This is a genomic window from Microbacterium sp. MMO-20, from assembly GCF_037147735.1.
Taxonomy (GTDB): domain Bacteria; phylum Actinomycetota; class Actinomycetes; order Actinomycetales; family Microbacteriaceae; genus Microbacterium.
Genome location: NZ_JBBCUU010000001.1, coordinates 54865 through 167019, shown reverse-complemented (window position 1 = coordinate 167019; position 112155 = coordinate 54865). Strand labels below are relative to the sequence as shown.

The window sequence follows — 112155 nt, the reverse complement described above, 5'->3', positions numbered from 1 at the left end:
GCATCCGCGGAGGCTTCCACACCGTCGCGCTGGTCGAGGCCGGAATGGTCGTCGGGTCGTACAAGACCGCGTGGGGCGGTTCCGCACAGCTCGTCGTCGCGGATGCCGCGGCGATCCGCACGTGGTCGGACACACCGATCGCCGTCTCGACCGAGCTGACGAACCCGACCGAGTACCGCGACGGCGAGCGCGTCGGCACGGTCACCTGGACGGCGGGCGCCGCATCGACGACGGCGGCTCTCCGCGTGCGGGGCGCCATCGAGCCGCCCACCGACTGGTGGCGCCTCACCCACCCCGACCCGCTCGGGCGCTGAGGGCCGGCGCTTCTCACGCTCACTCCCCCGCCGCGGCGAGCCGCCGGATCGCGTCGAGCTGAGCGTGGAAGACCGCGGCCGAGAGGTCGACATCAGCCTCGGCATCCTCCTGTGCGGCGAAGACGGCTCCCATCGCGGTCATGCCGATGCCGACCGCCAGCGACGCCTCGTCGAGCGGGCTCGCCTCGGGCAGCCGCCGACACTCGGGGCGCGCGGCCAGCCACCCGCCGAGGAAGGCGGTGAGCTGCGTGCTGATACGCGCGTACTGGTTCTTGATCAGCTCCAGCGCGCCGGGCTGCTCCATCGCGAGCCGTGCGCGCCCGCGCGCGACGGCCGGGTTCATCCGTGTGTGCCCGACGGAGGCGAGCAGCAGCACGTAGACGGCGCTGACGGCGTCAGTGATGGATGCCTCGGCGAGCGCCTGCTCCGCGGCATCCATTTCGATGAGTTCGATCGGCTTGCCGAAGATCGCGGCCTCGCGCGTCGGCATGTAATTGAAGAACGTCGCGCGCGAGACGTCGGCGAGCGCGCAGATGTCGCGCACTGTCGCCGCCGCGAACCCATCGCGCAGGGCGATCCGCACCGCCGCGAGCTCGATCGCGTTCTCGGTCTGGCGCTTCTTGCGCTCGCGCAGCCCCTCCTCAGCCATGAGCCCATGGTAAAACCTTGTATTGAGTCCAAACTTGGACTTGATCCCCCTTCTTGGAGTCCTCATGAGCACGACCGACCTGCCCGCGCCGTCGACCGAGACGCACGACGGCTACTTCACCCCCGACAGCATCTCGTGGCGCGTCTTCGCCGACCCGGCATCCAAGCTGGGCGGCATGGCCGCGCTGCTGCTCCAGGCACTGAACCCCTATATGATGCGCGTGTTCTACAACGCGACCGCATCGCACGAGGATGCCACAGGTCGCGACGAACGCACCGGCCGCTACTTCGAGACCGTCGTGTTCGGCGACAAGGCGCACGCCGACAAGGCCAGCGAGGTCGTGCGGCGCATGCACGCGCACGCCCGCTGGACCGACCCGGCCACGGGCGAGGAGCTGCGCGCGGACACCCCGCAGTGGCTCGCATGGACGCACAACACCTTCGTCTACGCCCTCGTGTGCGCGAGCCGCGCCTTCGGTGTCCCCCTGACGGATGCCGAGGTGGAGCAGTTCATCGTCGAGCAGCTCGCCGCCGCCCGCCTCATCGGCATCGAGGACGAGACGCTCCTCCCCCGCACCTGGGCGGAGCTCGACGCCTACATCAACGGGCAGACGTCATGGCTCTCGCTCAGTGTCGAAGCGGCCGAGGTCACCCGCGGCCTGCGCAAGCCCGCGCTGCGCGGCAATCCGCTCACGACGTGGACGACGATCATCGTGCAGGACGGCGTGCTGAGCATCCTGCCCGACTGGGCGCGCCTGCTCTACGGCATCGACGGACGCCCGATGAACCTGCGCTCCGCCGCGCGCACGACGGCCTGGCTGATGTCGCTCGCCCGGAAGTCGAAGCCCGGCGCAGCGCTCATCACCGACGCGACGAAGCGCGTGCAGGATCACCCCTACCGGCGGCTGCGGGGCGAAGGAGCACGCACGCGCGCCGCGTGAGGTGGGAGGCAGCCGTCCGGGGGCGGCTGCCGGAGGCACCGGGGGCCGGGGGCACCGAGGGCCGGGGGCACCGAGGGCCGGGGGGGCACCGGCGCGGCGCCGCGCGTCAGATCGCGCGCGGCACCGCCCCGGTGAGCAGCCACGCCTCGAGCGCGGCGTAGGCGGCCGTCCGCGCGGCCGGAGCCGATAGGAAGACGTCGTGGATCGCGTCGGGGATGCGCTGGATGCCGACGCGCCGGCCGAGCCGCGTCGCCGCCCGCGCGATGTCGTCGACGACGAGCACACTGTCGGTCGCCGTCATCGCCGGCACCCACTGCAGCGGGGAGCTGTACCCCGTCGAGAGCAGCGTGAGCACGGGGGCGTCGATGTCGACGCCGGCGGCGATCGTGCGGTGCCCCGCCATGACCGCGGCGAGCCACCCCGGATGGGTCGGAAAGCCGCGTTCGGGGCGCCAGCCGTCGGGGCTGTCGGGCAGGGTGCCGAGTTCGTGCTGGGCGCGCGTGTAGAAGCCGAGGTCGACGACCGGGTGCGTTCCGAGCGGATCGAAGCGGGCGCGCGCCGCGACGAGGGGCGCGATCGCCTGGCGCCCGATGGCCCCGGTCTGCAGCTCGAGCCACGGGCTGTTCAGCACGACTGCCGCCGCCTCCCCGGGGTGGCGGGCAGACCAGAGACTGAGCGTCAGCCCTCCCGTGGAATGCCCCATGAGAACGAGCCGGCGCGGGACGCGCGTGTGCTGCCGGATCGCCTCGAGCGCGGCCCCGATGTCGGCGTCGTACTCCGCGAGGTCCGCGACATAGCCCGGTGTCTGCCCCGGGCGAAGGCTCCGACCGTACTTGCGCAGGTCGAGCGCGTAGAAGCGCGCGCCGAGTCGATTCCAGAACCGGGCGAGGCCCTTCTGGAAGAAGTAGTCCGACCATCCGTGCACGTACAGCACGTCGACGTCGGCGAGGGGTTTGAGGGCCGCGGCGCGCGGACGCGAGCGCACGAGCGTCGCCACGACCTCGCCCTCGGCATCCGTTCCAAGCGGCAGGGTGACCTGCTCGAAGGGCGCACCGAGGATGTCGGGCGCCCACGTCTGCGGATCGGCCATGGCGCCAGCCTAGCCAAGCCGCCTGCGCTCGCCTCCAGCCGGGAGCGCCACCCGAACCGTGCGACCTACTCGCCGCGCGAGACCCGCACCATCTCGTCGCGGTCGACGACCTTGATGCGGGCACGGCCCACCGGCGCGCCGAGGGCGATCTCGTGCTCGTCGAGGCGATGCCAGCCGTCGAGGTCGGTCCAGACCACCCCGCGCTCCGCGAGGAGCGCCGGGATCGCCTCGGGCGACGGATCCTCGGGGCTCCACCACGAGCCCTGGTCGTTGATCAGGTGGCTGATCGTCTCCATGGCATCCGACTTCGTGTGACCGATGAGCCCCACGGGTCCGCGCTTGATCCAGCCGGTCGCGTACACACCGGGCACACGCTCGTTCGACTCCTTCTTGAGCACCTGACCCTCGTGGTTGGGGATCACGCCGTGCTTCTTGTCGAAGGGCACGCCCGCGAGCGGCGAACCGAAGTAGCCGACCGCGCGATACAGCTGCTGCAGCGGCACCTCGCGGAGTTCACCCGTCCCCTCGACGCCGCCCTGCCCATCGGGGCGCGTGCGCTCGTACACGAGCGCCGCGACGCGTCCGGTGTCGTCGGTGCGCACCTCGACCGGCTTCGCCCAGAAGTGCAGATGCAGACGACGCGACGCCGTCCCGCCCTGATTGTTGACGGACTCGCGCGTGCGCCACGACTGCAGCACGCGGTCGATCACCATGACCTGCTTGTTGGACGCGATCGCCGCCCGCGAGGCCTCGTCGTAGTCGAAGTCCTCGTCGTAGACGACCATGTCGACGTCGCGCAGCTCTCCGAGTTCACGCAGCTCGAGCGGTGTGAACTTCACCTGCGCCGGTCCGCGGCGGCCGAACACGTGCACGTCGGTGACGGGGGATGCCTCGAGCCCCGCCTGCACGTTCGCGGGGATCTCGGTGGGGAGCAGGTCCTCGGCGTGCTTCGCGAGGATGCGCGCGACGTCGAGGGCCACGTTGCCGACCCCGACGACGCCGACCGACGCGGCATCCAACGGCCACTCGCGCGGGAAGTCGGGGTGCCCGTCGTACCAGCTCACGAAGTCCGCGGCGCCGTAGGAGCCGACGGCGTCGATGCCGGGAATGTCGAGCGCGGCATCGCGGATCGCGCCGGTCGCGAAGATGACCGCGTTGTAGTGGCGCTTGAGGTCGTCGAGGGTGATGTCCTCGCCGAACCGGACGTTGCCGAAGATGCGGATGTCGCCACGATCGAGCACGTCGCGCAGCGCCGTGATGATGCCCTTGATGCGCGGGTGATCCGGCGCGACGCCGTAGCGGACGAGCCCGTAGGGCGCAGGCAGGTGGTCGAACAGGTCGATCGACACGTCGAACTTGCGCTCCGCCTTCAGCAGGATGTCCGCGGCGTAGATGCCGGCGGGACCCGCGCCGACGATGGCCAGCCTGAGCTTGGTCATGGGTGTCTCATCCTTCGTGTGTATCCGGTCGGTGAGCCCGCGAGCGGGCATGCCGTGTCGACGCGCGGCCGCGTCAGCTGGAGCGGTCGACGATGACCTGCGAGAGCTTCACCAGCGCGTCGCGCACCGCTCCCGTCGGCAGCGGGTCGAGGGCGGCGACGGCGGCATCCGCCCACGCATACGCCTGGCGGCGGGTCTCTGCCGTCGCGGGGTGGTCGCGCAACTGCGCGATCGCGTCGTCGAGGATCGCCGGGTCGGCGCCGTCGGCGATCCGGAGAACACCATCGTCGATCGTGGCCTTGAGAGAGCGGGATGCCGGGTCTGAGGCCCGCGCGAGCAGCAGCGACGGCATCGTCGGGACGCCCGCACGCAGGTCCGTGCCGGGAACCTTGCCCGTCGCCCCCGCATCGGCCGACAGGTCGATGACGTCGTCGAGGAGCTGGAACGCGACGCCGACCTTCTCGCCGTACTCGAGCACCGGCTGCACATACGCGTCGGGCGCGTCGGAGAAGAGCGCGCCGGCCTGAGCGGATGCCGCGATCAACGACCCCGTCTTGTCGGAGAGCACCTGCAGGTAGAACTCCACCGGGTCATCGCCCGCCTGCGGACCGACCGTCTCGTGCATCTGGCCGAGCACGAGCCGCTCGAACGTGTCGGCCTGCAGCCGGATCGCGCGCTCGCCGATCTGCGCCATGAGCTGGCTCGCGCGCGAGAAGAGGAGGTCTCCGGTGAGGATCGCGACGTTGTTGCCCCAGACGGCGTGCGCGCTCGGGACGCCGCGGCGCACGTCTGCGCCGTCCATGACGTCGTCATGGTAGAGCGAGCCGAGATGCGTCATCTCGAGCGCGGTGGCCCCCGCGATCACGTGCGCGGTCGTGCCCGCGCCGAGCTGCGCGGTGAGGAGCGTGAGCATCGGGCGCACGCGCTTACCGCCGGCCTCGTACAGGTAGCGGGTCGCGGCGTCGGCGAGCGCATCGGTGACCTTGAGCTCGCGCGCGAGCGACTGCTCGACCTCGTCGAGGCCCGATTCGACGATGCCCAGAAGCCTCCGCAGACGAGGCCCGGCGAGGACGCGCTCAGTCAGGCCCAGCTGGGCAGACAGGCGCTCGCCCGGAGCATGGGCACCGGCGGGAAGGCTGGCAGTCACGGCATCCAGCCTACCCGGGGTGATCACCGGTGCGGCGTGCGGCGTCGCCGCGCGGCCGGACCCTCAGGCGTGCGGCTTGACGGCGCGGTGGAGTGCGACGATGCCGAATGTCAGGTCGCGGTGCGCGACCTCGGTCCACCCGGCATCGCGGATCCAGCTCGCCAGCGTCACCTGATCGGGCCAGTCGCGGATCGACTCGTTGAGGTAGTCGTACGCGTCGGCGTTGCTCGAGACGGTCTTCGCGACGACCGGCAGCACACGGTCGTTGTAGAAGCGGTACAGCCCCCCGAACGCCGGGTTCTGCGGATGGGAGAACTCGCACACGACGAGCCGGCCGCCGGGGGCGGTGACGCGCAGCATCTCGCGTAGCGCCAGCCGCGGGTCGTTGACGTTGCGGAGCCCGAACGAGATCGTGACCGCGTCGAAGCTGTCGTCAGCGAAGGGGAGCGCCATGGCATCCGCCTGCACGAACGTCACGTTCGGGACGTGCCCGTGCCGACGGCGACCCTCCGCGATCATGCCGGGCGAGAAGTCTCCCGCGGTCACCTCGGCACCCGAACGGGCGAGCGCGACCGAGCTCGCGCCCGTGCCAGCCGCGAGATCGAGGATCCGTTGACCTGGTTTCGGTGCGACGGCGCGGGTCGTCGCGATGCGCCACAGCTTGTCCTGACCGAGGCTCAGCACCGTGTTGGTGCGGTCGTAGCCGGCCGCGACCTCGTCGAACATGCCGCTGACCCGCGAGGGATCCTTGCCGAGGTCTGCGCGATGTTCCGTCACCGTTCGATCCTATGCGAGTGTCAGTGGCGGGCCGGAGCGAGACGGTCGAGCTCCGACAGCCAGTGCACGGCGGTCGGGCCGTCGAACGGCACCGCCTCCTGGGTGACCTCGCGCTCGAGGTCCGTGGCGACCTGCTCGAGGCGTGCGACGATGTCGAGCGGATAGCCGTAGGCGACGCGATGCTCGTCCCACTCGTCGCGGTCGTCGATCCAGATGCCCCGCCCGTCCCGCGCGCGCACGACATCGAGGTCCATGTCGATCCCGACAAGTGCGCCCGTCTCCCAATGCACGTCCCACGCGACATCGATGTAGATCGCGATGCGCGGGTGGGTGGCGTTGAACGTCGCCGCGTAGTCACCCGAAGGCGGGATGAGGGTCACGTTGTCGCCGTCGGCGTCGAACGCCAGCCCCGGCCGCTCGCTGTGCCAGCCGCCGCGCTGGCCGACCCAGTCGCCCCACCGGTCGCTGCCGAGGTAGACGCAGTCGTGCTCCCAGTGCGGCGAGCCGTCCCACTTGCGCCAGCGGAACGGGACGCGCGTACCCGGCTCAGGGCGTCCGGGGCGTGCGGACGGGTCGGCGGTGCTCATGTGCGCGAGCCTACGCGTTCGGAATTCAGTCTGGACGCGCTGGGTCCGGACGGCGGGGCGCGGAATTTCGGGGTCGGGCGACGGCGGGCGCGCCGAAGAGACTGAATTGTGAACGCGAACGCCGTCGCTCCGCGGCCGGGGCGGCGGCGGGCGGGCGGGAGACGGCGCGCAAACCCGGGGCGGGCGAACGCCGGATTAGGCTGGGGCGTGTGAGCACACCGACCCGAAGCCCCGCCCGGCTGCGCGTCGTGACCCGCGAGATCGCCCCCCTCGGCGACCTGCTCGAGTACGCCGATCCCGCCAATCCACTCGTCTGGGCGCGCCGCGGGACCTGGCTCGTCGGCGTCGGCACGGCCGCGCACCTCGAAGCCGCGGATGCCGGTGACCTCGCCGACCGCTGGCGGGAGCTCGCCGCCGCAGCCGAGATCGACGACCACGTGGATGCCGCGGGCACGGGCCTCGTCGCCTTCGGCGCCCTGCCGTTCGACACGCGCTCCGCGGCTCCCGCGGCCCTCACCGTGCCGCAACTCACGATCGGCCACCGCGATGGACGCACGTGGGCCACGTGGATACTGCCCGAGTCGGGCGACCCCGAGCCCGATGAGCCGCAGGCCGTGCCGTTCGGGCCGCATTGGTCGGCGGCCGTGGGGCCCGGTGCTCTCACCCCCGAGGGCTACCAGGCCGCCGTCCGCGCCGGTCTCGACGCCATCGCCGCGGGCGAGGTCAGCAAGGTCGTCCTGGCGCGCGACCTCGTCGGCACGGTCCCCGCCGGTGCCGACCTGCGCCGCCTCGTGCGCTCGCTCGCGACCGGCTACCCCGACACGTGGGTCTATGCCGTCGACGGTCTCATCGGCGCGAGCCCGGAGACCCTCGTCACGGTCGCGGGCGGCACCGTCACCGCGCGCGTGCTCGCGGGGACGGTCGCTCGCGGCGCCGACCCCGATTCGGATCACGAGGCCGCCGGGGCTCTGGCATCCAGTGTCAAAGACCTCACCGAGCACGGCTTCGCGGTCCGCAGTCTCGTCGACGCGCTCGCGCCGCTGACGAGCGCGCTCGCGGCGAGCGAGCAGCCGTTCACGCTCGCCCTGCCGAACGTCTGGCATCTCGCGACGGACGTCGAGGCGACCGTGGCCGGCGACACGTCGGCCCTCGACCTCTTGCAGGTGCTCCACCCCACGGCCGCCGTCGCGGGCACGCCGACGGATGCCGCGGTCGCCGCGATCGCCCGCATCGAACCGTTCGACCGAGGGCGGTACGCGGGCCCGGTCGGCTGGATCGACGCGCGGGGCGACGGCGAGTGGGCGATCGCGCTGCGCGGCGCGCAGTTCGACCTCTCCGCCGCGTCGAAGGGGGCGGACATCCCCTTCACGGCGCACGCCGGCGCCGGCATCGTCGCCGGCAGCGACCCCGAGGCGGAACTGCTCGAGACGCGCGTGAAGTTCCGCCCGATCGTCGACGCGCTCGCATAGGGAGCGCCCGCACGGCCGCGGTCTACACTCGCCAGCATGGCGTTCGAGGATGTCCGTGCTATCGACTACGACCGGTTCATGGGGCGGTTCTCCGGCCCGCTCGCGGAGACCTTCGCGGAGTGGGCGGGTATCCCCGCACGCGGACGCGTGTTGGATGTGGGCAGCGGCCCCGGCGCGTTGACCGCGGTTCTCGCTGACCGACTCGGCGCGGCATCCGTCTCGGCGATCGAGCCGAAGCCGGCGTTCGTCGACGCCCTCCGCGCGCGCGTGCCGGGTGCCGACGTGCGCGTCGGAATCGCGGAACAGCTTCCCTACCCCGATGACACCTTCGAGGGCGTGTATTCCGAGCTCGTGGTGCACTTCATGACGGATGCCGACGCGGGGCTGCGCGAGATGGTGCGCGTGGCGCGCCCCGGGGGTGTCGTCGCGGCGTGCGTGTGGGACGTCGAGAACTCCCGCGCTCCGCACTCTCCGTTCCTCGCCCTCGCCGCGGCGGAGACCGGGCGAAGCCGCGGAGCCGCGCGACCCGGCACCGACCGTGGCGATCTCGCGCGGCGGCTCGAGGCGGCGGGATGCCTCGACGTCACCGAGACCGCACTGGCGGCCACCGCGGTGTTCACCGACCTCGACGAGTGGTGGAACCTGCACACGATGGGCATCGGTTCGACGGCGCACACCCTCGATGGACTCGACGCCGACGCGATCGCACGGATCCGCGCCGCCGCGCACACGCGATTCGGCGACGGCCCGGTCGAGATCACCGGCACCGCATGGGCGGCGCGGGGGCTCGTCCTCGCCGAGTGAGCAGCCCGCGCACCCGCGCGGGTGGTTCCGATGCGCCGCGTATGGGGGCTCCCCGACCGGCCGACGCGGCCCACCGGACGGCGGTCAGGTCGCGGCGAGACGGGCCTTCTCGGCCGCGACGTCGAAATCGGCGGCGGGCCACTGCGGATCGATGGCCTCCAGCGCCTCGAGCAGCAGCGCCTGGACGGCGAGGCGCGCGTACCACTTGCGGTTCGCCGGGACGACGTGCCACGGTGCCTCCGGCGTCGAGGTACGGTCGAACACCACCTGGTAGGCATCCATGTAGTCCGGCCAGAGCGTACGCTCGTCGACGTCACCGGGGTTGTACTTCCAGTGCTTGTCGGGGCGGTCGAGCCGCTCCATGAGCCGCTCCTTCTGCTCCTCGGGCGAGATGTGCAGCATGACCTTGACGATGCGCGTGCCGGCATCCGTCACCCGCTTCTCGAAGTCGTTGATCGCGCCGTAGCGGCGCTCGATCTCCTCCGCGGGAGCGAGCTGGCGCACCCGGCCGATCAGGACATCCTCGTAGTGCGACCGGTCGAACACGCCGATGAAACCGGGCGGCGGGGTCTCCTTCTCGATGCGCCACAGGAAGTCGTGCGCACGCTCCTCGGCGCTCGGCGCCTTGAAGGCTTTGAGCCGCACGCCCTGCGGATCGACCGCCCCGATCACGTGGCGGACGATCCCACCCTTGCCCGCCGAGTCCATCGCCTGCAGCACGAGCAGCACCGAGGGCGAACCGTCGACCACGCGGGACTGCGCGTAGAGGCGCTCCTGCAGTTCGTCGAGCTCGTCCACGCCGTCGGCGAGGTCGGCCTGCCCCTGCTTCTTGCCGCCGTCGAAGCCGGGAGTGGCGTCGGGGTCGACGTCGGCGAGCCGGAACCCCTCCCCCACGCGCAGCAGTTCAGTGGGTTCGCCCGTCCAGCGGGTCTGACTCTTCGCGGTCATGCTGCCATCCTGGGGGATGCCGAGGTCAGCGCGCGAGTGCCACCTCGATGATCTGGCGACCCCACGGGGCCGACGTGAGGGCCTGGTCGAGTTCGGTGCGGGTGCGGGCCGGCGTGTACTCCCACCCGTACGCCGCGGCGAGTTCGGCCACCGCCACCTCCTGCGGCGTGTACAGGACGCGAGTCATCGCGGCGGGCGACGCGACCCCGGCGACTTCGAGCGCGTCGAAGATCGTCCCGCCGCCGTCGTTGCCGACGATCACCTGCACGCGCGGCGCGGCTTCTCCCGCCGGCAGGAGCAGGGCACCGACGTCGTGCAGCAGCGCGAGATCACCGATCACCAGACGCGTGACACCGGGGACGCCAGTCGACTGACTGGCGATCGCGACACCGAGCGCGGTCGCGATCGTGCCGTCGATGCCCGCGAGACCGCGGTTCGCATGAACGGGCACCTTCTTACCGCCGAGCAGTTCGTCGGCGACGCGCACGAGCCGCGACGACGCGAACACGAGCCGGTCGTGCGGCCAGCTGGCCCGCCACGCGGCATCCACCAGAGCAGCCCGATCGATCGGCGCCCGCGCGACCTCGAGCTCTGCCGCGATCGCGCCCAGCCGCTCACGCGGCACGGCGGAGGCGAGGCCTGCGGCATCGGGAGCCGCGGGCGTGAGATCGACCGCCGCGGCCCGCGACGCGCGCATCCAGGCGCCGAACCAGTCCCGGTCGACGTCGCCGACCGCCGCGACGACGGCATCGATCGCAGTTGTCGCCCCGTTGAGGTTCAGCGGCTCCCCCGGTCCACGCACGGCGAGCACCTCGACGTCGTCCCGCGACAGCAGCGCCGTCACTTCACGACTGAGAGTCGGATGCCCGAACACGATCGCCCGCTCGATGCGCCCGCCGAGTTCGGACTCGCGCAAGAGGGCGCGGTATCCGTGCACGAGGTTGCGTCCGTAGCGGGCCCCGGACACGATCTCCGCGATGAGCGGCCAGCCGCCCGCGTGCGCGAGGGCCTCGGCGGCGGGCCCCGCGTCGGCGCCCGCGACGACCACGGTCCGGGGACCGCGCTCCAGCACGTGCGGGTCGACTTCGGGATCGGCCGGGTGGTTCGCTTCGCCGATGCCTCCGCCGCCCTGATACAGGGCACCCGAGGGCTCGGGCGCCGGCGCCAGGTCGTCGACGGGGACGTCGTCGGGCCCCGGCGGGATGGGCTCCAGTTCGACGGCGGCCCTTCCGAGCCACGCCGGGAGCTCTCCCGCGAGCGGCTCTCGGTAAGGGAGGTTCAGATGGACGGGGCCCGGTTGGCGCGTGCCGGCGCCGAGCGCGGCGGCGACGGCGTCCTCGGCGACGCGGCGCAGCATGGCGGACTGCTCGCCCGTGCCGTCGTCGTCGACCTGGTCGGGCACCGGCAGGTCGGCCTCGAGTCGCACGCTCGGCGAGAACAGACCGGGCTGGCGCGTGGTCTGGTTCGCGCCCACGCCGCGGAGCTCCGGCGGTCGATCGGCTGTCAGGAGAATCATCGGCACGCCCGCGTGATGCGCCTCGAGCGCCGCCGGCAGGAGGTTCGCGACCGCGGTCCCGGACGTGCAGACGACGGCGGCCGGCATCCCGCTCTCGCGGCCGATGCCGAGGGCGGTGAACCCCGCGACGCGCTCGTCGATGCGCACGTGCACGGATGCCGCGCCGCGCGCCTCGAGCTCGGCGGCGACCAGAGCGAGCGCCTGCGAGCGCGAGCCGGGGCTCACGACCACATGCCGGACCCCGAGCTCGACCAGCCGGCCGAGGAGGGCGGCGGCGGCATCCGTCGCGGGGGCTGCCGTGTCGGTGCGTGTCATATCAGGCGCGCGGTCCGCGGTGCCCGTGCGGATCGGCGTCGTCCTCAGGAGACGCGGGAGGCACGGGCGGCCGGGCGGGGCCGGGGCCGTCGGGGTCGAGCCCCTCGATGTCTTCCAGGTCGAGGGCGGCGAGTTCCGCCTCGAGGCGACGGATGCGCTCGTCCTGATCACTGATCGACCCGATCGTGCCGAGGAAGGCGGGGTCGTCGTCGGGAGCCTGCGGCACGGCCGGCGGGCGGGCACGCCCGCGGCCGACCACGAACCAGAGGATGCCGCCGAGCACCGGCAGCAGGACGACGATGAGCAGCCAGACGGGCTTGCTCACTCCGCGGTGGCGAGTCGGCGGAAGCAGCGCGCAGTCGACGATGCTGTAGACCCAGAACGCGATCAGCAGCAGCACCGCCGGCAGGAGTATGCGCACCACCCCTCCATCCTAAGCGGCGAGATCGTGCGGGCGACGGCGTGGGAAGCCTCCGCCCGGACGCGTAAACTCGATCGCATGCGTGCTCGCTCGGCCCTCGTCTACACCGTGCTGCGACTGGCCGCCTTCCTCGTGCCATTCGGCCTCATGATGCTGCTGCCGATCATGCGCGAGTTCTACTGGCTGTCGGCGATCTTCGCGGCGCTGATCGGGCTGAGCCTGTCGATGCTGTTCCTGCGTCGCCCGCTCGGCGATCTCAGTGCGGGCCTCGCCTCGGGTGCCGACGCGCGCCGCGCGCGCACTGTCACGGACGAGGACGTCGAGGATGCCGCAACGGATGCCACCGGCAGCGACGCCGCTCCTCCCGCACCGACCGAACGCTGACCGCACGGGCGCAGTCGGCCGCGCCCGCCGCGGCATCCGTCAGCCGACGAACGCCCAGCAGAGGAGTCCCGCGAGGGCGAGCGACGTCAGCGACGTCAGGCTGAGCGCGACGACGAGTTCGCGCGGCTGCCGATAAGTCCAGACGATGAGGATCGCGCATGCGCCCGGGATGAGCGCGAGAAGCCCGAGCCACGCGAGCGGATAGACGAGCGCGAGGAACGCCGTGATCGCGAACGCGCCCAGCACGAAGGCCGTGAAGACGAGCTGGGTTGCGCGCTTGCCGATGCGCACCGTCAGGGTGCGCTTGCCGGCCAGACGGTCCTGATCGATGTCGCGGAGGTTGTTGGCGAGCAGCACCGCGCAGGCGAGGAGCCCCGCCGCGACCGCTCCGAACCACGCCTCCTGCGGGACGGAACCCGCCTGCACGTACGTCGTGCCGACTGTGGCGACGAGCCCGAAGAAGACGAAGACGAAGAGCTCTCCGAGTCCGGCGTAGCCGTAGGGGTGCTTTCCGCCGGTGTAGAACCACGCCGCCACGAGACAGGCCGCGCCGACGAGCAGCATCCACCACTGCCCCGTGCGGACGACGATCGCGATGCCCGCGATCGCGGCGATGCCGAAGAACGCGAGAGACGCGGTCAGCACGGCGCGCGGCGACGCCTTGCGGCTCGCCGTCAGACGCGCGGGCCCGACGCGGTGATCGTCGGTGCCGCGGATGCCGTCGCTGTAGTCGTTCGCGAAGTTGACGCCGATCTGGATCGACACGGCGAGCGCGAGGCAGCACAGGGCGATGACCCAGTGGAAGTCGGTCTTCGCGATGAGCGCGGCACCCGTGCCGATGACGACGGGCGAGACGGCGAGGGGAAGCGTCCGCAGCCGGGCAGCACCGATCCAGTCGCCCAGGGTCGCAGGGGCGACGTGCGCGGGGTCGCGCGAAACGCGGGCGCGCTGGGGGTTGCCCTGGGCCTTCTTCTTGGCGCTGTTCTTGTGAGCGCCGTTCTTGTGAGCGCTGTGCGCGCGCTTCTTCCGGGTGCTGCCTGCCACCCCAGAATCCTATTCCTCGCGCCGCGCCTCTCCCCCGGACGTGCGCCCCGCACGAGCGGTGAGCCCCGCCCGGTCCGGCTTGCCGCTCGCGAGCAGCGGGATCTCATCGACCGCGAGGATGCCGCGGGGCCGGGCGGGTGTGCCGAGGGCCTCGGCGACTGCGGCGCGGATCGCCGCCTCGGCATCCGGTCGCCCCGCGGCGCCGCCGGCGGCGACGACGACGGATGCCTGCCCCCACCGCTCGTCGGGAACGGGCACGACGACGGCGCTCTCGAAGCCGGCGACAGTGCGTACGACCCGCTCGACGCGGTCGAGGGAGATGTTGATCCCGCCGGAGATGATGACGTTGTCGGCGCGCCCCGTGACGGTGACGCGTTCGCCGTCGAACGTGCCGACATCGCCCGTGCGATACCAGCGGGTGCCCGCCTCGTCGTGCACGAAGACGGCGTGCGTACGGTCGGGATCCCCCAGGTATCCGTCGGCGAGGGTCGGCCCCGACAGCTGCACCTCGCCGTCGTGGATGCGCACGCCGACGCCGCGGAGAGGGATGCCGTCGTAGACGCATCCGCCCGCCGTCTCGCTCGATCCGTACGTGCGGACGATCCGCGCACCGATCGCGCGGGCGCGAGCGGCGAGCGCGGGCGCGAGCGCCTGCCCACCGACGAGGATCGCCTCGAAACCGGCGAGGGCTCGGGCAGCGTCGGAATCTCCCCCCTCGGCCGCGTCGAGCACGGTCGACAGCTGGGCCGGAACGAGCGAGGTGTAGGTCGATACGCGCGCGCCGCCTTCGCTCGATGCCATCGCGGCTGCCGCCGCGGAGAACGCGCGCGCGGAGAACGCACCGGCGAGGATCGCCGGTTCGCGCCCCGCGACGAGGGCACGGACGAGCACCTGGACGCCCGCGATGTACCCGGGCGGGAGGGCCAGGAGCCAGGCCCCTTCGCCGATGCGCTCGGCGGTCGCGAGGGCCGACGCCGTAAGCGCCGAGCGACTGAGCGCGACCGCCTTCGGGAACCCGGTCGACCCCGACGTCGTGACGACGACCGCCGTCCCCGGGGGGACGTCGGCGGGAAGCGGGTGCGTCGACGTGCCGAGCGCGATCGCCGGCCCCGCGCCGAGCACGGCACCGCGCAGCCCGCGGAGGACGGCGCGCGCGTCCGCGGCATCCACTGCTTCGAGCTGCATGTCCGCCGCCGTCTCAGTAGTGGTACGGGTACGGCGACCAGTCGGGGTCGCGCTTCTCGAGGAACGCGTCGCGCCCCTCGACGGCTTCGTCGGTGCCGTAAGCGAGACGCGTGGCCTCGCCGGCGAACACCTGCTGGCCGACCATGCCGTCGTCGATCGCGTTGAATGCGAACTTCAGCATGCGGATCGCCGTGGGGCTCTTGCCGAGGATCGTCCTGGCCATCGCGATCGCCTCGTGCTCGAGCTGGGCGTGAGGGACGACGCGGTTGACAGTCCCCATCTCGTACGCGCGCTGCGCCGAATACTCCTCCGCGAGGAAGAACACCTCGCGCGCGATCTTCTGTCCCACCTGCCGGGCCATGTAGGCGGAGCCGTATCCGGCGTCGAAGCTGCCGACGTCGGCATCCGTCTGCTTGAATCTGCCGTGCTCCGCGGATGCCACGGACAGGTCGCACACGATGTGCAGTGAGTGCCCGCCGCCCGCGGCCCATCCGGGGATCACGGCGATCACGACCTTCGGCATGAACCGGATGAGCCGCTGCACCTCGAGGATGTGGAGGCGCCCCGCCCGCGCACTGTCGGGCGCGGTGGCGTCGTCGGCCGCGTACGTGTACCCGTCGCGTCCGCGGATGCGCTGGTCGCCACCGGAGCAGAAGGCCCAGCCGCCGTCTTTGGGACTCGGACCGTTGCCGGTGAGGAGGACCACGCCGATCTTCGGATCCTGACGGGCGATGTCGAGCGCGCGGTACAGCTCGTCGACGGTGTGCGGGCGGAAGGCGTTGCGCACTTCGGGCCGGTCGAAGGCGATCCGGGCGATCCGCCCGTCCCGGCTCACATGCGCCGTGATGTCCGTGTAGTCGGATGCCGCGGGGGCGAGCACCCACTCGGCCGGGTCGAACAGGTCGGAGACGAAGCGGTCGGTCACCCGTCCAGCCTACGCGCGGGCTTTCGTCCGCGCCCGGGACTACGGTCGACAGCATGATCCTCGAGCACGCCGTCCTCCCCGTCGTCCCGGACCGCGAAGCCGACTTCGAAGCCGCGTTCGCCGTCGCCCGACCCCTGATCGAGGTTCAGCCCGGGTGTCTCGGCGTCGCGCTGCACCGCAGCCTTGAAACCCCGAACGCGTACCTGCTGCTCGTCGAGTGGGAATCTGTGGAGGCCCACACCCTCGGATTCCGACGTTCCCCCGAGTACGCGCGCTGGCGCGAGCTGCTGCACCACTTCTACGACCCGTTCCCCACCGTCGAGCACTTCGTCGAGGTCCAGTCCGCGCGGCCCTGACGGCCGTCCGGGTGGCGTCGGCGTGGGAGAATGAACCACGGCGACTCCTCACCCGACGGAGGCCGCCGGGAAGGCGCGCGGTGATGTGACGATGAAGATCAGGAACTCCTCCGACTGGCGCGACAGCCTTCCCTTCGAGCTTCCGGTCGCTGCCGCCGAGGCCGTGCCGGGCGAGGCCACGCGATGCTCCGGCTGCGGCCCCGACAGCGAGCCCTGGCCGCGCGAAGCGCTGTGGGTCGTGAAGCACCGGCATCCGACCAATCCGGCCGGCTTCGTGCGCTTCTACTGCGCCGACCACAAACCGACGCCGAAGCTGGCTCCGCCGGTCTCGGTACCCGAGCGCGCCCGCCGGGCCACGTCGCCCAGCCCGCGCAAGGCCGCGGCCCCGACGATCCCCGAGCGACCCGCCGTCATGTGCCCGGACTGCTTCGTCCAGGTGCCCGCGACGGGCGTGTGCGGCATGTGCGGCCAGCAGGTCGCGTGACCGGGGCGCCCGTCTACGGCGTGTACGACGACGAATCCGGGGAGCAGCTCGCGTTCGCGACCGCCGATGCACACGGACTGTACGCGCAGTTCGGCTTTGCACCCCTGCCGGCGCCGGAACGGTGGATGACGCGCGGGACCTGACTGCGCACGACGCGCTGTGAGCGCGGCAGGATGGATGCCATGGACGCCGCCGCCCTGCCCGCGCTCGCCGACCTCCGCGCCCGTGCGCACGTGGTCTCGCTCCCGCTCGTCACGCGCTTTCGCGGCGTCGACCACCGCGAAGCGCTCCTGCTCGAGGGGCCCGAGGGGTGGACGGAGTTCTCCCCCTTCCTGGAGTACGACGACGCGGAGGCCGCGACGTGGCTGTCGGCCGCCCTCGACTTCGGCTGGCGGCCGCAGCCCGCGCCGGTGCGCGCCGCCGTACCCGTGAACGCGACCGTACCCGCGCTCGCGGCAGCCGACGTGCCGGCCGTGCTCGCGCGCTTCGACGGCTGCCGGACAGCGAAGGTCAAAGTCGCAGAGCGCGGCCAGACCCTCGCGGACGACGTCGCACGCGTGCGCGCCGTACGCGCCACCATGGGGCCGGAGGGGCGGATCCGCGTCGACGCGAACGCCGGATGGAACGTCGACGAAGCCGAGCATGCCGTTCACGCCCTCGCGGAGTTCGACCTCGAATACCTCGAGCAGCCGTGCGCGCGCGTCGACGAGCTCGCCGAGCTGCGCGAGCGCATCGCCGATTGGGACATCCCGATCGCGGCGGACGAGAGCGTGCGCAAGGCATCCGACCCCCTCGCCGTCGCGCGGGCGGGGGCCGCTGACCTCGTCGTCGTGAAGGCGCAGCCGCTCGGCGGCGTCTCGCGGGCGCTGCAGATCGTCGCCGACGCCGGGCTCCCGGCCGTCGTCTCGAGCGCCCTGGACACATCCGTCGGACTCTCGATGGGACTCGCCCTGGCGGCGGCACTCCCGGATCTCCCCTACGACTGCGGCCTCGGCACGGCGTCGCTCCTGGCCGCCGACGTGACGCGCACGCCGCTGCGTCCGCGCGGCGGCGCGCTACCGCTCGGTCGGGTCGACGTGGATGCCGGGCTGCTGCGCACCCACGCCGCGTCGCCCGAGCGGCAGGAATGGTGGCTGCGGCGGCTGGAGAGATGTCTCGCCCTGCTGCCGCAGGCCTCGTGAGAGTTCAGCCGCGAGACTCCACGAGCACGCCGACCAGCCGCTCGAGTCGGGCGTTCATGAGTTCGTTCACCTCTTCGGCCGGGCGCCCCTCGAGGGTCGCGCGCGTGCACGTGTCGTCCGAGACGTCGACGAGCAGCCGCGCGGCTTCGGCGACCGGCAGGCGCAGGCTGAGGTCGTAGGCATCCACGACGTAGGAGATGATGCCCTCCACACGTGCCGCCATCGCGTCCTGCCAACCGAGGTAGGCGCTCGCCAGCGCGGGGTCGCGCAGCGCTTGGGTGCGGATCTCGCTGAACAGCTGCGGCTCCATGCGCTCACCGAGCGACGCACCGACCACCTGACGCACGAGCCCCGAGGTGTCGTCGATGGCATCGACGGGCAGCTCGCGCACGCGCCCGGCGACCTCGTCGAGTTTCGCCTCGGCGAGCTGAGTGATCAGGGCGAGGAAGAGCTCGTTCTTCGACTCGAAGTTGGAGTAGAAGGCTCCCCGTGTGAACCCGGCGCGCTCGCAGATCATCTCGACCGAAGCGGCATCCATGCCGACCTCGGCGAAAACCTCGTGCGCCGCGTCGAGGAGGCGGGCGCGGGTCTGCTCACGGCGTCGCGTGCCCGAGCGGGGCAGGACATCGGCCACGGCGCCTCCTTCGGATCGATTCTCACATCTACTCCCCAGAATCGGCGGGAGCGACCCTCTTAGGATACAACCATGTATCCGATACAGTTCTGTATCGTCCCTCGCTGAACCGCCGTCTTCCGGAGCGCCCGTGTCCACACTCCTCTCCTCTCTCGGCCGATGGTCGTATCGCCACCCGTGGCGCGTCCTCGTCGCGTGGCTGCTGCTGCTCGGCATCGTCGGCGGCTCGGTCGGGCTCGGCATGGCCACCGGGTCGATCAAGGGCTTCGACAACTCGTTCTCGATCCCGGGATCCGAGGGGCAGGACGGCATCGAGCTCCTGAACCGCACCTTTCCCCAGGCGAGCGGAACCAGCGCCCAGTTCGTCGTCGTCGCCGCCCCCGGCGATCGCGTCGACGATGCTCCGTACAGCGACGAGATCGCCGCGACGGTGAAGGAGCTCGACGCCCTGGACGGCGTCCTCGCCGTGACCGACCCCTTCGACGACATGGTCTCGGGCATGATCTCCGACGACCACGAGGCGGCGCTGATCCGGCTGCAGTTCGAGGGCACCGTGACGGACGTGCCGGATGCCACGAAGACGGCGCTCGAGGAGGCCTCAGCATCCCTCGGCGCTGCGCTCCCGGAAGGATCGCAGGTCGTCGTCGGCGGCGATCTCTTCTCGACCTCCCTGCCCGCGCTCTCGCTCGTGGAGATCGTCGGCGTGCTCGTGGCGCTGTTCGTCCTGATCGTGACGTTCCGCTCCCTCGCCGTCGCGTGGTTCCCTCTCGTGAGCGCCCTGATCGGCGTCATTCTCGCGATCGCGCTGATCTTCGCGTCGACGGCCTTCGCGACGGTGTCGTCGACGACGCCGATGCTCGCGATCATGCTGGGCCTCGCGGTCGGCATCGACTACGCCCTGTTCATCGTCGCGCGACATCAGGACCAGGTGCGTGCCGGTGTCGCCCCTGAGGAGTCCGCGTCGCGCGCAACGGGAACCGCCGGCTCGGCGGTCGTCTTCGCAGGCGTCACCGTGCTGATCGCGCTCATCGGTCTCGGCTTCGCCGGCATCCCGTTCCTCACGACGATGGGCATCGCCGCGGCGGGTGCCGTCGCGGTCGCCGTGCTCGTCGCGGTGACTCTCACCCCGGCGCTCCTCGGCTTCGCGAAGGAGCGCGTCGCGGGCTGGGGGCGCGGCCTCGGCCGCGGCGTGCGTGTCCGCCGCCGGGCCGCCCGCACGGCGAAGACGCCGACGCAGCCCCGGCAGACCAATCGGTGGGTCATGCTCGTGACGCGGCATCCCATCGTGACGACGATCGCCGTCGTTGTGACCCTCGGCGTCGTCGCGATCCCCGCCGCGAGCCTTCAGCTGGCGCTCCCCAACGCCGGCATGCAGCCGACCTCCAGCGAGGCGCGCCAGGCCTACGACCTCACCGCCGAGCACTTCGGTCCCGGCGCGAACGGGCCGCTCATCCTCACCGGCACGATCGTCACCTCGACCGACCCGCTCGGCCTCATGGCCGACCTCAAGTCCGCCGTCGAGAAGATCCCCGGCGTGAAGGAGGTCGCGCTGGCGACGCCGAACGAGACCGCCGACACCGGTCTCATCCAGGTCGTGCCGACGACCGCGCCGGACGACCCCGCCACGGCCGATCTCGTCCGCGAGCTCCGCGCCCACCACGACGAGTGGCTCGAGAAGTACGGCGTCGACCTCAAGGTCACCGGCTTCACGGCGATCGCGATCGACATCTCCGACCGCCTGGGTGCCGCCCTGCTGCCCTTCGGACTGTTCGTGGTGGGGCTGTCGTTCATCCTCCTGATGATCGTGTTCCGGTCGATCTGGGTGCCGCTGAAGGCGACCGTGGGGTACCTGCTGTCGATCCTCGCCTCCTTCGGTGTCGTCGCAGCCGTCTTCGAGTGGGGATGGCTCGCCGACGCGCTGCACGTGACCCGAACGGGCCCCGTCATCTCGTTCATGCCGATCATCCTCATGGGAGTCCTCTTCGGACTCGCGATGGACTACGAGGTCTTCCTCGTCTCGCGCATGCGCGAGGACTACGTGCACACGCGCCGCGCACGCCGCGGGCGCGCCGACAGACACACGGCCGTGGCAGCCGTGCGCAGCGGCTTCACCGCGTCCGCCCGCGTCGTGAGCGCCGCCGCCGTCATCATGTTCGCCGTGTTCGCCGCGTTCGTGCCGGAGGGAGATACATCGATCAAACCGATCGCGCTCGGACTCGCCGTGGGCATCGCGGTGGACGCCTTCCTGGTGCGCATGACGCTCGGCCCCGCGATCATGGCCCTCCTCGGCGAGAAGGCGTGGTGGATGCCGCGATGGCTCGACCGCGCACTACCGCACTTCGATATCGAGGGTGAAGCCGTCGAGCGCGAGCTCGCCCTCGCCGACTGGCCCGAACCCGGGTCGCGCGCGCCCCTCGTGGGTGAGGACGTCGCGGTGCGCGTCGAAGGCGGTCGCGGCGTCGGCGAGGTGGAACTGTTCTCCGGCGCCACCTTCCGCGTCGCCCACGGCGACACGCTTCTGGTGACGGCGGCCGACCCGCGTGCGGCACGCGCCTTCGTCCTGATGACGGCGGGGCGCATCGATCCGAGCACCGGACTCCTGCGCGTCGCGGGGCACCTGCTCCCGGGCCGCGGTGCCTGGGTGCGTGCGCACGTCGGCGTGGCTCTCCTCGCCGGCGCCGCCGATCCGTTGCGCGAACTGCGACGGGCGTTGCGCGGCGGCACGACGCTGGTCGCGATCGACGGGCTCGACACGCTCGCCGGCCCCGAGCCCGACCAGGCGGCGGCGCTGCTGCGCGACGCCGCGATCGCCGTCGCCCAGCGCCAGGGCGACGACGGCGCTCGCCTCACGGTCGTCGCCTCGGCCCGTCACGACGGCCCCGCGCTCGGGCTGCTCGCCGACGCGCACCGACCGGACGTGGCATCCCTCGCTCTCACTCCCCTCATCCCGTCAACGCAGGTGATCTCATGACCCTCCCCCTCGAACGCGCCCGCTCGCGCCGTCCCGTGACCTGGCTGACCCTGATCGGTGTGCTGCTGCTGCCGGTCGTCATCGGCGGCATCCTCGTCGCCGCGCTGTACAACCCGGTCGAACGCCTCGACGGCATGCGCGCGGCGGTCGTGAACAACGACGAGCCGGTCACCGTGAACGGACAGTACGTGCCCCTCGGGCGCCAACTGACGGCGGGGCTCGTGAAGGGCTCGGACGACCTGCCGTCGAACCTCGACTGGACGATCTCGAACACCGAGGATGCCGCGACGGGCCTTGCCGACGGGACCTACGACGCCGTCATCACGATTCCTGCGAACTTCTCCGCCGCGGCGACCTCGACGGCCGCCGCGTCGGACGGATCGGGCGGCACCCCGGAGAAGGCGACGATCACCGCACAGACCTCGCCCGACAGCCGCATCGTCGACGAGGCGATCACGACGCAGGTCGCTCAGGCGGCGGCATCCGTCCTCGGTCAGCAGCTGTCGAGCGTGTACCTCGAGAACGTCTTCCTGGGCTTCACGACCCTCGGCGATCAGCTCGGGACGGCCGCCGACGGTGCGCACCAGCTCGCCGACGGCGCGGCGCAGTCGCAGACGGGCGCCGTCTCACTCGCCGACGGCGTTCGCCAACTCTCGACGGGTGCCGGCGCGCTCGCGGACGGGCTGGGGCAGCTCTCCTCGGGCGCGACACAGTACGCCACGGGCGTGCAGACCTACGCCGCCGGTGCGCACCGTTCGGCGAACGGACTCGCCCAGCTCTCCGGCGGCCTCGACCAACTCGTGCAGCCGAGCGCCGACCTCGCGGCCGGCATGCAGCAGCTCGCCGCGCAGGCGCAAGGCATCAGCGTTCCCCAGCAGGTGATCGATGCGGCGCAGGGCGTCGCCGACAACAGTGCCGCCGTGCAGCAGAGCGCCGCCGCGACGGTCGCGCAGTTGCAGCAGCTCGCTGCCGACTGCACGACGAACGGCTACCCGGCCGACCTCTGCGCGGGACTCACCCGCGCCGCGCAGCAGGCCGAGGACGCTCTCCCGTCCGTGAACGACCTGATCGGCAACGCGCAGCAGGTCGCCGAGGGCCTGGGCCAGATCAACCAACTGCCCGCGGCGACCGCCAAGCTCGCCGCCGGATCGGCCGGCATCTCGCAGGGCATCGCAGGCCTCGCCGGCGGGCTCTCACAGGCGGCCGCGGGAGCCGGAGACCTCGCCACGGGCGCCGACGGCCTGGCCACCGGAGCGGGGACCATCGCCTCCGGGGCCGCGCAGTCGGCCGCCGGCGCCTCCCAGCTCGCCACGGGCGCGGGGACGGCGGCCGATGGCGGCGACGCACTGGCGGCGGGTCTCGGTCAACTCTCGAGCGGAACGAGCTCGCTGGCCGACGGACTCACGACCGCGGCATCCAGCGTGCCCTCGTACACGGATCAGCAGGCGACCGACCTCGCGTCGGTGGTGACCGACCCGGTGACGGCACAGGGCACGTCGACCACGTTGTTCGGGGCGTCGGCGATCCCCCTTCTTGCGATGCTCGCGCTGTGGTTCGGCGGACTCGCGTCGTTCATCGCCTTGCAGGCCGTGCCGCGCTACGCGCTGAGCTCACGCCGCCCGTCGGCACTCCTGGCGTTGCGCAGCCTCGCGCCCGCCGCCGCGATCGGCGCGGGTCAGGGCGTCCTGGTCGCCGCCGTCGTGCAGTTCGCGGCCGGCTATGACGCGGGTACATGGTGGAACTTCGCGGCTCTCGCCGTCGTGGCCGGCATCGCGTTCGCCGCCGTCAACCAGGCGCTCGTCGCGGTGTTCGGGGGTGCGGGGCGCTGGATCGCGGCGCTCGTGGGCGTGCTCGCCGTGGCGAGCGGGATCGTCTCGACCGTCCCCGGCATCCTGACGCAGATCGCTGCGCTCATGCCGACGACCCCCGCGTACGGCGCGTTCCTCGCGGCTCTCACCTCCGCGGGAGGCCTCGGCGCCGGACTCGTCGGCATGATCATCTGGGCAGCACTCGCGTTCGTCGTGACGATCATCGCCGTCGCGCGGCGCCGCACCGCGAAGGCCTCGGCGCTGCTCGAACCGGCACCTGCCCTCGCGTAGGGCCCGGCGGCACGAGTACGCGCGCTTCGGCCCCGCACCGCCGAAAGGGGTGGCGCAATCGCACCCCTCAGCACGGGCGAGGCGCGCATTCACGTCACCCCTTCGGCGGCCGAAGCCGGCCGGCCGGCCACCGCACCACACGCACGGCGCGAAGGGACGAGATCAGCTCAGTCCGCTGTAGACGTGCAGACCCTTGAAGAACATGTTCACGATCGTGAAGTTGAACATGACCGCCGAGAAGCCCACGATCGACAGCCACGCCGAACGCGTACCGCGCCAGCCGCGCGTTGCCCGCGCGTGGATGTAGCCGGCGTAGAGCACCCAGATGACGAACGTCCAGACTTCCTTCGTGTCGAAGCCCCAGTAGCGTCCCCACGCGTCGTTGGCCCAGATGGACCCTGCGATGAGGGTGAACGTCCAGAAGATGAACCCGATGATCGCGAAGCGGTAGGCGAGCGACTCGAGGGCATCGGCCGAGGGCAGCGTGCGCAGGAAGCGCGGACCCGTCTTCGCCCGCGCGGTGTCTGCGGCGGTGGATGCCTCGGCATCCGCCTGCTGCGCTCCGCGCGCGTCCTCCGCGGCGACGGCAAGACGCTCGCGCCGCGCCTGCAGGAGCTGGGTCACCGACAGTGCGAAGGCGAGCGCGAAAAGCGCCGTCGCGAGCGAGGCCACGAACACGTGAATGACGAGCCACACGCTCTTCAACGGATCGGAGAGGGGCACGACGGTGGTGTAGAACCAGATCGCGGTGCCGCCGAGCAGGACCGTCACGAGGCCGGTGATGAAGGTCCCGAGGAACCGCAGGTCGTACTTGAAGAGCACGACAAGGTAGACCGCGACGATGAGCATCGTTCCGGTGAGCGCGAACTCGTACATGTTCGACCACGGCACGCGCCCCGCGGCGATGCCGCGCGTGATGTCGGCGGCGACGTGGAAGAGGAAGCCGAGTACCGTCAGCGAGGTGCCGATGCGGGCCCACACGTACCGCGGTCGCGCGGCGGGGCGCGCTTCAACGGCCTCCAGAGCGGCTGCCTCCTCCGCACGCAGCTGCGCGACCGAGACCACATCACCGCCGGCACCGGATGCCGCGGCACCCGCCCCGACGAGAGCGCGCGCCGGCGCGGCAGCCCGCGTCTTGGCATCCTGGGCCTTGGCGGCGAGGTCGGAGCGACGCGCAAGGTCCACTGCGTACGCGATGAACGCGAGGGCGTAGATCGCGATGGCCGTCCAGACCAGCAGGACCGAGACGGAATCGAGCGAGAAATCGGCGTCGGGCATGGCGTCCAGTCTACGCGGGGCGTGTCATCGGGCGGAGGTGTGCTCACTGTCGAGGGATGCCTCGTGCGTGCGCTTCAGCTCGGCCACGGCGACCGCGATGGCGGGGTCCTCGCCACGCGCAAGGCCTGCGTATTCGAGCTGTACGGACGATCCTGATGCGGTCGCCTTGACCCACATCCGGCGGCGCGGTACGAACAGCGCCGTGACGAGACCCGCGAGGGCGACGATCGCGAACCCGAGCACCCACGGCGCGCCGACGTCGCGGTGAATCGAGAGCGAGACGTAACGCTTGACGACCTCCGCGCCCCCGTTCGCCGTGTTGTCCTCGAAGGTGATCGTGCCCATACCGTCGGGCAGGTCCACCGTCTTTCCGGGCTCGAGCTGCAGGGCATCCGTGCCGCTCGTGCCGCCGGCGAGCTGCGTCATCTCGGACGGATCCAGGGCGTAGACGTTGCGCGCGGTGCCGTCGTTGATGCCGAGATCGCCCGCATACACCCACAGCGTCAGCACGGGGTTCGCGAGCGCCGGGTAGGCCGAGGTCAGCGCTCCCGTGTGGAGCGTCGCGGCGGTCGGATAGAAGAAGCCGACCATGCCGAGCTGGGTCGGCGCACCGTTCTCGCTGAGGCCGTCAGCGATCTTGATGACACCCTGCGAGGTCATGTTGGCATCCTGCGGCAGGAACTCGACGTCCTCACGGAAGACGACGTCTCCCGCGGGGTTTCGCACCGTGATCGTCGGCGCGTAGCCGTTGCCCATGAGGTAGACGCGGTCGCCCGCCATGTCGAGAGGGTGGTTGACCCGCACCGTCTTCTGCTCGGGGTCGTGACCGGGCTCGCGGGTCGTGAGGTTCGCCGCGAAATCACCCGCCATGCCCTGACCGGCCTGCCCGACCGGCACGTACGAGACCTCGAAGCTGTCGAGGCTCAGCGAGTAGGGCGGCAGGTGCTCCGTGTCGACGAAGCGGCCGGGGTTGAACGAGGTGTAGCCGAGCCCCAGGGAGTTGACGAAGCTGTCGCCCTCGGCGATCACGGTCTGCCCGGTGTAAGTGAGCCCCCCGCCGACGCCCACCGAGATGAGCACGCCCACGAGCGCCGCGTGGAAGACGAGGTTGCCGGTCTCGCGCGCGTACCCGCGCTCGGCCGAGACCGAGGCGGTGGCGGAACGAGCCCCCGTCGCGGGCGTGTCGTAGCGTTCGACGCGATAGCCCGCCTTCCGCAGCTGCGCCTGCGCAAGATCGATGACGCGGGAGGCCTCGGCCTCGGCATCCTGGCCGTCCGGCACGATGCGCTCGGCCGTCGCGTAGTCGTCGAGGCGCGAGAGCCGCATCGGCGTGCGCGGCGGCACCGCGCGCATGGCCTTGAAGTGGTGCTTCGTCCGTGGGATCACACAGCCGATGAGCGAGATGAACAGCAGGATGTAGATCGCCGAGAACCACACCGACGAGTACACGTCGAACAGCTGCAGGGCGTTGTAGACGGGGTAGAGCCCGGGGTTCTTCGACTCGAAGTCGATGACGCCGTTCGGGTCGGCGCTGCGCTGCGGCACGATCGAGCCGGGGATCGCGGCAATGGCGAGCAGGAGCAGGAGCACGAGCGCCGTGCGCATGCTGGTCAGCTGGCGCCACCCCCAGCGCATCCAGCCGACGAGTCCGAGCTGCGGCTGAGTGATGCCGCGATCGCCGTCACCGTCGGCGTGATCCGCGGGACGCAGCGGATCGGAGGCGTCGGACTCGATCACCGAGGCGTCAGAGCGGGAGCGTGACACCGCCGATCACCCCCTGCAGGTGCGACATGAGCGCCGTCCATACTCCCGAGACCATGAGCACGCCGAGAACCACGAGCAGAACGCCTCCGATGATGTTGACCGCACGGATATGCCGGCGCAGGAATGCGACCGAGCGCGTCGCCCAGCCGAAGCCGACGGCGAGCAGCAGGAACGGGATGCCGAGGCCCAGCGAGTACGCGACGGCCAGCAGCACTGCCCGCCACGGGTCGGCCTGCGTCAGCGAGATCGAGAGGATCGACGCGTAGGTGGGGCCGATGCACGGAGCCCAGCCGATGCCCATCGCGACGCCGAGAAGCGGCGCGCCGACGAGTCCGAGTCCGCTGCGCACCTGCGGCTTGACGGTGCGCTGCGCGAAACCGAACAGGCCCAGGAACACGAGGCCCATCGCGATGACGACCACGCCCAGCACGCGCGTGAGGACGTCCTGGTACTGGATGAAGAAGCGCCCGAGGCTGCCCGCGAGCACTCCCATCGCGACGAACACGACCGTGAAGCCGGCGATGAACAGAGCGACACCGGCGAGCAGGCGTCCGCGTCCGCCCGCGACGCCGCGGGAGCGCGAGGAGCCGGATGCCGAGGCACTCGCGCCGCCCAGGAAGCCCAGGTAGCCCGGCACGAGCGGGAGGACGCACGGCGAGACGAACGAGATCAGCCCCGCGAGCATCGCGATCGGGACCGCGAGCCACAGCGCCCCGTCGAAGACGACCGCTCCTGCGTTCACGGCTGCGACTCGCGTCTCACGAGGATTCGCCCAGCACGTCGTTCACGATCGTCTGGAGGATCGATGCGCTCTCGACCTGGCCGACGAAGCGCGCCGCGACACGTCCCTGCCGGTCGAGCACGAGCGTGATCGGCACGGCCTGCAGCGGCGTCCAGTCGGCGAACGCGAGCTTGAGGTCGGCGTCGTCCTTCGCGAGGAGCGACGGGTACGAGATGCCGTAGGTCTTCTCGAACGAGGTCGCCTGCTCGGGCCCGTCGTAGATGTTGACGCCGAGGAACTGGGCGCCCTTCACGTTCGTGGCCTGGAAGCTCTCCTCGAGGATCGGCGCCTCGGCCCGGCACGGCCCGCACTGCGCGTACCAGAAGTTCAGCACGAGCACGTCGTCGGCATAGTCGGCGCTCGACACGGTCGACCCGTCGATGGCGGTACCGGTGAACGCCACCGCACCTTCGCGCTGATCGGCAGGGATCTCCTGCACGCGGCCGTCGCCGGAGATGAAGCCGGTGTCACCGCCCTGCTTGTACTGGTCGGCGAGCTCGTCGTTCGGGCTCGTGCACGCCGCGAGGCTCAGCGCCAGGGTGACGGCGGCGAGGGATGCCACGATGCGTCGCTTCAGAAGCCCGGGCATCAGACGGCCCCCACATCCACGGCACCCGCCGTCGTTGCGGGCTCCGCGTACGCGACCTCGCGCCACTGGTCGCCGCGGCGCTCGAAACTCGTGACGCTCGACAGCGCGCACCGGCGCTTGCGCGGGTCGTGCCTGAGCGGCTCGCCGGCGATCGCGAGGTGGGTGATCCAGATGGGGAGCTGGTGCGAGACGATGACGACGTCACCCGACGGCGCCGCGCTCCAGGCATCCTTCATCGCGGCATCCATGCGCTCGACGACCTCGAGGTACGGCTCGCCCCAACTCGGGATCGCCGGGTCGGTCAGATGCTTCCAGTTCGCGGGGTTCAGCACCGCTCGGCGCATGCGCTTGCCTTCGAAGACGTTCGTCGGCTCGATGACCCGCTCGTCGATGACGGGTTCGAGTCCGAACGCCGCGGTGAAAGGCTCGGCGGACTCGCGCGTGCGCTGGAGCGGTGAGGCGTAGAGCGCCGACACGGGCCGCCCGAGTGCCTCGACGTGCGCGGCCGCTGCCGCGGCCATCGTGCGTCCGCCGGCGCTCAGCGCGAAGTTCGGCAGGCGCCCGTACAGCACGCGATCCGGATTGTGGACCTCGCCGTGGCGCACGAGGTGGAGGCGATCGGCGGGCACGCCTCAAGTCTACGGGGGCTCAGGTTGTGGGCGGGCTGGGAGTGCCCGGGGCGATCAGCGCGGTGCGATGATCGCCAGGCACGGGCCGAGCACGACGATCCAGGCCGCGGCGACGATGATGAGGACCCCCGTCGAGGAGGGACGCGTCCGGGGGAAGAACATCCCGACGGTCGCGACGATCGCGATGAGGACGAACGGGATGAAGAATCCCCAGAGGCCCGCTGACGCAAGGACGCCCAGCGCCAGGAAGAACGCCAGCACGTGCGCGGCGCACCCGATGCCGACGCCCGCGCCGATCCCGAGCGGCTTGGGCGCGTCGGGGCCTGGCGGCGGGGGTGCGCCCGGCCCGGGTGGAACCGGCGGAGGCGGGACGGGCGGTGGCCCTTGCGGAGGCAGCGCGGGAGGCGGTCCCTGCGGCGGCTGGTCAGGCGGGTTGCTCATGCGCGTCGCTCCTCTGGTCGGCTGTCGATGCGGGAGGGATGGATGCGGGAGGAATGGGTGCGGGAGCGCGGGATGCCGCGACCCCTCCGAAGGCTCCCCGCCGCGCCATCAGGGCGATGCGAACCAGGAGGATCGGGATCGTGACCATCAGGAACAGCTGCGGTCGCGTGAACCCCGCCCACGCGACCTCGTTGCCGCGGACGAACTCGACGCAGAAGCGGAAGATCCCGTAGGCGGCGATGTAGAGGGTCAGCGTCTCCCCCGCCGCGATGTCACGGTGCCGCAGCCAGAACCACAACAGCGCGAACGCCACGGCGTGGAACGCGATCTCGTAGACGAAGCTCGGGTGCAGCGGCACCCCTGCGGGCGCGCCCACCCGCGCCGCCGCCTCCGGGTCGAGGACGATGCCCCATGCCGCACCGGTGGGGGTCCCGGGCCGCTCGGTGAGGAGGCATCCGATGCGGCCGATGCACATCGCGAGCGCGACGGCGGGCGCGAAGAGGTCGCCCGTGCGGTCGGGGTAGCGCACGATCCGCTTCGCGACGTGCACTCCCAGCCACGCGCCGACGAGCGCCGAGAGCATCGAGGCGTTGCCGTGGGCGAGCTGGTCGATGAGGCTGAGGTTCTTCGACGGGTCGAGGTGCTGCGCCCACGTGCCGAGGCGCGAGAACACCGCCGCGCCCGCCAGCGCACCCAGCACGAGGTACGGCACTCTCGGATCGCTGACGCCCCGGCGGCGCCTCTCGATGAGGAACACGACACCGGCCGCGAGCAGGCCGAGCGCGACGAAGACCTCGTGGCTGCCGAGTGGCGGCAGCCACGGGGCAAGGTCCTGCAGCGTCGGGAACACGGTCAGCCGATCGCGCCCGAGAGGATCTGAGCCCAGCCGATCACCCAGAACGGCACCGCGACCGCGGCGAACGCGGCCACGACGCCGAGGTACACGAGCACGTTGCGCGTGTCGCCCAGCTTGCAGCGCGAACGCAGGAGCCCGGCGCGACGCGCGCGGGCGTAGCCCCCGATCGCGACGAGGGCGAAAGCGAGCACCGCGATGGGCCCGAGCACGCACGCGATCACGGCGACGGTCGTGAAGACGCACAGGCGCAGCGGATCGAACGGCGACGCGGCATCCGGCACCGATGGGTCGCGCTGATTCAGGTGCGAGTAGTCGGCGGCGCTCATGTCGTCACCGTCACGGGAAGTCGCCGCCGCACATCCGCCACGGCGGCACCGGTCGCGGTCGAGATGCGCGTGCGCGACAGCGGCGCCCACGCCTGCACAGCGCAGAAGGGCGCGCACTGGTGCGCAGCGGTCGTCTCGTTCACGGTGGCGACGTGCACGCAGCACTGCGTCAGGCGCTCTTCGATCATCGTGTTGATGTCCATGAAGGGCTTGACGGTGATGCGGAGAACCCGCTCGGCGAGCATCCGCCGCAGCCGCTGGTGCTGACCGGGCAGCTTCGACGCCGCGAGGGTCGCGAGCGTGCCGATGCCGAGGTCGCAGTTCACGCAGATGTCGCGCCAGATGTCGCTCATCGACGGATGCGAGAGCGACGACTGCTCGCTCAAGAGGTCGAGGAGGGATGTCTTGACGACGTCGCGGATGGCCTTGTTGACGTTCGAGTCGGCGATGCGGTTCGCGAGCAGGTCGGGGTTCAGATCGAGGAACTCCTTCAGGCGCTCGTGCCCGATGAGCGCGACGAGCGACTTCCACTCGCCACCGTCGTCCTTCAGGAAGTAACCGACCGAGCAGCAGTGCGGGTGACTGCACGGGAGCGCGGTGAGGTCGCGCCAGGTGATGAGGTCGTCGGTCTGAGGACCGAGCCGCGCGAGCACGCCGGTGTGCGTGAGCCGTTCGTTCGGGTCGATCCCCGCCGATCTCCCCGAGCCGAAGACGGGCTGGATCGTGACGCCGCCGACGTACGGCGTCGCCATCGCCCGGCGGATGACGGCGCCGATCTCGCCGTCGTTGACCCCGAGGGCGGCCGTCATCGTGAGCGTCGTGAACACCCCGGCATCCGCCAGTCGCTCGAGCGCGCGCTGCTTGAAGCGACGGATGTCGGCGCCGCGATGATAGGCGGATGCCTCGGCCGACTCGCCGTCGTACTGCAGGTAGACCTCGACCCGTTCGCGATGCTTCTTCAGCGTCTCGACGAAGGCGTCGTCGTTCGCGATGCGCAGGCCGTTCGAGTTCAGCAGAATCCGCACGATGGGACGAGCGACGAGCTGCTCCAGCAGCTGCTCCAGCCAGGGATAGAGCGTCGGCTCACCCCCCGAGAGCATGAGCACGTCGATGCGCTGATTCTCCTTCGAGAGGCGGGCGTCGACGGATGCCAGCACCTCCGCCAGCGGAGCGACGGCGCTGGCCGCGGGGCTCGACTCGGCGAAGCACGTGGGGCAGCGCAGATTGCAGTGGTCGGTGAGGTCCTCGAGCAGGATGCAGGTGTGCTGCGTCTGCATCTGCGGTAGACCGTCCTCGTAGGCGGACGGAACCGGCTTGAAGTTCGCAGCGGTGTCGGGCCCATGCACTTTGGTGGGCGCCGTCCACTGCTCGAGGTACCTGAGCAGCTCCGCGGACTCGTCGTACAGCGTCGAGATGAGGCCGTGGTCGGGACAGCCGCGCTCGAGCCAGACGGTTCCGTCGCGATCGGCGAGCCATCCCGACAGTCGGCGCACGTCGGCCAGGGGCCGGTCGGGGTCCTCCTCGTGGCAACGCGGGCAGAACGCATTCACGTAGCGGTGGATGCGGTAGTCGCGAAGCGGCATCCCTGCGCCGGCGGAGGGGGTCATGGGCCGACGCTACTGCATGGGCCCGCTCAGGCGGGGTCGCTGTCCACAGCGCGTCCGCGACCGCGCAGCTGCCGCACGCGGGCAACGGTGAACCAGACGAGCGCTGCGGCCGCAGCCGCGATGACGACGTACTGCAGGATGCCGGCGTACTCCTCGACGATGTGCCACTGCGCGCCGAGGAAGTAGCCCGACAGGACGAACACGGTATTCCAGACGAGCGAGCCCGCGAGGGTGAACAGGCCGAACTTCCACAGCGGCATGCGCACAACGCCGGCGGGGACCGAGATGAGGCTCCGGAAGATCGGCAGCATGCGCCCGAAGAAGACGGCTTTGCCGCCGTGGCGCGAGAACCACGCGACGGTGCGATCGACGTCGGCGACCTGGAGCAGCGGCATCCGATCGGCGAGGCGACGGAGGCGCTCGATGCCGAGCACCGCGCCGAGTCCGTAGAGGGCGAACGCACCGACGACCGAACCCGCAGTCGTCCAGAACAGGGCCTCGAAGAGCGTGAACGACCCGCGAGCGGCCGCGAGGCCCGCCATGGGCAGGATCCTCTCGCTCGGCAGCGGCGGGAAGAGGTTTTCGAGCGCGATCGCGATGCCGGCGCCCGGAGCACCGATGAGGTCCATGAGGCCGACGACTCCGTCGACGAGCGCCGTGAGCCAGGATCCGTCGGGAGTCGCCATGCCCGCGAGGCTACGTGCGCAAGGTGACGAGAACCTGAGCAGATGCCGGGCGCCGGGCGCCGGACGGGTCCCGCGTAGACTGGACCATCGTGACCGAACGCACCCTCGTCAGCCAGCTGCAGTCCCGCGAAGACGGACCCGTCCGGGTCTCCGGATGGGTCGAGACCGTCCGCGATCAGAAGAAGGTGCAGTTCGTCATCCTGCGCGATGAGACCGGTGCCGTGCAGCTCGTGAACCCCGCGACCCGTCCCGACCCGGACGCGGTGGATCAGGATGCCGAGGCGCTCGCCCTCACAGCCCTCATCTCCGAGATGTCCACCGGCACCTTCTTGACCGTCACGGGCGAGCTGAAGCACGACGAGCGCGTCAAGCTCGGCGGCGTGGAGATCAAGATCGCGTCTGTCGACATCGCGGCATCCGCCCTGCCCGAGACGCCGATCGCCGCCGACAGCGGCCTCGACAAGCGCATGGACTGGCGCTTCATCGACCTGCGCCAGCGCCGCAACGCGCTCATCTTCCGCATTCAGACGACGCTCGAGCACGCGATGCGCTCGTACTGGATCGACCGCGACTACATCGAGATCCACTCACCCAAGCTCATGTCGACGCCCGCTGAGGGCAACGCCGAACTCTTCGCCCTCGAGTACTTCGGCGACCAGACGGCGTACCTCGCACAGAGCCCGCAGCACTACAAGCAGATGGCGCAGGCCGCCGGCTTCGGCAAGGTCTTCGAGATCAGCGACGTCTTCCGCGCCGACCCGTCCTTCACGAGCCGTCACGCGACGGAGTTCACGTCGATCGACGCCGAGATCAGCTGGATCGACTCCTACGAAGACGTCGCACGGATGCAGGAAGAGCTCCTCGCCGCTGCGTTCCAGGCGGTGAAGGACAAGCACGGCGACGAGATCAAGGAGCTCTTCGACGTCGACGTCGTCGTTCCGACACTTCCCTTCCCGCGCATCCCGCTCGCCGAGGCGCGCGAGATCGTGAAGGCGCGCGGCTACGACATCCCCCGCACCGACGGCGACCTCGACCCCGAGGGCGAGCGCCAGATCTCGGCACACGTGCGCGAGACGTACGGGCATCAGTTCGTGTTCATCACGGACTATCACCCCGAGATCCGGCCGTTCTACCACATGCGCGACGCCGAGACGGGGCTCACGACGAGCTACGACCTGCTCTTCCAGGGCACCGAGATCACGACCGGCGCGCAGCGCGAGCACCGCATCGACGTTCTCGGGGCGCAGGCGCTCGAGAAGGGTCTCTCGCTCGAGGGCCTCGCGCACTACCTCGACTTCTTCCGCTACGGTGTGCCGCCGCACGGCGGCTTCGGCATGGGGCTCGCGCGCGTGCTGATGCTCATGCTCGGGCAGGATTCGATCCGCGAGGTCACGTACCTCTTCCGCGGGCCGACCCGTCTGGCGCCGTAGGCCCACCCGGCCGCGTAAGGCATCATCGTGTCGGTGACGATCGAGGGACTGCACAACTTCCGCGACACGGGCGGCATCGCCCTTGCGGAGGGCGGCGTGACGCGCTCCGGCGTCCTCTTCCGGTCGGACGCGCTGGGCGCCCTCACCGACGCCGGTCTCACGGCGCTCGGCGAGACCCCGATCGGCGTCGTCGTCGACTTCCGCACGCCCGAGGAACGCGCGGCGGCGCCCGACCGCCTGCCGGCTCGCGCGATGAGAACCGTCGAGCTGTCGATCCTCGAGGGGGCCATGGCGCAGATGGCGAAGGAGGCCTTCTCGGCTCCGGCGCCGCCGACTCCGGCGCAGTTGGCGGACATGGCCGCGAAGATCCCCACCCTCGAGCAGCTTTACATCGGCATGCTGCAGCACGGCGCCGACGCCTTCGCGACGGTTGCCCGCCTCGTCTCCGCCGGCACCGACGACCGTCCCAGCGCCGTGCTCGTACACTGCACGGCCGGCAAGGACCGCACCGGCGTCGCGACGGCGCTGCTGCTGGATGCCGTCGGCGCCGACCGCGACGCGGTCGTCGCCGACTACGCCTCCTCCGAACAGAACCTCGCCGGTGACTGGGCGGACGGGATGCTGCGGATGGTCGCTTCCTTCGGCATCCCGCTCACTCCCGCACTCAAGACACTCGTCGTCGCGACACCGCCGGGGGCCATCCGCGCAGCGCTGGACTGGGTGGATGCCACGCACGGCTCGGCCGCGGGCTACCTGCGCTCGGGCGGCATGACGGAGCCCGAATTCGCCGCACTGCGCACCCGCCTCACCGGCTGATCGAAACCTCCCCGCGCGCGACCTTCCCCCCGCTCAGCGCGCGCACTAACGTGTGACGCGATACGGGCGGTGGGTCCGTGCGCTCACGGGAGGTAAGGCCATGGCGGGGAAGTTCGAGCTCTACACCGACGCGGGCGGCAAATGGCGGTTCCGCCTCAAAGCCGGCAACGGCCAGGTGATCGCCGTCGGCGAGGCCTACGAGTCGAAAGCGGCCGCGCAGAACGGCATCGAGTCGATCAAGAAGAACGCACCCGACGCGCCCGTCGTCGAAGTCTGACCCGTCGGATCGGGCCGTCGGATCGATCCGTCGGCCCGGCTGTTGCGCCGCCGTCATCGGGCGGTCACGCGCCGTTCACCCGGTCTGACCCGACGCGTCACGGAGCGGTTCTACGTTCCTCTCATCCCCCGCGAAACGCCACCTGAGGCGTGCGCGGATCACCCGAGAGGAATCCCATGATCCGTACTCCCTTGCGTCGCGCGGTCGTCGCGGCGGCAGCCGCCAGCGCGCTGGCTCTCACCCTCGCCGCGTGCAGCGGCGCCGCCGAGGCAGGTCAGAGCGGCAGCGGCGTCGACGCGGCATCCGCGACCGACGTGTCCGCCTTCGGCTCGTTCGAGGCCCTTGAGACGGCGGCCAAGGCGGAAGGCGCGCTCAACGTGATCGCGCTGCCGCGCGACTGGGCGAACTACGGCGAGATCCTCGACCTCTTCGCCGAGCGCTACCCCGAGATCGCGATCAACGAGCAGTCGCCCGACGTCTCGAGCGCCGAGGAGATCCAGGCCGCCAAGACGAATGAGGGCCTCGACACCGCACCCGACGTCTTCGACATCGGTCTGACCGTCGCCCTGCAGAACACCGCCCAGTTCGCCCCGTACCAGGTGCAGACGTGGGCCGACATCCCCGACGCCCTCAAGGAGCCGACAGGGCTCTTCGTCGGAGACTACGGCGGGTACATGTCCATCGGGTACGACTCGTCGAAGTTCCCCGCACCGACCACGCTCGCCGACCTCCTGACCCCGGCCTACAAGGGCGCCGTCGCGATCAACGGCGACCCGACGCAGGCAGGCGCCGCGTTCGCTGCCGTGGGTCTTGCGACCGTCCAGTCCGATGGCACCCTCGACGACTTCGCGCCGGGCATCGACTTCTTCGGCAAGCTCCAGAAGGCGGGGAACCTCCTGAAGGTCGACGTCACGACGGCGACCGTCGCGAGCGGCGAGACCCCCGTCGTCTTCGACTGGGATTACCTCAACGCGACGCACCAGGCCGACAACCCCGCGTGGAAGGTCGTCGTTCTCGACGGCACGGGCTACGCGGGCTACTACAACCAGGCGATCAACAAGAGCGCCCCGCACCCCGCCGCCGCTCGGCTGTGGCAGGAGTTCCTCTACAGCGACGAGGTGCAGAACCTCTGGCTCAAGGGCGGCGCACGCCCGGCACGCATGGCCGCGATGACCGATGCGGGCACGATCGACGCGGCGCTCGCGGCTGCTCTGCCCGAGGCGCCCTCCGAGACCGTCGTCCCGACGGAGAAGCAGTCCACCGCCGCAGGCACGCTGCTCGGTGAGAAGTGGGCGACGGCGGTCCAGTGACCGCGGTCGACGTCGCGGGGGTGGATGCCTCGGCATCCACCGCCGCTCCCGCCCGGGAGAGCCTGCCCGCGCCGACGTCACGTCGGCGCGGGTCGTGGGCGTGGCTCGGACTCGTTCCCTTCGGGGTCTACGTCGCGCTGTTCCTCGTGCTGCCGACGGCGCTCGCGATCGGCTCCGGGTTCTTCACCCGCGACGGTTCGTTCACGTGGTCGAACGTCGGCGCCCTCGGCGACCCGCTCATCCTGCGTACGTTCGCGAACTCGGCCGGGCTGTCGCTGCTCACGGCGGTCATCGGCGCTATCGTCGGCGCGCTCGTCTGCTACGCCCTGCTGGGGCTGTCACCCGAGGGCACCGTGCGCTCCGCCGTGGATGCCGCGGCCGGGGTCCTGGCTCAGTTCGGCGGCGTCATGCTGGCGTTCGCGTTCATCGCGACGATCGGCATCCAAGGCGTCATCACGGTGTTCCTGCGCGACGTCTTCGGCATCGACATCTTCGCGAACGGCACCTGGCTCTACGAGCTGCCGGGCCTCATCCTGCCGTACGTCTTCTTCCAGATCCCCCTCATGGTCATCACCTTCCTCCCCGCACTCTCCGCCCTGAAGCCCCAGTGGGCCGAGGCGAACCTCACCCTCGGCGGCTCGCCGCGGAGCTTCTGGACGCACATCGGCGTCCCGGTCCTCGCCCCCTCGTTCACCGCGAGCCTGCTGCTCCTGTTCGCAAACGCGTTCTCGTCCTATGCGACGGCGGCGGCCCTCGCGAGCCAAGGGTCGCAGATCGTCCCCCTGCAGATCCGAGCGGCCCTCACGAGCGAGACCGTGCTCGGGCGTGAGAACCTCGCCGGTGCGCTCGCTCTCGGCATGATCGTCGTCGTCGGGGCCGTCATGGGCGCCTACACCCTCGTCCAGCGCCGCGCGGCGCGGTGGCAGTCGTGAACCGGCTTGCACCCCACCCCGCGACGCGGGCCGTGATCGCCGTGGCCGTCGGAGTGTTCTTCGCGATCCCGCTCGTGTCGACCCTCCTCTACACGTTGAAGATGCCGGACGGCTCACTGTCGTTCGCGCGCTGGGCGAGCCTGGTCGACCCGAAGACGGCCGCGACGTTGAAGCCGATCTGGACGGGGCTGGGCAACTCACTCGTCCTGTGCGTCGTGACGGTTGCGATCGTGCTGCTGCTACTCGCCCCGACGATGGTGCTCGTGAACCTGCGGTTCCCACGCCTGAAGCGCGTCTTCGAGTTCACCGTCCTGCTCCCCATCTCGATCCCCGCGATCGTGCTCGTCGTGGGGCTCGCGCCGCTCTACCTGCAGATCGGGCGCCTCATCGGCACGGGGGCGTGGACGCTCGCGTTCGCCTACGGCATCACCGTGCTGCCCTTCGCCTACCGCGCGATCCAGGCCTCGATCGATGCCGTCGACCTGCGCACGCTCGCGGAGGCCGCGCGGTCCCTCGGAGCGGGCTGGACGGCGATCGTCCTGCGCGTGCTGGCGCCGAACCTGCGTTCCGGGCTGCTCGCGGCATCGCTCCTGTCGATCGCCGTCGTGCTCGGCGAGTTCACGATCGCGTCGCTGCTGAACCGCCAGGTGTTCCAGACGGCGATGGTCGTGGTCCAGAAGCAGGATCCGTACCTGCCGGCGATCTTCACCCTCCTCGCTCTGCTCTTCTGCTTCGTCCTCCTCCTCGTCATCGGCCGCGCCGCGCGCGGTCACCGAAAGGCCCGCCCGTGACCATCGACCGCGCTCTCCCCCGCACCGCCGACAACATGCTCCTCACCGGCGCCGCCGCCGGCACGCGCGTGCAGCTGCAGGGGATCGAGAAGAGCTTCGGCGGCACCCGTGTGCTCCACGGCGTGGACCTCGACATCGCGCCGGGCGAGTTCGTCTCACTCCTCGGCCCCTCGGGGTGCGGCAAGACGACGGCGCTGCGCGTGCTCGCGGGGCTCGAGTCCGCCGACAGCGGCGCCGTGCTCCTCGGCGGGCGCGACGTCTCCCGCGTCCCCACGCAGCGTCGCGACATCGGCATGGTCTTCCAGTCGTACTCGCTGTTCCCGCACCTGAGCGTCGCGGACAACACCGCGTTCGGCCTGCGCCGCCGCGGCATCCATCGCGGGCCTGCCGCGCGACGCGCGCTCGACGCCCTCGAGCTCGTCGGCCTCGCCCATCTCGCCGACCGCTATCCGCACCAGCTCTCCGGGGGGCAGCAGCAGCGGGTCGCGCTCGCGCGCGCCCTGGTCACCGAGCCGCGCGTGCTGCTGCTCGACGAGCCGCTCTCCGCCCTCGACGCCCGCGTGCGCGTGCAGCTGCGCGACGAGATCCGCCGACTGCAGCTGCGCCTGGGCATCACGACCGTGTTCGTCACGCACGATCAAGAGGAGGCCCTTGCCGTCTCCGACCGCATCGCCGTGATGGATGCCGGGCGCATCGAGCAGATCGGCACTCCGGAAGAGCTCTACCTGCGTCCGCGCACCCCGGTCGTCGCGGCGTTCGTCGGTCTCTCCAGCGCCGTGCCCGCCGTCGCGTCGGGCACGAGCGTCGTCGTCTGGGGGACGCCGCTCCCCCGCCTCGGATCCGGTGACGACGGTGCCGTCACGGCGCTCCTGCGCCCCGAGAACGTGCGCCTGCACGCCGTGACCACGGATGCCTCAGCGGATGCCGCAGCCGGGCCCGGCACGACCGGTCGGATCGAGGAGAGCACCTTTCTGGGCAGCTTCCGGAGGACCGTCGTGCGTACGGACGACGGCGCGATCGTGCACGTCCAGCACGACGTCGCCGATCGCTACGAGTACGGCCAGCCCGTGCGCCTGACACTCGTCCCGGTCGCGGTGGCGGTGCGTCCCGCCGCCTGAGAGTTCGGCGGCGCGGGCGTCAGATGACGAAGTCGACGGCCACTCGGTCGGCGACGACGGACCGCACATACGCCACCACGACCTGATGGTCGGGGTGGGTCTGGTACGCGTCGAGGGCCGCCTGGTCGGCGAAGTCGGCGACCAGAGCGACATCCCAGTTGGAGCCGCCGACGACGTCGGGCCCGACCGAGATCTCGCCGATCGAGGGGACGACGCCCTTCAGCGCGAGGAGGTCCGCCGCGATCTTCTGCGCCTGAGCGGCCTTCTCGGTCGGGTCTTCAGCGGCCAGACGCCAGGCGACGATGTGACGGATCATGCGGGGTCCTCTTCCGGGGCTGGGGCGGGGGTCGATTCCGAGACGGAGATCGCATCGGGCGCCCGGGATGCCGCGGCATCCAAGGCGGCGCGCAGACGCGCGGCATCGAGCCGCCAGTGCGCATGCAGGCGATCGTCGATGAGCACGGCGGGGATCTTCTCCCACCACGTCGCGTACAGCGCCGGGTCGTCGAGAATCGACAGCTCAGCGACCTCGACGTCGCTCTCCGGGAGCTCGGAGATGACGACATCGATGACCTCGCGGGCGACGTCGCACAGGTGGCAGTCGGGTTTGGAGATCAGCGTGAGTGTCGTCACGGCATCCATTCTCCCGTACGCGCCGCGCTCGCAGGCCCCGTGCCAGCCGCCGACCCCTGGCGCTGCCGAGCCGGGGCACCGTCGGCGTCGCCATATAGTGAACCAGAGTCCTCGCAAAACGTCGCTCGCGTCGGCGGACGCGTCGACGTCGGTGGGACGGGGGGGTGAGGCGTCATGAGCGAGCCGGATACGGCGACCGCGAGCGTCACCCTGCCCGAGAGCGACACCGAGCTCATCGCACGGTTGCGCAGCGGGGACAACACCGCGTACGAGACGCTGTGGCAGCGACACGTGGGCGCCGCGCTGCGGCTGGGACATCGCATCGCGCCCGGCGATGCCGCCGACCTCGTCTCCGATGCCTTCCTCGCCGTCTACGACCGCATCCGCGTCCAGGGCGCCGGGCCCGACACGCACTTTCGCGCCTACCTCTTCACGACGATGCGGAACATGGCGGTGCGAATGCACGCCGCGCGCAACCGCATCGAGCTCGATCCCGACATCGAGGTCGTCGACGAGAGCGATCCTCTGCAGCTCCTCCTCGACGAGGACGATGCCCGGCTGCTCCTGCGCTCATTTCGCTCCCTTCCCGTGCGCTGGCAGCGCGTTCTCTGGCTGAGCGAGGTCGCGCGCGTGGCGCGCCCGGCCATCGCGCGCGAGCTGCGGATCCGTCCCAACGCCGTCTCGGCTCTCCATCGCCGCGCGAAGGCGGGGCTGCGCACCACGTGGATGCTCGAGCACCTTCCGCCCGCGCTCCGCGGTGATCCGACTCACGCGGCATCCCGGCTGCCGGATCTTCTGCTCGGAGAGCTCTCGCCTCCGGCGGCCGAGCACGTGCACGCGCATCTTCGCGCGTGCACCCCGTGCGCCCAGGCGCACGATCAGCTCCGGGCCGCGTTGCGCTCGGCGCGCAACCGCTCCCTCGGGGCCCTCGGGTTCGCGGCGCTCGCGATCGTTCTGCCCACGGCGTCGGCCCTCACGCCCGCCGCAACCGCGACCGCCGCGGTCGTCGCCGTCGCAGCCCTCGTGTCGGCTGCGCTCCTCAGCGGTGGCGTGGCGCTGACCGCTCCGGCGCCGGGCGCGGCGGGGCCGGAAGCGCTCGTCTCCCGTGCGCAGGACCAGCCGGGTCCATCCGTCCCGACACCTCACGCCGCGCCGCCTTCCGCTGCCGCCGCCGCGCCGCTCGCCCCGGCAGCAGAGGTGGCCCGACCCCCGGTAGCCGATGTCCCGCCAGAGGGCGACCTGGACCTCTGGCAGCCCGCCGCCGGCGGTGCGGGAGGTCGGCCACAGATGCCCGCCCCCACGCCCGCCGCCCCGGGTTCGCTCCCCGTGCCCGCAACGACCGGCACGGCGCCCGGTGACGGCGTGCCCGCGCCGACGACGCCGCGTGCCACCGCACCCGCGGTCACGACAGCCGCTCTCGGAGCGCCCTACCTCGCTCCCCGCCTGTCGGGCGTCACCGACCCCGCAGCCGTCGTGGCGATCGACGTCGCCGGCACGACCTACGCGGTCGATCCGGGTGCCGATGGCGCGTGGCAGTTCGACCTGCGGATGCTCTCCCTCGACGCGGGCGCGTACCTCGCCTCGATCTGGACCGTGCAGGACGGCGCCGCCTCCGGGACGAGCACCGTCACGTTCACCACTGCACAGCCCGGCGTCGCGGGGTTCCCGGACGATGTCGTGCTCGACCTCGATGCCGCGAGCTCCGCCGGGATCACGTTCACCGTGACGGGACCCCCGTCGGGCAACGTCTGCGTCTGGTCCGACACCGGGCAGTCGGCCGTGATCCCGCTCGGTGAGAACGGCACCGCGACACGACGCATCCGCTTTCTGACGACGGGTGTGTATGCCCTCGAGATCGCCGTCTGCGCCGACGGGGTGCCGGGCCCCGCGGTCGCTCAGGCGTTCTGGGTCAGCTCCGGTGTCTTCGATCCCTGGGACGAGGAGCCGGTCTTCGAGATCGACGCCCCCTCCCTCTGATCTCTGGAGGAAACACGAAGCGCCCGTCCAGACGGACAGGCGCTCGGTGCAGATTACTCAGAATCCAGGGCCGCAGTTACTTCTTGTTGCGGCGCTGGTGGCGAGTCTTCCGAAGCAGCTTGCGGTGCTTCTTCTTCGCCATGCGCTTGCGGCGCTTCTTGATGACAGAACCCACGGAAAACCTCACTATGTCAGGGGTCTGGACGCGGATCGCCGCGTCCGGGAACGGGCACTTCGAAAAATGCCCTCGGAACAGTCTAGCCGACGTCGGCGACCGGCCGTTGCAGAGCCTCGGTCACGGCGGTCTCGGGCACGCGATAGCTGCGCCCGAACCGCACGGCGGGGAGCTCTCCCGAGTGCACCAGTCGATACACCGTCATCTTCGAGACGCGCATGATCTCCGCCACCTCGGCGACGGTCAGAAAACGCACATCGGGCAACTCGGCCATTTTCACTCTCCCGGGCGCCCTGGTCCCCCCGCAGCGCTGCGACCAGCGTAGAGGCTGGCTGCGACGCGTGTAAACCTCTGTGACCGCTGTGACGGGACTACGCGTCTTCTCGGCGCCCGCTGAACGACGTCGAAGGCGTGCGTCAGCGGCCGGGGATGCGCTTGAGCATGCTGTCGAAGGCATGCTTCGTGGATGCCGCGGCGCGCCCCACGAGGTCGGCGGCCGCTGCGGCGGACTCTGGGAGCGTCGTCGCGCCCGGCGTCTGCTCCATGAGGGCTTCGTCGAAAAAGGGGATGAGCCAATCGTCCACGACGTCCAGCGGCGCGGTGGACAGGCTGTAGTAGCGGTGCTGCCCCTCCTCGCGCACGGACACCAGTTCCGCCTCCCGCAGCACCTTCAGGTGCTTGGACACCGTCGGCTGGCTCACTCCGAGCTCACTCACGATGTGCGAGACGCTCGTGCCGTGCTCGTTCGCGATCGCGCGTTCGCGCAAGAGCTGCAAGATGTCCCGACGGGTACCGTCGGCGATCACGTCGAAGATGTCCGCCATGAATGTAGGTTAGCCCGCCTCTCGTCCCGAGTACCATGACAACGATCGGAGCAGGACCCAGCACGACCACACCGTGACCACGCAGCGAGGAGGACGCCATGACGGACGGTTCCGTCGGCGTCCGTCTGGGCCGTCGCATCGCCGGCGTCGCCGGGGCGACCGTGCGCGGCGTACGCGAACTCGCGACCGCATCCCCGTCGCGCTTCGCGGTGCTGGTGTTCTCGACGCTCATCCTCGTGTTCACAGGCCTGTTCTCGCTTCCCGCGGCGTCGGCAACCGGTATCCGCACCCCCTTCGCCGACGCGCTGTTCACGGCCGTCTCGACGATCTGCGTCACGGGCCTGTCCACGGTCGACATGGCGACGCACTGGTCGCCGCTCGGGCACGTGATCGTCTTCATCGGCGTCAATGTCGGCGCGATGGGGGTGCTGACCCTGGCATCGATCCTCGGCCTCGTGATCTCCAAGCGCCTGGGCCTGCGGGCGAAGCTCATCGCGGCGGGCGACACCAACCCGCTCCGTGCGCACGGCGGCCCCGTGAACGAGGGACAGACCGTGCGCCTCGGCGAGGTCGGCCAGCTCCTGGCCACGGTCGCGCTGTCGACGCTCGTCATCGAGGCCGGGCTCGCGGTGCTGCTCTACCCGTCGCTGCTCCTCGGCGGCGTCGACCCGTTGACGGCCCTGTGGGAGGCGCCCTTCTACGCGGCCATGTCGTTCACGAACACCGGCTTCACCCCGAACGCCGGCGGGCTCGCGCCGTTCGCGACGGACTACTTCTTCCTGACGGTCCTGATGGCCGGTGTCTTCCTCGGCTCGATCGGGTTCCCCGTGATCTTCACACTGTGGCGGCACCACCTGCATCTGCGGCGGTGGTCGCTGCACGCGAAGCTGACGATCATCACGACGGTCATCCTGTTCTTCGTGGGCGCTGGGGTCTTCCTGCTCCTGGAGTACGCCAACCCGAAGACGTTCGGCGGCATGGATGCCTGGGACACCACCTTCCAGGCCTTCTTCCTCTCCGCGATGACACGATCGGGCGGGTTCTCCGTCGTCGACATCGGCGAGCTCAACGGATCGTCGCTGGTCGTGGGTTCCATGCTCATGTTCGTGGGCGGCGGTTCGGCATCCACCGCCGGCGGCATCAAGGTGACGACGCTCGCGGTGCTCGCTCTCGCGGTGTGGTCGGAGGCGAAGGGCCGCCCCTCGGTCGAGGCGTTCGGGCGCCGCATCCCCAGCGACGTGCAGCGCGTGGCCCTCTCGGTCGTCGCGTGGGGCGCGACGATCGTGGCCGTCTCGACGATCACGATCACCCAGATCACGGGTGACACCGTCGAGAACGTGCTGTTCGACGTCATCTCGGGCTTCGCGACCGTCGGCCTGTCGACGGGGCTCACGGCGACGCTCCCCGACCCCGCCGTCTACGTCCTCGCCCTCACGATGTTCATGGGGCGCGTTGGTACAGTGACTCTCGCCGCGGCCGTGGCCGCGACATCCCGTTCGCAGCACTACTCGCTGCCCGTGGAAAGGCCCATCGTTGGTTGAGCAGCTGCGCAGTGACGCTCCCGTCCTCGTGATCGGTCTCGGCCGCTTCGGCGCCGCGTGCGCGGGAGAGCTCGACCGCCTCGACCGCGAGGTGCTCGCGATCGACGACAACCTCGAGCTCGTGCAGAAGTGGTCCGAGCGCGTCACGCACACCGTGCAGGCGGATGCCAAGAACATCGACGCCCTCAAGCAGATCGGCGCGCAGGACTTCCAGGTCGCTGTCGTCGCGGTCGGGTCGTCGATCGAGGCATCCGTGCTCATCACCGCCAACCTGGTCGATCTGAAGGTCCCGCAGATCTGGGCCAAGGCGGTGTCGCAGAGCCACGGAAAAATCCTCGCCCGCGTCGGTGCCAACCACGTGATCTATCCCGAGCGCGAGGCCGGCGAGCGCGTCGCGCACCTCGTCTCGGGGCGCATGCTCGACTTCATCCGGTTCGACGACGACTTCGTTCTCGCCAAGATGTATCCGCCCAAGTTCATCCGCGGGATCGGCCTGAACGAGTCGGGCGTGCGCTCGAAGTACAACGTCACGGTCGTCGGGGTGAAGAGCCCCGGCAAGCCGTTCCGCTACGCGGAGGCGAACACCGTGGTGACGAACCACGACCTCATCATCGTCTCGGGCACCAACAGCGACATCGAGCGGTTCGCCTCGCTCGACCGCTGACGCGTGCGGCGCGGCGCAGTGCTGCCGCCACCTCGCCCTGCGCGCGAGAAACCACATCCCGCGCCAGAAACCACTGCGGGCGCGGTTTGTCGTCGCAGCGGTGGTTTCTCGCGGGGACGGCACCCGCGTGTCTTCTTCTCCACAGCACGCGTGTACGCGGAGTTGTCCACGGGATGAGGAGTCGGCGCTCCGCACGCGGTCGCCGCGCGCCATGATCGCGGGATGCCAGTGCTCCTCTCCGCTCGGGCCATCGTCCGCCCTCCCGTCCCGCTCCTGACCGCGGGCGAAGCCCGAGCCCTTCGCATCGACGTGTCGTCACGCGAGTACGCGCGCGTACGACCCGGCATCCACGCCTCGTTCGCAGGGGTGTCACGACTCGCACCATGGGAGCGGTACGCCCTCCGCGTCCATGCCTTCGAACTCGCTTGCCCCGGCGCGACGATGTGTCTCGAGTCGGCGGCGGTCCTGCACGGTCTCCCCTCGTTCGGAGAGTGTCGCGACATCCACGTCTTCGCCGCCCATCGCAGCGCATCCCGACGATTCGGCGACGTCAGCGTGCACACGAGCGTCGACCCGCGCGAGGTCGTCGAGATCGCCGGGGTGCGCGTCACGTCTCTGCTCGACACCGTCGTCGACCTCGCACGAGCGTTGCCGCCCGCGCAGGCGCTCGCCGTCCTGGATGCCGCGACGTCGCCCGCGCAAGGGGGCGCTGTGACCCGCGATGAGGTCCGCCAGCGAGCCACGCAGCGCGCCGATCAGCGCGGCGCGCGCCAACTCGCGTGGGTGCTCGATACGGCCGACCCGCTCGCGGAGTCGCCGGGGGAATCGGTCAGCCGTGCCGTGATCCTCTGGAGCGGATTCGAGGTGCCTCTCCTGCAGCAGGATTTCCACTACGAAGGCGTGCACGATCGCGTCGACTTCCTGTTCCCCAGCAACGGCGCAATCGGCGAGAGCGACGGCTGGGGCAAATACGACCTGGCTGACCCCGAGGCGGCCAAACGCCACCTGACGAACGAGAAGCGGCGCGAAGATCGGCTCCGGCGGAACCGGCACCCCTTCGGTCGGTGGGACTACGCCGGTGCGGTGCGGGTCGGCCCGCTCACCGAGGCCCTGGAGAGCGCCCAGGTGCGCAGGGTAGGCGCACCTGATCGCGCCCGCCTCGCCACGCTTCAGCGGACGCCCCGCTCGCGGGGACGGTAGCGCGCGCTCCTGACGCGATCACGCCGCAGTCGGCGCACACACGAGAAACCACGTGGACGCCGAGAAACCACCGCTGCCGTGGTTTCTCGCGCGGCGCTTGGTTTCTCAAGGGAATGGCGGCCACGGCTCGGCCGACGAGGACCGCCGCGTCGCTCGACCGCTGAGGCGGATCAGGCGCCGGCGGCGAGTTCGCGGGCGCGGGCGAGCGCGGCGTCGGTCGCCTCGGCGAAGATTCCCGCGAGGTTCGCCCCCTCCAGCACCGCGACCGCGCGCTCGGTCGTGCCCTTGGGACTCGTGACCTGGCGACGGAGTTCGGCCGGATCCTCCCGCGTGGCATCCAGCAGCGCCGCGGCCCCGATGAAGGTCTGCTCGGCCATCAGCCGGGCGTCGGCGTCGGAGAATCCCTTGCCCCGGGCTGCCTCGGTGAGCTCTTCGATGAGGAGGAAGACGTAGGCGGGGCCCGATCCTGAGATCGTGGAGAGCGCGTCGATCTGCCCCTCCGGGACCTCGATGACCGCTCCGCACGTCTCGAACAGCGCCCGCACGAGTGCGAGGTCGCCGTCGGATGCCGCGGATCCCCGCGCCAGTCCCGTGACCGCCTTGCCGACGACCGCGGGGGTGTTGGGCATCGCGCGGATGACGGGCACTTCTTCCCCCACGATCGACTCGAACGTCGCGAGGGTCACGCCGGCCGCGAGGCTCACGACGATCGTGCCGGGCCGCAGCGCGGGAGCGATCTCTCGCAGCAGGTCGGGCACCATCACCGGTTTGACCCCGATGAGGACGACGTCGGAGTCGGCAGCCGCCCGGAGGTTGGCCCCCGCGTCCGCCTCGAGGGCGATACTCGTCACGCCCTCCCCCGCGAGCTCCGACGCCTTGGTCTGGGTTCGGTTGGTGACCGTGAGCTGGGGCGCGAGGCCGGAGCGGGCGAGGCCGTGCGCGATGGCACCGCCCATCGAGCCGGCACCGAGGATCGCGATCGGGGGGAGCGTCTGGGGCATACCGCCATCCTACGAGCGCCGTGGAAAATGAGACTCGGTTCAGGTGAAAGACGACGGCGCTAGGATGCCGCTATGACGCTCTTCGACGGCATCTCCGCACGGCTGATCGACACCGACCGACTGACCGTGAACATCCTCGAGCGCGACGGTGACGACCCTGCCGCGCCGGCGGAGAGCACGGTCGTGCTCATCCACGGGAACGTGTCGTCGAGCCTGTTCTGGCAGGAGCTCATGCAGGATCTGCCGAGCGATCTGCGCGTCATCGCGATCGACCTGCGCGGGTTCGGAGGAACCGAGAGCCTTCCCGTCGACGCGACCCGCGGCGTCCGCGACTTCAGCGATGACGTCCACGCGACGCTCCGCGCCCTCGGACTCGACACCGCCCATCTGGTCGGGTGGTCGATGGGCGGCGGCGTCGTCATGCAATACGCGCTCGACCACCCGGCGCTCAGCCTGACCCTGCAGGCCCCCGTCTCGCCGTACGGCTTCGGCGGTACGCGCCGAGACGGCACGCGCCTCACCGACGACGACGCCGGCTGCGGCGGCGGTGGCGCGAACCCGGACTTCGTGCAGCGTCTGACCGATCGCGACGCGAGCGACGCGGCGCCCACGTCGCCGCGGAGCGTCTTCCGTTCCGGCTACGTCGCGCCCGGCTACACGAGCGAACACGAGGACACGTGGGTCGAGTCCATGAACACGACCTCCACCGCCGAGGGCAACTATCCCGGCGACGGCGTCGACAGCCCGAACTGGCCCGGCTTCGCCGCCGGCACGATCGGGGTGCTCAACACGATGGTGCCGCGCTACTTCGACACGTCGGGGGTCGTCAACATCGCCGCGAAGCCGCCGATCCTGTGGGTCCACGGCTCGGCGGACGCCATCGTGTCCGACGCCTCGTTCTTCGACCTCAACCACCTCGGCGCCCTGGGTGTCATCCCCGGGTGGCCGGGTGAGGAGGTGGCTCCCGCCCAGCCGATGGTGTCGCAGACCCGCGACGTGCTGGAGGCCTACCGCGCGGCGGGAGGAGAGGTCACCGAGGTCGAACTCGAGGGGGTCGGACACTCGCCGCATCTCGAGCGCCCGGCCGAGTTCCGCCGCGCGCTGCTCGAACGGATCGGATACATCGGCCGCCCGGCCGACCCTGCTCCGCCCACCGAGGCGATCATCTTGAGCTCTTCGGACTGATCGCGCCGACCGGTCAGCGGCGGGCGTCGAAGAAGGCGCGCAGCACCGCTTGCGCCTCGGACTCGTGGATGCCGCCGACGACTTCCGCGCGCACGGGGAGGCGCCGATCGCGGAGCACGTCGTACACCGATCCGGCAGCGCCCGCCTTTTCGTCCCACGCACCGAAGACGACGCGGCCGACGCGCGCCTGCAGGATCGCTCCGGCGCACATGAGGCACGGCTCGAGAGTCACGACGAGCGTGCAGCCCTCGAGATTCCATGATTCGGCGGATGCCGCTGCAGCGCGCAGCGCGACGACCTCCGCGTGGGCCGTGGGGTCACCTGTCGCTTCGCGCAGGTTCAGGCCCTCACCGAGAACCGTGCCCGCGGCATCCACGACGACAGCGCCCACCGGGATCTCACCGGCCGCCGAGGCCCGCGCGGCCAGCTCGAGCGCGCGGCGCATCGCCGCGTCGTCGCTCGGTCTCGGGGGAAGGGTCACACCCTCAGCGTACGGGCCGACTCTTCGAGGAGCATTCGCGCGCGCGGGAACCGCGCGGCAGCGGCCCGGCGCCGTAGGCTGAACACCATGCGCGTGCACGTGGCCGACCATCCCCTCATCACCCACAAACTGACGGTGCTGCGCGACGAGCGCACCCCGTCGCCGGTGTTCCGGCAGCTCACCGAGGAGCTCCTGACCCTCCTCGCCTACGAGGCGACGCGCAACGTGCGCGTCGAGGTGATCGAGATCCAGACCCCCGTCACGACCACGAAGGGCGTGCGGATCTCCGAGCCGCGCCCGCTCGTCGTGCCCATCCTGCGCGCCGGGCTCGGCATGCTCGATGGGATGGTGAAGCTTCTCCCCACGGCCGAGATCGGCTTTCTCGGGATGGCGCGCAACGAGGAGACCCTGCAGCCCTACACCTACGCCGAGCGCCTGCCCGAGGACCTCAGCGACCGGCAGTGCTTCGTCCTCGACCCGATGCTCGCGACCGGCGGGTCGCTGGGCGCAGCGATCGACTTCCTCTTCGCGCGCGGTGCACAGGACGTCACCGCGATCTGCATCCTCGGCGCCCCGGAGGGCGTCGCGGCAATCCAGGAGCAGGTCGGCGACCGCGACGTGACCCTCGTGCTGGGTGCGCTCGATGAGCGCCTCAACGAGAAGGGCTACATCGTGCCCGGCCTCGGCGACGCGGGTGATCGCCTGTACGGCACCGTCTGAGCCGCCGCTCAGAGCCAGCGGCGACGCTTGAAGATCAGGTAGAGCACGGTCGGGAATGCCACCATCACTGCGAGGGCGACCGGATAGCCGTACTCCCAATGCAGTTCCGGCATGATGTCGAAGTTCATGCCGTAGACCGTGCCGATGAGCGTGGGCGCGAAGATGATCGCCGCCCATGACGAGATCTTCTTCACCTGCTCGTTCTGCTGCAGGTTCACCTCGGTCTGGCGCCGTGCGACGAGCGCGGAGTGCACCGTGAGCGCCTTGTCGAGCACGGCGCGGAACCCGTCGATGCGCTCGGTGACGCGGATCGCGTGATCCTGCACGTCCCGCAGGCGCCGCTGCAGCTCGATGTCGACGTGGTAGACGTCGTGGCCGCGCTGCAGCCACTCGATGATCCCGACGAGCGGGTGGGTCGCGCGGGTGAACCGGATGAGCTCGCCGGACAGCTCGTAGATGCGCCGCGAGAGCGCGTCGTCGTCGGAGTCGCCGAACAGAGCGTCCTCGATCTCGTCGATGTCGTTCTCGATACCGGCGACCACGGGCTCGTACTCGTCCACCATTCGGTCGAGCACCGCGTAGAGCACCGCCTCCGAGCCCAGGGCGAGGAGTTCGGGCTGCTGCTCCAGCCGACGACGGACGGATGCCATGTCGGGAGACTCCGCGTGGCGGATGGTGATCAGGAAGTCAGGCCCCGCGAACAGGTGCAGTTCCCCGATGTCGAGCCGCTCGCGAACGTCGTCGTAGCGAGCGGGGCGGAGCACGACGAAGAGAGTGTCGCCGTAACGCTCGACCTTGGAGCGCTGGTGGCCGACCGCGGCATCCTCGATCGCGAGCGGATGCAGGTCGAACTCGGCCGCGACGGACGCAAGCTCGGCCGCCGTGGGCCGATACATTCCGATCCAGGCGAAGCCCTCGTGGGTCTCCTGCAGGGTGTACGTCTCGTCGAGGGAGCGCGGCGTCGCGACTCGGCGGCCGCCCACGTAGATGGCGTTGTCGATGAGGGTCATGTTGTCTCCGTATGCGCGGGCGCCCGGGTCGCGGACGCACGGAAAGATCGCGCACGCCGGTGGCGTGCGCGCAGATGCGCCGCGGGTCGGCGACAGCTCAGCGCACGAAGACGCGAGCGGCGGACACCGCGGCGCGCGGACTATCGTCTGCCATGGTCGTCACCGCCTTCGCTCGTCGGCGCCGCGGGAAGCATCGGAGCGGATGCGCAGCGCCTCGGCGAGTATACGCCTCGACGGTGACCGCTAGCCGTCCGTGCGGCGCCCGGTCTCCTGCTCCCAGAACTCGAGCTGCTGCGTCAGCGCCTTGGCGAGCTCGAACACCTGCTGCGGGGGGATCCGCACCCGCTGTACGACGCGGCCGGGCACGACCGTGACGGGGTTGCCGTCGGCATCCGTCGCCGCCTGCGGGGGGCGGGCGAGCGAGACGAAGTCCATCACGAACACGTCGGGGGTGTGCCACACGTTGGCGAAGTCGGCATAGCTGCCGGGCACGACCTCCGGCGGCAGGTCGATCTCGAACTGGCGCGGTGCGTCGTCGCTCATGGGGCGAGTCTAGGGCGGATGCCGGGGTCGTGGCAGGCGCGGAGGTTGTGGCGGGCGCTCGGCTCGTCGAGGCGTCAGGCCGCGCCGACGAGGCGCGCGAAGGCGCTCAGCCGGGCCACTCCCTCGGGAGTGCGCGGCAGATCATCGAGGAGGCCCGTCGCATAGACGACGTACGCGGTGTGCTCCGCCCGCGAGACTGCGACGTTGAGACGGTTCTGCAGCAAAAGGAACTCGAGGCCGCGCGGGGCATCGCGACCCGACGACGCGGCGAGCGACACGATCGCGACCGCCGCCTCCTGCCCCTGGAACTTGTCGACGGTGCCGACGGGAACCCGATCGAAGCCTGCGGCCGTGAGCGCTTCTTCGACCGTGACCTGTTGCGCGTTGTACGGCGTCACGACGATGAGATCGCTCTGCGCGAGCGGGCGCGCGGGGGCATCCGCTTCCGGCGTCCACTCCCGCCCGACGAGGTCGCGCACCAGCGCGACGACGACCGCGGCCTCCTCCGGCGACGCCGTGGCATTGCCGGAGTGGCCGAGAGGCACGGCGCACACGCCCGGCTCGACGCCGTCGAGACGGCGCGCTGACGTCGCCGGATGCGCCGCAAGCCGCCCCTCGTACGAGAGTTCCGAGACGGGTGCGGCGACCTCCGGGCGCATCCGCCGCGTCTGCGCGAGGAAATAGCCGCGACCGTCGGGGATGACAGCGGCACCGTCCATGACCCATCCGAGCGCCGATGTGTCGACCGGTTCCGGATGAGTGCCCTGACTTACCTGCGGGAGTTGCTGCGGATCGCCGAGCAGCAGCAGGCGGTCGGCGGCGACGGAGACCGCGATCGTGGATGCGAGGGAGAACTGCCCCGCCTCGTCGATGACGAGGAGGTCGAGGCTGCCCCGGGGCACGCGCCCGGGGTGGCTGAGATCCCACGCGGTGCCGCCGATCACGAAGCCTTCGGGGTGCTCGGCGGCGAAAGCCCCGTAGCCGTCCTTCGCGATCGCCGTGAACGGCGGTGCGTCGCCGCCTGAACTCGCCTTGAGCGCCTTCGCGACCTGCGTAGCCGGCAGACCGGCTGCGACGACGCGCTCGAGCATGTTCTCGACGACGGCGTGCGACTGCGCGACAACGCCGACCCGGAAGCCCTTCTCGGCCACGAGACGTGCGATCACGTGCGATCCGACATACGTCTTGCCGGTCCCGGGAGGGCCCTGCACGGCGAGGTAGCTGTGGTCGAGGTCGAGCACGCTCCGGACGATATCCGCGACATCGTCGGCGCCGCCGTGCGCAAGCGCACCCGAGCGGGTGCGCGGCGCCCGGCGCAGGAGCAGGTCGGTCGCGGCATCCTTCGGGAAGATGTCGGATGCCGCCGCGCCGCCGGGCGTCGCGGCGATCACAGAGTCCGCCCAATGATCGATCGCTGCCTGCTGGCTGCCCGCTTGGGGAGGCGCGGGCGGAGTCAGCGCGATGGGGAGCTCCTGCCAGGTGAAACCGGCAACGGAGTTCTCCTCGACGACGACACCGTCGTCGAGCGTCTCGACGACGCGTACGGTGCGTGCCGCGTGTATCCAGCGCGGACTCGTGTCGATCGGGAACGGCGCGGGCAGCTCGTACAGCACGAACGTCGAGGCGTCGGCGGTGAGCTTCGTCCCCGGCGCCAGGTCGCCGCGCAGCTCGACGACGCGCCGCTGCACGCGCGCACCTTCAGGGACGTGCCAGTCGGTGAGCACGCGTGAGCGGTCGTGGTCGAAGACGACGACGTCGCGCGTGTCCTCCCAGATCGACACGGGCTCGCGCAGCCGCAGGAAGTGTGTCGCCCAGAACGTCTTCGCCTCGCGCGGGTAGTAGTCGATGGCCGCCGCGCCGAGCGCGAGAGCCGCGACGGCGCGCTCGTCAGGCTGCGGCGACGATGCGGCACTCGCGGCGAGCCGTCCGAGCGCTTCAGCTCGCGGCGACGGTTCGTACGGGCGCTCGCTCTGGTCGATGTCGGCGGAGGGAACGAGGTTCGCCTCGCGAGCCCGCTCGACGAGCCAATCGCGCAGGCGCCTGGTCGAGACGCAGTCGTACCTGTTGTAATCGGCGAGGTCGTCCAGCACCCCCTGCGCCTGCGCCCCGTGCCCCGCGTCCTGCAGCGCGCGCGCCTCGACGTACTTGACGATCGAGTCGTCACCGCGCTGGACGTCGCTCGTGCGCACCTCGGCGCCCATGTAGAGCGGCTCGAGCTTCTTGATCGAGTACGAGCGCGACCCCACGCGCAGCGCGCGCCGCACGATCGGATAGAGGTCGACGAACACGCCTTCGCGCAGCAGCGCGTCGACCTCCGCCTCACGCACCCCGTAGCGTGCCGCCATCGCGAGGAGGTGCGTCGTCTCGTACGGCGCGTAGTGGTAGATGTGCATGCCGGGGTGTGCCGCGCGACGGAGCTTCACGATGTCGAGGAACGTCTCGAGCGCAGCCCTCTCCTCGGCGAAGCTGTGCGCCCAGACGGCGGTGTACTCCTCACGGTCATCAACCCAGCCGAAGAGATAGTCGATGCCCCACTGCGGTGTCACTCCCAGGGGCGGCGTCTCGGTGTACAGAGGGTCGCCCTCGAAGTCGAAGAAGATGTCGCCGCGATCGGGCCGTGGCAGAGCCCCGATCGCCTTCGGGAAGACGACCTCGTACGTCGGGATAGCGTGCGGATCGGATATCGCGCCGACGCCCCCCGCAGGGCTCTCGAGCTGCAGACGCGCCTGAGTGCGCAGGCCCGCGAACGTCTCCCCCGACATCCGCTCGGGAGCCTCGCGGGCGGCCGCGAGGTCGTCGATCGAACGGATGCCGTCCGCGCGGAGCCGCTCGCGCTGCACGGGGCGCATGCCGGCGACGAGCAGCAGGTCACGGTGGGCGACGACTTCCGCATCGCAGGTCGCGCAACGCCCGCATGCGACGACGCGGAGCGCTCCGCGATCATCGCCCCAGGCGATCGCGGACCCTCGCGCCCCGGTGGCGAGATCGCGATCGGCGATGAGGGCACGCAGGCGATCGCGGCGCAGCCTGAAGACCGGCATCAGGTCGCGCACCGCGTGCGTCGACGTCGTCCCGTCGCCCAGGAGCAGTTCGACTCGGGCGCTGCGCGGCACCCCCAGCCGATCGAGCTGATCCACGTATGCCGCCAGCTGCATGAGCGCGGTCACGCGGGCGTGCCGGGCGAGCTTCGTGTCCTGAACGACCCACGCACCGCTCTCGTCGCGCACGAGGAAGTCGGCGAACCCGACGAACTCGTCGGTCGAGAAGACAGCCTGGTAGATCACGTCGACGACGGGGTCCGCGAGTGCCGCGTTCGTCGCAGCGACCGCTGCGGCGATGCCCTCGGCATCCGACGAGCGCGTCTCGGGGAGTTCGACGACCCGCCCCGGCCCGGGGAACTGCGCTCGATACGCCTCGAGCTGACGGAGCTCGTGCTGCGTGCCGAGCCGGCCCGCGCGCTCGAGCGTCAGATCCTGCGGCTCTTCCACGGCACTCACGCGCCCGAGCTTCGCGTCGATCTGGCGCAACCACGCGAACTCGCACTCGGCGGCCGCCTTCAGGTCGCTCGCACTCCAGACGATGCGTCCGCCGTCGCCGTCACCCTCGATGTATCGCATGTCGCCCTTCCGCGATCGACACTATCCACCTCCTCCGACACCGCGGGTGAGATGCCAGACTGGGGGCGTGAGCGAGCAGCTACCGTTCGAGAGCGTCTACCGGCACGGCTTCGCGCGCGTCGCGGCCTGCACGATCCCTGTCGCGATCGCCGACCCTGCACGCAACGCGCAGATGGTCATGGCCGCGGCGCGCGAGGCCCACGACGCCGGCGTCGCCGTCGCGGTGTTCCCCGAACTGTGCGTGACCGGTTACGCGATCGACGACCTCGTCATGCAAGACGTCGTGCTCGACGCCGCCCGCGCCGCGATCGCCGAGATCGCCGCGCGCTCGCGTGATCTGATGCCGCTCCTCGTCGTCGGCGCGCCACTGCGGCTCGGCTCGCGCCTGTACAACTGCGCCGTGGTCATCCATCGCGGCCGCATCCTCGGCATCGCCCCGAAGACGTACCTGCCCACCTACCGCGAGTTCTACGAGGCCCGCTGGTACGCCGCCGGCGCCGACGCCCCCGCGACCGCGACCCTCGCCGGCGAGGAGGTTCCGGTCGGCGCCGACCTGCTGTTCGAGGCATCCGACGTCCCCGGCCTCGTGGTGCACGCCGAGGTCTGCGAGGACATGTGGGTGCCGATCCCGCCGTCGTCCACCGCGGCGCTCGCGGGCGCGACCGTCCTGCTGAACCTCTCCGGCAGCCCCATCACGGTCGCCCGCGCCGACGACCGGCACCTACTCGCGAAGTCGCAGTCGTTCCGCTGCAACGCCGCCTACGTGTACGCGGCAGCCGGGCTCGGCGAATCCACGAACGACGTCTCGTGGGACGGCCAGACGATGATCTACGAGTCGGGCGCGCTTCTCGCCGAGACCGAGCGGTTCCCCGGAGCGCCGCGCATGGCGATCGCCGACATCGACCTCGACCGCCTGCGACAGGATCGGGTGCGGCAGGGCACCTTCGACGACAATAGGGTGCTGACCCCTGCGAGCGAGTTCGCGCGCGTCATCCCGTTCGACGTCGCACCGCCGGCCTCCGTCACGACGCTTCGACGCCCCCTCGACCGGTTCCCCTTCGTGCCGGACGACCCGGCCCGCCTCGACCAGGACTGCTATGAGGCGTTCAACATCCAGGTGTCCGGTCTCGAGCAGCGCATGCGCGCCATCGGGTCGCCGCGGCCCGTCATCGGGGTCTCCGGCGGGCTGGATTCGACGCACGCCCTGCTCGTCGTGGCGCGCGCGATGGACCGGATGGGGCGGCCGCGCAGCGACATCCTCGCCTACACGATGCCGGGTTTCGCGACGAGCGATCACACGCGCTCGAACGCGATCGCCCTCGCCGACGCGATCGGCGCGACGACGTCGACGATCGACATCCGACCGATGGCGACCGAGCTGCTGCGCGGCATCCAGCACCCCTACGCCGACGGCGAGCCGGTGTACGACGTGACGTTCGAGAACGTGCAGGCGGGCGCACGCACCGACTTCCTGTTCCGCCTCGCGAACCAGAACGGCGGCTTCGTCGTGGGCACGTCTGACCTCTCCGAGCTCGCGCTCGGATGGGCCACGTACGGCGTCGGCGACCAGATGAGCCACTACGCCGTCAACGCGGGCGTGCCGAAGACGCTCATCCAGCACCTCATCCGCTGGGTCATCGCACACCCCGACTCCGGCGCCGCCCTCACGCAGGACGCGAAGGACGTACTGCAATCCGTGCTCGATACCGAGATCAGCCCCGAGCTCGTGCCCGCCGGTCAGGACGGCAAGGTGCAGTCGACCGAAGACACCATCGGGCCGTACGCACTGCACGATTTCGCCCTGTTCCACGTGCTGCGCTACGGGCTGCGGCCCTCGAAGATCGCGTTCCTCGCCGAACAGGCGTGGGCGGATGCAGAGGCGGGCGCCTGGCCGCCTGGTTTCCCCGATGCGGATCGCTACGCCTACGACCGCGCCGAGATCGTGCGGTGGCTGCGCGTGTTCCTGAAGCGCTTCTTCGGCTTCGCCCAGTTCAAGCGCACAGCGATCCCGAATGGGCCGAAGGTGCTGCCGGCCGGGTCGCTTTCCCCGCGCGGCGACTGGCGTGCGCCGTCCGACGGCAATGCCGATGCGTGGCTCGCCGAACTCGATGCGGCGCTGCCCGACCTCATCACCTGACGCGAGACCGACATCGGCCGCGTTCCTGAGGACTCAGGCGGAGGGAAGCTCACCGACCGCGAGCGTGATGATCCAGCCGTCCTGGGAGGCATCCGTCAGGGCGTAACGCATGTTGCGGTCGCGGAACCATCCGTGCTGACGCGTCGAGTCGAGCCGGACACGCTCGGGAGCCATCCGCACTCCTCGGCCGTCGGCCTCGATCACCGCTTGCACGCTGGTCCAGTGGCGCAGCAGGTCATCGACGTCGTTCTCGTCGACGAGGTGCGAGTGCTTGCGCATGAGACGGAGATCCGCGGGCTCGGGGTGGGCGTCTCTGATGTCGATGCCGAGCGGCAGCCCCGGATCGCAGATGGCGACGACGGTCGCCGCGCGGAAGCTCGCCGTCACGATCGCGATCGGGAGCTCCTCGCCGTCCCGCGAAGCGATCAGGCGCGTGTGGTAGCCGAAGCCGCGCGGAGCTTCGCGCTCGATCCTCACGTCGGTCGGCTCGCAGCCGAGCTTCGCGGCGATGAGCTCTTTCGCGATGATCCGGCGGCGATCGTGCACCGTCGTCCCCGGGTCCCAGCCGAGCCTCGCCGTAACGCCGGCGGGCGCCGGGAGAAGAACCGTCTGCAAAGTCATCTCGCTCCGATCGTCGTGTCCGTCGTGGGACGTGCCCGATAGCTCATCTTTGCGCACGTCCGGGGCCGGGCGGCAGTGGTCGGGGCCGTGAGTACTCACCGTGCCTCCGTGTGAGACTGGAGGGATGAAGCTCCTCGTCGCCGCCCTCGCCTCCGAACTCGTCGCCTTCGAGACCGACCTCGACGGCTTCGAGCGGCTCGTCACGGGTCCGGGCAAGCTGCAGGCCGCGTACGCGCTGACGCGGCGGCTGGATGCCGGGGGCATCGACGAGATCGTCGTCGTCGGCACCGCGGGTGCCCTCGACCCCGAGATCATCGGCGTCCACGACATCGCGGTGGCGATCCAGCACGATGTGAGCGACATCGACGGCGTCGCCGGTCAGCACGTCTCACTGCCGTCGCAGGTGTCGACGGGGCGCGGGACGGCGACGATCGCCACCGGTGATCACTTCGTCGACGATGCCGGTGCCGTGGCATCCATCCGCACGCTCGGCGCGACCCTCGTCGACATGGAGACCTACGCCTATATCTGGGTCGCCGGCCAGTTCGGGGTGCCGATCACGGTGCTCAAGGCCGTCTCGGACAACGCGCAGGACGACGCGATCACCGACTGGCGCGCCGCCGTGGCGGCATGCAGCGTGGTGCTGCGCGACGAGATCCGCTCCCGCTACGGCGTCTGACGTCCGGGCGCCGGCGGCGTTCGCCGAGGTGCGTAACGTGAGGGCTATGAATGTGTCGCTGCGCGCGCCGCGCCGCTCGCCGCTGCTCCAGGTCGTGAAGTCCGCCGTCGCGACGCTCGCCGCGTGGCTGCTCGCGGCGTGGCTGATCGGGGGTCCGCCGCCCGTCTTCGCGGCGATCGCTGCCCTGCTGACGGTTCAGCCGAGCATCAACCAGTCGCTCGGCCGCGGTGTCGAGCGCACTGTCGGGGTCGTCGCCGGCGTCGTCGTCGCGTCCGTCATCGGCATCGTCCTCGGGGGCGGATTCGGCGCGATCGCCCTGTCCGTCGTCTGCGCTTTGCTGCTGACGTGGGCGCTGCGTGCGACGCCGGGCACCGCGAACCAGGTCGCGATCAGCGCGATGCTCGTCCTCGCCCTCGGCACGGCGAGCCCCGACTACGCTTTCGACCGGATCGTCGAGACGGCCCTCGGTGCCGTGATCGGGCTCGTCGTCAACCTCGCGTTCGTCCCGCCGCTCGCGCTCGACCCGGCGCGCGCCCGCGTGGCCACTCTCCGATCGGACACGGCGGATGCCCTCGACCGGCTGGGGGACGCGCTCGTGAGCTCGCAGGATGCCGCCGCTCTCACCGACCTTCTCGACCACGCCCGCGCGGTGCGGGGCTCGGTCGGCGCGGCGGAGCAGGCGATCGCGGACGCACGCGACTCACTCGCGCTGAATCCGCGGGCACGCCGGGCGCGCGCCGATGTCGACGCTCTCGCGCACGATGTGGCGCGGCTCTTCGCCATCTCTACACAGGTCGCCGGCATGACGCGCGCCTTCGTCGACGACTACGAGCCGGGAATCGCTTCGGATGCCGAGGTCGCTGCGATCGCGGACCACCTCCATCGCGCGGCGCACGATCTCCGCCGCGACGAGCGCAGCTCGATGCAGGAGCCTGCCGCGCTCACCCGGCCCCTCGAGGTGCTCTCCGCGCCCGAGCACTGGGTTCTCATCGGTTCGCTCATGGTCGACCTCCGTCGCATCCATGACGCGTTGACGCCGCAGGACGGCTGACGGAGTTCATCGCAACGCGGCGGACTCTTGGCGGATGATGCTCGGTCCCTGCGGCGTCGCCTCCACGGCGAGCTGTGCGGGGAGCTGCTCCTTCATCGCCTCCACGTGACTGATGACCCCGACCGTGCGGCCACCGACGCGCAGGTCGTCGAGCGTGCGCATCGCGAGTTCGAGGGTCTCGGGGTCGAGCGAGCCGAATCCCTCGTCGACGAAGAGGGTATCCAGGCGGATGCCGCCGGCCCGGGCCGTGACGACCTCGCCGAGCCCGAGGGCCAGCGCCAGGGACGCGAGGAAGGTCTCGCCTCCGGACAGCGACTGCGGTGTGCGAAGCCTCCCGGTGTGCGCGTCGAGCACATCGATACCGAGACCCGAGGCACGCCCGCGAGCGGCGCGGGCGTCACTGTGGTGCAGCGTGTACCGACCGGCCGACATCTCGGCGAGACGGACGTTCGCCGCCGCGACGATCTCCTCGAGCTCCGCGGCCAGGACGAAGGTCTCAAGGTCCATCTTCATCGTGTTGGGGGCACGGCCTGCAACGGTGTCGGCCAGACGCGTGACGGACGCCGCCTCGGCGGCGAGATCGGCGACGGCGACGTATGCCTCGTCCGCCTGCTCCGACAGTTCGCGCACCCTCGTCGCGACGTTCTGCGCATCGCGCTCGGCCGCGATGGCAGCCGAGCGGGCCGCGTCCGCCTCGGCGACGAGCGATGCCGCCGCGGCCAGCTCGTCATCTGCGATTTCCGCGCCGACCACCGCGAGCTCGAGCTCGAGGAGGCGTTCGCGGGCGGCCGTGATCGCGGCCGCGTGCTGTGCCGATTCCGCCTCGGCCGCGGCGATCTCGGCGGGTGCGCGCAGCGCGGCACGCGCCGTCTCCAGGTCGTCGAAGGGACTGTCCGAAAGGAGGCGGTTCAGGTCGCCGACCGCCGCATCGTGCGCGCGCCGGCGTTCCTCCACCTCGGCACGCGCGGCCAGGAGCGCGGTCGCACGCGCGCGCCGCGCCTCGCCGTCGGCGATGCGGAGGGCGACGCTGTCGAACGCACCCTTCGCGCGGGCGACCATCTCTTCGAGCCGCGTGATCTCGGCGATCGCCGCCGCCTGCGCGGCGCGCTGCGCGAGCTGGCGGTCCGCGAGCGCCGTGCGTTCGGCTTCTGCCGCGGAGGCGAGTCGGTCGAGCTCGATCCGCTCGGCGGCGAGGAGATCGGCCTGGCGGGTCCCCTCGCCCGCGGCGACGAGGTCCGCGCGCACGCGGTCGAGCTCTGCTTCGATGTCCGCACGCTCGCGCCCGCCGGCATCCGCCCGGGCGGCGGACAGTTCGTCTCGCACGGTGCGAGCGGCCGTCGCGGCGGCGCTCGCGCGGGTTTCGGCAGACTCGAGCGCCGCCTCGGCGGCGGCCAGATCGTCATCGGTGACCGCCACCGAGGGGGCGGCCGCGGGATGAGGATGCTCGACGGCACCGCAGACCGCGCAGGGCTCGCCCGGCACGAGCGCGGCGGAGAGCTCGCCTGCGTAGCCGGCGAGGCGACGCTGCAGCAGTGCGGTGACGGCGACGCCGGCGGCGTCGGCGGCGGTGCGCGCCTCGAGGTGCGCGTGCTCGGCGTCGCTGGCGAGTGGCACGAGCCGCTCGGCGGTGAGCGCCGCTTCGCGGTGGACGTCGAGTTGCGCGGCCCGTGCCCCGAGGTCCGCGACGCGCGCAGCGGCCATGCGCGCGGCGGAGAGGCGCTCGTCCAGCTCTGCGCGACGGGCCGGCACCGCCGCGAGGTCTGCATCGAGCGCGGAGAGAGCGGCAGTCGTGTCGGCGAGCGCGGTCTCCGCGTCAGCAGCATCGTCGCGCAGTGCGCCCAGGGAACGCTCATGAGCGGCGGCGTCCTCCCATCGCGCGAGCTCGGCGGTGATCTCCTGAACGGTGTCAGCCAGAACCGCGGTGAGAACCGCGCCGGTCGCTTCATCGGCCGCGACCCCTCCCCCGCCCACCCAGGCCTCCCGCGCGCGCCGCTCGGCGGTGGTCGCGTCATCGCGATCGCGGGCCGCGCGGTCGGCCGCCTCCAAGGGCGCACGCAGCGCTTCGGCCGCTCGCGCATCGGCGAGGAGCGCGCGCTGGACGCTGATGTGGGGCTCGTTCTGTTCGAGGTGCGCCAAGCGCGCCCGCGCCTCGGCGCGCTCCCGGCTGCGGCGTGCACGGTCGACGAGCGCCGCGTGCGCAGCGACGACCACGTGGTGATGCTCGTCTGCCTGCGCCCGGGCGATGCCCGCCTGATCGGCACGGTAGGCCGCGCGGTCGACAGCAGCGAGGAGGGCCGCCGTGCGCGCGCCGAGCTCGTCGGCAGCGGCATCGGCGGCCACCGCAGCCTCGCCTCCGCTGACCTCTGGCCCCAGCCTGTGCTCGGCGATGAGGCGCTCCGCGAGACCGACAAGGGTGCGCACCTGCTCCCCCGCGGTGTCGAGGCGCTTCTGCGCGTCGCGGCGCCGCGCGTCGAGGTCGGCTTGGTACTGCTCGAATCGGCGCGTGCCGAAGAGCGTGCGCAGGAGCGACTGCCGCTCCTCTCCCGACGCGAGGAGGAACCTGGAGAACTTGTTCTGCGCGAGCAGGATCACCTGCTGGAACTGCTGAGCTCCGAGCCCGAGCACCTCGCCGAGGGCGAGGCCGACATCGCGCGGCTTAGCGGCGCGCCCGATCCACACGCCGTCGACGAGCTCCTCGAGCTCGGCGCGGGCGGGTTCGGTGGTGAGGCCTCCACCGCGCTTCGCGGGACGGTCGTACTCGGGAGCGCGCGTGACCCGCCAACGCGCGTCGCCGACGGTGAACTCGAGGCGCACCTCGGTCGGGTCCGTGAGGAAGCAGTGGTCGCTGCGCAGTCTCTTCTCACCACCCTCGTAGCGCGGCACGCTGCCGTACAGAGCGAAGCTCACCCCGTCGAGAATGCTCGACTTGCCTGTGCCCGTGCGCCCCGAGATGAGGAAGATGCCGTCGCGGTCGAATGCGTCGAAGTCGACGCGCTGCGTCTCACGGAACGGTCCGAACCCGGTCAGCTCGAGCGCGTGGAGCTTCACGTCGCCACCGGCGCGGCGCGGCGCGCGACCTCGTCGCGCTCCGCGCGCTCGCGCGCACCGAGGACGTCACGGACGAGTTCCGCCTCGCGCTCCGACGCCCCCTCGCCGGCGCGTACGTGGACGAGGAACGCGTCGACGAGGTCGGCGTCGCTGCGGGCCGCACGCACGCGCTGCGTGTAGGTGCGGGTGTCGTCCTTCTCCCGCGCGGGTGGAGTGTGGGCGACGGCGGCGCAGAACCGGAAGCGCTGCTGCAGGCGGCGCAGGGGATCGGCCTGCGGCAGAGCGTCGGTGTACTCCACCGCGACCCACGACTCCTCCGCATCAGCGTACGCGGTGCTCTCCAGGAGGTCGTCGAACGCACCGCGGAGCGTCCGCAGCGTCCGCGGTACCGGCAGATCGAGCCACCGGGCGCCGGCGAAGCCTGCGGCATCCAGCTCGACGAGCCACGACCCGCGCGGCTTGTCGCCTTCGCCGAAGCTGTAGTGCAGCGGCGCGCCGGAGTACCGCACTCGATCGGAGAGCTGCTGCCGCCCGTGGATGTGGCCGAGCGCAACGTAGTCGACGCCGTCGAAGGTCGACAACGGCACGACGTCGAGGCCACCCTGCTGGATGTCGCGTTCGAGGTGCGGCGTCGGCTCGACGCCCGCCGCGAAGCAGTGTGCTGCAGCGACCGCACGGACCCGCCCCTCACTCGCGCGCTCCGAGAGATCGGCACGGACGAGGTCCATCGCGTGCGCGAGCGCGCTCGCCTGTGAGCGCACTCCCGGCCACTCGTGCCGCAGAAGCGCCGGCTCGAGGAAGGGGATGCCGTAGACGTGCACGGGGCCGTGCTCGTCGCGCACGGTGATCGGCGTGCCGACCTCCCCCGGATCTGTCAGCACGTGGATGCCGGGGCGCAGGAGCGCCGACTGGAACCCGAGGCGCGCAGCGGAATCGTGGTTGCCGCTCGTGACGATCACCTCGGCCCCGGCGTCGGCGAGCGCGGCGAGCGTGTCGGAGAGCACCCTGTAGCAGGCGGCCGCCGGGGTGGCGGAGTCGAAGACGTCGCCCGCGACGATCACGACATCGACGCCCTGATCCCGCACCTGCGCGACGAGGGCGTCGAGCACGCCGCGCAGCGCATCGAGCGTGGAGTGACCGTGGAAGGTCCGCCCGATATGCCAGTCGGAGGTGTGCAGGATGCGCATGCATCCACGCTAAGCGTGACCTGCGACATGGCCCGCGCGGCCCGCCGTCAGCGGCGCGAGCGACGGCGCGCGACGAGGTCGAACACGCCGAGCGCGAAGGCGATCAGGAGGAAAGCGGCGACGGAGATCATGCCGTAGGCATAGGCGTCGTGGAACACATCGATGCCGTGGCGATCGGAGCCCTGGTCGCGATAGATGGCCGAGTAGAAGAGCGAAAGCGCGACGGCGGTTCCGACGGCCGTGCCGATCCGCTGTCCGAGCTGCCCCACCGACCCGGCGAGGCCGCCCGAGCGCGTCGGGATCTCAGCGAGGGTGAGGGTCTGGTTCGGCGCCACGACGAGGCCCGCACCGATCCCCGCGACGAGCATGACGGCCGCCATCGCGTAGGCGACGACATCGACCGGAACCGTGAAAGCGACGACCGTCAGCGCGACCACCGAGACGAGCACAACGCCGAGCCCCCAGACGACGAGGGGGCGTCCGAAGCGACCGACGAGATTTCCCCCGTACCAGGCGCTCACCGCGCTCGCGAGGGCGAACCCGATGGACACCATCCCGGCGAACACGGGCTCGAGCCCGACGCCCAGTTGCAGGAACAGCGTCGTCAACAGGAACATCGCCGGGATCGCGGTGAAGTAGGTCGCGGCGATGAGCGTGCCGTTGCGGAAGGAGGCCACGCTGAACAGTCCCAGGGGGATGAGCGGAGCGCGGCCCGACTGCGCGTAGCGATGCTCCCAGCGGAAGAAGAGGACAGCGAAGACGGCGAACAGCGCGAGCGTCCACCACCGCCGCGGATCGTCGTCAGGCGATCCGGTGGTGAAGAGGAACGGCCACATCAGGGTGACGACGACGACGGCGAAGAGGCCGAGTCCGACAGGATCCAACTCCAGACGCGCGGCGCTCGGCACCCGCGTCTTGGGCAGCAGCCAGATCACCCCGGCGAGCACGGCGAGGCACAGGGGAACGTTGATCCAGAAGATGAATCGCCAGCCGTCCTGCGCGCCGCCGAGCGCGATCATGAGGCCGCCGAGCGTCGGGCCGAACGCCGTGGCGATCCCGATCGTCGCCCCGAACAGCCCGAAGGCACGGCCGCGCTCCTTGCCCGTGAACAGCTGCTGGATGGTGCCGATGACCTGCGGCATCTGGATGCCGGCGGCGAGACCCTGCACGAGGCGGCCGGCGAGCAGGACCTCGGTCGTCGGAGCCATCGCGCACACGATCGAGGTGAGGGTGAACAGGCTCAACCCGATGATGAAGAGCTGCTTGCGCGAGCGTTGGTCACCGAGGCGTCCGAACGGCACGAGGGCGAGGCCGAACAGCAGGACGTAGCCCGAGACGACGATCTGGAGTTCGGTGGATTCCGCGCCGAGTGCCTGCTCGATCGACGGCAGGGCGACGTTGACCTTGCTGAGGTCGAGGATGGTGAGCGCCGCGACCGAGACGCACACCCAGAACGCGCGCCAGCGCTGTCCGTGGTCGAGCGGGATGCTGGAGGTCGCGGGAGAGGTCATCGCCCCCAGCGTATTCCTGCGCGGGGCTCGGTGGGCTGCAGGAGGCTCGCGCGCGAAGTCAGAGCCCCTGGGCGAGTCGGTAGTAGGCCTGATTCCAGCGGATCTCCTGCTGGAATCCGCGGACGGTCGTGTCCTCGTCGATGACGAGGAGCTCGGTGCCGGCGATCTCCGCGAAGTCCCGGAACACCTCGATGCCGACCGCCGTCGTCATGACGGTGTGGTGCGCCGCACCCGCGTTCAGCCAGCATGCGGCGCTCGTCGCGAAGTCCGGTGCCGGCTTCCAGATCGCGCGACCCACGGGGAGCTTCGGCAGATCCGGAGCCTCGACGTTCTCGACGACGTTCGCGACGAGGCGGAACCGGTCGCGCATGTCGCTCATCGCGACGACGACGGCGGGGCCGGGGTCTGCGGTGAAGACGAGGCGGACCGGGTCGTCCTTACCGCCGATGCCGAGCGGGTGGACCTCCAGCCGCGCCTTCTGCGACGACAGCGTCGGCGATACCTCCAGCATGTGCGCGCCCAGGATCTTCTCATCGCCCGCGACGAGGTCGTACGTGTAGTCCTCCGTGAGGCTCGCGCCGCCCGGGAGTCCCGCCCCCATGACGTTCGCGACGCGCACGAGGATCGCGGTCTTCCAGTCGCCCTCCGCGCCGAAGCCGTAACCGTCCGCCATGAGGCGCTGCACCGCGAGACCGGGGAGCTGCTTCAGCGCACCGAGGTCTTCGAACGACGTCGTGAACGCGCCGAACCCGCCCGCCTCGAGGAACGAGCGCAGACCGAGCTCGATCGCCGCGCCGTCACGGAGCGACTGGTGACGCTCCGCGCCCGGCAGCAGCTCATCGGCGACGTCGTACTCTGCGAGGTACACCTGCACGAGCGCGTCGATGTCGGCGTCGGATGCCTGGGCCACGGCATCCGCGAGATCGTTCACGCCCCACGTGTTCACCTGCACCCCGAGGCGCAGCTCGGCTTCGGTCTTGTCGCCCTCGGTGACGGCGACGTAGCGCATGTTGTCGCCGAAGCGGGCGAGCTTGAGCGTGTGCGCGGCCTGCCAGCCCGCCGCGGCGCGCTGCCAGTCCTCGACCTGCTGCCGCACGGTCGGGTGGGAGACGTGGCCGACGACGGTCTTGCGCGCGACGCCGAGGCGGGTCTGGATGTACCCGAACTCGCGGTCGCCGTGGGCCGCCTGGTTGAGGTTCATGAAGTCGAAGTCGATCTCGGCCCACGGCAGCTCGACGTTCGCCTGCGTGTGCAGGTGCAGCAGCGGCTTGCGCAGCGCATCGAGCCCCGAGATCCACATCTTCGCGGGGCTGAACGTGTGCATCCACGCGATGATCCCGATCACCGAATCGTCCGCGTTCGCATCCAGCGCGAGCCGGCGGATCGCCTCCGCGTCGGTGAGGACGGGCTTCCACTCGACCGTGACGGGCAGACCGGTCAGACCCTCCGCGACACCCCGGGACTGCTCGGCGACCTGCCGGAGCGTCTCCTCGCCGTACAGTCCCTGACTGCCGGTCACGAACCACACGGTGTAGCGGTCGAGCGAGGTGGTGAGGGTCATGGTCTTCTTTCGGTCGATGGTCGAGGAGCTGAGCGCGCCACGCGCGCTCTAGAGTGCGGCGACGGCCGCGGCCTCGACGGCGAGGCCGGCACGGTAGCGGTCGAGGTAGGTGGCGAAGCCCGCGACGTCCGCGGGCTCGGGAGCGGCGATGGATGCCGCGGCATCCGCGAACACGACATCGGTCAGATATGCGGAGAGGCTCGCCGAGCCGTCCCCGGCGGCGGCCAGGCGGAATGCTGCGAGGACCGCCATGCCCCACGCGCCCCCTTCCGACGCGGTGTCGCCGACGGCGACCGGGGCGGCGAGTGCGGCGGCGAGGAACCGTTGCGCCACTCCGGTCGTCCGGAACATGCCACCGTGGGCATACATCCGGTCGAGGGCGACGCCTTCGCTGTGCAGCACCTCCATGCCGAGCGCCAGGGTGCTGAACACCCCGTAGAGCTGGGCGCGCATGACGTTCGCGAGGTTGAGCGTCGAGTCCGGTGTGCGGACGAAGAGCGGCCGCCCACCGGTGAGCCCCACGATCGGCTCCCCGGCGAGATGGTTGTAGGCGACGAGGCCGGCCGCATCGGGTTCGCCTTCGAGTGCCTCACGGAACAGCACGTCGAAGACGGCGTCACTGTCGAGGCGCGCACCGGCTGCCACCGAGAAGCGCTCGAACAGGCCCGCCCACGCGGCGAGCTCCGAAGCCCCGTTGTTGCAGTGCACCATCGCGACCGGATCGCCGGCGGGCGTCGTGACGAGGTCGAGTTCGTGGTGGACGTGCGCGAGCGGCTTCTCGAGTACGACCATCGCGAAGATGCTGGTGCCCGCGCTGACGTTGCCGCTGCGGGGCGCGACGGCATTCGTCGCCACCATTCCGGTCCCCGCGTCGCCCTCGGGCGGACACAGCGGGATGCCGGGGCGCAGTGTGCCGGTCGGGTCGAGGAACGTCGCGCCCGCGTCGGTGAGTTCCCCGGCGTCCGCCCCGGCGGGCAGCACCTCGGGCAGGAGCGCCCGCAGCGGCGGGATGCGGTCCGGCGCGAGTGCGTCGAAGCGGGCGACAAGCCGCTCGTCGTAGTCCGCGAGCACACCGGCGCCCCGGATCGGGAACATGCCCGACGCGTCGCCGACGCCCAGCACCCGGCGCCCGGTGAGCTGGTCGTGCACGTAGCCGGCCAGCGTCGTCACGTGGGCGACGTCGGCGAGATGGGCCTCGTCGTCGAGCACGGCTTGACGGAGGTGCGCGACCGACCAGCGCAGCGGGATGTTGACGCCGAGCACCTCGCTGAGCTCCGCCGCGGCCAGGCCGGTATTCGTGTTCCGCCAGGTGCGGAACGGCACGAGCAGTTCTCCCGCCTCGCCGAGGGCGATGTAGCCGTGCATCATCGCCGAGACGCCGATCGCCGCGTACGTCGAGGGGACGACGCCGTAGCGCTCACCCACCTCCGCGACGAGCGTCGCATAGGCAGCGCGGAGGCCGTCGCGGACCTCCTCCAAGGCGTAGGTCCACAGTCCGTCGACGTACGAGTTCTCCCACGCGTACGCCCCGACCGCGAGAATGACCGACGGGTCGGCGGCATCCACCAGGCACGCCTTGATACGCGTCGAGCCGAGCTCGATGCCGAGCGCGGTGCGCCCCGACGCGATGAGGTCGGCGCCGTACCCAGAGGTCTGCGCGAAGGTCATCGCCGCTCGTCCCCGCTCTGACCGTAGACGTTCTGGTACCGGGCGTAGAGGGCGTCGATCTTCTCCTGCGGGATCGGGATCAGCTCCCCTCCCTGACGGGCGACGTGCACCGTGCGGGCGACGTCCTCGCACATGACCGCCGCCTTCACGGCATCCTTCGCCGTCACGCCGATCGTGAACGGGCCGTGGTTCTGCATCAGCACCGCGCGCGACCGGTGCCCGCGGAGCGTCTCGACGATGCCGCGGCCGATCGAGTCGTCGCCGATGATCGCGAACGGGCCGACCGGGATCGGGCCACCGAACTCGTCGGCCATCGCCGTGATGACGCACGGGATCTCCTCCCCCCGCGCCGCCCATGCGACCGCATAGTCGGAGTGGGTGTGCACGACGCCACCGACTTCCGGCATGTTCCGGTACACGTAGGCGTGCGCGGCCGTGTCCGACGACGGCGACCGGTCGCTGCCGGCCGTCCCCGGGACGACATTCCCGTCGAGATCGCAGAGGATCATGTTCTCGGGCGCGAGGTCGCCGTAGGACACCCCCGACGGCTTGATCACGAACAGATCCGCACCCGGCACGCGCCCCGACACGTTGCCCCCCGTCCACACGACCAGCCCGTAGCGCACGAGCTCGCCGTGGAGGTTCGCGACATCCGCGCGCACGGCGTCGATGCGCGCGTGCAGCTCCGCATCGATTGCGATGCCCGCCGCGGTCATCGTGCTCTCCGCTTCGTGAGGGCGCGCTGCAGGAGCACGAACACGAGCAGGATGCCGCCGGTGATGATCGTCAGGTACTCCGGCTTGATCGAGCCGTCCTTCGTGATGATCATCCACAGCGCCGCCAGCACGAGCGATCCGACGACGGAGCCGAGCACGTACCCCACCCCGCCGGTGAGGAGGGTGCCGCCGATGACGACGGCGGCGATCGCGTCGAGCTCCCACCCGATCCCGGTCACGTTCTGCGCCTTGCCGCCGACCTCGGCGGTGTAGACGACGGCCGCGACTCCCGCGAGTGCGCCGCTGATGACGTAGATCAACACGCGCGTGCGGGCGACGCGCAGGCCCATGAGCTGGGCCGACGACTCCGCTCCGCCGATCGCGTAGATCGTGCGGCCGGTGCGGGTGCGGTGCAGGAAGAACACCGCCGCCACGACGATGATCACGGCGATGAAGAACCCCGGGGTCAGGACGAGGTCGTTCACCTTGGGGCCGTCGATCAGCTTGAGGTCGGTCGCCAGCAGATGGATCGGCGCGTCGTCGGGGGCATGCACGGGAACCGTCGACAGCATCGAGGCGAGACCACGGGCGAGGAACATCATCGCCAGCGTCGCGATGAACGGCTGCACGTTGAAGTACTGCACGAGGACGCCCGACACGAGTCCGAACAAGGCGCCGAAGGCGATCATCAGGACGATCGCGAGCCATCCGTTGACGCCGATGTCCATGAGCATGACGCCGGCGACGGACGTGAACGCGACGACCGCGCCGACCGACAGATCGATGCCGCCGGAGAGGATGACGACCGTCATGGCGACGGCGAGGATGATCGTCGGAGCGAAGCTGACCAGCAGGCTCGACATCGTTCCCAGGTGGAACACGCGGCCGTAGGCGATCTCGGCGTACACCAGCATGCCGATGAACAGCGCGACCGCGGCGAGCGTCGGGATCAGCGACTGGCTGCGCCCCCAGATACGCGCCCAGGCCGCACCGCGACTCGGCGTGGACTCCGCGTCGGCTCCCCCGCGCGCGGCGGAGCGTTCCCGTGTGGTGGATGCGCCGCTCATGCGACGACCTCCTTCGACTGCGTGGCTTCAGATGTTGTCGCCGGCGGCGCCGCATCGGGCGTGCGCGGCCCGACGCGGCGGCGCAGGACGAGCGAACGAACGCGTTCGGACTGCAGCAGCACGAGGGCGACGATCACGATCGCCTTGAACGCGGGAGTGGCGGCGGCCGAGACGCCGAGGAACAGCACCGTCTTGTTCAGGGTCGCGATCAGGAGCGCACCGACCGTCGAGCCGACGATCGAGAACTTGCCCCCCGCAAGAGATGTGCCCCCGATGACGACGGCGAGGATCGCGTCGAGCTCCATCTGGTACCCCGTGCCCGATACGTCGACGGTCATGACCTCGGAGACCGTGAAGAGCCCGCCGACGGCCGCGAGAGCGGCGGAGAGCACGTAGACGGCGATGAGGATGGGCCGAGGGCGGATGCCGGCGAGCCGGCTCGCGTGCGGGTTGATGCCGATCGACTCGATCATGAGCCCCAAGGCCGTGCGACGCATCACGAGCGAGATGAGCACGACGATCGCGATCGCGAGGACGAAGCTGAGCGGCAGCCCGAGGAACTGACCGTTGGCGAGGGCGCGGAAGGGCGCGTTCTCCGCATTCGTGTTCTGCCCGCCGGTGATGACGCGTGCGATGCCGCGCCCGGCGAGCATCATGACGAGGGTGCTGATGAACGGCTGCAACCCGACGACGGCGACGAGGAAGCCGTTGACGGCGCCGAGCACGGCCCCGAGCAGCACGGCGAGCCCGATGGCGGCGAACATGGCGCCGACCGAGTCGGGCTGGCCGAGACTGCTGAGCGTCACCATCGCGATCGCCCCGCCGACCGCCATGACCGAGCCGACGGAGAGGTCGATGCCGCTCGTGGCGATGACGAAGGTCATGCCGAGGGCGATCATGACGATGGGCGCGGATACGCGCAGGATGTCGAGAACGTTGCCGGCGAGCTGACCCGTCGTCGGGTTGATTCCGATCGCCAGGTACGACGGATCCTTCAGAGTGTTCAGGGCGAGCAGCAGGGCGATGCCCACGATGCCCCAGAACCACGGGGTGCGAGCGAGCGCTCTCAGGCGGGTCATGCCGATTCTCCTTCGACATCGTCGGCGAGTTCGTCGGCGCGGGCCTCGGCCGCCTGCTCGGAGTCGGCGGCGATGATCGAGACGATCCGCTCCGCCGTCACATCGGGGCCGTTGACGACCTCGCCGACTTTCTGATGGTCCTTCATGATCACGATGCGCTCGGAGAGACGAACGACCTCCTCGAGTTCGGAGGAGATGAACACGACGCTCATCCCGCCTTCGGCAAGCTCCGCGACGGTTTCCTGGATATCGGCCTTCGCTCCGACGTCGATACCGCGCGTGGGCTCGTCGAGCAGCAGCAGGTCGGGCTCGGTCGCGAGCCACCGCCCGAGCAGGACCTTCTGCTGGTTGCCGCCGGAGAGCAGGCGGATGGGGCGGTCCGGGTCATTCGGGCGCACGCTGAAGCGCTCCATGTAGGTCGTGACGAGCCGATCGACGTCGCGCGCCGGCACCCGGCGGAGCCAGCCGCGTTGCGCCTGTACGGCGAGCATGATGTTCTCGCGGATGCTGAGGTCGCCGACGATGCCGTCCTCGCGACGGTTCTCCGTCGAATAGGCGATGTGGTGGGCGAGCCCTGCGACGGGTGTCGAGATGGTCGCGGACGCGCCGTTGACACGGACGTTTCCGGCCTCCGGTTTGTCGGCACCGACGATGAGGCGGGCGAGTTCCGTGCGACCCGATCCCAGGAGACCCGCGAACCCGACGACCTCGCCGCGGTGGATGTCGATATCGGTCGCTTCGAGCGCACCGCTGCGGGCGAGGCCCGTCGCCGCGTACACCGGAGTCGCCGAACGATCGCGTTCGTCGACCTGCCGGTTGGAGCCGAGAGCACGGAGAGCACCGAGGTCCTTGCCGATCATCTTCGAGATGAGCTCGGTGCGATCGAGGTCACGCGTCAGGTACTCGCCGACGAATCGGCCGTTGCGCAGCACCGTGATGCGGTCGCTGATCGCGTAGACCTGGTCGAGGAAGTGCGAGACGAAAAGGATCGCGACGCCCTGGTCGCGCAGACGCCGGATGACGCCGAAGAGCATGTCGACCTCGGCTGTGTCGAGGCTCGATGTCGGCTCGTCGAGGATGAGAACCTTCGACTTCGTCACCATCGCCCGGCTGATGGCGACCAGCTGCTGCAAGGCGATCGAGATCGACGACAGCGGCGCCTTCGGGTCGAGGTGTCCGAGACCCATCTCGGTGAGCGTTTCGCGCGCACGAGCGTGGGTCTTCCGCCAATCGATGCCGAAAAGCGAGCGCACCTCGTGACCGAGCATCACATTCTCACCGATCGTGAGGTTGCTGCAGAGGTTGACCTCTTGATAGACGGTGGAGATGCCGGCGGCCTGCGCCGAGGCGGTCCCGGAGAAGCGACGCTCCTCACCGAAGACGAGGATGGATCCGGAGTCGATCTGGTAGACGCCGGTCAATGCCTTGATGAGCGTCGACTTGCCGGCACCGTTCTCACCCATGAGGGTGTGCACCTCGCCGGGCAGGAAACGGAAGTCCACCTCGTCGAGCGCCTTGACGCCCGGGAACGTGATCGAGGCGCCGCGGACTTCGACGATCGGGAGGGGTTCGGTCACCACGTTGAGACTTCCTCAGTGAACGCGCGGGTCGGCGCTGCGGGTGGGTTCGGGTGGGTGGAGTGGGGACCGCCGCGGAACGGCGACCCCCACCCCGATTTTCTGCGTGGAGAGCGTGGACCGGCTTAGAAGCCGAGGCCCTCGTCGAGCGCCTTCTGACCAGCCTCGGGCGAGTCGAAGGTCGCGCTCTTCACGATGATCGTCGAGTCGACGCTTTCGCCTGCGAGCGCCTTCTTCACGGCGTCGACGGCGTCGGTGCCGAAGAACGGGTTGTACTGCGCGACGAAGCTGAGGTCGCCCTTCGCCAGCGCCTCGAGGGCACCCTTGGTGCCGTCGATCGTCGCGATCTTCACGTCGGTGCCGGGCTTGAGACCCGCCGCCGTGACGGCCTGAGCGGCGCCGATGCCCATCTCGTCGTTCTGAGCGAAGATGAACTGGATGTTGTTGTTGTTGGCCTTGAGGACCGTCTCGATGACGGACTTGCCCTCGTCGGTCTTCCAGTTGGCGGTCTGAGCGCCGACCTTGTTCCAGCCCGACTTGCCGGCGATGGCGGCGTCGAAGCCCTCGTTGCGCTCGTTGACGACCGAGAGACCGGGAACACCCTCGAGCACGAAGTAGTTCGCGCCCTGCGGGAACGCGGTGACGGCCCACTCGCCGACCGACTTCGCGACCTGCGTGTTGTCGGGAGCGATGCGCGTGACGTACAGGTCGCTCGGAGCGTCGACGCCGCGGTCGAGCAGGATGACCGGGATCTCGGCCTCCTTCGCCTTCTTCAGTTCGTCCTCCCACCCCGACGCCTCGGTGGCGGTCAGCAGGATGACGTCGACCTCGTCGTTGACGAAGGTCGAGAAGGCGTCGAGCTGCGACTTCTGGTCGCTCGGGCTGGCCGCGGGAGCGTACTTGAGGTCGAAGCCGGCATCCTTCGTGAAGGCGTCCTTGATCGCCTGCTCGTTGGCGTTGCGCCAGCCGCCCTCGGGACCGACGGCGACGAAGCCGACCGTGATCACATCGCTGCCCGCCGCGTCACCGGTGCTGCCGGCGTCGGCGCCGCCGGAGCACGCGCTGAGCCCGGCGACAAGGGCGCCTGTCGCGGCGATCGTGACGAGACCGCGGAATCCGCGCTTGCTGATGTGCATTCTTTCTCCTCCTTGAGAGCCTCGCGACGGTGGCGAGGGGGCGTGTGCTGCGCCAAGCGGCGCGGGCGGGTCGTACGGGTGCTGCGTGATGAGACTCCGAGGTCTCTCCCCACTGATTGTGCGCGCTAACATTCCCGAACCACAAGTCGGCGCGCGACTTTCGTTACATTTCTGTTACCGCGAACAGTCGACAGCAGACCGCGACGTCATCGAGACGGACCAGACGTGGATGAGCGAACGATCAGCTCCGGGGCGATCAGCTCGTGCGTCGCGGTGTCGTCGCCGTCGATCGCCGCGAGCAGCAGACGCAGGGCAAGAGAACCCAGAGCTGTGAAATCCTGGCGCACCGTCGTGAGCGGCGGCAGGAAGTGACGCGCATCAGGCAGGTCGTCGAATCCAATCACACTCACATCCGCGGGCACCCGCCGACCGCGTTCGACGAAGCCGTGGATGAGGCCGAGCGCCATCTGGTCGTTCGCAGCGAACACCGCCGTCGATCGGTCGAGGTCGCCGGCTGCACCGAGACGGTACCCCGACTCCGCGGTCCAGTCCCCCTGCGCGAATCTCCCCTCGGGCAAACCCGCGTCGCGCAGTTCGTCACGCCACCCCTGCCAACGCGCACGAGCGTCGTACCAATCGAGCGGTCCGGCGACGTGGGCGATCTCGCGATGCCCCTGACCGATGAGGTGCGCGACCGCCATCCGTGCTCCCGCATACTGGTCGACTCCCGCGGTGTGGAGGTGCGCGTCGGGTTCGGACTTGATCACGAGCGTCGGCATGTTCGAGCTGTGCTCGCGGAAGAGCTCCGACGCAGACGATCGCGGTGCGATGACGCACAGGGCATCGATCCCCTGGGCCACGAGGTCGGCGATCCCCGCGGAGATGGTCTCCGCGTCCTCGTCCGACGTGGCGAAAGCGCTGACCGAGTAGTGCTGCGCGCGCGCAGCGCTCTCGATCGCTCGCAGAGTGCTGTTCGGCCCCCACTGCACAGGGCTGTCGACGAGTACACCGATGCGCATCGTCCGGCTCGTCGCCAGGGCGCGAGCGATGGAACTGCGCGTGTACTGCATCTCGTCGATCGCCTGGAGGACGCGCGCTCTTGTCGATTCCCTGATGTTGGGATGCCCGTTGAGCACGCGCGAGACCGTCATGTGCGAGACTCCGGCGGCGCGCGCCACGTCGTAGATGCTGGGCTTCTGCCCACCCCTCGTCGCCTCGGGCACCGGTGACCTCCTCATCAAGCAGCGGACGAGACGCGCATGATGACACGTTCCGCGTTCGACGCCCGATGTCGCCATGTTAGGTGACCTTCGCGACCCGCCGAGGCATTGCGGACCAAGACGCGAGCGGAAACCTGTTAGCGAGAACAGATTCATGCGCCCGATTCCGTTGGGTAGCGTCGATGCATGGCTACCGACGGACTGGACGCGCGCCGCGTCGCGGCGGCAGCAACCGAGAGGATCGACGAGACGGTGGATGCCGCGGCCGACGCCGTCGACCGCGCGATCGACGAGGCGACGGGCGTCCCCACCGACGACGGCGAGATCGAGTCGTTCACCCACGACGGGGCGAGCGTGATCGCGGAGCGGCGCGGGGATGCCTCGGCATCTCGCACCCTCGTCCTCATCCACGGGATCGGGATGGGCCGCAAGGTGTTCGCCGATCTGTCGCTGCGCGCCGAGGAGGACGCGCTCGTCGTCGCGATCGACCTGCCCGGCTACGGCGAGGCCCCGGAACCTCCGCGTACGCCCACGATCGAACGCACCGCAGACCTCGTCGCCGCGTACCTGCGGCACCTCGGACGGGGCCCCGTGATCCTCCTCGGGCACTCGATGGGAACTCAAGTGGTGACCGAGGTCGTCGTGCGCCACCCCGGGACCGTCTCGCACCTCGTGCTCGTCGCTCCGACCGTCGACCGGCACCACCGCCACGCCCTCACGCAGCTCGTGCGCCTCGGTCGCGATCTGCTCGGCGAGAGCGCGAAGGTCCTGCTCCTCGGCGCGCGCGAGTACCTCCGCGCCGGCCCCCACCTGCGCCGCAAGATGCGTGCGATGCTCGTGCACCGACCCGAGCACTCCTACCCGCGGATCGACGTGCCGACGCTCGTCATTCGCGGCGAACTCGACGTCGTCGTCCCGCAGGAATGGTTCGAAGAGGTCGTGGCGGCGATCCCCGATGCGTCCTCCTTCGTCGTCGAGGGGCACCACCACGAGACCCTCATCCGCGATGCCGAGCCCGCGGGCACCGAGATCCGCCGGTGGCTGCGCGCGCGGCCCGACGAGGCGAGCGGACTCGACCGCGAGGCGGACTAAGCCGAGAGCTCCGCCACGAGGCGAGCGATCTCGCTCTCATCGAGCGTCATCCCGATGTCGGTGAGGCGATGGCGGAGCGCCTGCTCGACGGTCGCGGCATCCTCGCCCTTCACGTCGGCGTGCATCTGGGCGACGAGTCCGTCGAGACGCTCCTGCTCGGATGCCGTGTTCTGATCCAGCACCGGCTCGTCCTGCGTGTCTTCGGCCATCGGGTCCCCCTCGCTCGCGACTCAGTGACGCCAGTGTCACCCATTGCGTAGAGCTCGCGCAGGGGCTTGACGGCCGAGGAGTGGGCGGGTAGCGCTCAGCCCGCGGCGCGCTGCTCGAGCAGTCCCGCGCGGTCGGGGTGCGCATCGAACCAGTCCGCGACGTACCAGCACACCGGGCGCACGGCGCGGTCGGCTTCCTGCTCGATCTCGGCAACGGCACGCGCGACGACCTCCGCCGCATACCCATGGCCGCGGAACGCCGGGATCGTGTACGCCCGCGTCAACGCGATCGTGCGTCCGTCGTCGCGGTAATCGAGCACGCTCACGAGGTCGTCGCCTCGGTGCAGGGTGTAGCGAGAGGCATCCTTCTCGTTCGCAAAACGAAAGCCCGTCATACCTCCACGCTACGCCGCTCCGGCGACGTCGGCGCCGATTGTGCACTCTGTCACATTCCGTCACGAAACCGAGGCCCTCGACGTGCGGTTTGACACAGTCCGCAACCGTTCGTCATAATCGGCCCTATGACTGACAACGCACGCACTCTGTCCGCCCGGGAGGCGAACGGATCTGCCGGCATCATGATGCCGCGCGTTGCCATGTGTTGCCGAATGTGTCTCTGACGGTCATCCCCGCCGGGTCCGCCCTCGTCTTCTGAACCACGAGCCTGCAGACCCCCGAGTCACCGGATGTCTCCGCCCACAATGCGGCTGACGGATGCCTCGCACACCGGCCCCTCCCCTCCACGGTCGCCTCGCAGCGATGACACGGGGGCCGCTCTCGCAGCACACGCCTGAGCCCGATCGACACGCGCACCGCGCACCGCCCGGGTTCCACCCCGAAGGATTTCTCCTCATGTCGACCACCGCCCTTCTCGACTCGCCCGCCGCTCGCCTCGCTCCCGCCGGTGCGCCCCGCCACCTTCGCGCTGTCGATGCAGCCCCGGCGCCCGTCCCACCCGCGGTCTCCGCGTCCGCGACTCCCGCGACAGGCGCAATTCCGGTGGGGACGGCCCCGCGAGGCTTCGCCCTCTACGTCGGGCTCGACGAGCTCAAAGCCGCCGCCGACGGCGTCTCGCTGTCGACGATCGTCACAGCCCTCCGTCAGACCCTCGCCGAACTCGCGCCCCACGCTGAGAGCTATGCAACCGTCGCGCTCGCCCCCGCGTCCGCCGGCGGTCGCGACGTCGACGTCGTGCGCCTCGCCCTGCACGAGCCGAGCGCCGTCGCCCGCACGAAGACAGAGGAGCCCGACCAGGACCACGTACCCGGTGGCGTCACGATCGACATCTCCCGCCGTCGCGTGCACATCGACGGCGAGGGCGCCGCGCTCACCTTCAAGGAGTTCGAGCTGCTGCAGTACCTCGTCCTGCGCGAGGGTCGGACGATCGAACGGACCGAGCTCGTGGCGTCGCTCTGGAGCCACGCCGACGACGGCGAGGCCCCCGGCGAGCGCACGATCGACGTGCACGTGCGGCGCCTCCGCGCCAAGCTCGGCCGCTACGAGGACATCGTGCGCACCGTGCGCGGAATCGGCTACCGGTTCGACCGGCACGCCGACGTCGTCATCCGCTTCGGCCACGGCGCGCCCTCACCCGACCGCTTCTGAGGCGCACGGTGCGACGACGTTTCCCCGTCGCCCCGGTTTCGTCGTCGCGAATCGTCGCTATCGCGCACGGTAGCGGCATTCTGTGACGACACTCCCCGGACGATCCGACGATACGTGTCGACCGAACGGCCGCTCGGAGTGGCGGCGCTGTCAGGACCTTCACGTACAGTGACCGCATGACGACGCGGACGGGGATGCCGAGGCGGCAGCTCCCGCCCGCGACACGCGACCCCCGCCTGCCTCCCGCACGTCCCCTCGAGACAGAGTACCGTCCGCGGCATCCGATCGACGCCCACCGCGCGATCGCGGTGCAGCAGCGCGGCGCGCACGACCCCGCCCAGACGAGCGCCGCCGGAATCATCTGGCGCGTGAGCCGTACGCCCGCAGGCGTCGCCACGGTCGCCGTCCGTATCGACCGCACGCGCGTGCGCGCCGCCGCCTGGGGACCCGGAGCCGAGTGGGCACTCGATCAGCTTCCGCGCCTGTGCGGGGCCGACGACGATCCAGCCGGCTTCGACCCCTCGCATCACGCGCTGGTCGCCGACGTCCACCGCCGCCACACCGACCTGCGCCTCGGGCGCACCGACCTCGTGTTCGACGCGCTCGCGAGCGCGATCTTCGAACAGAAGGTCACGGGTCTCCAGGCCTTCGGCGCGTGGCGGATGATCCTGACGTGGTGCGGCGAACGCGCCCCCGGACCGACCCCGCGGCCGATGTTCGCCCCGCCCGCCGACTGGCACCTGATCCCGAGCTGGACGTGGCACCGCGCGGGCCTCGAGCCCCCGCAGTCGAAGACGATCACGGCCGCCGCCCGGCGTCGCGCCTCGATCGAGCGGGCTGCCGTGGAGGCATCCTCGGGCGATGAGCGCGATGCGGTGTTCACGAGCTTGCCGGGCGTCGGCGTCTGGACGAGCGCGGAGGCGCGCATCCGCGCCTTCGGCGACCCCGATGCGGTGAGCGTCGGCGACTACCATCTCGCGCACCAGGTCGGGTACGCCCTGACGGGCAAACGCGTCGACGACGACGGCATGGTCGAACTGCTCGAGCCCTGGCGGGGGCACCGGCAGCGGGTGCTCCGGCTGATCATGCTCAGCGGCGCTTTCGAGCCGCGACGGGGTCCGCGGCTGGCTCCGGAGGACCACCGCGGCCGCTGAGGCTCCGCGCGTCTGGCGGATGTCGGACGCCGCGATATCGCGATCTGGCCGGACGCGTGACCGGCGGAGCGGCGTCCGCCCCGCTCGCCGAGGGCACGATCGCCGTGTGCGCCACCCTTGAGAGTCTCACGGGCCCGAGTCACACTGGCGCCATGACGCTGCAACTGAACCCCTACATCAACCTGCGCGGCACGGCCCGCGAGGCCCTCGAGTTCTACCGGTCGGTGCTCGGCGGCGACCTGGCGATCACCGCGTTCTCGGAGTTCCCCGACATGGCTCCCCCCGGCGAGGAACACCTCGTCATGCACGGACAGCTGACGACGGCCGACGGCCTCGTGCTGATGGTCTCGGACGTGCCCTCGACGATGGAGTATGCGGCGCCCACCGGCTTCTCGGTGTCGGTCAGCGGTGACGAAGCCGAGCGACTGCAAGAAGTGTGGGATGGCTTGGCCGACGGCGGCGCCGTCACTGCGCCGTACACGACGCCGCCCTGGGGCGGGACCTTCGGGATGCTCACCGATCGGTTCGGCGTCGATTGGATGATCATGTGCGACGAGAGCACGGGTGAAGAAGACGGCCCTACAGTGGAGTCGTGACGTTCATACCCGGCGCCGACGACGGCCCCCCGAAGACCGGCTGGCCGCGCGGCCGTTGGGGCTGGCTCGGCGGGACGGTCGTGCTCCTCGTTCTCGGCGTCGTCGTGGGGCTGATCCTCGGGAGTGTGTGGCTCGGCCTGACGCTCGCTGTCATCGTCTCGATCGGGTGGCTCATGGCGTACGAGTCCTGGCGCGGCCGCGCTCCGCACCGGGACGACCCCTGGGATGACGGCGCGCAGCTCTGACTCCCCGCGACGCTCGTCGATGGTGCACGGCGAGGCCGCGACGATCCGCCGTGAGCGACCCCTCGGTCAGGATGAGGCATCCTAGGGAACGTGACCACGTCGACTTCCTCCCCGTCTTTCCGGCTGGACCGCCGCGGACAGGAGCTGCGCTTCCGCTCCGTTCGCCTCGCCGCGCGCGAATGGCTGACCCCGGAGTACGTGCGCGTCCGTCTCGAGGGTGAGGAGCTGCGCGGATTCGACTCCCCCGGCGCAGACGACCACATCCGTGTGTTCTTCCCCTCGGGCGAGACCTCGTCGGTCGAGGAGCTCCGCTCCGCCCCGAACCGCGAGTACACACCTCTCAGCTGGGACGGGGACAAAGGCTGGCTCGACCTCGAGTTCGCCATCCACGGCGCCCCGGGCGTCACGGGCGCCACGGGCGCCACGACGGGCGACGGCGTCGCCGCTCCGTGGGCCGCGACCGCCGAGATCGGGGCGCCCGCAGGAGTGGGCGGCCCGCGTGGGTCGCTCGTGATCTCAGGGCGGCCGGACGGCTGGTTCCTCGCGGGAGACGAGACCGCCGTTCCCGCGATGCGGCGCTTCGCCCGCCTCATGGATGCGGCTGCCACGGGACGCATCCTCGTGGAGGTTCCGGACGCCGAGCGCGAGCTGCCGATCGCGGCCCCCGACGGCGTCGTCGTCGAGCAGGTGCATCGCGGATCTGCTCCCGCCGGGTCGGCTCTCGCTGCTCGCCTCGAGGCGCTCGGCGGCGGCGATCGGCCGGAGGGCGACGTCTTCGCCTTCGTCGCGGCCGAGCAGGCGATCGTCAAGTCCGGTCGCGCTCTGCTGATCGAACGGTGGGGTCTCGACGCCGACCGCATCGTCGTGAAGGGCTACTGGAAGCGGAACGAGAGCGAATACCACGCCCCGCACTGAGCGCGCGGACTCCGCCCGCCCGGCGACCGCACGGAGCGTCAGCCTTCGCGTCGACCAGACAGCATCGAGGCCGCCGTGCGCAAGCCCTCGGCATCCGACTCCGACCATCGCGCGACGATCCGCTCGACGCGCTCCGCCTCCACACCCGTCAGTCGCCCGAGGAGCGGGCGCACGACGTCGATCGTGAGCGGCTCGGTGAGGCTCGAGACGCGCGCATCGCGCAGGAATCCTTCGATGCGCGTGAGGTCGTTGCCCGTCAGGACCGCGACCTGCCTCTGCAGCAGGACGACAGCCGCGAGCCGACGCTCGAGAACCGGCTCGGACCACAGCTCCGACGCCAGCGCCGTGATCTCGTCGTGCGACAGTCCGCGATACCGCCGCAGAGTGTCACGCACCACCCCGCGGATCGCCCCCACCGACGCCCCGTACACGTGCAGTCCGCCGACCGACGGGTCCCCATCCGCCCACGTCCGCCACTCGGATGCCTCGGCACGCAGCGTGCGGTCGATGAATGCTGCGGGCGTCTCCACCCTTCCATCCTCCCCCCGTCGCCCGCCTACGATGTGAGGATGGCCATCGCCCTGCGCACGATCGCGTTCCCGTATCGGGCCGTGGCATCCTTCGTGATCCTGGTCGGAATCGCGCGCGTGTCGGGCCTGTGGAGCGCGAACCCGTCGTGGAACTCGTTCCTCTACTACACGGTGATGAGCAACGTGCTCTGCCTCGCGTGGATGGTGTGGTCGGCGATCGTGACGCTCCGCGACGCGCAGAGCAAGGGCTGGCACGGGTACTCGACACCCTCCGCTCGAGGTGAAGCGGCCGTGATGCACGCCATCACCGTCACGATCCTCTCCTCTGGGCGATCATCCCCTACGCGTACCTGGTGTTCGCCTTCACCTACAGCGCACTGGGCGGCGAGTTCGCCCCTGGAGTGCGCGTCCCCTACCCCTTCATGAATATCGAGACGAACGGGCTCGGCGGCGTCGCTCTCTGGATCGCGGGCCTCACCGTCGCGCTCGTGGCGGTCGGCTACGTCTACTACGGGGTCGACCGGCTGCTCGCGCGCATCGCACACACGCGCCGTGACGCCCTCCGCACGCAGACCGCGTCGACGGACTGAGCCCGCGGCCGCGCGCCGCGATCACATCTCTTCGTGCGTGTCCGGATCGCCGTCCCACAGGCGGCCTCGCTCGAGCCCGGAGATCGCGTGGACCTCGGCATCCGTCAGCGTGAAGCCGAAGACGTCGGCGTTCTCGATCTGGCGCTCGGGCGTCGCGGACTTCGGGATGGGTGTCGAGCCGAGCTGCGTGTGCCAGCGGAGCACCGCCTGCGTCGGCGTGACGCCATGAACGGATGCCACGTCGGCGATGATCTGCTCGGTGAGCAGTTCACTGCGCCGCGCGAGCGGGCTCCAGCTCTCGGTGCGGATGCCGTGGGCCGCATGGAACGCGCGCAGCTTCGCCTGCGGGAAGTAGGGGTGCATCTCGACCTGGTTGACCGCCGGCGTGACCCCGGTCTCGTCGATGAGACGTGCGAGCATCGCCTCGGTGAAGTTCGAGACGCCCACCGAGGTGACCTTTCCCTCCTTCTGCAGGTCGATCATGGCGCGGAACGTCTCGACGTACCGATCGACGCTCGGGTTCGGCCAGTGGATGAGGTACAGGTCGATGCGGTCGAGGCCGAGGCGGTCGATCGACGCGTGTGCCGAGTGGATCGTCTCTTCGTACCCGTGCTCGCGACCGGGCACCTTCGTCGTGACGATGAGCTCGTCGCGGATGCCGCTGCGCCGCACCGCCTCGCCGACCTCGCCCTCGTTGCCGTAGTTGACGGCTGTGTCCAGCAGTCGGTAGCCGGTCTCGATCGCCGCGCCGATCGCGGCGATGCCGTCGTCACCGGTCAGTTTGTAGGTGCCGAAGCCCAGCTGGGGGAAGGCGATGCCGTCGTTGAGAGAGACCGTGGGAATCGTGACCATGGTCCTTACGGTACGCCGTGTGCGGGAGGATGCGCCCCGCGGCGGGGGATCAACGGGCGACCGCGAGCAGCCGCTCGAGCACAGTGACCACCCCGGCCTCGGCGTTCGAGGGTGCGCGGTGGCGGGCGACCGCCGCGACATCCGGGTGGGCGTCCGCCATCGCGTAGGACCAGTCGGCGGCCCGGAGCAGCTCGAGATCATTCAGGTAATCGCCGAACGCGGCCGTCTGCGCCGGGAAACGCCGAGTGCCCGCTGGAGGTTCCGGAGCGCCACGCCCTTATCCACGGTCGTGTTCATGACATCAACCCAGTGCCGACCCGAGACGACCACCTGATGCGTCGCACGCACGTCGTCGAGGGCGCGGGCGGTGTGCGCCTCTCCCCCGTCGAAATCGTAGATTGCGAGCTTCAGCACCTGATCCGTCACGGCGAGGAGGTCGGGCACGACCTCGAGCTTCGCGTAGTACTTCTCCACCTCGGCGACGAAGTCGGGCCCGGTGTCTTCGATGTAGGCAGAGCGCTTGCCGCAGACGACGAGGCCCGCCCGCAGGGTGCCGGCGGCGACGAGGGCACGGATGCGTGTGACGAGGGATGCCGCGAAGGCGGTGTCGACGGCATCCGACGACACCTCATCCTCACCGCGCACGACGAACGCCCCGTTCTCGGCGATGTAGTCGAGCTCTCCGGGAACGCGCGCGAACATCCGCTGCAACGTTGCGAGCTGCCGCCCGCTCGCCGGGGCGAAGGCGATGCCGCGCGCGGCCATCTCGTCGAGCAGCGGCCAGATCCCGTCGGGGATCGAACCGTCCGGCAGGAGGAGCGTGCCGTCCATGTCGACGGCGATGAGGCGGATGTCGGGGGTGGTCACCCCTCCATCATTTCAGCGCGGCCGGCCATCACTGGAGCGCGGCGTGGGTGACGGCGTCGGCGAGCTCCGCGTCAATCGCAGCGCGCGCATCATGCGCCGCGGCCGATGCGGCGAGACGCTGCGCGGAGCGGCGGAACGCGGGGGTCCCCAGCACCCGCGTCACCGCCGCCCGCAGTTGATCCGCGCTCGGCGTTCCCGTGCGCAGGTTCACGCCCGCGCCCGACCATGCGACGCGGGCGGCGACCTCGGGCTTGTCTTCGGTGTCGCCGGCGACGACGATGGGCACTCCGGCGGACAGCGCGTGCTGGATGCCGCCGTACCCGCCGTTCGTCACGAACACCGACGTGAGCGGGAGGAGCCGGTCGTAGGGCAGGTAGGTGGCGACGCGCACGTTGCCGGGCAACGGACCGAGGTCCGCCCCGGCGGCCCCGCCGAGGGAGACGACGACGAGCACGTCGAGCTCGGCGAGCGCGCGCACCGTCGGGAGGACGAGCCGGTCGAATTCGCGGTTGTCGATCGTGCCCTGGGTGACATGGACGACGGGGCGCGTGCCGTCGAGATCGCTCCACCATTGCGGAAGGGGCGCCTCCGCCGCAGGCGGAACGAGCGGACCGACGAAGACCGTGTTGGGGGCGAGGTCGCTGCGCGGGTATTCGAACTCGGGGACGCACAGTTGCAGGAAGCGATCGAACGACGCGGAGATGTCCATGATGAAGGCGGTCGAGTCGGTCACTCCGAGCTCCGCGAGAATGCCCTGCGCGACCGACTGCGTCTGTCGGAACAGCACTCGCCGGGCGACGAAGGAGAGCACGCGGTTGCGCACGCGGCCGATCGGACTCGACGACGGCGGGAGGGCGGTGCCGGCCGGCGCGACGTCACGGCTGGACTGCGTGAGCGGAGTGACGCCGAGCGCGAGGATCGGCGGGCGCGGCGCCGATGAGAACAGGAGCGGCGCGACCCCGCCGAAGGCGCCGTCGACGAGGATCGCATCGGGCCGGACGTCGGCGATCGCGCGCGAGACAGCGGCATGCTGATCGGGGATCGTCCGGACGAAGATCGTCTGGATGTCGTACTGCGCCTGCGCGATACCCCGGTATCGATCGCGATCGGGCAGATAGCTCTCGACGTCGCGGTCGTCGAAGTCCGCGCGGCCGGTCAGGGGCCGGAACTCGGCGCCGGCCGCACGCACCCGCTCCTCGAACCGAGCGCCCGTGAGAACGACGACGCGATGCCCCCGTGAGACGAGGTCGGATGCCGCGGCCATCATCGGCACGACGTGCCCGTGAACGGGGGTGCTGCAGATGAGGTAGGTCGCCATCCTCATTATGTAGCACACATTTATTCATTGACGTAGTGCTCTATCCAATGTATGAATGCCTCATGAACGTTCTTCTCTGGTGGCCTCGCGTCCGCAGCTGGTTCTCGATGCGGTCGCGCTGACCGAGGCGCGACCAGCCCCACCGCCTAGGCTCTCCGTTATGGCTTCACGCCCCTACTCTTCGCCGCTGCGTGACGAAGCCACCGCCCGCACCCGGGAGCGGATCGTCGCGGCCGCGGGACGCCTGTTCGCCGCGCAGGGCTACGTGGCGACCACGATGGCCGCCATCGCGCGGGAGGCGGGAGTCTCGGTGCAGAGCGTGCATCTCGCAGGGCCCAAGAGCACGCTGCTGATGGCGTCGTTCGAAGTCGCGCTTGCGGGCGATGAGGGGACGTACCCGCTGCACGAGCGCCCCGCGCTCGCGGCGATCATGACTCTCCCGCCCGACGAGGCACTGCCCGCGTACGTCCACTTCCTCGCTGAGGCGAACGCGCGGACGGCGGGCATCAGTCGAGCCCTGTACGTCGCCGCCGAGACGGATGAGACGATCGCCGCTCTCGTCGCCGACCTCGACGAACGCCGTCACCATGACATCCGCGCGGGAATCCTCTGGTGTATCGACCGGGGGATGCTGCAGGGGGACATCGACGTCGACCAGCGCACCGACGTCCTCACCCACCTCGTCTCCCCGGAGACGTATCGATTCTTCGTGCGCGAGCGCGGCTGGAGCGACGACCTCTACCGAGAGTGGCTCCTCGGCGCCATCGAGCGCCTCGTCCTGCAGCCGTAGGCCGTCAGGGCTTCTCGTTCCGCCGCGCATAGGCCGCCGCGCCGCGGCTGGAGAGCGCGAGCAGGATCAGGACGTCGAGTCCGAGGGGGATGAGGCCCACGTCGAGTGTCAGCTCCTGTCCCTGATCCCACCACCCGACGAACGCGGCGCAGATCGCGAGGGTCGTCACGATCATGATGGCGACGCGCGCCCAGTTGCGACCGACCCAGATGAGGCGCAGCAACACGGCATCCACCGCGAGGACGATCACGGCCGTCACGATCGCGGCGATGACGGCGGCGGACCGCTCGTCATCGGTCAGCGCTTCGATGTCCACGACCGCCTCCGGAGCGAACGCCGCCGCGACGAGCACGGCGGTGCCGGAGAAGATGCGCAGCGCGAGCAGCAGCACCGCCGCCATGACCGCCGCAGGACGCGGCATGGTCGGGTCGTATCCCGTCGGACGGAGCAGACGCGTCGCCGGCTCGAACGCCGGGCGCCGCTCGTGCGGATCGCTCACGCCGCACCCCCGTTCGTCGCCGCATCATCCGTGTCGGGAACGCCCGCTGCCGCGGCATCCACGCCGCGAAGGTCGAGGATCGGCAGGTCGCCGTCGGTGCGGATCGAGTCGCCGCCGCCGTTGCGTGCGTGGTAGCCCGTCGAGAAGTCCTTCAAGATCTCCATCGTGATCGCGGCATCCGCACCGGATACCGTCTGCACGACGTGGTCGCGCTCGACGTCGGTGTCGGCGTCGATGCGGTGGGTGATCTGCAGCGTGAACAGCGACAACCCCACCGACGTATCGAACGTCGCGGCCGCGAGCCAGTCGACGCGGCGGCCGCCGGGCAGGAGCCACCCGTCGGGGCAGCGCCAGAACCGCACGTGGTGCCGTTGGGCCGGGTTGCCGTCGACCTCCTGCTGATACGCGATGTCCTGCTGCCGCCCGAACAGGAACAGGGGACTCACGAGCGCCTCGTCGTAGCTGCGCCGAGTCAGGGTCGACGTCACGATCCGCCACGACGAACGCAGGGTCACGGGGTCGGCACGTCGCCATCCCGATCGCTCCATCGCGGCGACGAGCTGATCCGCGTCGCCCATGAGCGCGAGGTTCACCGGGTCACCCAAGAGGCCGTCGCTCGTCCGGGCGCGCCCGATGAAGTAGTCGGGAACGTAGATCGTCGTGAGGATGCGGTGCAGCCGCGGCAGCACGAGGTAGGCCAGCAGCACCCAGAACAGGATGCCCGCGGCGATGCCCCACCAGCCCAGGTGAAACGTCTCGGTGAGGCTCAGGTAGGCGAGCCAGATCGAGGCGAGGCCCGCGAAGGCGAAGAAGAAGCCGTCCAGCGCGAGACCGATCGACCACGCGCGGCGGCGGGGCGTCTCGGGAGCGGCCATGTTCACACGCTACCGGGGGTTATCCCGAAGCGGGGATGCGGGATGCCTCCGCTGTGCCCCGCGCGTCCCGCCCCTACCGTAGAGCCATGATCAGCCCCGCAGCCGCCGCACCCACAGCGGTGCCGCCCCGCCGCCCTCGCTTCGCGACCCACCTCGGCGCGATCGCGCAGCTCGCCGCGGTGGGCCTCGTCGGTCCGGTGATCTTCTCGGTGCTCGTGACGCTCCTCAGTCTCGGTCTGAGCCTCGTGCTCGTCGTCGGGATCGGGCTCCTCTTCCTCGTGGCGTTCGTGTATGCGCTGTGGGCGACCGCATGGCTCGAGTACGAGCGCGTCGAGGGGCTCTACCGCTACGGCCTTCCGGCGCTGCGCCCGCGCCGTCGGGAAAGCCCCGGATTCGGAGGATGGTTGCGCACGCTGTGGCAGCAGGCCGTCGACGGCGCGATGTGGCGCGGAATCGGCTCGACAGCGATCGCGACGATCCTCGGCCTCGTCGTGCTGCCGCTCGTCTCGGCACTCGCGACAAGCCTCGTCCTCCCGTTCGCGCCGCTCCTCGAGCGCGAGCGCACCGCCTGGCGGCTTCCGATCATCGGGGTCCCGGTGCGAGTCGAGTGGGCGGTTCTCATCGGCATCCTCGGGATCATCGTCTCGGTGGCTCTGCTCATCGGCATCGCGCTGCTGCACGCCGTCCTCACCCGCGCGATCCTCGTGCCCAGCCGCGAAGCGGCGTTCGCCGAGCAGGCGCGCACCGCGGGAACGCAGCGCGAGAGTGCCGTCCGTGCCGGCGAAGTCGAACGCGTGCGTATCGAACGCGACCTGCACGACGGCGTCCAGCCGCGTCTCGTGTCGGTCGCGATGACCCTCGGCCTCGCGCAGCAGAAGATCGACGACGACCCCGCCGCGGCCAAGACGCTCATCGACGAAGCGCACACGTCGACGAAGGCCGCGATCACCGAGCTGCGGCAACTGGCCCGCGGCATCCATGCATCGGTCCTCGACGATCGCGGGCTGGATGCCGCGCTCAGCGCGCTCGCGTCACGCTCGCACGTGCCGGTTCAGCTCGACGTGCGGATCGACCGCCGCTGCAGCCGCACCGCCGAAGCGGCGGTGTACTTCGCGGTCGCCGAATCCCTCACCAATGCCGCGAAGCACTCGCGCGCCGGCGAGGTGCGCGTCACCGTGCGCCTGCGCGACGACGGCGCGGGCCTCGGCCAACCATCCCTCTGGGCGCGCGTGGAGGACAACGGCATCGGCGGGGCGCGGGTGCTCCCCGGCGGGGGCCTCGACGGCATCACGAACCGCATCGCCGCGGCGGGCGGCTCGAGCCGCATCGACAGTCCGACCGGCGGCCCGACCGCCCTGGAGGTGAGCGTCCCATGCGCATCCTGATCTGCGAAGACTCCGCACTGCTGCGCGAGGGGCTGGTCAGGCTCCTGCAGGATGCCGGGCACCAGGTCGTCGCGGCCCTGCCCGACGCCGATGGCATCGCAGGCGCAGTGCGCGACACGGCCCCCGAACTGTGCATCCTCGACGTCCGCCTGCCGCCGACCTTCACCGACGAGGGCATCCGCGCAGCGCTGGCCCTGCGCACCGCGCACCCCGCGTTGCCGGTTCTCGTGCTCAGTCAGTACGTCGAGGAGCGGTACGCGAGCGAACTCATCACGGGCCAGTCGGCCGCCGTCGGCTACCTCCTGAAGGACCGCGTCGCCGACGTGCGCGACTTCCTCGACGCCGTCGAACGCATCGGTACGGGCGCGACGGTGCTCGATCCCGAGGTCGTCGCCCAGCTGCTCACCCGCCGTGCGCGCGACGACCGGATGGCCCGCCTCACCGATCGCGAACGCACCGTGCTGGCCCTCATCGCCGAGGGCCGCAGCAACCAGGCGATCGCAAGCAGCATCTTCGTCACCGAGGCGAGCGTCGAGAAGCACATCACGTCGCTCTTCCAGAAGCTCGACCTCGAGCAGGACGGCGACGGCAACCGCCGCGTGCTGGCCGCGCTCGTCCACCTCGAACATCGCGAGCAGCGCTCGCAGAACGGAATGAACCGATGAGCACGACGATCGCTCCCCCGCCGCCGGGACCACGCACGTCCGCGCGCGTCATCGCGATCCTTGCGATCGCGCTCGGCGCCGTACTCGTCGCCGGCGCACTCGTCACCGGTCTGTTCTCGGCCGTGCGCGCGGCGACCCAGCGCACCGAGACGCTGACTGCGGATGCCCGCGGCATCCGATCCCTCGACGTCGACGTGGCCGCCGCCGACCTCGAAATCGTCTACGGCGGACAAGACGTGACGCTGACCGTCACCGGGAACGTCTCGGACTGGCGGCTCGTCCGTGACGGCGACGGGCTCGCCGTCACGACCCAGCGCGGATGGTGGGGGTCGTGGCGCCCCTTCGGTGACAGCGACCGCGCCGTTCTGACACTCCCGCAGTCGCTCGAGCGCGCGGGCCTGGATGCCGATCTATCGCTCGCCGCGGGGTCCCTGCGCGCGACCGGCGCGTTCGGCGATCTCGACCTCGACCTCAGCGCCGGGGCGATGGATGTCAGCGGCAGCGCCCGCGCGCTCGAGACGGACGTCTCGGCGGGCCGGCTGGTCTTCGACCTCGCCGACGTGCGCGACGCCGATCTGCAGCTGAGCGCGGGCGCCGCGAACGGCACCCTCACGGGCTCCGCGCCGCAGACCGTCACGATCGACGTCAGCGCCGGGCGGCTCGACCTGACCCTTCCCGACGTCCCCTACGCGGTCGGCTCGGATGTCTCGGCGGGCGAGCTGCGCAACGACCTCGACATCGATGCGCGCTCCGACCATCGCGTGTCGGTGAGCGTGTCGGCGGGCTTCGTCGCCCTGGGATCCTGACGAGGTCCGTCGTGAGCGCTAGCGTGGAGGCGTGACCACGCCGATCGATCCCACCACGACTGCCGCCTGGACCGAGCTCACCACGCTCGCCGAAGCCCTCGAGCCCGACCTGCGCCGGTGGTTCGCCGACGATCCCGGCCGCGTCGCGCGGTTCAGCTTCGAGGCCGCCGACCTGCACGTCGACCTGTCGAAGAACCTTGTCGACGATCGGATCGTCGCAGCGCTTCTGCGGCTCGCAGAGGAGACCGGCGTCGCGGACCGCTATGCCGCGATGCTCCGCGGCGAGCACATCAACACGACGGAGGACCGCGCCGTCCTCCACACGGCGCTTCGCCGACCGGCCGGCGCCTCCCCCGCGCTGAGCGTGGACGGCCAAGACGTCGATGCAGACGTGCAGTCGGTCCTGAGCGCCATGGCCGCCTTCGCCGAGCGCGTGCGCTCGGGCGAATGGACGGGCATCACGGGAAAGAAGGTCGAAACGGTCGTGAACATCGGGATCGGCGGGTCGGACCTCGGCCCCGCAATGGTCTCCGCCGCCCTCGAGCCGTACGCGGACGCCGGCATCTCGGCGCGGTTCGTCTCCAACATCGACCCCTTCGACCTCGCGCACAAGACCAAGGACCTCGACCCCGAGACGACGCTCGTCGTCGTGGCATCCAAGACCTTCACGACGCTCGAGACCCTGACGAACGCACGCCTCGCGCGCGATTGGCTCTGGGCCGGGCTCGAAGCCGCCGGCGCGATCGACGGGTTGGACGCTCAGAAGAAGGATGCCGTCGCGCACCACTTCGTCGCCGTCTCGACCGCGCTCGATAAGGTCGAGGCGTTCGGCATCGATCCGGCGAACGCGTTCGGGTTCTGGGACTGGGTCGGCGGACGCTACTCGGTCGACTCGGCGATCGGGCTGTCGCTCATGATCGAGCTCGGACCCGACGCGTTCCGCGAGTTCCTCGCCGGTTTCCACGCGATCGACGAGCACGTGGCATCCACCCCCCTGACCTCGAACGTGCCCGTCCTCATGGGGCTGCTCAACGTCTGGTACACGAACTTCCTCGGGGCGCAGTCCCACGCCGTGCTGCCGTACGCGCAGCAGCTGTCGCGCTTCGCCGCGTACCTGCAGCAGCTCACGATGGAATCGAACGGCAAGCGCGTGCGCTGGGACGGCTCCCCCGTCACGACCGAGACGGGCGAGATCTTCTGGGGCGAGCCGGGCACGAACGGTCAGCACGCGTTCTACCAGCTCATCCACCAGGGCACGCGCCTCATCCCCGCCGACTTCATCGCCTTCGTGAACCCCGCCTATGCGCTCACCGACGACGGGCGCGACGTGCATGGCCTCTTCCTCGCGAACTTCCTCGCGCAGACGAAGGCGCTCGCTTTCGGCAAGACCGCCGAAGAGGTCGAGGCCGAGGGTACAACGGGTGCGCTCGTGGCCGCACGGACGTTCCCCGGCAACCGGCCGACGACGTCGATCTTCGCTCCTGCGCTGACGCCGCGCGTGCTCGGGGAGCTCATCGCGCTTTACGAGCACATCACCTTCACGCAGGGCGCCATCTGGGGCATCAACTCGTTCGACCAGTGGGGGGTCGAGCTCGGCAAGCAGCTCGCCCTGCAGATCGCACCCGCTGTCGAGGGCGACGAGACCGCCTACGAGGCGCAGGATGCCTCGACGAAGGCGCTCCTCGACTACTACCGGGCGCACCGGGCGTAGCCCTGCGGGCGCGACGCCGCAACGCGGCGAGGGGATCAGCCGTCGCCGAGGCGAGTGTGGAACCGCTCGCCGGCGGCGCTGAAGATGCTCAGCACTTCGGCGGGGCCGGCGGCGGTCGCACTGATCGAATGCGGCACGCGCGTGTCGAATTCGGCAGCCTCGCCCTGCGCGATCGTGTGCTCGGTGCCGTCGAGGGCGAGCCGGACGCGCCCGCTGAGAACGTAGAGCCACTCGTAGCCGTCGTGCACGCGGAGTTCGGGTGCGCTCGCGCGCGGCGCATACACGATCTTGATGGCTTGGACGGGCGAACTCTCGAGCGTCAGAGGGGCGATCACCATGCCGTCGCGGTGCTCGATCGCGCGGCGCACCCGAGGGTCTCGCGAGGCCGCCGGCAGGAGGTCATCGATGCGGATGCCGAGAGCGCGGGTCAGTGGCACAAGCAGCTCCAAGGATGCCTGGCGTTTCCCCGACTCCAGCCTCGAGAGCGTGCTCGCCGAGATCCCGGCCTGTCGCGCGAGTTCGTCGAGCGTCCAGCCGTGGGCCCGCCGCGCGGCGCGTAAGCGAGGTCCTACCTGAGCGAGGTCCGTGGTCATGAACCAATCTTGCCACTTTCGCAAGATAGTTTGCGGATCTGCGAAGCCGTCGGCAAGGTGGCAGCATGCAGATACGAGAGTGGGATGCGGTCGTCATCGGCGGCGGTGCCGCGGGGCTCAGCGCCGCGCAGATGCTCGGGAGGGCGCGCCGGCGCACTCTCGTGATCGATGCGGGCGAACCCCGCAATCGTTTCGCCGCGCACATGCACGGTGTTCTCGGGCATGACGGTGTCGCCCCGGCGGAGCTTCTCGCGCGCGGTCGTGCGGAGCTGGATCGCTACGGCGTCGTCGTCGAGGCGGGTCGGGTCGACCGGATCCACGACGAGTCCGGCAGTCTGCGGATCGTCCGCGACGACGGCGCGGTGGAAGGTGCACGTGCACTCATCATCGCCGTCGGCGTCCGCGATCGACTGCCCGCGGTGCGCGGCCTCGCCGAGCGATGGGGGAAGGACGTGCTGCATTGCCCCTACTGCCATGGCTTCGAGGTCGCGGACCTGCGGCTGGGGGTGCTCGCAACCTCCGCCCACAGCATCCATCAGATCGAACTCGTCCGGCAGTGGAGTGAGGACGTGACGGCGTTCACAGCCGCGATCGAGCCGCTCGATGAAGATGTCCGCGTACGGTTGACCGCCCGCGGCATCCGAATCGTCTCCGCGCCCGTCGAGAGCCTCGTCAGCGCGCCCGACGGCAGCAGCGCGATCGTGACAGCGGATGGCGTCCACCCGGTCGACGCACTGTTCACAGCGCCCGAGCCGATCCTCGACCTCGCTTTCGCCGACAGCCTCGGCTTGGTGCGAACGGAGGAGCCGGGCATGCCGATCGCCGTCGACGCGCGCGGCGCGACCAGCCATCCGCGGGTGTGGGCAGCGGGGAACGTCGTCGCGCCGTACGGCACCGTCCCGGTCGCGATGGGCACCGGTGCGATGGCGGGAGGTTCCGCCAACGCCGGCCTCGTCGCGGAGGACGCGGCCGCCGCCGTCACCGAGCGCGCCCGCGAGCGCGCAGCGGCGTGGGAGCAGCGCTACGCCGACACCCCGCGCACCTGGTCGGGTCGGGTCAACGCGAGCCTGGCCGCCATCGCCGCGGATCTCGCCCCCGGAACGGCCCTCGACGTGGGCTGCGGCGAGGGCGGGGATGCGGTCTGGCTCGCCGAGCGCGGCTGGCGCGTCACGGGCGTCGATGTCTCACCGACAGCGCTGCGTCGCGCGCAGGATGCCGCGCGCGAGCGCGGGGTCGGCGACCGCTTGGCGGTCCTCGTGAGCGACGGCGCGGATCTTCCGACGAGCGAAGAGTACGACCTCGTCACGTCGAGCTTTCTGCATTCATGGGAGCCCGACTTCCCGCGGCTCACGCTGCTGCGGCAGGCTGCCGAGCGCGTCGCGCCGGGCGGGCGTCTGCTCGTCATCTCGCACGCGGCTCCGCCGCCATGGACGCTCCGGGCGCACGACGGCGACGGACACGCTCACGGCCTGCGGCGGCCGGACGAGGAGCTCGCCGCGCTCGCCCTCGAGCCCGAGATGTGGGAGGTGGAGCTCGTGGAGACCCGCACGCGAACGGCCACCGGACCCGATGGCGCTCCGACGCAGCTGGAGGACGGCATCCTGCTGCTTCGTCGCCGCCGATCCTGACTCGGCTCGGGTCGCGGCGCAGACCGGAGGCTTCGGTCGGAGTCGTCCGACGTGATCCCCCCGATCCGGGCGCGGGGGATCACGAAGGAAGCGCAGGCGACGCTTCCGCCGCGGCTTCGGCGGCGCGAGCGAGCCACGCGGGCGCCGCACCGTAGCGCTGCGGCGGGATCAGCTCACCCGCGGCGCAGTGCGCGACCAGTGCGGAGAGTCGATCCGCCCGGGTCTTCTCGCGTTTGGCGGACTGCACCCAATCCCCGGCGACGCGCCGGTACGACGGTGTCGCCGCCTCCCAGAACGCCTGTGCCGCCTGATTCGCGGCGAGAACAGCGAGCTGAGCGGCATCGAGCTCGCGCCGCGTCTCGGACGAATAGCCGGCGACGGTCTTGTCGCGCCGTTCGTAGGCGGCGAGGCCGGCCGGGTGCATTCGCCCTTCCGCGATCAGTCGCTCGACATGCGCGATGTTGACGGCGCTCCACACCGAGCGCGGCTTCCGGGGTGTCCAGCGCTGGCGACGCGAGGTGTCGTCGATCCGCCGGCTCGTCGAGTCGATCCAGCCGAAGCACAGTGCTTCGGGGACGGCGTCCTCCCAGGTCAATCCGCGCTCGGAGTGGCCCACCCTGCGCAACTCCATCCAGAGCTCCGCTGCGGTGTCGTGATGGCGCTCGAGCCAGGCTCGGAACGCCGCGGCATCCTCGAAGAACACCACGTCCGGTTCACCGTCGTCCACGATCGCGAGGGTAGCAGCGACCTCCGACGCCCCGATGTCCGCCGCAAGAGGGATGGCGGTACATCCACAGGCCGACGACACGGAGCCTCGTGAGCCGAAGACTGGACTCATGAACTCTCCCGTGCTGTCCGCCCATGGCCTCGTCAAACGCTACGGCGACCTCGTCGCGCTCGGCGGTGTCGACCTCGAGATCGCGCCGGGCGAGGCGGTCGCGATCATGGGGGCCTCCGGCTCGGGGAAGACGACGCTGCTGCACTGCCTCGCGGCGATCATCCCGCCCGATGCGGGCTCGGTGCGCATCGCCGCGCCCGGCGCTCCGACGGTCGAGCTCGTCGGCATGAGCGAGAACGAGCGGTCCGCCGCGCGCCGGTCGCTGCTCGGATTCGTCTTCCAGGAGCATCTGCTATTGCCCGAGCTCACGGCGGTCGAGAACACCGCTCTGCCGCTCCTCGTGCAGGGCGTGCCGCGGCGGGATGCCGAGGCGCATGCCGCTGCGTGGCTGCGGGCCCTCGGCCTCGCCGGGATGGAGGAGCGCCGGATCGGGCAGCTCTCCGGCGGTCAGGCGCAGCGCGTCGCGATCGCCCGCGCGCAGGTCACCGGCGCGCCGCTCGTCTTCGCTGACGAGCCGACCGGTGCGCTCGACTCGCACACGTCGGCTGACGTCATGACGGCGCTCCTGGATGCCACAACCGGGCAGGGACGGAGCCTCGTCGTCGTCACGCACGACCCGTCTGTCGCGGCGCGGTGCAGCCGCGTGCTGCGGATGCGCGACGGGCACCTGAGCGTCGAGGTGGCGAGCCGATGACCGCGGCCGCCTTCGCTGCGCCCGCGCCGCCGCACGCGACGTCCGGCAGAGTTGCGCGCGTCCTGACGCTCACGCGCCTGCTCGCCCGCCCTGCGCGGCAGGGGCGCGGCGCGCTGATGCTGCCCGTCGTCGCCTTCGCGGTGACGACGGCGCTCCTGCTCGTCGTCTCCGGCGGAGTGCACATGTTCCTCACCGACCCGCGGGCCGCGGCGAACGCCGAAACATATGCCCCACTGAGCATCTTCGCCCTGGTGCTCCTCGCCGTGCCGATCGCGACGCTCGGCGCTGCCGCCGCACGACTGTCTGCTCGCCGACGCAACGACCGACTCGCAACGCTCCGGCTGCTGGGCGCGACGAGTGGCGAGGTCGGCGCGATGACCGTGGTCGAAGCGGCGGCGACGGCCGCCGCCGGCGCGATCGGCGGTGTCGTTCTGTACGTCGCGCTGCTGCCCGTCGTCGGGTTGCTGCCGTTCTTCGGTGGCCCGGTCGGGGCGGGGGCGCTCTGGACGGGCCCTGCGATCGCGGCATCCGCCGTCGGCGCCGTCATCCTCCTCGCCACAGCGAGCGCCGCTGTCAGTCTGCGGCGCGTGCGGTTGACGCCGCTCGGCGTGCGGCGACGCAGCGACGCACCGCCGCGTCGGACCGCCGTGCTCGTGGGATGCGCCGCGCTCGTCGCCGTCATCGGCTTCGCGGCGAGCCAGTTCGGCATGATCGGCGAAGCTCTCGGCCGCGCCTTCGGTCCGATCGCGATCATCGCCGTCCTCTTCGGGCTGTTCGCGGCCGCCCTCCTGCTCGTCAACGCGATGGGTGCGCCGCTCGTCGCCGCACGCGGCCGGGCGATGGCGCGATCGGCGGCCTCCGCGTCGCGCCTGATCGCCGGTCGCGAGCTCGCCGGCTACGCCGCCGTCGCATGGCGACGCGTATCGGGCATCGCGATGATCGCCTTCATCGCCGTCGTCGGCGGTGCGGGCGCGAGCCTCGCGACGATCCTCGGCACCGACGCCGGTTCGCGGGGCGCAGCCGCGTCCGACGCGATCCTCTTCGCCGACATGCGCACGGGCGTCCTCGTCACTCTGGGCGCCGGCTTCGTGCTGCTGGCGTGCTCGGTCGGCGTCACGCAGGCGGCATCCGTCCTGGAGGACCGCGAACTCATCATCGGGCTCGACCGGATCGGCATGCCCGCCGATCAGCTCCAGAAGGCGAGGTCGCTCACGGTCATGGTTCCCCTGCGGTGGGCGGCGCTCGGCGGGGCTGCGGTGGGCGGGGTGCTCGCGTTCCCGTTCGTCGGCGCTGCGGTGCTGTTCGCGCCCGTGTCGCTCGTCATCATCGCGGGGACGTTCGCAGCAGGCATCCTCATCGTCTGGCTGTCGGTGCAGGCGACGACGCCGATCGTCACGGCGATCCGCCGGGGCGCCTGATCAGCGCAGGACGGGCCGGTTCCACGCACCGGGCTCGGCGAACTCGCCGTACCGCACATCGACTCCCGACGCGTCCACGGATGCCGTGCACACGAGCAGCGACAGCGTCGGGTAGCCGTACGGACGGTTGTCGCGCACGATGGCGCGGTCGTCGACGGGCGCGAGCACGCTCGTGCGCTCGAGGGTGTCGAGCCACCGCTCACGCCAGTTCTCGTCGTCAGCGGCGGGCGCGTCGAAGGCACCTCGCCACGCCGCGATACGCGCCGTCCCCGGGTCGTCGACGTCGTCGTGCGCGATCATGTGGATGCCGGGCTCGAGGTCCACGCGACGGAGCGAAGACCCGTCCCACATCGTGACGGCGGCGCCTCCCGCGGTCACCTCGACGAGGTTGAACCCGTGCGTAGGCGGGGCCGTGATCGGCGGACGGCCCGCGACGGCGTCCAGCACGATCCGCCCGCGCGAGGCGAGCGGCGCGTCGCCGTCGACCGCCACATACGCCCGATTGAGGATCACCGCGAGCGTTCCCGCGGCCGGATCGGCCGCGAGCCATGCGCCCCCGGCGCGTCGATCGCGCACCCCGATCACGCCCGGCTGGTCGGGCCACCACGCGCCGAGCGGATCCCATGCACGCGCCGGGTCCTCGTCGCGCACCGCGAGAAGGCGCACGGGAGCCGCGGTCTCACCGAGCGCAGCCGGCGGCGGGACGTGGACGATGACGGTGCACACAGAGCTCGTGACCTCTCCGCCGACCCCGCGTGGCAGGATCGGACCATGTTCGTTGTCGTGGGCGTGACGGGCGGCATCGCCGCGTACAAGACGGTGCACCTCGTGCGCGCACTCGTGACGAACGGTCACGAGGTGCATGTTGTTCCCACCGCGAACGCGCTGCACTTCGTCGGCGCGACGACGTGGGAGGCCGTCTCGCGCCATCCTGTCACGACGAGCGTGCATGACGATGTCGCGGAGGTGCGGCACGTCGCGCTCGGCACGTCCGCCGACCTCGTCATCGTCGCCCCGGCGACGGCCAACACGCTTGCGAAGATGGCCGCCGGCATCGCCGACGATCTCCTCGGCGTGACGCTGCTCGCGACGACCGCGCCCGTCGTCGTCGCGCCCGCGATGCACACCGCGATGTGGGAGCACGCGGCGACGCAGGCGAACATCCGCACGCTGCGAGAACGCGGGGTGCACGTCGTCGGCCCGGCCGATGGGCCGCTGACGGGCGGCGATACCGGACCGGGACGCATGACGGAGCCCGACGACATCCTCGCAGCAGCCCTGAAGGCGGCGGATGCCGCGGAATCCGGAGACCGCGCCGGACTCACGGATTTCGTGGGACTGGCGGTCGCGGTGTCGACGGGCGGCACGCGCGAGCCGATCGACCCCGTGCGCTACCTCGGCAACCGGTCGAGCGGGCGGCAGGGCGCGGCGCTCGCCCTCGCCGCCGCCGACCGCGGGGCGCGGGTGACGCTGGTCGCCGCACACGTCGACGACGGCGTGCTCGACGCCGCTCTGCGGCATCCACGAATCGTGGTGGAGCGCGTCTCGACGGCCGCCGAGCTCCAGGTCGCGATGGCGGATGCCGCGGCATCCGCCGACATCGCCGTCATGGTCGCCGCGGTCGCCGACTACCGCGTGGCCGCCGTCGCACCGGCGAAGCTGCGCAAGGAGGACGGAGCGCCGCAACTCGACCTCGTCGAGAACCCCGACATCCTCGCGGGGCTCGTCGCCGGACGCCACCCCGGCCAGGTCATCGTCGGCTTCGCCGCCGAGACCGCCGACTCCGGTGCGGAGCTGCTCGAGCGCGGGCGCCGCAAAGCCGCTCGCAAGGGCGCCGACCTCCTCGTCGTCAACCGCGTCGACGGGGAGCGCGGGTTCGAGCGCCCTGACAACGACGTGCTGATCATGGATGCCGCCGGTGAGGTCCTCGCCGAAGCCTCCGGCCCCAAGCGCGCCGTCGCCGACGCGGTCTGGGACGCCGTCTCGGCGCTACGCGCGCGCCGGGCCTGACCGCAGCGGCGCGCGCCCAACCCCAACTGCAAGGCCGCGCCCCCGACACGCCGCCCGCACGCCCCGTCCCACGGCGAGTCGCGCACGGTCCCTTGCAGTTGCGGCGCACGCGCGCGGCCGACGCGCTCCTCGGATGGGGCCGATCAGGCCTTCTTCTGGACGTCGAGGAGCGGATCGCCGTGGGAGACGGGGCCGAGCTTCACGGGGTCGACGGTGTCGAAGGCATCCGCGTTCAGCACGATCACCGGTGTCACGAGCGGGTAGCCGGCCTTCTCGATCACCGATCGGTCGAAGGTGACGAGGGGCGTCCCCTCCTCGATGCGATCGCCGTTCTTGACCTTGACGTCGAAGCCTTCGCCCTTGAGGTTCACCGTGTCGATGCCGACGTGGATGAGGACCTCGATGCCGTTGTCGAGTTGCAGGCCGAACGCATGCCCGGTCGGCTGCGCTGCGGCGACGACGCCGGCACCCGGCGCGTAGACCGTATCGCCGGACGGCTCGATCGCGACCCCCGGGCCCATCACGCCTCCCGCGAAGACGGGATCGGGCACCTGGTCGAGGGCGACGGCGGTCCCGTCGATCGGCGCCGCCAGCTGCAGCAGCGCTCCGACCTCCGCAGTTTCGCCGTCGGCCTTCGTCGCGACGGCGGTCGCGACTCCGGCCGCTCCTGTCGCAGCGCCCGCGAGCAGCTCAGCGCCGCCGGCGACGTTCGACACGGATGCCGCTTCATCGGCGTCGCGCGCGGCCGTGCCCGAACCGGCGGTCGCCACAGCGACCGCGGCGGCACCGGCCTGATCGGGCGTCTTGTAGCCCGAGATGATGACGAGGATCATCGCGACCGCGAACGCGCCGAGCACGGCGATCAGGTAGAGCCCGATCGGATCGAACGCGGGGATCGTGAGAAGCGAGGTGAAGACGAACGCCTGCGTCGTGATGCCGTTCTTCAGGCCCAGGACGAGCGAGCCGATGCCGATGATGAGGCCACCCGTGAGGCATCCGACGAGCATGCGCGGATAGATGCGCTTGAAGCGCAGATGGATTCCGTAGAGCGAGGGTTCCGAGATACCGCCCAGGAGACCCGCCGCGAGAGCACCCGTCGCGGTCTGGCGCATGTCCTTGTCTTTCTCCCGCCAGGCGAGGAAGAGGACTCCGGCCGTCGCGCCGAAGCACGCGAAGTTCCACGCGCCCATGGGGCCCTGGATGAAGTCGTAGCCGAGCGTCTGGATGTTCAGCAGCATGATCGCATTGATCGGCCAATGCAGGCCGAGCGGGACCATGAACGGGTACGCGAGGGGAATGACGATCGCGAAGATGAACGGCGAGAACGAGTTGATCGCGGCGAGCGCACTGGCAAGGCCCGCACCGACGTAGACACCGATCGGCCCGATGAGGAACGCGGTCAGCGGGATCATGATGAGCATCGCGAGGAACGGCACGAAGATCAACTGCAGGTTCTCCGGGATGATGCGCCGCAGCAGCTTGTACAGCGGACCGAGCACGGCCGCCATGAGCAGCGGCGGGAACACCTGGGACGAGTAGTCCGCGATCGGCATCGGCAGGCCCCAGATCTGCACGATCGCGACCTGCGCCTGTTCGAATCCGAACAGCGGGGTCTTGTCGACGCCCGCAGCGAGGCCCGAGAAGCCGGGCAGCATCAGCACCGCCATGATCGCGAAGCCCACCCACGGGTCGGCGCCGATCTTCGCCGATGCGTTGTAGGCGACCATGAGCGGCAGGAAGACGAACACGCACTGCCACATGAGGTTGACGAATGCCCACGACGGTTCGAGGGTGACGCCCGGCGAGTTCCACGCGGGAATAACACCGAGGGTCGCCATGAGTGCCATGAATGTGATGAACAGGGATGCCCCGAGGAGGGCCCCGAGGATGGGCCGGAACGAGTCGGACAAGAACTCGAACAGGCTGTCGAGCCACGCGTTCGTGCCGCGCGGACCCTTCGCCCGCTCGCGCGCTTTGATGTCGGCGTCGCTCTCGCCGGCACCCGTCGCGCCTGCGCCGACACTCGCCATCACCGGCAGCGCCATGATGTCGTTGTAGACGTTCTGCACGCCACCGCCGATCACGACCTGGAAGCGGTCGCCGGCCTGCGGGACAGCCCCCATGACGCCGGGGATCTTCTCCGCGGCATCCTTGCTCGCCTTCGTGCCGTCGTGCAGCTGGAAGCGCAGGCGCGTCGCGCAGTGCGTGAGGCTGGCGACATTCCCCGGTCCTCCGACCGCGTCGATGATCTCTGCTGCCGAATTGGATGCCATGATCTTTCGCTCCCCGAATTAGCGTGTGAAACAGCGTATGCCGCGCCGGATTCCTGGCCTGTGATCGCGACTCTATACCGCGCGCTGACGGGCCGGTAGGGGCCTCGAGCCGTGCCAAATCCGGCCCGCCATCGGCCTCTTGTCGTGTCGTGGCTCCCAGCTTTCACTCAGGAAGCGTGCCGGTTCTGTCCAGAAAACGTTGCCAACCTGTGACCTTCGCGCCCACCCGAGGACGCAGACCGCGGCCGATGCTTCGACATCGTGCGGTTCAGGTTCACCGGAAGTACCCCTATGCCCCGTTTCTCTCTCCGCTCCGCCACGCCCGTTCTCGTCTGCGCGGGTCTCGTCGTCGGCATGATCGCCACGACCGGAGCGGCCCTCCCGCACGCGGCATCCGCGTCGGAGTCCACCGCGACCGCACGTTCGGAAGCCGTTTCTGCGCCCCTCGCACAGATCACCTCCCAGGGACAGTCGGCGCTGCTCGATGCGCGCGCCGCGATCGACGAGGCGCGTCAGGTGACGGTCGACATCCGCACGTCGGGCCTCGATGTCGGCACGACGTCGACCGTCGTGAACACGGCACCCCTGGGCACGGTGATCGAGAAGCTCGAAGACCTCGACGTGACACCGGCGCTCCTCATCCCGTCGCTCACGGCCGAGGCCGCGACGGCGACGCAGTCCGTCCGTGAGCAGGCTGCGATGCTGCGCGGCCGTCTCGACGCGGCCGTCGCGAAGAAGGCGGAAGAGGAAGCAGCGGCGAAGGCCGCCGCCGAAGCCGCCGCGGCCGCTCAGGCTGCTGCCGAAGCCGCCGCCGCCCAGGCCGCCGCCGAAGCCGCCGCCGCGCAGGCGGCTGCGGAGTCGAACTCATCGTCCGGGGGCTCCTCCGTCCCGTCCGTCGACGTCAACGTCGACCCCGCCTCCGCCCAGGGCATCGGCCGCTCGATGGCCGCCGCGAACTACGGATGGGGCGACGACCAGTTCGCCTGCCTCCTGTCGCTCTGGAACCGCGAATCGGGCTGGCGCGTGAACGCGGCCAACTCGAGCGGCGCTTATGGCATCCCGCAGGCCCTGCCGGGCAGCAAGATGGCGTCCGCCGGCGCCGACTGGCAGACCAACCCGGCGACGCAGATCGCGTGGGGCCTCGGCTACATCGCGGGTCGGTACGGCACGCCGTGCGGCGCGTGGGACCATTCGGAGTCCAACGGCTGGTACTGACCGGCGTTTCCCGATGGGGAGCACATGACGAAGGGCCCGAGGTCGACACCTCGGGCCCTTCGTCATGTCACCCTTGGCGACCCTTGAAGCGGGGGTTCTGCTTGTTGATGACGAACACCCGCCCGCGACGGCGGACGACCTGAGCGCCGGGCTGCTCCTTGAGCGACTTCAGCGAGGCACGGACTTTCATGGCGGCTCCTTATTGAGAACTATTCTCAATACCAAGCTAAGGTGGATGACGAGTCCCGTCAAACGAAAGCAGGATCGTCGTGCCCGCCTCCCCTCTGGTCGTCGTCGGAATCTGCAGCTCGGAGCGGCGGCGCTATGCGCAGGCCCTCGGTGCCGCTACCGGCCGTCCGGTCGCTCATGTCTCCGATTCCCCGACTATCGTCGTGCCGCTCGCACGCTCGCGTGCGGACAGCGAGCGCATCGTCCTCGATGTGGATGCCGCCATCGACGCGCTGCACCTGGAACCGTGCCTGCGACGCCCCGCAGCCGAGATCATCTGCGTCGTCGACGCCGTCCATCTGCTGGACGACCTCCGCGACGACTCGCCCCTCGTGCGCCGCGCTGCACCCGGCGACGATCGCGGCGACGTCGGCGCGCGCGCCCGACGCGCGGTCTCACAGTTGGAGGCGGCCGCGCACGTGTGCATCGTGAACTGGGAGCGCGTGGACACGGCGACTCTCTCGGTCCTCATGTCCCTCGTCGCGCATCTGGGACCGACGGCGCGAGCGCGGCTCTCCCGCGGCGCGGCCGACGACATCCGCGCGCTGCGCGCTGGCGGCACTCCCACGGGCGTCGAGGAGGTTCTCGAACGCGCGGGCTGGGTGCGGGCCCTCAACGACGAGCACGATCCGTATCTCACCGACCCTCGCGTCACGACGGAGCGCTACGAGCGCCTGCTCCCCTTCCACCCGGCGCGGCTCGTGAGCGCACTCGAGAGCATCGATGAGGGAAGGGGAGGCCGCATCGTCCGTTCGGCGGGCTTCTGCCGGATCGCCTCGCGCGCGCATACCCTCGCGCGCTGGGATCAGGTGGGATCCGCGATCTGGATCGACCCCCTCGACACCGCGATGGCGAGCAGCCTCACGGGACAGGACCTCGTTTTCACCGGAATCGACGTGATGCCCGGAGCGGTCGCGCGCATCCTCGATACCGCCCTCGTCACTCTCGACGAGCTCGCCGCGGGTCCCGCCGAGTGGGTGAGGTGGGCCGACCCGTTGCCCGAGTGGTTCGTCGATCCGGAGCTGCTGTAGAACGGCCGAGGCTTCGCGTCAACCCCCTCGCTCGGCTGACGGCGACGACGTTAGCGTCGATCCACTGGCGAGAGAAAGGGGAACCTGATGGGACTCGACGACAAGATCAAGAACGCGGCCGAAGACCTCGGCGGCAAGGTCAAGGAGGGCGTCGGCAAGGCGACCCACAACGAGAAGCTCGAAGCCGAGGGCAAGGCAGACCAGGCGAAGGCCCACGTCAAGAAGGCGGGCGAAGACGTCAAGGACGCCTTCAAGTAAGCAGCCCCGCAACGCCCGAATGCCCCCGTATCCCAGGACGGGGGCATTCGTGCGTCCGGGGAGAAAGCCTGGCTTCGCGGGTGCCGGGTCGGCGACAGCCGGGAGTCGACGTGTCGGTCGCGAACACGAACCTATGGATGCGATAAGAATCACGAAAAGATAACGACGAACCCTTGTGGACCGTTATCTGGCCGTTATAGAGTGCTTGCACGGTAGTTGTTTTGCTGTGGCAGCTACCGACATGTGATTGCAGGACACTCTTGGTGCAAGGGACAAGGGCCGGTCGGATGCCTCTCCGACCGGCCCTCACTCTGTCTGCGCCACCCTGTGATGGACTGGTGCCATGACCGACCTCGCGATCTCGCTGACCCTCGACGGCTCCCCCGACCTGCCGAGCGCGGCGCTGCAGGCGCTCTACCGCATCACCGGTCGCTCCACGGTCGAACTTCGGCACGCGATCCGCGACCGCACGCCCCTCGTCACCGCCCGTCTGTTCGGCGCCGAGCACATCACTGCCGCACCGCGCCTCGAGAAGACGATCGCGTTCCTCGACGAGCACGGACTCGCTTTCGCGCTCACCGAGACGGTCGACGGGCTGGCCTCCCCGATCGATCGCGCGACGCTCCGCGCGATCCTCGAGCCAGGAGACGGCTCGGGCGGCTGACGTCAGACGCCGCCTCCTCCGCCTCCCCCACCGCCACCCCCGGCCGAGCCGCCGCCCGACGATCCACCGGAGGTGGACGACGAGCTGGATGCCGCGGCCGACAGCCCCGCGATGCCCGACGAGAACGATGCGGCGTCGAATGCGCCGGTGCCGTAGTACCAATACGGCCCGGTCGCGCCGACGGCCGTGTAGAGGACGGCGAGCTCGCGCGACCACGCCTTCTCCTGCCCGAACACGACCGCGTACGGCAGCAGCTTCTCGTAGAGCGCGAGCTTCTGCCGTGGGTCGTTCACGTCCACCGTCACGCGCTCCGCGCCGGACGGGGATTGGAGCATGCGGATCCGGTCGGCCTCGGCCCACGCGATGAACTCCTCGAGCCCCCTAAGGTGATCCCGCGTTTCGGCGCCCGCGGCCGAGAGCGGCCTCCGTGCGACGAGACCGACCACGACGACCACGATGACCGCCGTCGCTGCGATGAGAGCCGCCGGTACGAATCCGCCGATACCCGCAGAGAGCATGAGGACTCCCGAGAAGACCACGACGGCGCCCGCGATGAGGGCGACGACGATCGGCCACGCCCGCGACCCCGCGGGCACCGTCTTCCGCAAGCCGCGCGCCACGAGCTCCCTGTCGGCCATCGAGAGCAGCTTCTGCACGCGCGACGCGAGTCGCGAATCCTGCTTTCCGAACTCGTAGCGCTCTCCCGGCATCCCGCTCGGGAAGAGCGCCTGCAGCAGAACGTGACCGTCGGCGTCGGCGCGCGCCGGGTCGACCAGCTCCGCGACGAGCTTCGTCTTGCCCGTCCAGGTGCGATCGCCCTCGACGATGCGGATCGAGCCGGAGACGGCCTGCTCGAGGATCTCCGCCGCGACCGCCTTGTCGCGCTTGCCGAGAAGCACAGCGCTCTCCAAGGCATCGACGTTCGACGGCGGATCGTATTCGGCGATGATCGTCGGACGCCCGGGATCATCGGCGAGCGGGCGCCTCCGCGCGCGGATCGCGAGCGCGCCCGCGCCGACCACACCGAGCACGCCGACGCCCTGGATCCATCCGAACGGCGAATCGAAGTAGTTGTCGTCGAACAGCGCGAAGGTCCCCGGCACGAACCCCACCGACATCGTGAGCGTCTGGTGCGGTGCCAGCGCCCCGGCCGATGCCGTGATGACGACACCTCCGTCCGGGATTGTCTGGGAGGTGATCGAAGCGCAGGCATCCGACGCCGCCTGGCCGCCTTGATAGCACGCCATCTCGCCCGTGAGGGCGGACGCGAGGGCCGCGTCCAGGTGGAGGCGCGCCGTGACCGCGCCGAACGGCTGGGCCCAATCGACGCCGTTGACGTCCCAGTAGAACTCCAGCCCGGTGTCGGGGAAGTCCCACGTCACGTTCTCGAGTGTGTACGAGATCACATACGTCTGGCGTCCGTGCACGTACGAGTCGGCGCGCGAGACGATCGAGAGCGCTCCGTCGACATCCTCCGTCTCGCTCTCGCGCGGCACACCGTTCTCGTCGGTCACCGACTGCAGCCGCGGGTGGAGCGGCTGGTGATTGTACGTGTCGGGGACGAGGCGGCGGATGCCGCGGTTCTGGTCGCTCTCGGGGAAGACGGCGACGATCGTCTCGACGACCTCGAGCCGACTCGTGCCGTCATCGGCGCGGGTGAGGGTGTAGTCGGCGTCGAACGAGTCGAATGTGAAGTCGTCGACGTCACCGGAGACGGCCGTGAGGGCGCGATCCGCGGATGCCGCGAACGCCGTCACCGGCGAGATCAGAGCGGCCATGAACGCAACGATCAGCGTCGCCGCGAACCCCGCGGCGAGCTTCGCGAGCGGCGTCGCGAGGGTGCCGGCAGGGGACGCTCGCAGGCGGGATCGGGTCATGCCCCCCACCCTAGGACGCCCTGTCGGCGCCGCGCACTACAGTGGACGCCATGACCGATCGCCGCCTCGCCGTCGCCGCGTGGGAGAGCCTGTTTCGCGCGCAGCACGAGGTGTTCCGCGAGATCAGCACCGACTTCTCCGAGACCGACCTCACGCAGGCGGAGTACGACGTGCTGCTGACCGTCACGCGTGGCGAGTCCGCGACGGCTCGCCTGCGCGATGTGACGGCGAACATGCTCATCAGCCAGCCGAGCGTCTCGCGGCTCGTGGATCGCATGGTCGCCCGCGGCCTGCTCGCCAAGTGCCCGGACCCGCAGGACGGCCGCGGCGCGATCCTGCGCGCGACCGACGAGGGGATCGCCGCGTTCCGGCGCGTCGCCTCCGCGCATGGCCGATCGATCGCCGACCGGATGTCGGTGCTGAGCGACGCCGAACTCAGCCAGCTGCAGTCGCTCGCGACGAAGCTGCGCGGCTGCTGATCCGACGTCCGGCCTCAGGCTGTGCGGCGACGCAGCGTGAGCGATGCGAGAACGAGCGCGGCGACGGCGAAAGCCGCGACGATGAGAAGCGGCCGCCACAGGTCCCACCCGTCCGCGCCGGTGGCGACGGCGTTCACCGCATCGATCGCGTGGCTGAGCGGGAGCCAGTCGCTGATCGCGTGGAGGACGTCGGGCATCTGATCACGCGGCATGAAGAGACCCCCGAGGATGATCTGCGGGAAGACCAGCAACGGCATGAACTGCACCGCTTGGAATTCGGTGCGCGCGAATGCGCTCGCGAGGAGACCGAGCGCCGTGCCGAGCAGGGCGTCGACGACGGCGACGAGGCCGAGCTGCCAGAGCGGCCCGTCGACGTCGAGGCCGCAGACGAGCACCGCGAAGGCGACCGTCACGACCGCCTGAAGAACGGCCATGAGTCCGAAGGCGAGCGCGTACCCGGCGATGAAGTCCGCCTTGCCGAGCGGCGTCGTCATGAGCCGCTCGAGGGTGCCGCTGCGACGCTCGCGCAAGGTCGTGATCGACGTGATGAGGAACATCACGACGAACGGGAAGAGCGCGAGGATCGGGCCGCCGACGCGGTCGAACACGCCGTCCTGATCGCTGAACAGCCAGGCGAAGAGGCCGACGAGCAGGCTCGGTGCCACGAGCATGAGGATGATCGAGCGCGGGTCGTGTCCGAGCTGACGCAGCACCCGCCCTGCGGTGGCGAGGGTGCGCGCGCCGTTCACGCGGCATCCTCGCGTCGGATCAGGGCGAGGAATGCGGCATCCGGATCGGACGCACCAGTGCTCTCCAGCAGCCCCGCAGGCGTCGTGTCGGCGATGAGACGACCCGCACGAAGGAGGAGCAGTCTGTCGCAGCGCAGCGCCTCGTCCATGACGTGGCTCGAGATGAGCAGCGTCGTGCCCGCGTCGGCGAGCGCGCGGAAGAGGTCCCACAGCTCGGCGCGCAGGACAGGGTCCAGCCCCACCGTGGGCTCGTCGAGGACGATCAGCTCCGGCGTACCGAGCATCGCGACGGCGAGCGAAACGCGATTCTCCTGACCGCCCGAGAGCGCACCGACGAGCCGATCGGCCTGCCCCTGCAGCCCGACTTGGCCGATCACTCGGTCGACGTCGCCGCGCGGCGCCCCGAGAATACGTGCGAAGTAGCGGAGGTTCTGACGCACCGTCAGATCCGAGTAGACCGAGGCGGCCTGCGTGTCATAGGCGACCCGGCGACGGAGACCGCGACTGCCGGCGGGAGCGCCCAGCACGGTCACCGTGCCCGCGGCGATCTGCTGCACACCGACGATCGAGCGCAGAAGCGTCGTCTTGCCGCACCCGGACGGGCCTAGCAGGCCCGCGATCGAGCCCGTCGGGATGGCGACGTCGAGCCCGGAGAACACCTCGGTCCGGCCCCGCCGTACGCGCAGTCCCCGCACCTCGACGGCGGTCGGACTCATGCGGATGCCGGGTTCGACGCCTTGCCCTCCAGCCACAGCGTGTCCGTCGCATCGCTGTGGGTCGTGCCCGAGCCGACGTGCTTCGCGTCGATCTTCGGTCCTTTCGTGATGACGTGCACGAGCGCCATGGCGTGCCCGCGCCCGAGGCCGTAATCTTCGGCGAGCCACGCGATGATCTCGCCCGCCTTCGTGTCGACGCCGTACCCGCGTGCCGTCGCCTCGTCGATGAACTGCCGCGGGGTGCGACCGGTCTTCTCCTCGATGTTGTCGAGGTACGCCTGGAATGACATGCCGCTCAGCCTAGAACCCCCGAGCGCTCCGCGGTGGGAGACGACGAGAACGGGATACCGAGGGTGTGAACCCGGCATCCCGTTCTCGCTGCGTCTTCTTACTGGTCGATCGGCTGCGGCTCCGACGTGGACTCACGCGCCTGCACCGTGGACGCGGCGTCGGAGACGACGTGCACCTTGCGCGGCTTGGCCTTCTCGCTCACGGGGATCGTGACCGTCAGCACACCGTTGTTGTAGGTCGCGGCGATGCCGTCGGTGTCGATGCCCTGGCCGAGATTGAGCTGGCGGAGGAAGCTCGCGGCCTCACGCTCCCGCGTGATCCACTTGACGCCCTCGCCCTCGCTGAGAGTGCGCTCGGCACGGATGGTGAGCAGCTGACCGTCGACGTCGACGTCGACGGAGCCGGGGTCGATGCCCGGCAGATCGGCGGTCAGCACGTAGTGGTCTCCGTCGCGGTACAGGTCCATCGGCATTCGGCGCGGTCCGCGTCGCGTGTCGAGGAGCCCCGCCGCGAGGCGGTCGAGGTCGCGGAACGGGTCATGAGTGGCCATTGTTCTCTCCCTTGTCCAAGATGATTGCGGATGATCTCAAAGTTGAGCCTAGCCGACTCAACCGATCTCAGATTAGCACTCTCCCCCTGAGAGTGCCAACGGCCTCAGCCGTATGCGCCGACGAACCCGCGACGCGCGCGTGAACCCTGCGCCCGTGGGCAGCGCTCAGCACTCGATGACGTTGACCGCGAGACCGCCCTCGCTCGTCTCCTTGTACTTCGTGGACATGTCGATGCCCGTCTGCCGCATCGTCTCGACGACCATGTCGAGCGACACGTAGTGCTCCCCATCGCCGCGGAGGGCGAGTCGGGCCGCCGTGACCGCGGTGGATGCCGCGATCGCGTTCCGCTCGATGCACGGGATCTGCACGAGACCGCCGACCGGGTCGCACGTGAGACCGAGGTGATGCTCCATCGCGATCTCGGCGGCGTTCTCGATCTGCCGGTTCGTCCCGCCCATGACGGCCGTGAGCCCTCCCGCGGCCATCGCGCACGCCGAACCGACCTCGGCCTGGCATCCGCCTTCGGCGCCGGAGATCGACGCGTTCGCCTTGAAGAGCGAGCCGAGCGCCGTCGCCGTGAGGAGGTAGCGCCGGATGCCGCGGCGGCGGTTCGCCTCCGCCAAGGCGGCTTCGTCCTCATGATCGGGCGTCTCGAGTGCGCCGAGCGCTCCGGCGCCGTCCGGCGGGTGCAGGCCGAGCAGCGCCGACCCGACGAGCTCGCCGTAGGGCGTCACCGCGGTCGACGAGCCGAGCCCTGAATCGGCGAGGAAGCGCCACCAGTACATCGCGACGGCCGGGACGATGCCTGCGGCACCGTTGGTCGGCGCGGTGACGACGCGGCCACCCGCGGCGTTCTCCTCATTGACGGCGAGGGCGAACGCGCCCAGCCATTCCCCGGGGAGCTCGCGCCCGGTTCCCGCCTCCGCCGCTTCCAGCTGTTCGCGGATCGCGCTCGCACGACGCTTCACACGCAGGATGCCGGGGAGCACGCCTCCGGTGTGGTCCGAGTGGAGCCCCGCGTCGACGCACGCCGTCATGGCGTCCCAGATGGCGTCGAGCCCCGCGGCGACGTCTTCTTCGGGACGCAGCGCCTCTTCGTTGCGGCGGGCGGCCTCGGCGATCGTGAGACCCCGCTCGTCGCACAGCGCGAGGAGGTCGGCGGCGGTGGAGAACTGCAGGGGGAACGGCGTGGAGGCCACCTCGATGTCGGCGCCTTCGCGGCGGATGAATCCGCCGCCGATCGAGTAGTAGGTGTCTTCGGCGAGGACGGCACCCGCGGCATCCCAGGCCTGCAGCGTCATCGCGTTCGGGTGACCGGGCAGGCGCGTGCGCGGCTCGAAGGCGATGTCGGCGCGGGCGAACGAAACGGGCCTCTCGCCGGCCACGAGAAGCGACGCCCCGTCCTCCCAATCGGCCCACGCGCCACGGACGAGATCGGGGTCGACCGTCTCGGGCTCGTGACCCTGGAGGCCGGCGACGACCGCGTCGGGCGTGCCGTGACCGATCCCGGTGGCTCCGAGCGAGCCGTACAACGCGCACGTCACGCGGGCGAGACCCGGGAGCGCATGGATGCGCGCCGCGAAGTCGCGCCCGGCCCGCAGGGGGCCGACCGTGTGTGAGCTCGAGGGTCCCACTCCGATGGAGAACAGCTCGAACGCCGAAACGTACGCACTCATCCTTCGAGCCTACGCCGGGCCGCCGCGCGATGGCACGCGCGCGCAGCCTGCGCCGTAGGCTGATCCGCATGGGGACTGACCTACCGTGACCGCGCTCACGACACTCGCATCCGACCGCACGGCGGCCCTCGACGCCGCGGAGGCGGCGGGGCGCGTCGACGACGCGTTCCGGGGTCGCTTCGACGCGCAGTTCCCGCGTCTGCACGGCCTCTTCACGCGGCTCTACGGCGAGCGGCCCGATGGGCAGGAGCAACTCGCCGCGACGGTGGCCGCGGCATCCACCTCGTGGAACGCACGGCCGCTGGAACTCAAGGTGCGCGACGCGCAGCGCGAAGCGGATGCCGGCTGGTTCCAGTCCGAGCGCATGCTCGGCGGCGTCGCCTATGTGGATCGATTCGCCGGCAACCTCGCCGGCATCCGCGACCAGATCCCGTACTTCCGCGAGCTCGGCTTGACCTATCTGCACCTCATGCCGCTGTTCGACTCCCCCGACGGCGACAACGACGGCGGTTACGCCGTGTCGAGCTATCGGAAGGTCAATCCGAGCCTCGGGACGATGGAGGAGCTCACCGATCTCGCCGCGGACCTCCGCACGGCCGGGATCTCGCTCGTCGTCGACTTCATCTTCAATCACACGAGCAATGAGCACGAGTGGGCGAAGAAGGCTGTCGCGGGCGACCCCGAGTACGCCGACTTCTACCTGATCTTCGACGACCGCGAGATGCCCGACGCGTACGAGCGGACGACACGCGAGATCTTCCCCGACGACCACCGCGGGTCGTTCGTGCAGCTCGACGACGGTCGTTGGATCTGGTCGACGTTCTACCACTACCAGTGGGACCTCAACTACGCGAACCCCGCGGTCTTCCGCGCGATGGCGGGCGAGATGCTGTTCCTCGCGAACCGCGGCGTCGAAGTGCTGCGGATGGATGCCGTGGCCTTCATCTGGAAGCGCCTGGGGACCTCGTGCGAGTCGCTCCCCGAAGCGCACCTGCTGCTGCAGGCGTTCAACGCCGTGCTCGCCATGGCGGCGCCCGGCATGGTGTTCAAGTCGGAGGCGATCGTGCACCCCGACGAGGTCGTCACCTACATCTCGCCCGAGGAATGCCAGCTGTCGTACAAC

Annotated in this window: 113 protein-coding genes and 1 pseudogene (2 of these 114 cut by a window edge); 50 read left to right on the top strand and 64 right to left on the bottom strand. The window is 70.5% G+C overall.

Annotated elements, in window-relative coordinates:
* Positions 1 to 314, top strand: the final stretch of a protein-coding gene (locus WFI52_RS00895; RefSeq protein WP_336625450.1) for a D-alanyl-D-alanine carboxypeptidase family protein. 1009 nt of this gene lie to the left of the window's left edge; the window shows 314 of its 1323 coding nt (coding positions 1010–1323); its start codon lies off the left edge, out of view; it ends in the stop codon at positions 312 to 314.
* Between the two features lie 19 nt (positions 315 to 333).
* On the opposite strand, the gene WFI52_RS00890 is transcribed toward WFI52_RS00895, so the two are convergent.
* The gene (locus tag WFI52_RS00890; protein ID WP_336625451.1) at positions 334 to 963 is read right to left on the bottom strand and encodes a TetR/AcrR family transcriptional regulator; all 630 of its coding nucleotides are present in this window, start codon (positions 961 to 963) and stop codon (positions 334 to 336) included.
* 64 nt (positions 964 to 1027) lie between these two features.
* Between WFI52_RS00890 and WFI52_RS00885 the strand changes: the two genes are divergently transcribed.
* The gene (locus WFI52_RS00885; RefSeq protein WP_336625452.1) at positions 1028 to 1903 is read left to right on the top strand and encodes an oxygenase MpaB family protein; all 876 of its coding nucleotides are present in this window, start codon (positions 1028 to 1030) and stop codon (positions 1901 to 1903) included.
* Positions 1904 to 2009: 106 nt separating this feature from the next.
* On the opposite strand, the gene WFI52_RS00880 is transcribed toward WFI52_RS00885, so the two are convergent.
* The 5 genes from WFI52_RS00880 to WFI52_RS00860 all read right to left on the bottom strand — a co-directional run bounded on the left by WFI52_RS00880 (position 2010) and on the right by WFI52_RS00860 (position 6943).
* Complete coding sequence (locus tag WFI52_RS00880) at positions 2010 to 2993, bottom strand: alpha/beta hydrolase (RefSeq protein WP_336625453.1); 984 nt, start codon at positions 2991 to 2993, stop codon at positions 2010 to 2012.
* Positions 2994 to 3058: 65 nt separating this feature from the next.
* A complete protein-coding gene (locus tag WFI52_RS00875; protein ID WP_336625454.1) occupies positions 3059 to 4432 on the bottom strand; it encodes an FAD-dependent oxidoreductase in 1374 nt (457 codons plus the stop codon).
* Positions 4433 to 4505: 73 nt separating this feature from the next.
* A complete protein-coding gene (locus WFI52_RS00870; RefSeq protein ID WP_336625455.1) occupies positions 4506 to 5579 on the bottom strand; it encodes a polyprenyl synthetase family protein in 1074 nt (357 codons plus the stop codon).
* Positions 5580 to 5642: 63 nt separating this feature from the next.
* Complete coding sequence (locus WFI52_RS00865; RefSeq protein WP_336625456.1) at positions 5643 to 6356, bottom strand: demethylmenaquinone methyltransferase; 714 nt, start codon at positions 6354 to 6356, stop codon at positions 5643 to 5645.
* A 20-nt stretch (positions 6357 to 6376) separates the two neighbouring features.
* The gene (locus WFI52_RS00860) at positions 6377 to 6943 is read right to left on the bottom strand and encodes a DUF402 domain-containing protein (protein WP_336625457.1); all 567 of its coding nucleotides are present in this window, start codon (positions 6941 to 6943) and stop codon (positions 6377 to 6379) included.
* Positions 6944 to 7152: 209 nt separating this feature from the next.
* Between WFI52_RS00860 and WFI52_RS00855 the strand changes: the two genes are divergently transcribed.
* Positions 7153 to 8412: an isochorismate synthase gene (locus WFI52_RS00855; RefSeq protein ID WP_336625458.1), complete on the top strand. Its 1260-nt coding sequence runs from the start codon at positions 7153 to 7155 to the stop codon at positions 8410 to 8412.
* Between the two features lie 36 nt (positions 8413 to 8448).
* Positions 8449 to 9216 (top strand): class I SAM-dependent methyltransferase, encoded by a 768-nt coding sequence (locus WFI52_RS00850; RefSeq protein WP_336625459.1) that lies wholly within the window; start codon positions 8449 to 8451, stop codon positions 9214 to 9216.
* Positions 9217 to 9300: 84 nt separating this feature from the next.
* Here WFI52_RS00850 and WFI52_RS00845 read toward each other — a convergent pair whose 3' ends face one another.
* From WFI52_RS00845 to WFI52_RS00835, 3 genes are read right to left on the bottom strand one after another with little or no spacing between them, the layout of a single operon-like run.
* Positions 9301 to 10164 carry a polyphosphate kinase 2 family protein gene (locus WFI52_RS00845; protein WP_336625460.1) on the bottom strand — a complete coding sequence of 288 codons (864 nt, stop codon included), beginning with the start codon at positions 10162 to 10164 and terminating at the stop codon, positions 9301 to 9303.
* 25 nt (positions 10165 to 10189) lie between these two features.
* Positions 10190 to 11995, bottom strand: coding sequence for a 2-succinyl-5-enolpyruvyl-6-hydroxy-3-cyclohexene-1-carboxylic-acid synthase (gene menD, locus WFI52_RS00840; protein ID WP_336625461.1), 1806 nt, complete (start codon positions 11993 to 11995; stop codon positions 10190 to 10192).
* A 1-nt stretch (position 11996) separates the two neighbouring features.
* On the bottom strand, positions 11997 to 12419 hold the full coding sequence (locus WFI52_RS00835; RefSeq protein WP_336625462.1) for a PLDc N-terminal domain-containing protein: 423 nt from the start codon (positions 12417 to 12419) through the stop codon (positions 11997 to 11999).
* Positions 12420 to 12494: 75 nt separating this feature from the next.
* Between WFI52_RS00835 and WFI52_RS00830 the strand changes: the two genes are divergently transcribed.
* On the top strand, positions 12495 to 12800 hold the full coding sequence (locus WFI52_RS00830) for a DUF4229 domain-containing protein (protein ID WP_336625463.1): 306 nt from the start codon (positions 12495 to 12497) through the stop codon (positions 12798 to 12800).
* 39 nt (positions 12801 to 12839) lie between these two features.
* Here the strand turns inward: WFI52_RS00830 and WFI52_RS00825 are convergent, their stop codons facing one another.
* Genes WFI52_RS00825 through WFI52_RS00815 form a run of 3 tightly spaced genes read right to left on the bottom strand, consistent with a single transcriptional unit; the run spans position 12840 to position 15954 of the window.
* Positions 12840 to 13844 (bottom strand): 1,4-dihydroxy-2-naphthoate polyprenyltransferase, encoded by a 1005-nt coding sequence (locus WFI52_RS00825; protein WP_336625464.1) that lies wholly within the window; start codon positions 13842 to 13844, stop codon positions 12840 to 12842.
* Positions 13845 to 13853: 9 nt separating this feature from the next.
* Entirely contained in the window at positions 13854 to 15029 is a 1176-nt protein-coding gene (locus WFI52_RS00820; RefSeq protein ID WP_336625465.1) for an AMP-binding protein, read from the bottom strand.
* A gap of 13 nt (positions 15030 to 15042) precedes the next feature.
* On the bottom strand, positions 15043 to 15954 hold the full coding sequence (locus tag WFI52_RS00815) for a 1,4-dihydroxy-2-naphthoyl-CoA synthase (protein ID WP_336625466.1): 912 nt from the start codon (positions 15952 to 15954) through the stop codon (positions 15043 to 15045).
* A gap of 53 nt (positions 15955 to 16007) precedes the next feature.
* Between WFI52_RS00815 and WFI52_RS00810 the strand changes: the two genes are divergently transcribed.
* The 4 genes from WFI52_RS00810 to WFI52_RS00795 all read left to right on the top strand — a co-directional run bounded on the left by WFI52_RS00810 (position 16008) and on the right by WFI52_RS00795 (position 17975).
* Positions 16008 to 16310 carry an antibiotic biosynthesis monooxygenase family protein gene (locus WFI52_RS00810; RefSeq protein WP_336625467.1) on the top strand — a complete coding sequence of 101 codons (303 nt, stop codon included), beginning with the start codon at positions 16008 to 16010 and terminating at the stop codon, positions 16308 to 16310.
* A 91-nt stretch (positions 16311 to 16401) separates the two neighbouring features.
* Positions 16402 to 16794, top strand: a complete 393-nt coding sequence (locus WFI52_RS00805) for a glucose-6-phosphate dehydrogenase (RefSeq protein ID WP_336625468.1) — start codon at positions 16402 to 16404, stop codon at positions 16792 to 16794.
* Entirely contained in the window at positions 16791 to 16937 is a 147-nt protein-coding gene (locus WFI52_RS00800) for a hypothetical protein (protein ID WP_336625469.1), read from the top strand. The genes WFI52_RS00805 and WFI52_RS00800 overlap by 4 nt, the downstream gene beginning before the upstream one ends.
* A gap of 39 nt (positions 16938 to 16976) precedes the next feature.
* Entirely contained in the window at positions 16977 to 17975 is a 999-nt protein-coding gene (locus WFI52_RS00795; RefSeq protein WP_336625470.1) for an o-succinylbenzoate synthase, read from the top strand.
* 4 nt (positions 17976 to 17979) lie between these two features.
* Here the strand turns inward: WFI52_RS00795 and WFI52_RS00790 are convergent, their stop codons facing one another.
* On the bottom strand, positions 17980 to 18609 hold the full coding sequence (locus WFI52_RS00790) for a helix-turn-helix domain-containing protein (protein ID WP_336625471.1): 630 nt from the start codon (positions 18607 to 18609) through the stop codon (positions 17980 to 17982).
* Between the two features lie 130 nt (positions 18610 to 18739).
* Between WFI52_RS00790 and WFI52_RS00785 the strand changes: the two genes are divergently transcribed.
* A complete protein-coding gene (locus WFI52_RS00785) occupies positions 18740 to 21580 on the top strand; it encodes an MMPL family transporter (protein WP_336625472.1) in 2841 nt (946 codons plus the stop codon).
* Positions 21577 to 23679: a YhgE/Pip domain-containing protein gene (locus WFI52_RS00780; RefSeq protein WP_336625473.1), complete on the top strand. Its 2103-nt coding sequence runs from the start codon at positions 21577 to 21579 to the stop codon at positions 23677 to 23679. The genes WFI52_RS00785 and WFI52_RS00780 overlap by 4 nt, the downstream gene beginning before the upstream one ends.
* A gap of 162 nt (positions 23680 to 23841) precedes the next feature.
* On the opposite strand, the gene ccsB is transcribed toward WFI52_RS00780, so the two are convergent.
* Genes ccsB through WFI52_RS00730 form a run of 10 tightly spaced genes read right to left on the bottom strand, consistent with a single transcriptional unit; the run spans position 23842 to position 32636 of the window.
* A complete protein-coding gene (gene ccsB, locus WFI52_RS00775; RefSeq protein ID WP_336625474.1) occupies positions 23842 to 24957 on the bottom strand; it encodes a c-type cytochrome biogenesis protein CcsB in 1116 nt (371 codons plus the stop codon).
* A gap of 24 nt (positions 24958 to 24981) precedes the next feature.
* Positions 24982 to 26721, bottom strand: a complete 1740-nt coding sequence (resB, locus tag WFI52_RS00770) for a cytochrome c biogenesis protein ResB (RefSeq protein ID WP_336637388.1) — start codon at positions 26719 to 26721, stop codon at positions 24982 to 24984.
* On the bottom strand, positions 26702 to 27463 hold the full coding sequence (locus WFI52_RS00765) for a cytochrome c biogenesis CcdA family protein (RefSeq protein WP_336625476.1): 762 nt from the start codon (positions 27461 to 27463) through the stop codon (positions 26702 to 26704). The genes resB and WFI52_RS00765 overlap by 20 nt, the downstream gene beginning before the upstream one ends.
* 16 nt (positions 27464 to 27479) lie before the next feature.
* Positions 27480 to 28091 carry a TlpA family protein disulfide reductase gene (locus WFI52_RS00760; protein WP_336625477.1) on the bottom strand — a complete coding sequence of 204 codons (612 nt, stop codon included), beginning with the start codon at positions 28089 to 28091 and terminating at the stop codon, positions 27480 to 27482.
* Positions 28091 to 28720: a histidine phosphatase family protein gene (locus WFI52_RS00755; RefSeq protein ID WP_336625478.1), complete on the bottom strand. Its 630-nt coding sequence runs from the start codon at positions 28718 to 28720 to the stop codon at positions 28091 to 28093. The genes WFI52_RS00760 and WFI52_RS00755 overlap by 1 nt, the downstream gene beginning before the upstream one ends.
* A 54-nt stretch (positions 28721 to 28774) precedes the next feature.
* A complete protein-coding gene (locus WFI52_RS00750) occupies positions 28775 to 29161 on the bottom strand; it encodes a hypothetical protein (protein ID WP_336625479.1) in 387 nt (128 codons plus the stop codon).
* On the bottom strand, positions 29145 to 30011 hold the full coding sequence (locus WFI52_RS00745) for a prolipoprotein diacylglyceryl transferase (RefSeq protein ID WP_336625480.1): 867 nt from the start codon (positions 30009 to 30011) through the stop codon (positions 29145 to 29147). The genes WFI52_RS00750 and WFI52_RS00745 overlap by 17 nt, the downstream gene beginning before the upstream one ends.
* 2 nt (positions 30012 to 30013) lie before the next feature.
* Positions 30014 to 30343, bottom strand: a complete 330-nt coding sequence (locus WFI52_RS00740; protein ID WP_336625481.1) for a hypothetical protein — start codon at positions 30341 to 30343, stop codon at positions 30014 to 30016.
* The gene (locus tag WFI52_RS00735; protein ID WP_336625482.1) at positions 30340 to 31950 is read right to left on the bottom strand and encodes a radical SAM protein; all 1611 of its coding nucleotides are present in this window, start codon (positions 31948 to 31950) and stop codon (positions 30340 to 30342) included. The genes WFI52_RS00740 and WFI52_RS00735 overlap by 4 nt, the downstream gene beginning before the upstream one ends.
* A 26-nt stretch (positions 31951 to 31976) precedes the next feature.
* A complete protein-coding gene (locus tag WFI52_RS00730; protein WP_336625483.1) occupies positions 31977 to 32636 on the bottom strand; it encodes a DedA family protein in 660 nt (219 codons plus the stop codon).
* Between the two features lie 89 nt (positions 32637 to 32725).
* Between WFI52_RS00730 and aspS the strand changes: the two genes are divergently transcribed.
* From aspS to WFI52_RS00695, 7 genes are all read left to right on the top strand, one after another.
* A complete protein-coding gene (aspS, locus tag WFI52_RS00725; protein ID WP_336625484.1) occupies positions 32726 to 34066 on the top strand; it encodes an aspartate--tRNA(Asn) ligase in 1341 nt (446 codons plus the stop codon).
* A gap of 33 nt (positions 34067 to 34099) precedes the next feature.
* The gene (locus WFI52_RS00720) at positions 34100 to 34882 is read left to right on the top strand and encodes a tyrosine-protein phosphatase (RefSeq protein ID WP_336625485.1); all 783 of its coding nucleotides are present in this window, start codon (positions 34100 to 34102) and stop codon (positions 34880 to 34882) included.
* Positions 34883 to 34982: 100 nt separating this feature from the next.
* Positions 34983 to 35159 carry a YegP family protein gene (locus WFI52_RS00715; protein WP_292863938.1) on the top strand — a complete coding sequence of 59 codons (177 nt, stop codon included), beginning with the start codon at positions 34983 to 34985 and terminating at the stop codon, positions 35157 to 35159.
* 176 nt (positions 35160 to 35335) lie between these two features.
* On the top strand, positions 35336 to 36469 hold the full coding sequence (locus WFI52_RS00710; RefSeq protein WP_336625486.1) for an ABC transporter substrate-binding protein: 1134 nt from the start codon (positions 35336 to 35338) through the stop codon (positions 36467 to 36469).
* The gene (locus WFI52_RS00705; protein ID WP_336625487.1) at positions 36466 to 37401 is read left to right on the top strand and encodes an ABC transporter permease; all 936 of its coding nucleotides are present in this window, start codon (positions 36466 to 36468) and stop codon (positions 37399 to 37401) included. Before WFI52_RS00710 ends, WFI52_RS00705 begins: the two co-directional genes overlap by 4 nt.
* Entirely contained in the window at positions 37398 to 38192 is a 795-nt protein-coding gene (locus WFI52_RS00700) for an ABC transporter permease (protein ID WP_336625488.1), read from the top strand. The genes WFI52_RS00705 and WFI52_RS00700 overlap by 4 nt, the downstream gene beginning before the upstream one ends.
* Positions 38189 to 39310, top strand: coding sequence for an ABC transporter ATP-binding protein (locus tag WFI52_RS00695; RefSeq protein ID WP_336625489.1), 1122 nt, complete (start codon positions 38189 to 38191; stop codon positions 39308 to 39310). Before WFI52_RS00700 ends, WFI52_RS00695 begins: the two co-directional genes overlap by 4 nt.
* Positions 39311 to 39329: 19 nt before the next feature.
* Here WFI52_RS00695 and WFI52_RS00690 read toward each other — a convergent pair whose 3' ends face one another.
* On the bottom strand, positions 39330 to 39626 hold the full coding sequence (locus WFI52_RS00690; protein ID WP_336625490.1) for a Dabb family protein: 297 nt from the start codon (positions 39624 to 39626) through the stop codon (positions 39330 to 39332).
* Positions 39623 to 39943, bottom strand: a complete 321-nt coding sequence (locus WFI52_RS00685) for a glutaredoxin family protein (protein ID WP_442927655.1) — start codon at positions 39941 to 39943, stop codon at positions 39623 to 39625. Before WFI52_RS00685 ends, WFI52_RS00690 begins: the two co-directional genes overlap by 4 nt.
* A 174-nt stretch (positions 39944 to 40117) precedes the next feature.
* Here WFI52_RS00685 and WFI52_RS00680 point away from each other — a divergent pair, with 174 nt between their 5' ends.
* Positions 40118 to 41920 (top strand): sigma-70 family RNA polymerase sigma factor, encoded by a 1803-nt coding sequence (locus WFI52_RS00680; RefSeq protein WP_336625492.1) that lies wholly within the window; start codon positions 40118 to 40120, stop codon positions 41918 to 41920.
* Positions 41921 to 41996: 76 nt separating this feature from the next.
* Here the strand turns inward: WFI52_RS00680 and WFI52_RS00675 are convergent, their stop codons facing one another.
* From WFI52_RS00675 to WFI52_RS00665, 3 genes are all read right to left on the bottom strand, one after another.
* Positions 41997 to 42095 (bottom strand): 30S ribosomal protein bS22, encoded by a 99-nt coding sequence (locus WFI52_RS00675; RefSeq protein WP_003792170.1) that lies wholly within the window; start codon positions 42093 to 42095, stop codon positions 41997 to 41999.
* Positions 42096 to 42177: 82 nt separating this feature from the next.
* Positions 42178 to 42369: a helix-turn-helix domain-containing protein gene (locus WFI52_RS00670; RefSeq protein ID WP_336625493.1), complete on the bottom strand. Its 192-nt coding sequence runs from the start codon at positions 42367 to 42369 to the stop codon at positions 42178 to 42180.
* A gap of 142 nt (positions 42370 to 42511) precedes the next feature.
* Positions 42512 to 42919: an ArsR/SmtB family transcription factor gene (locus WFI52_RS00665; RefSeq protein WP_336625494.1), complete on the bottom strand. Its 408-nt coding sequence runs from the start codon at positions 42917 to 42919 to the stop codon at positions 42512 to 42514.
* A 98-nt stretch (positions 42920 to 43017) separates the two neighbouring features.
* Here WFI52_RS00665 and WFI52_RS00660 point away from each other — a divergent pair, with 98 nt between their 5' ends.
* From WFI52_RS00660 to WFI52_RS00650, 3 genes are all read left to right on the top strand, one after another.
* A complete protein-coding gene (locus WFI52_RS00660) occupies positions 43018 to 44460 on the top strand; it encodes a TrkH family potassium uptake protein (RefSeq protein ID WP_336625495.1) in 1443 nt (480 codons plus the stop codon).
* Positions 44453 to 45124 carry a potassium channel family protein gene (locus WFI52_RS00655; protein WP_215485830.1) on the top strand — a complete coding sequence of 224 codons (672 nt, stop codon included), beginning with the start codon at positions 44453 to 44455 and terminating at the stop codon, positions 45122 to 45124. The genes WFI52_RS00660 and WFI52_RS00655 overlap by 8 nt, the downstream gene beginning before the upstream one ends.
* Before the next feature lie 222 nt (positions 45125 to 45346).
* Positions 45347 to 46324: a hypothetical protein gene (locus tag WFI52_RS00650; protein WP_336625496.1), complete on the top strand. Its 978-nt coding sequence runs from the start codon at positions 45347 to 45349 to the stop codon at positions 46322 to 46324.
* 170 nt (positions 46325 to 46494) lie between these two features.
* Here WFI52_RS00650 and proC read toward each other — a convergent pair whose 3' ends face one another.
* Positions 46495 to 47325 (bottom strand): pyrroline-5-carboxylate reductase, encoded by an 831-nt coding sequence (proC, locus tag WFI52_RS00645; protein WP_336625497.1) that lies wholly within the window; start codon positions 47323 to 47325, stop codon positions 46495 to 46497.
* Between the two features lie 72 nt (positions 47326 to 47397).
* On the opposite strand from proC, the gene WFI52_RS00640 reads away from it, so the two are divergent.
* Entirely contained in the window at positions 47398 to 48510 is a 1113-nt protein-coding gene (locus WFI52_RS00640; RefSeq protein ID WP_336625498.1) for an alpha/beta hydrolase, read from the top strand.
* Between the two features lie 13 nt (positions 48511 to 48523).
* Here WFI52_RS00640 and WFI52_RS00635 read toward each other — a convergent pair whose 3' ends face one another.
* Positions 48524 to 48955, bottom strand: coding sequence for a nucleoside deaminase (locus tag WFI52_RS00635; RefSeq protein WP_336625649.1), 432 nt, complete (start codon positions 48953 to 48955; stop codon positions 48524 to 48526).
* Positions 48956 to 49078: 123 nt separating this feature from the next.
* Between WFI52_RS00635 and upp the strand changes: the two genes are divergently transcribed.
* Positions 49079 to 49711, top strand: a complete 633-nt coding sequence (upp, locus tag WFI52_RS00630; protein WP_336625499.1) for a uracil phosphoribosyltransferase — start codon at positions 49079 to 49081, stop codon at positions 49709 to 49711.
* Positions 49712 to 49719: 8 nt separating this feature from the next.
* Here upp and WFI52_RS00625 read toward each other — a convergent pair whose 3' ends face one another.
* The 3 genes from WFI52_RS00625 to WFI52_RS00615 form a co-directional block, all read right to left on the bottom strand.
* A complete protein-coding gene (locus WFI52_RS00625) occupies positions 49720 to 50721 on the bottom strand; it encodes a magnesium and cobalt transport protein CorA (protein ID WP_336625500.1) in 1002 nt (333 codons plus the stop codon).
* Between the two features lie 243 nt (positions 50722 to 50964).
* Positions 50965 to 51264 (bottom strand): DUF3467 domain-containing protein, encoded by a 300-nt coding sequence (locus tag WFI52_RS00620; protein WP_336625501.1) that lies wholly within the window; start codon positions 51262 to 51264, stop codon positions 50965 to 50967.
* Between the two features lie 74 nt (positions 51265 to 51338).
* A complete protein-coding gene (locus tag WFI52_RS00615; RefSeq protein ID WP_336625502.1) occupies positions 51339 to 54881 on the bottom strand; it encodes a TM0106 family RecB-like putative nuclease in 3543 nt (1180 codons plus the stop codon).
* Between the two features lie 67 nt (positions 54882 to 54948).
* On the opposite strand from WFI52_RS00615, the gene WFI52_RS00610 reads away from it, so the two are divergent.
* A complete protein-coding gene (locus WFI52_RS00610) occupies positions 54949 to 57018 on the top strand; it encodes an NAD(+) synthase (RefSeq protein ID WP_336625503.1) in 2070 nt (689 codons plus the stop codon).
* A 33-nt stretch (positions 57019 to 57051) separates the two neighbouring features.
* Here the strand turns inward: WFI52_RS00610 and WFI52_RS00605 are convergent, their stop codons facing one another.
* The gene (locus WFI52_RS00605; protein ID WP_336625504.1) at positions 57052 to 57639 is read right to left on the bottom strand and encodes a hypothetical protein; all 588 of its coding nucleotides are present in this window, start codon (positions 57637 to 57639) and stop codon (positions 57052 to 57054) included.
* Positions 57640 to 57763: 124 nt separating this feature from the next.
* Here WFI52_RS00605 and WFI52_RS00600 point away from each other — a divergent pair, with 124 nt between their 5' ends.
* Positions 57764 to 58318 (top strand): phosphorylase family protein, encoded by a 555-nt coding sequence (locus WFI52_RS00600; RefSeq protein ID WP_336625505.1) that lies wholly within the window; start codon positions 57764 to 57766, stop codon positions 58316 to 58318.
* Positions 58319 to 58364: 46 nt separating this feature from the next.
* Positions 58365 to 59369, top strand: a complete 1005-nt coding sequence (locus tag WFI52_RS00595) for an FUSC family protein (RefSeq protein ID WP_336625506.1) — start codon at positions 58365 to 58367, stop codon at positions 59367 to 59369.
* Between the two features lie 6 nt (positions 59370 to 59375).
* On the opposite strand, the gene WFI52_RS00590 is transcribed toward WFI52_RS00595, so the two are convergent.
* The 11 genes from WFI52_RS00590 to WFI52_RS00540 form a co-directional block, all read right to left on the bottom strand.
* On the bottom strand, positions 59376 to 62417 hold the full coding sequence (locus WFI52_RS00590) for an SMC family ATPase (RefSeq protein ID WP_336625507.1): 3042 nt from the start codon (positions 62415 to 62417) through the stop codon (positions 59376 to 59378).
* Positions 62414 to 63604, bottom strand: a complete 1191-nt coding sequence (locus tag WFI52_RS00585) for an exonuclease SbcCD subunit D (RefSeq protein WP_336625508.1) — start codon at positions 63602 to 63604, stop codon at positions 62414 to 62416. The genes WFI52_RS00590 and WFI52_RS00585 overlap by 4 nt, the downstream gene beginning before the upstream one ends.
* A 47-nt stretch (positions 63605 to 63651) precedes the next feature.
* Positions 63652 to 65115: an MFS transporter gene (locus WFI52_RS00580; protein ID WP_336625509.1), complete on the bottom strand. Its 1464-nt coding sequence runs from the start codon at positions 65113 to 65115 to the stop codon at positions 63652 to 63654.
* Positions 65116 to 65173: 58 nt separating this feature from the next.
* A complete protein-coding gene (araA, locus tag WFI52_RS00575; RefSeq protein WP_336625510.1) occupies positions 65174 to 66676 on the bottom strand; it encodes an L-arabinose isomerase in 1503 nt (500 codons plus the stop codon).
* A gap of 48 nt (positions 66677 to 66724) precedes the next feature.
* On the bottom strand, positions 66725 to 68344 hold the full coding sequence (locus WFI52_RS00570) for a xylulokinase (RefSeq protein ID WP_336625511.1): 1620 nt from the start codon (positions 68342 to 68344) through the stop codon (positions 66725 to 66727).
* Positions 68341 to 69060, bottom strand: a complete 720-nt coding sequence (locus WFI52_RS00565) for an L-ribulose-5-phosphate 4-epimerase (RefSeq protein ID WP_336625512.1) — start codon at positions 69058 to 69060, stop codon at positions 68341 to 68343. Before WFI52_RS00565 ends, WFI52_RS00570 begins: the two co-directional genes overlap by 4 nt.
* Positions 69057 to 70127 (bottom strand): ABC transporter permease, encoded by a 1071-nt coding sequence (locus tag WFI52_RS00560; protein ID WP_336625513.1) that lies wholly within the window; start codon positions 70125 to 70127, stop codon positions 69057 to 69059. Before WFI52_RS00560 ends, WFI52_RS00565 begins: the two co-directional genes overlap by 4 nt.
* On the bottom strand, positions 70124 to 71206 hold the full coding sequence (locus WFI52_RS00555; protein WP_336625514.1) for an ABC transporter permease: 1083 nt from the start codon (positions 71204 to 71206) through the stop codon (positions 70124 to 70126). Before WFI52_RS00555 ends, WFI52_RS00560 begins: the two co-directional genes overlap by 4 nt.
* Positions 71203 to 72786, bottom strand: a complete 1584-nt coding sequence (locus WFI52_RS00550) for a sugar ABC transporter ATP-binding protein (protein ID WP_336625515.1) — start codon at positions 72784 to 72786, stop codon at positions 71203 to 71205. Before WFI52_RS00550 ends, WFI52_RS00555 begins: the two co-directional genes overlap by 4 nt.
* Positions 72787 to 72908: 122 nt before the next feature.
* Entirely contained in the window at positions 72909 to 73919 is a 1011-nt protein-coding gene (locus WFI52_RS00545) for an ABC transporter substrate-binding protein (protein WP_336625516.1), read from the bottom strand.
* Between the two features lie 206 nt (positions 73920 to 74125).
* Positions 74126 to 75142, bottom strand: a complete 1017-nt coding sequence (locus WFI52_RS00540; RefSeq protein ID WP_336625517.1) for a LacI family DNA-binding transcriptional regulator — start codon at positions 75140 to 75142, stop codon at positions 74126 to 74128.
* 183 nt (positions 75143 to 75325) lie between these two features.
* Here WFI52_RS00540 and WFI52_RS00535 point away from each other — a divergent pair, with 183 nt between their 5' ends.
* Positions 75326 to 76231, top strand: coding sequence for an alpha/beta fold hydrolase (locus WFI52_RS00535; RefSeq protein WP_336625518.1), 906 nt, complete (start codon positions 75326 to 75328; stop codon positions 76229 to 76231).
* On the opposite strand, the gene WFI52_RS00530 is transcribed toward WFI52_RS00535, so the two are convergent.
* Both WFI52_RS00530 and WFI52_RS00525 read right to left on the bottom strand, forming a co-directional pair.
* Positions 76228 to 76440: a hypothetical protein gene (locus WFI52_RS00530; protein ID WP_336625519.1), complete on the bottom strand. Its 213-nt coding sequence runs from the start codon at positions 76438 to 76440 to the stop codon at positions 76228 to 76230. The two genes, WFI52_RS00535 and WFI52_RS00530, sit on opposite strands and share 4 nt — an antisense overlap.
* Positions 76441 to 76535: 95 nt before the next feature.
* The gene (locus tag WFI52_RS00525; protein ID WP_336625520.1) at positions 76536 to 76835 is read right to left on the bottom strand and encodes a GNAT family N-acetyltransferase; all 300 of its coding nucleotides are present in this window, start codon (positions 76833 to 76835) and stop codon (positions 76536 to 76538) included.
* Positions 76836 to 77292: 457 nt separating this feature from the next.
* Here WFI52_RS00525 and WFI52_RS00520 point away from each other — a divergent pair, with 457 nt between their 5' ends.
* The 5 genes from WFI52_RS00520 (at position 77293) to WFI52_RS00500 (ending at position 80955) form a co-directional block, all read left to right on the top strand.
* On the top strand, positions 77293 to 78045 hold the full coding sequence (locus tag WFI52_RS00520) for a winged helix-turn-helix domain-containing protein (protein ID WP_336625521.1): 753 nt from the start codon (positions 77293 to 77295) through the stop codon (positions 78043 to 78045).
* 176 nt (positions 78046 to 78221) lie between these two features.
* Positions 78222 to 79199, top strand: a complete 978-nt coding sequence (locus tag WFI52_RS00515; protein WP_336625522.1) for a DNA-3-methyladenine glycosylase family protein — start codon at positions 78222 to 78224, stop codon at positions 79197 to 79199.
* 152 nt (positions 79200 to 79351) lie between these two features.
* The gene (locus WFI52_RS00510) at positions 79352 to 79795 is read left to right on the top strand and encodes a VOC family protein (protein WP_336625523.1); all 444 of its coding nucleotides are present in this window, start codon (positions 79352 to 79354) and stop codon (positions 79793 to 79795) included.
* A complete protein-coding gene (locus WFI52_RS00505; RefSeq protein WP_336625524.1) occupies positions 79792 to 80040 on the top strand; it encodes a hypothetical protein in 249 nt (82 codons plus the stop codon). Before WFI52_RS00510 ends, WFI52_RS00505 begins: the two co-directional genes overlap by 4 nt.
* Positions 80041 to 80130: 90 nt before the next feature.
* The gene (locus WFI52_RS00500; RefSeq protein ID WP_336625525.1) at positions 80131 to 80955 is read left to right on the top strand and encodes a siderophore-interacting protein; all 825 of its coding nucleotides are present in this window, start codon (positions 80131 to 80133) and stop codon (positions 80953 to 80955) included.
* Between the two features lie 38 nt (positions 80956 to 80993).
* On the opposite strand, the gene WFI52_RS00495 is transcribed toward WFI52_RS00500, so the two are convergent.
* On the bottom strand, positions 80994 to 81485 hold the full coding sequence (locus WFI52_RS00495; protein WP_336625526.1) for a DNA alkylation repair protein: 492 nt from the start codon (positions 81483 to 81485) through the stop codon (positions 80994 to 80996).
* Between the two features lie 39 nt (positions 81486 to 81524).
* Here WFI52_RS00495 and WFI52_RS00490 point away from each other — a divergent pair, with 39 nt between their 5' ends.
* Both WFI52_RS00490 and WFI52_RS00485 read left to right on the top strand, forming a co-directional pair.
* Positions 81525 to 81911, top strand: coding sequence for a hypothetical protein (locus tag WFI52_RS00490; protein WP_336625527.1), 387 nt, complete (start codon positions 81525 to 81527; stop codon positions 81909 to 81911).
* Entirely contained in the window at positions 81908 to 82075 is a 168-nt protein-coding gene (locus tag WFI52_RS00485; RefSeq protein ID WP_336625528.1) for a hypothetical protein, read from the top strand. The genes WFI52_RS00490 and WFI52_RS00485 overlap by 4 nt, the downstream gene beginning before the upstream one ends.
* Before the next feature lie 21 nt (positions 82076 to 82096).
* Here the strand turns inward: WFI52_RS00485 and WFI52_RS00480 are convergent, their stop codons facing one another.
* From WFI52_RS00480 to WFI52_RS00470, 3 genes and pseudogenes are all read right to left on the bottom strand, one after another.
* Complete coding sequence (locus WFI52_RS00480; RefSeq protein ID WP_336625529.1) at positions 82097 to 82927, bottom strand: aldo/keto reductase; 831 nt, start codon at positions 82925 to 82927, stop codon at positions 82097 to 82099.
* 49 nt (positions 82928 to 82976) lie between these two features.
* Positions 82977 to 83758, bottom strand: a pseudogene (locus WFI52_RS00475) (Cof-type HAD-IIB family hydrolase).
* Between the two features lie 64 nt (positions 83759 to 83822).
* Positions 83823 to 85112: a glycosyltransferase gene (locus WFI52_RS00470; RefSeq protein WP_336625531.1), complete on the bottom strand. Its 1290-nt coding sequence runs from the start codon at positions 85110 to 85112 to the stop codon at positions 83823 to 83825.
* A gap of 160 nt (positions 85113 to 85272) precedes the next feature.
* Between WFI52_RS00470 and WFI52_RS00465 the strand changes: the two genes are divergently transcribed.
* Positions 85273 to 85902 carry a TetR/AcrR family transcriptional regulator gene (locus WFI52_RS00465; RefSeq protein ID WP_336625532.1) on the top strand — a complete coding sequence of 210 codons (630 nt, stop codon included), beginning with the start codon at positions 85273 to 85275 and terminating at the stop codon, positions 85900 to 85902.
* A 4-nt stretch (positions 85903 to 85906) separates the two neighbouring features.
* On the opposite strand, the gene WFI52_RS00460 is transcribed toward WFI52_RS00465, so the two are convergent.
* Positions 85907 to 86401: a hypothetical protein gene (locus tag WFI52_RS00460; RefSeq protein WP_336625533.1), complete on the bottom strand. Its 495-nt coding sequence runs from the start codon at positions 86399 to 86401 to the stop codon at positions 85907 to 85909.
* Positions 86398 to 87276 carry an LssY C-terminal domain-containing protein gene (locus WFI52_RS00455; protein WP_336625534.1) on the bottom strand — a complete coding sequence of 293 codons (879 nt, stop codon included), beginning with the start codon at positions 87274 to 87276 and terminating at the stop codon, positions 86398 to 86400. The genes WFI52_RS00460 and WFI52_RS00455 overlap by 4 nt, the downstream gene beginning before the upstream one ends.
* Before the next feature lie 86 nt (positions 87277 to 87362).
* Here WFI52_RS00455 and WFI52_RS00450 point away from each other — a divergent pair, with 86 nt between their 5' ends.
* The 4 genes from WFI52_RS00450 to pgi are packed head-to-tail and all read left to right on the top strand — an operon-like array spanning position 87363 to position 91843.
* Entirely contained in the window at positions 87363 to 88661 is a 1299-nt protein-coding gene (locus WFI52_RS00450; RefSeq protein WP_336625535.1) for a sensor histidine kinase, read from the top strand.
* Entirely contained in the window at positions 88649 to 89326 is a 678-nt protein-coding gene (locus WFI52_RS00445) for a response regulator transcription factor (RefSeq protein WP_336625536.1), read from the top strand. The genes WFI52_RS00450 and WFI52_RS00445 overlap by 13 nt, the downstream gene beginning before the upstream one ends.
* The gene (locus WFI52_RS00440; protein WP_336625537.1) at positions 89323 to 90132 is read left to right on the top strand and encodes a hypothetical protein; all 810 of its coding nucleotides are present in this window, start codon (positions 89323 to 89325) and stop codon (positions 90130 to 90132) included. The genes WFI52_RS00445 and WFI52_RS00440 overlap by 4 nt, the downstream gene beginning before the upstream one ends.
* Before the next feature lie 31 nt (positions 90133 to 90163).
* Complete coding sequence (pgi, locus tag WFI52_RS00435) at positions 90164 to 91843, top strand: glucose-6-phosphate isomerase (protein WP_336625538.1); 1680 nt, start codon at positions 90164 to 90166, stop codon at positions 91841 to 91843.
* Between the two features lie 35 nt (positions 91844 to 91878).
* Here the strand turns inward: pgi and WFI52_RS00430 are convergent, their stop codons facing one another.
* Positions 91879 to 92436: a helix-turn-helix domain-containing protein gene (locus tag WFI52_RS00430; protein ID WP_336625539.1), complete on the bottom strand. Its 558-nt coding sequence runs from the start codon at positions 92434 to 92436 to the stop codon at positions 91879 to 91881.
* 65 nt (positions 92437 to 92501) lie between these two features.
* On the opposite strand from WFI52_RS00430, the gene WFI52_RS00425 reads away from it, so the two are divergent.
* Complete coding sequence (locus WFI52_RS00425) at positions 92502 to 94064, top strand: methyltransferase domain-containing protein (protein ID WP_336625540.1); 1563 nt, start codon at positions 92502 to 92504, stop codon at positions 94062 to 94064.
* Between the two features lie 79 nt (positions 94065 to 94143).
* Here WFI52_RS00425 and WFI52_RS00420 read toward each other — a convergent pair whose 3' ends face one another.
* Entirely contained in the window at positions 94144 to 94791 is a 648-nt protein-coding gene (locus tag WFI52_RS00420; RefSeq protein WP_336625541.1) for a YdeI/OmpD-associated family protein, read from the bottom strand.
* A 109-nt stretch (positions 94792 to 94900) separates the two neighbouring features.
* Here WFI52_RS00420 and WFI52_RS00415 point away from each other — a divergent pair, with 109 nt between their 5' ends.
* Both WFI52_RS00415 and WFI52_RS00410 read left to right on the top strand, forming a co-directional pair.
* Positions 94901 to 95596 carry an ABC transporter ATP-binding protein gene (locus WFI52_RS00415; protein ID WP_336625542.1) on the top strand — a complete coding sequence of 232 codons (696 nt, stop codon included), beginning with the start codon at positions 94901 to 94903 and terminating at the stop codon, positions 95594 to 95596.
* On the top strand, positions 95593 to 97014 hold the full coding sequence (locus WFI52_RS00410) for an FtsX-like permease family protein (RefSeq protein ID WP_336625543.1): 1422 nt from the start codon (positions 95593 to 95595) through the stop codon (positions 97012 to 97014). Before WFI52_RS00415 ends, WFI52_RS00410 begins: the two co-directional genes overlap by 4 nt.
* On the opposite strand, the gene WFI52_RS00405 is transcribed toward WFI52_RS00410, so the two are convergent.
* On the bottom strand, positions 97015 to 97740 hold the full coding sequence (locus WFI52_RS00405) for an NRDE family protein (RefSeq protein WP_336625544.1): 726 nt from the start codon (positions 97738 to 97740) through the stop codon (positions 97015 to 97017).
* A gap of 45 nt (positions 97741 to 97785) precedes the next feature.
* Here WFI52_RS00405 and coaBC point away from each other — a divergent pair, with 45 nt between their 5' ends.
* Positions 97786 to 99024, top strand: coding sequence for a bifunctional phosphopantothenoylcysteine decarboxylase/phosphopantothenate--cysteine ligase CoaBC (gene coaBC / locus WFI52_RS00400; RefSeq protein ID WP_336625545.1), 1239 nt, complete (start codon positions 97786 to 97788; stop codon positions 99022 to 99024).
* A gap of 143 nt (positions 99025 to 99167) precedes the next feature.
* On the opposite strand, the gene WFI52_RS00395 is transcribed toward coaBC, so the two are convergent.
* Complete coding sequence (locus WFI52_RS00395; protein WP_336625546.1) at positions 99168 to 101297, bottom strand: glucose PTS transporter subunit IIA; 2130 nt, start codon at positions 101295 to 101297, stop codon at positions 99168 to 99170.
* Between the two features lie 291 nt (positions 101298 to 101588).
* Here WFI52_RS00395 and WFI52_RS00390 point away from each other — a divergent pair, with 291 nt between their 5' ends.
* Positions 101589 to 102512 carry a lytic transglycosylase domain-containing protein gene (locus WFI52_RS00390; RefSeq protein ID WP_336625547.1) on the top strand — a complete coding sequence of 308 codons (924 nt, stop codon included), beginning with the start codon at positions 101589 to 101591 and terminating at the stop codon, positions 102510 to 102512.
* Positions 102513 to 102579: 67 nt separating this feature from the next.
* On the opposite strand, the gene ykgO is transcribed toward WFI52_RS00390, so the two are convergent.
* On the bottom strand, positions 102580 to 102702 hold the full coding sequence (gene ykgO, locus WFI52_RS00385; RefSeq protein WP_336625548.1) for a type B 50S ribosomal protein L36: 123 nt from the start codon (positions 102700 to 102702) through the stop codon (positions 102580 to 102582).
* 79 nt (positions 102703 to 102781) lie between these two features.
* Here ykgO and WFI52_RS00380 point away from each other — a divergent pair, with 79 nt between their 5' ends.
* The 3 genes from WFI52_RS00380 (at position 102782) to WFI52_RS00370 (ending at position 104693) form a co-directional block, all read left to right on the top strand.
* Positions 102782 to 103771, top strand: a complete 990-nt coding sequence (locus WFI52_RS00380) for a GTP-binding protein (RefSeq protein ID WP_336625549.1) — start codon at positions 102782 to 102784, stop codon at positions 103769 to 103771.
* 87 nt (positions 103772 to 103858) lie between these two features.
* Positions 103859 to 104029 carry a CsbD family protein gene (locus WFI52_RS00375; RefSeq protein ID WP_336625550.1) on the top strand — a complete coding sequence of 57 codons (171 nt, stop codon included), beginning with the start codon at positions 103859 to 103861 and terminating at the stop codon, positions 104027 to 104029.
* Between the two features lie 343 nt (positions 104030 to 104372).
* Entirely contained in the window at positions 104373 to 104693 is a 321-nt protein-coding gene (locus tag WFI52_RS00370) for a hypothetical protein (protein ID WP_336625551.1), read from the top strand.
* Positions 104694 to 104695: 2 nt separating this feature from the next.
* Here the strand turns inward: WFI52_RS00370 and WFI52_RS00365 are convergent, their stop codons facing one another.
* Complete coding sequence (locus tag WFI52_RS00365) at positions 104696 to 106570, bottom strand: DUF2207 domain-containing protein (protein ID WP_336625552.1); 1875 nt, start codon at positions 106568 to 106570, stop codon at positions 104696 to 104698.
* A gap of 50 nt (positions 106571 to 106620) precedes the next feature.
* On the opposite strand from WFI52_RS00365, the gene WFI52_RS00360 reads away from it, so the two are divergent.
* Positions 106621 to 107049, top strand: coding sequence for a MarR family winged helix-turn-helix transcriptional regulator (locus WFI52_RS00360; RefSeq protein ID WP_336625553.1), 429 nt, complete (start codon positions 106621 to 106623; stop codon positions 107047 to 107049).
* 14 nt (positions 107050 to 107063) lie between these two features.
* Here WFI52_RS00360 and WFI52_RS00355 read toward each other — a convergent pair whose 3' ends face one another.
* The 5 genes from WFI52_RS00355 to WFI52_RS00335 form a co-directional block, all read right to left on the bottom strand.
* Positions 107064 to 107798, bottom strand: coding sequence for an ABC transporter permease (locus WFI52_RS00355; RefSeq protein WP_336625554.1), 735 nt, complete (start codon positions 107796 to 107798; stop codon positions 107064 to 107066).
* Positions 107795 to 108514, bottom strand: coding sequence for an ABC transporter ATP-binding protein (locus tag WFI52_RS00350; protein WP_336625555.1), 720 nt, complete (start codon positions 108512 to 108514; stop codon positions 107795 to 107797). Before WFI52_RS00350 ends, WFI52_RS00355 begins: the two co-directional genes overlap by 4 nt.
* Positions 108511 to 108804: a DUF4287 domain-containing protein gene (locus WFI52_RS00345; RefSeq protein ID WP_336625556.1), complete on the bottom strand. Its 294-nt coding sequence runs from the start codon at positions 108802 to 108804 to the stop codon at positions 108511 to 108513. The genes WFI52_RS00350 and WFI52_RS00345 overlap by 4 nt, the downstream gene beginning before the upstream one ends.
* Before the next feature lie 98 nt (positions 108805 to 108902).
* Complete coding sequence (locus WFI52_RS00340; RefSeq protein WP_336625557.1) at positions 108903 to 109355, bottom strand: Hsp20/alpha crystallin family protein; 453 nt, start codon at positions 109353 to 109355, stop codon at positions 108903 to 108905.
* Between the two features lie 165 nt (positions 109356 to 109520).
* Positions 109521 to 111032, bottom strand: a complete 1512-nt coding sequence (locus WFI52_RS00335; protein WP_336625558.1) for an L-serine ammonia-lyase, iron-sulfur-dependent, subunit alpha — start codon at positions 111030 to 111032, stop codon at positions 109521 to 109523.
* An 85-nt stretch (positions 111033 to 111117) separates the two neighbouring features.
* Between WFI52_RS00335 and WFI52_RS00330 the strand changes: the two genes are divergently transcribed.
* Positions 111118 to 112155, top strand: the 5' portion of a protein-coding gene (locus WFI52_RS00330; RefSeq protein WP_336625559.1) for an alpha-amylase family protein. The gene runs 852 nt beyond the window's last position; only the first 1038 of its 1890 coding nucleotides appear in the window; its start codon is at positions 111118 to 111120; the stop codon falls past the right edge of the window.

What these genes read in the sequence shown, in the direction of transcription:
- WFI52_RS00545 (WP_336625516.1), bottom strand. Translation starts at nt 73,919, where the DNA reads ATGCACATCAGCAAGCGCGGATTCCGCGGTCTCGTCACGATCGCCGCG.
- WFI52_RS00335 (WP_336625558.1), bottom strand. Translation starts at nt 111,032, where the DNA reads ATGAGTGCGTACGTTTCGGCGTTCGAGCTGTTCTCCATCGGAGTGGGA.
- WFI52_RS00570 (WP_336625511.1), bottom strand. Translation starts at nt 68,344, where the DNA reads ATGACCTTCGCGCAGACCTCTGGGTACGGCGCCGACCTCATCGCGTCG.
- WFI52_RS00465 (WP_336625532.1), top strand. Translation starts at nt 85,273, where the DNA reads ATGGCTTCACGCCCCTACTCTTCGCCGCTGCGTGACGAAGCCACCGCC.
- WFI52_RS00485 (WP_336625528.1), top strand. Translation starts at nt 81,908, where the DNA reads ATGAATATCGAGACGAACGGGCTCGGCGGCGTCGCTCTCTGGATCGCG.
- WFI52_RS00430 (WP_336625539.1), bottom strand. Translation starts at nt 92,436, where the DNA reads ATGACCACGGACCTCGCTCAGGTAGGACCTCGCTTACGCGCCGCGCGG.
- WFI52_RS00740 (WP_336625481.1), bottom strand. Translation starts at nt 30,343, where the DNA reads ATGAGCGCCGCCGACTACTCGCACCTGAATCAGCGCGACCCATCGGTG.
- WFI52_RS00680 (WP_336625492.1), top strand. Translation starts at nt 40,118, where the DNA reads ATGAGCGAGCCGGATACGGCGACCGCGAGCGTCACCCTGCCCGAGAGC.
- WFI52_RS00640 (WP_336625498.1), top strand. Translation starts at nt 47,398, where the DNA reads ATGACGCTCTTCGACGGCATCTCCGCACGGCTGATCGACACCGACCGA.
- WFI52_RS00850 (WP_336625459.1), top strand. Translation starts at nt 8,449, where the DNA reads ATGGCGTTCGAGGATGTCCGTGCTATCGACTACGACCGGTTCATGGGG.
- WFI52_RS00340 (WP_336625557.1), bottom strand. Translation starts at nt 109,355, where the DNA reads ATGGCCACTCATGACCCGTTCCGCGACCTCGACCGCCTCGCGGCGGGG.
- WFI52_RS00360 (WP_336625553.1), top strand. Translation starts at nt 106,621, where the DNA reads ATGACCGATCGCCGCCTCGCCGTCGCCGCGTGGGAGAGCCTGTTTCGC.
- WFI52_RS00490 (WP_336625527.1), top strand. Translation starts at nt 81,525, where the DNA reads ATGGCCATCGCCCTGCGCACGATCGCGTTCCCGTATCGGGCCGTGGCA.
- araA (WP_336625510.1), bottom strand. Translation starts at nt 66,676, where the DNA reads ATGACCCTCACCACCTCGCTCGACCGCTACACCGTGTGGTTCGTGACC.
- WFI52_RS00715 (WP_292863938.1), top strand. Translation starts at nt 34,983, where the DNA reads ATGGCGGGGAAGTTCGAGCTCTACACCGACGCGGGCGGCAAATGGCGG.
- WFI52_RS00780 (WP_336625473.1), top strand. Translation starts at nt 21,577, where the DNA reads ATGACCCTCCCCCTCGAACGCGCCCGCTCGCGCCGTCCCGTGACCTGG.
- WFI52_RS00660 (WP_336625495.1), top strand. Translation starts at nt 43,018, where the DNA reads ATGACGGACGGTTCCGTCGGCGTCCGTCTGGGCCGTCGCATCGCCGGC.
- WFI52_RS00585 (WP_336625508.1), bottom strand. Translation starts at nt 63,604, where the DNA reads ATGCGCATCCTGCACACCTCCGACTGGCATATCGGGCGGACCTTCCAC.
- WFI52_RS00445 (WP_336625536.1), top strand. Translation starts at nt 88,649, where the DNA reads ATGCGCATCCTGATCTGCGAAGACTCCGCACTGCTGCGCGAGGGGCTG.
- WFI52_RS00395 (WP_336625546.1), bottom strand. Translation starts at nt 101,297, where the DNA reads ATGGCATCCAATTCGGCAGCAGAGATCATCGACGCGGTCGGAGGACCG.
- upp (WP_336625499.1), top strand. Translation starts at nt 49,079, where the DNA reads ATGCGCGTGCACGTGGCCGACCATCCCCTCATCACCCACAAACTGACG.
- WFI52_RS00450 (WP_336625535.1), top strand. Translation starts at nt 87,363, where the DNA reads ATGATCAGCCCCGCAGCCGCCGCACCCACAGCGGTGCCGCCCCGCCGC.
- WFI52_RS00885 (WP_336625452.1), top strand. Translation starts at nt 1,028, where the DNA reads ATGAGCACGACCGACCTGCCCGCGCCGTCGACCGAGACGCACGACGGC.
- WFI52_RS00605 (WP_336625504.1), bottom strand. Translation starts at nt 57,639, where the DNA reads ATGACTTTGCAGACGGTTCTTCTCCCGGCGCCCGCCGGCGTTACGGCG.
- WFI52_RS00845 (WP_336625460.1), bottom strand. Translation starts at nt 10,164, where the DNA reads ATGACCGCGAAGAGTCAGACCCGCTGGACGGGCGAACCCACTGAACTG.
- WFI52_RS00520 (WP_336625521.1), top strand. Translation starts at nt 77,293, where the DNA reads ATGTCGACCACCGCCCTTCTCGACTCGCCCGCCGCTCGCCTCGCTCCC.
- WFI52_RS00525 (WP_336625520.1), bottom strand. Translation starts at nt 76,835, where the DNA reads ATGACGGGCTTTCGTTTTGCGAACGAGAAGGATGCCTCTCGCTACACC.
- WFI52_RS00580 (WP_336625509.1), bottom strand. Translation starts at nt 65,115, where the DNA reads ATGACCTCTCCCGCGACCTCCAGCATCCCGCTCGACCACGGACAGCGC.
- WFI52_RS00560 (WP_336625513.1), bottom strand. Translation starts at nt 70,127, where the DNA reads ATGAGCGGCGCATCCACCACACGGGAACGCTCCGCCGCGCGCGGGGGA.
- WFI52_RS00735 (WP_336625482.1), bottom strand. Translation starts at nt 31,950, where the DNA reads ATGACCCCCTCCGCCGGCGCAGGGATGCCGCTTCGCGACTACCGCATC.
- WFI52_RS00820 (WP_336625465.1), bottom strand. Translation starts at nt 15,029, where the DNA reads ATGCAGCTCGAAGCAGTGGATGCCGCGGACGCGCGCGCCGTCCTCCGC.
- coaBC (WP_336625545.1), top strand. Translation starts at nt 97,786, where the DNA reads ATGTTCGTTGTCGTGGGCGTGACGGGCGGCATCGCCGCGTACAAGACG.
- WFI52_RS00795 (WP_336625470.1), top strand. Translation starts at nt 16,977, where the DNA reads ATGGACGCCGCCGCCCTGCCCGCGCTCGCCGACCTCCGCGCCCGTGCG.
- WFI52_RS00375 (WP_336625550.1), top strand. Translation starts at nt 103,859, where the DNA reads ATGGGACTCGACGACAAGATCAAGAACGCGGCCGAAGACCTCGGCGGC.
- WFI52_RS00625 (WP_336625500.1), bottom strand. Translation starts at nt 50,721, where the DNA reads ATGACCCTCATCGACAACGCCATCTACGTGGGCGGCCGCCGAGTCGCG.
- WFI52_RS00440 (WP_336625537.1), top strand. Translation starts at nt 89,323, where the DNA reads ATGAGCACGACGATCGCTCCCCCGCCGCCGGGACCACGCACGTCCGCG.
- WFI52_RS00370 (WP_336625551.1), top strand. Translation starts at nt 104,373, where the DNA reads ATGACCGACCTCGCGATCTCGCTGACCCTCGACGGCTCCCCCGACCTG.
- WFI52_RS00530 (WP_336625519.1), bottom strand. Translation starts at nt 76,440, where the DNA reads ATGGCCGAAGACACGCAGGACGAGCCGGTGCTGGATCAGAACACGGCA.
- WFI52_RS00830 (WP_336625463.1), top strand. Translation starts at nt 12,495, where the DNA reads ATGCGTGCTCGCTCGGCCCTCGTCTACACCGTGCTGCGACTGGCCGCC.
- WFI52_RS00635 (WP_336625649.1), bottom strand. Translation starts at nt 48,955, where the DNA reads ATGCGCCGCGCGCTCGAGCTGGCCGCGCGGGCCTCGGCGGCCGGTGAG.
- ccsB (WP_336625474.1), bottom strand. Translation starts at nt 24,957, where the DNA reads ATGCCCGACGCCGATTTCTCGCTCGATTCCGTCTCGGTCCTGCTGGTC.
- WFI52_RS00805 (WP_336625468.1), top strand. Translation starts at nt 16,402, where the DNA reads ATGAAGATCAGGAACTCCTCCGACTGGCGCGACAGCCTTCCCTTCGAG.
- WFI52_RS00710 (WP_336625486.1), top strand. Translation starts at nt 35,336, where the DNA reads ATGATCCGTACTCCCTTGCGTCGCGCGGTCGTCGCGGCGGCAGCCGCC.
- WFI52_RS00810 (WP_336625467.1), top strand. Translation starts at nt 16,008, where the DNA reads ATGATCCTCGAGCACGCCGTCCTCCCCGTCGTCCCGGACCGCGAAGCC.
- WFI52_RS00455 (WP_336625534.1), bottom strand. Translation starts at nt 87,276, where the DNA reads ATGGCCGCTCCCGAGACGCCCCGCCGCCGCGCGTGGTCGATCGGTCTC.
- WFI52_RS00650 (WP_336625496.1), top strand. Translation starts at nt 45,347, where the DNA reads ATGCCAGTGCTCCTCTCCGCTCGGGCCATCGTCCGCCCTCCCGTCCCG.
- WFI52_RS00425 (WP_336625540.1), top strand. Translation starts at nt 92,502, where the DNA reads ATGCAGATACGAGAGTGGGATGCGGTCGTCATCGGCGGCGGTGCCGCG.
- WFI52_RS00365 (WP_336625552.1), bottom strand. Translation starts at nt 106,570, where the DNA reads ATGACCCGATCCCGCCTGCGAGCGTCCCCTGCCGGCACCCTCGCGACG.
- WFI52_RS00890 (WP_336625451.1), bottom strand. Translation starts at nt 963, where the DNA reads ATGGCTGAGGAGGGGCTGCGCGAGCGCAAGAAGCGCCAGACCGAGAAC.
- WFI52_RS00510 (WP_336625523.1), top strand. Translation starts at nt 79,352, where the DNA reads ATGACGCTGCAACTGAACCCCTACATCAACCTGCGCGGCACGGCCCGC.
- WFI52_RS00415 (WP_336625542.1), top strand. Translation starts at nt 94,901, where the DNA reads ATGAACTCTCCCGTGCTGTCCGCCCATGGCCTCGTCAAACGCTACGGC.
- WFI52_RS00565 (WP_336625512.1), bottom strand. Translation starts at nt 69,060, where the DNA reads ATGACCGCGGCGGGCATCGCAATCGATGCGGAGCTGCACGCGCGCATC.
- WFI52_RS00760 (WP_336625477.1), bottom strand. Translation starts at nt 28,091, where the DNA reads ATGCCCGGGCTTCTGAAGCGACGCATCGTGGCATCCCTCGCCGCCGTC.
- WFI52_RS00470 (WP_336625531.1), bottom strand. Translation starts at nt 85,112, where the DNA reads ATGGCGACCTACCTCATCTGCAGCACCCCCGTTCACGGGCACGTCGTG.
- ykgO (WP_336625548.1), bottom strand. Translation starts at nt 102,702, where the DNA reads ATGAAAGTCCGTGCCTCGCTGAAGTCGCTCAAGGAGCAGCCCGGCGCT.
- WFI52_RS00860 (WP_336625457.1), bottom strand. Translation starts at nt 6,943, where the DNA reads ATGAGCACCGCCGACCCGTCCGCACGCCCCGGACGCCCTGAGCCGGGT.
- WFI52_RS00750 (WP_336625479.1), bottom strand. Translation starts at nt 29,161, where the DNA reads ATGAGCAACCCGCCTGACCAGCCGCCGCAGGGACCGCCTCCCGCGCTG.
- WFI52_RS00390 (WP_336625547.1), top strand. Translation starts at nt 101,589, where the DNA reads ATGCCCCGTTTCTCTCTCCGCTCCGCCACGCCCGTTCTCGTCTGCGCG.
- WFI52_RS00345 (WP_336625556.1), bottom strand. Translation starts at nt 108,804, where the DNA reads ATGTCATTCCAGGCGTACCTCGACAACATCGAGGAGAAGACCGGTCGC.
- WFI52_RS00670 (WP_336625493.1), bottom strand. Translation starts at nt 42,369, where the DNA reads ATGGCCGAGTTGCCCGATGTGCGTTTTCTGACCGTCGCCGAGGTGGCG.
- WFI52_RS00515 (WP_336625522.1), top strand. Translation starts at nt 78,222, where the DNA reads ATGACGACGCGGACGGGGATGCCGAGGCGGCAGCTCCCGCCCGCGACA.
- WFI52_RS00880 (WP_336625453.1), bottom strand. Translation starts at nt 2,993, where the DNA reads ATGGCCGATCCGCAGACGTGGGCGCCCGACATCCTCGGTGCGCCCTTC.
- proC (WP_336625497.1), bottom strand. Translation starts at nt 47,325, where the DNA reads ATGCCCCAGACGCTCCCCCCGATCGCGATCCTCGGTGCCGGCTCGATG.
- WFI52_RS00690 (WP_336625490.1), bottom strand. Translation starts at nt 39,626, where the DNA reads ATGATCCGTCACATCGTCGCCTGGCGTCTGGCCGCTGAAGACCCGACC.
- WFI52_RS00620 (WP_336625501.1), bottom strand. Translation starts at nt 51,264, where the DNA reads ATGAGCGACGACGCACCGCGCCAGTTCGAGATCGACCTGCCGCCGGAG.
- WFI52_RS00600 (WP_336625505.1), top strand. Translation starts at nt 57,764, where the DNA reads ATGAAGCTCCTCGTCGCCGCCCTCGCCTCCGAACTCGTCGCCTTCGAG.
- WFI52_RS00410 (WP_336625543.1), top strand. Translation starts at nt 95,593, where the DNA reads ATGACCGCGGCCGCCTTCGCTGCGCCCGCGCCGCCGCACGCGACGTCC.
- menD (WP_336625461.1), bottom strand. Translation starts at nt 11,995, where the DNA reads ATGACACGCACCGACACGGCAGCCCCCGCGACGGATGCCGCCGCCGCC.
- WFI52_RS00665 (WP_336625494.1), bottom strand. Translation starts at nt 42,919, where the DNA reads ATGGCGGACATCTTCGACGTGATCGCCGACGGTACCCGTCGGGACATC.
- WFI52_RS00875 (WP_336625454.1), bottom strand. Translation starts at nt 4,432, where the DNA reads ATGACCAAGCTCAGGCTGGCCATCGTCGGCGCGGGTCCCGCCGGCATC.
- WFI52_RS00595 (WP_336625506.1), top strand. Translation starts at nt 58,365, where the DNA reads ATGAATGTGTCGCTGCGCGCGCCGCGCCGCTCGCCGCTGCTCCAGGTC.
- WFI52_RS00350 (WP_336625555.1), bottom strand. Translation starts at nt 108,514, where the DNA reads ATGAGTCCGACCGCCGTCGAGGTGCGGGGACTGCGCGTACGGCGGGGC.
- WFI52_RS00730 (WP_336625483.1), bottom strand. Translation starts at nt 32,636, where the DNA reads ATGGCGACTCCCGACGGATCCTGGCTCACGGCGCTCGTCGACGGAGTC.
- WFI52_RS00615 (WP_336625502.1), bottom strand. Translation starts at nt 54,881, where the DNA reads ATGCGATACATCGAGGGTGACGGCGACGGCGGACGCATCGTCTGGAGT.
- WFI52_RS00480 (WP_336625529.1), bottom strand. Translation starts at nt 82,927, where the DNA reads ATGGTCACGATTCCCACGGTCTCTCTCAACGACGGCATCGCCTTCCCC.
- WFI52_RS00555 (WP_336625514.1), bottom strand. Translation starts at nt 71,206, where the DNA reads ATGACCCGCCTGAGAGCGCTCGCTCGCACCCCGTGGTTCTGGGGCATC.
- WFI52_RS00535 (WP_336625518.1), top strand. Translation starts at nt 75,326, where the DNA reads ATGGCTACCGACGGACTGGACGCGCGCCGCGTCGCGGCGGCAGCAACC.